We start from the raw sequence: 112,816 nt of genomic DNA on the forward strand, positions 1-112,816 counted from the left end.
CACCGCCTCGACGCCCCCTGGCAGCTCGCCCAGGCGTGGGACATCCTGGGCCACAACCTCCGTCTGCTCGGCCGTTACCAGGACTCGGTGACGACCTATCAGCGGGCGTCGAAGGCGTTCGGCGAACTGGGCGACCACAGGAACGCCATCGGTACGCTGATGCGGCTCGGCGACACCCGGTTCTCCATGGGCGACCGGGAAGGCGCACGGGTGGACTGGGCCGGGGCCCTCGAAGCGGCCGAGGCGCGGGAGATGGCGTACACCGCTCAGCAGGTCCGTGACCGGCTCACCGCCCTCGACATGGATGAGGACCCCACGCCCCCCGTGCCGGAGAGAGCGGTCGGGAAGCACGAGCTCCCCGTTCCCAGGGGTCAAGGTCCTGCGCTCTGACCCCGGGCACGGGCCACCGCCCTTCCTCATTCGTTCCCGCGGAAACGTGCCGCGGCCCGTTTCCGCGGAGCGTGATGAGTCCGAGGCCGAGGGCCGACCCGCGATTCCCGGTTCCTGCGCCGCGCGGTGGAGAGGGTGGTCACACCCCCGAGATCCCCTGCTTCTCCAGCGCTTTGCGCAACGCCCGCACGGCGTAGAAGGCGCGGCTCTTGACGGTGCCGGCCGGTATACCGAGGTGTTCGGCCGCTTGGGCGACGCTGCATTCCAGGTAGTACATGAGGCAGATGACGGACCGCTGCTGCTCGTTCAGTTCCGCCAGGGCCTGCGACACCGCGTGGGAGTCGAGCGCGGATGCCGTGCTGTCGCTCGATGCGTCCGACTCCTCGACGGCCATGTGCTCCAACGGCCTCACCTGGCGCGCTCGGTGGTGGTCGATGACGAGGTTCCTCGCCACGGTGAACAACCACGGCCGAAGGCTCTCGTGGCGGGTGCCCAGGAACCGGGCGTGTTTCCAGGCGCGGGCCGCGGTCTCCTGGAAGATGTCCTCCCCCTTGTGCCAGTCGCCGTCCAGCAGGCGCGCGGCGTACCGGACGAGCAGAGGCCCGTACTGGTCGTAGATGTCTCTGACGAAGGTCTCGCCGTCGACATCGGACGCGGGGTTCCGGTCGTGCGACCGGGTCGGAGCGGAGGCGGTGGTCCGCGTTTCCATGATCCCGTTCATGCGTGGTGCTCGATCCTGTCCAGGTGTTCCGTGGCGTGCCCGGCCGCACACGCGACCGGACGACTCACACGGTCGCCGGAGGCCCTTGGCGAGACCTTGTGGGTTTCTTGCCGTTCCGTAGGAGCGGGGGCGGCTCCGGCCTCCGGAGAGAGGGGAGCGGCTCCCCGGGGCGAGCCTTGCGCCGGGTCGGCACGGCGGGATTCCCGTGGCCGCCGACAAGGGCGCTCCCGTGGTGAACGGGGGCGCCCTTCTCCCCGTTTCGCTGATGGGACGTGCGTGCGTCCCGGGGCGCCGCCGCGCGCTGCGGCCCTCGGCGGCGCCCCACCCCCAGGAAAGGAACACCTCACCAGTGAAGCGCTTCATCACACGCCTCGCGGTGGTCTCGGCTGCCGCGGCCATGGCCGTCGTGCTGCCCGCCTCGGCGGCGTCCGCCATCAACCGCACCGATTGCAACGGACTGGGTCTCCTGTCGCTTCACAACGCGGGCGGCTCCCTCTGCTTCGCCAACGCGGGCGAGCAGAGCGTGGCGATCTACGGCGTGGACCGGATCTGGACCGGAGACAACAAGGTCACCTTCGAGTACGTGCCCCGGCTGGGCGCTCCGGCGACCACCGCGACCGTGGACAAGTGGCATTTCGGCAACGTCCCCGGCGAGCCCATCCACAAGATCACGAAGATCAGGATCTGGTAACGGCCGCCGACGCGAACGAGGCGGCGACGGGACCTCGCCGGCGATGACCTCGCCGCGAGGGGGCCATGGAGCCTTCCGGCGTCGCCTCTCCAGAGCCCGAGCCGTGGCGGCGACGTCCGTTGTTACGGCTCGGGCCACAGCCACGCAGAGAACGCCCTCGACGTAATGCGAGCCCACGTCCGCCCCACCTCCGCGAGGCGGACGCCTGACGCGGAAAGCCCCCGGAAAACGCGTATCCCCAGGCAAGAACGATTCTGCCTGGGGACGCTCGGTGGGGCGGGTGGGACTCGAACCCACGGCCGACGGATTATGAGTCCGCTGCTCTAACCGGCTGAGCTACCGCCCCGTTTCGGCGTGGCGCGTACACGTGTGCGCCCCGTCTGCCGCAGCATAGCCGGTCATACGATCTCTTGCTTCGGATGGTCGACTTCGCCTGATCTTGAGGACGGCGCTGCGTGCTGCCCGGTTGCGGTCGGGGCGAAGGAGACCCCAAAGGGTGATCGCGGGGCCGCTCCGGCCCGGTCGGGTGGGCGGTGTCGGCCAGACGCGAAAGAGGACCCCGAAGGGTCCTCTTCCGTTCCGCTCCCCCGACTGGACTCGAACCAGTAACCCTCCGGTTAACAGCCGAATGCTCTGCCAATTGAGCTACAGGGGATCGCGCTCCCCCGACTGGACTCGAACCAGTAACCTGCCGGTTAACAGCCGGCTGCTCTGCCAATTGAGCTACAGGGGATTGCTGCGTTGCCTCGAAATCGTACCTGCCTGGCGGCTGCCGGGCGGCGCGCGTTCGCTGCGACACATACATTAGCGCAAGCAGGGGGGTGCTCCGCCAATCGGTATCGCCCGGGGTGATCTCGGGCGCCTGCGGGTAGGCGGGCTGCACACGTCGCACCAAGCGTAGGAAGGGTGGCAGCCATGCGGTACCGGCTCACGTTCATCGCCGGAGTGGCCCTCGGTTACGTGCTCGGCACGCGAGCCGGGCGCGAGCGTTACGAGCAGCTGAAGAAGTCGGCCCGGCGGTTCGCGGAGAACCCCGCCGTCCGCAACGCCGCCGAGACCGCCGCGCACAGCGGGCGGGAGGTGGCGGGCAAGGCGTACCACTCGGTCGGCGACAAGGTCGGGGACAGGGTGCCCGCCTCCGTCGCGGAGCGGGTCCGGTCGCTGCGGGAGCGCAGCAGCCGGAACGGGCTGGAGGACGACTGGGGGACGACGAACACGTAGCGGCCCGCGGGGGCCCGCGGCGGGGGCTCCGGGGGACGTGAGGCGAGTTACGGGAACGTCCCCCGGTGCGGCAGAATCTCCGTATGGGCATAGTCGCGGGGCTGGACAGTTCGTCCGCATTCACTCACATCGTCGTCTGCGACACGGACTCGGGCGCCGTGCTCCGGGAGGGGTACGCCGCCCATCCGGTCGAGGCCAAGGCCGTCGAGGTCGATCCGCAGGCGTGGCTGCTCTCGCTCGGCGAGGCGGCTTCCGGCGGTCTGCTCGAAGGCGTGCAGGCCATCGGGGTCTCCGCGCAGCAGCACGGGCTCGTCCCCCTGGACCGGCAGGGCAATCTCGTGCGCCCGGCCCTGCTCGGCAACGACCGGCGCGCGCAGGTCGCCGCCGCCGACCTGGTCGACGCGCTCGGCGGGCGGCAGGCGTGGGCGGAGGCCGTCGGGGCCGTGCCGAGCGCCGCGCAGCCGGTCGCGAAGCTGCGGTGGCTGACGCGGAGCGAGCCGGAGAACGCCCAGCGGGTGGCGTCCGTGCTCCAGCCGCACGACTGGCTCGTGTGGCAGTTGCTGGGCCGGCCCGCCCGGCGGACCACGGACCGGGGCGCGGCCTCGGGCACCGGGTACTGGTCGGCCGGGTCCGCCTCCTACCGGCCCGACCTGGTGGAGCTCGCCCTCGGGCACGCCGCCGCGCTGCCCGAGGTGCTCGGGCCCGCGGAGTCCGCCGGGATGACGCCGGAGGGGCTGCTGATCTCGGCGGGTACCGGCGAGACCATGGCCGCCGCCTTCGGGCTCGGGGTCTCGGTGGGCGACGCGGTGGTGTCGCTGGGGGCCTCCGGTTCCGTGATGGCCGTGCACCACGAGGCGCTCGCCGATCCGAGCGGGATGATCACCTCGTTCGCCGACGCCACCGGGATGCACCTGCCGGTCGTCCACCTCTCCAACGCCGTGCGCGCGCTGCGCGGGACCGCCGAGATGCTGGGTGTGGAGGGGCTGGAGGAGCTGTCCGCGCTGGCGCTCAAGTCGACGCCCGGCGCCTCGGGCCTCGTCCTGCTTCCGTACCTGGAGGGTGAGCGCACCCCGCAGCTCCCGCACGCCGCCGGCACGCTCTGCGGTCTGCGGCGCGAGTCGATGAAGCCCGAGCACCTGGCGCGGGCCTCGTTCGAGGGCATGCTGTGCTCGCTGGCCGACGCGCTGGACGTCCTGCGCGGGCGAGGGGTGGAGGTGCGGCGGGTGTTCCTGCTGGGGGCCGCCGCCGAGCTGCCCGCCGTGCAGGCGCTGGCTCCGGCGGTGTTCGGCACCCAGGTCGTGGTGCCGCAGCCCGCGCAGTACGCGGCGATCGGCGCGGCCCGGCAGGCGGCGTGGGCGCTCGGCGTCTCGCAGGGCTCGCTGGACCCGCGCACCCCCCCGGCCTGGCGGGGCGCGGCGGCCCAGGTGCTGGAGCCGGGCGACGAGCTGGCGGTGGGCGGTGCGGTGCGTCAGCAGTACACCGCGACCCGGGAGCAGATCCACCCCGGGGCCTTCGGAGGCGTCCACCCGGAGTGAGGGCGCGGCGGGCGGCCGGGCCGCGGCGCTCCGGCGTGCGCTCCGCGCCATCGGTCGGCCGCCCGCTCCCCGCACATCCGGTGTGAGCCCGGGGCGTGTTCGACCGCCCGCGCCCGGCCGCGCGCCCCGGGCGAGCCCCGTGGGCGGAGCGCGCGGTTCCCTTCCCGCGCACTCCAGGTTTGACCCGGGTTTGGGGAAAAGGGTTCGCTCCCGGAGTACGGCGTACGCGAAACTGGGTCGGCCTCTGCCTGCCGCCGATTCCGAGAGACACGCGTGCTCATACAACTCCTGCGGGTCCATCTGGGCCCGTACAAGAAACCCATCGCGCTGCTGGTGCTCCTCCAGCTGCTGCAGACCTGCGCCACCCTGTATCTGCCCAGCCTGAACGCCGACATCATCGACAACGGTGTCGTCGAGGGCGACACCGGCTACATCCTGGAGTTCGGCGGTCTCATGATCGTCGTCAGCGTCCTCCAGATCGTCTGCAACGTGGGGGCCGTGTACTACGGCGCCCGCACGGCCTCCGCGCTCGGCCGCGACGTGCGGGCCGCCGTCTTCGACCGGGTGCAGTCCTTCTCCGCCCGTGAGCTGGGGCGGTTCGGGGCGCCCTCGCTGATCACCCGGACCACCAACGACGTCCAGCAGATCCAGATGCTGGTGCTGCTGGCGTTCACCCTGATGGTGTCGGCCCCGATCATGTGCGTCGGCGGCATCATCATGGCGCTCGGGCAGGACGTGCCGCTCTCCGCGGTGCTGCTGGCGGTGGTGCCGGTGCTCGGCGTCTCGGTGGGGCTGATCGTGAAGCGGATGGGCCCCCTGTTCCGCACCATGCAGGAGCGGCTGGACGGCGTGAACCGGGTGCTGCGCGAGCAGATCACCGGCAACCGGGTCATCCGGGCCTTCGTCCGGGACAAGTACGAGGAGGAGCGGTTCCGGGGTGCGAACACCGAGCTGACCGACGTGTCGGTGGCGACCGGGCGGCTGATGGCGCTGATGTTCCCGACCGTGATGACGGTGGTGAACCTGTCGTCGATCGCGGTGGTGTGGTTCGGGGCGCACCGCATCGACGGCGGCGGAATGCAGATCGGCGCGCTGACCGCGTTCCTCGCCTACCTGATGCAGATCGTGATGGCCGTGATGATGGCCACCTTCATGTTCATGATGGTGCCGCGCGCCGAGGTGTGCGCCGAGCGCGTCGAGGAGGTCCTGAGGACCGAGACGAGCGTCGTACCGCCGCTCGCGCCCGTCACCGAACTGCGGCGCCACGGTCATCTGGAGGTGCGCGGGGCGGAGTTCCGCTACCCGGGCGCGGAGGAGCCGGTGCTGCGGAACGTGGACCTGGTGGCCCGGCCCGGGGAGACGACCGCGGTCATCGGGTCGACGGGCAGCGGGAAGTCCACGCTGCTCGGGCTCGTGCCCCGGCTGTTCGACGTGACGGGCGGCGAGGTGCTGGTCGACGGCGAGGACGTGCGGACGCTCGATCCGGCGCTGCTGGCGAAGACGGTGTCCCTGGTGCCGCAGAAGCCGTACCTGTTCTCGGGGACGGTGGCGACGAACCTGCGGTACGGGAATCCGGACGCCACCGACGAGGAGCTGTGGCACGCGCTGGAGGTGGCGCAGGCCAAGGAGTTCGTCGAGGCGCTGGAGCACGGGCTCGACGCTCCGATCGCGCAGGGCGGCACCAACGTGTCCGGCGGCCAGCGGCAGCGGCTCGCGATCGCCCGCACGCTGGTGCAGCGGCCGGAGATCTACCTGTTCGACGACTCGTTCTCGGCGCTGGACTACGCGACCGACGCGGCGCTGCGGGCGGCGCTGGGGCGGGAGACGGCCGGGGCGACCGTGGTGATCGTGGCGCAGCGGGTGTCCACCATCCGTGACGCGGACCGCATCCTGGTGCTGGACGAGGGCCGGCTCGTGGGGTCCGGAACCCATCACGAGCTGATGGACGGCAATGAAACGTACCGGGAGATCGTGCTCTCCCAGCTGACGGAAGCGGAGGCCGCGTAATGGCCGGTCCGGGCGGACGGATGATGGCCGGGGGCGCTCCCACCGACCGGTCGATGGACTTCAAGGGGTCGGGCAAGCGGCTGCTGAAGCGGTTCGGCCGGGAGAAGGCGTCGCTGTACCTGATGCTGGCCGCGGTGACGGTGAGCGTCGCCCTGGCGGTGGCCGGCCCGAAGATCCTCGGCATGGCGACCGACCTGATCTTCGCCGGTGTGGTGGGGCGCGGGATGCCCGACGGCACGACGAAGGCGCAGGCGATCGAGGCGCTGCGGGAGGACGGCCGGGGGTCGATGGCCGACATGCTGTCGGGCGTGGACTTCACCCCCGGCGAGGGCATCGACTTCGGTGCGGTGGGGAACGTCCTGCTGGTGGCCCTGGTGATCTACGTCGGGGCCGGGCTGCTGATGCTGGTCGCGACGCGGACCTCGATCCGGGTGATCAACCGCATCGTGTTCCAGCTGCGGGAGGACCTCCAGACGAAGCTGGCGCGGCTGCCGCTGTCGTACTTCGACCGGGCCAAGCGCGGTGAGGTGCTGAGCCGGGCGACGAACGACATCGACAACATCTCCCAGACGCTCCAGCAGACGATGGGCCAGCTCATCAACTCGCTGCTGACGATCGTCGGCGTGCTGGTGATGATGTTCTGGATCTCGCCGCTGCTGGCGCTGGTCGCGCTGGTGACGGTCCCGCTGTCGGTGGTCGTGGCGACACAGGTCGGCAAGCGGTCGCAGCCGCAGTTCGTGCGGCAGTGGCGGGTGACGGGCACGCTGAACGCCCATGTCGAGGAGATGTACACCGGGCACGCCCTGGTGAAGGTCTTCGGCCGGCAGGAGGAGTCCGCGCGGGACTTCGCCGAGCAGAACGAGGCGCTGTACGAGGCGGGCTTCAAGGCCCAGTTCGCCAGCGGGCTCATGCAGCCGCTGATGTTCTTCATCTCCAACATCAACTACGTGCTGGTCGCGGTGGTCGGCGGGCTCCGGGTCGCCTCGGGGTCGCTGTCGATCGGTGACGTCCAGGCGTTCATCCAGTACTCGCGGCAGTTCTCGATGCCGCTGACGCAGGTCGCCTCGATGGCCAACCTCATCCAGTCCGGCATCGCGTCGGCGGAGCGGGTCTTCGAGCTGCTGGACGCCGAGGAGCAGGAGGCGGACCCGGAGCACGGGGAGCGCCCGGAGGCGCTGGAGGGCCGGGTCTCGCTGGAGAAGGTGTCGTTCCGCTACGAGCCGGACAAGCCGCTGATCGAGGATCTGTCGCTGAGCGTGGAGCCGGGGCAGACCGTGGCGATCGTCGGTCCGACTGGGGCGGGCAAGACGACGCTGGTCAATCTGCTGATGCGGTTCTACGAGGTGACCGGCGGGCGGATCGCGCTCGACGGGGTCGACGTGGCGCGGATGTCGCGGGCCGAACTGCGGTCCTCGATCGGCATGGTGCTCCAGGACACCTGGCTGTTCGGGGGGACGATCGCGGAGAACATCGCGTACGGCGCTTCGCGCGAGGTCACCCGGGAGGAGATCGAGGAGGCGGCGAGGGCGGCGCACGCGGACCGGTTCATCCGGACGCTGCCCGACGGGTACGACTCGGTGATCGACGACGAGGGCACCGGGGTCAGCGCGGGCGAGAAGCAGCTGATCACGATCGCGCGGGCGTTCCTGTCCGATCCGGTCATCCTGGTGCTGGACGAGGCGACCAGTTCGGTGGACACCCGGACCGAGGTGCTGATCCAGAAGGCGATGGCGCGGCTGGCCCACGGGCGTACGTCGTTCGTGATCGCGCACCGGCTCTCCACGATCCGGGACGCGGACGTGATCCTGGTGATGGAGAACGGGTCGATCGTGGAGCAGGGCACGCACGAGGAGCTGCTGGCGCGCGGCGGCGCCTATGCGCGGTTGTACGCGGCGCAGTTCGCCCAGGCGCTGGCCGAGGTCGACTGACTCCCCTCGCGCGGATCAGTCGAGGTAGCCGCGGAGCTGGTCGGCGTAGGCGTGGTCCCGCAGTCTGGTGAGGGTCTTGGACTCGATCTGGCGGATGCGTTCGCGCGTCACGCCGAAGATCCGTCCTATCTCCTCCAGGGTGCGGGGCCGCCCGTCCTCCAGGCCGTACCGCAGTTGGACCACCTTGCGTTCGCGTTCGCCGAGGGTGGAGAGCACCGCCTCCAGGTGTTCGCGCAGCAGCAGGAAGGCGGCGGACTCCACGGGCGAGGGGGCGTCGCCGTCCTCGATGAGGTCGCCGAAGGAGACGTCGTCCTCCTCGCCGACGGGGGCGTGCAGGGAGACCGGTTCCTGGGCCAGGCGCAGGACTTCGGTGACCCGTTCGGGCGTCAGGTCCAGCTCGGCGGCGATGTCCTCGGCGGTCGGCTCGACGCCGCGTTCCTGGAGGAGCCGGCGCTGGACGCGCACCACGCGGTTGATCAGCTCCACCACGTGGACCGGGACGCGGATGGTGCGGGCCTGGTCGGCCAGGGCGCGGGACATGGCCTGGCGGATCCACCAGGTCGCGTACGTGGAGAACTTGTAGCCCCGCGCGTAGTCGAACTTCTCCACCGCCCGGATCAGCCCGAGGTTCCCCTCCTGGACCAGGTCGAGCATGGTCAGCCCGCGGCCCACGTAGCGTTTGGCGACGGATACGACGAGGCGGAGGTTGGCCTCGATGAGGCGGCGCTTGGCGGTGCGGCCCATCACCACGAGCCGGTCCAGGTCCCCGGCGAGGCGGGAGTCGAGATCGGGGGTGCCCGCGAGGCGCTCCTCGGCGAAGAGTCCGGCCTCCACCCGGCGGGCCAGCTCGACCTCCTCGGCGGCGGTGAGCAGCGGGATGCGGCCGATCTCGCGCAGGTACTGCCGGAACAGGTCGGAGGTGGGGCCGCCGGAGTCCGCGCGGCCCCGGGGCTCCGGGGGTTCGGGGAGGTGCGTCGCTTCGACCATGACTGCCTCGGGGGCGTATCCGGACGGGCCGGCTGTGGTCTCCGGGTGGTGCCGGGCCCTGTGCTGCGCCGGGATGGCCGCGATGGGCTCGGTCGTGGTCGTCACGGTCCGGGTCTGCACGGGGGCGACCTCCAGGTGATCGCGGCCGGATGACGGGGTGGAGGTCGGTCCGGGCGCGGGTGTTCCCCTGCGGACCGGCGTGCTCCCTTGCCTCAGACATTCCCCAGTGTGGGGTACGGCACACGACTGCCACGAGGGGCGTGCGGGGACTTTCTGGTTCCGGTCCGTCACCGGCCGGTTACCCGTGGGGGCCGCGAGGGGCTCAGAGCGCGGCGGCGCCGTGGGCGCGCAGGGACTGGGCGTACTGCTGGAGCACCCAGACCTCGTTCTGCGCGGCGGCCAGGTCCTGGGGGGCGACGTTGGTGCCGAGACGGGCCAGGCTGCTCTGGACGTCGGCGATCCGGCGGTCGACGGCGCGCAGCCGTACGTGGACGAGGTGCATGCCCGCGTAGGTCTCGTCGATGGACCTGCCGTGGAAGACCTCGACGGCCAGCTCGGTGACGAGGCTGCGGACGGTGTTGTCGGGTGCGGCGTCCAGGACCGCGCCCAGGTACGCCCGGTCGTCGACGACGCCCTGCTCGGCGCCGCCCGCCTCCTCGATGCACCGGCGTACGGCGGCGTAGGGCGGGGCGGTGAACTCGTCCACGCCGTAGGCGTCGAACGCCGGGGAGACCAGGGCGGGCTTCTGGAGGGCGAGCTTGAGCAGTTCGCGCTCGGTGCGGTGGGCGGGGCTGCGGAGGTTGAGCGCGGGGCCGGAGAAGCCGGGGGCGGGGGCGGTCCGCTGGGGGGCGGTGCCGCGCGGGTCGCGGGCGCCCGGGGGGCCGCCGCGGGCGCCGCGCTCGCCGCCCTTGTCGCGGGCCCAGCGGGCGAGCTGGGCGACGCGGCGGACGACGAACTCCTGGTCGAGGATGCCGACGAGGCCGGCGAGCTGGACGGCGACCTCGCGCTGCACGCTGCTCGTCTTGATCTTGGCGACGACGGCGGCGGCCTCGTCCAGGGCGGCGGCGCGGCCGGCCGGGGTCTCCAGGTCGTAGCGGCCGACGATCTGGCGCAGCGCGAACTCGAAGAGCGGGGTGCGCGGCTCCACGAGGTCGCGCACGGCGTCGTCGCCCTTGACGAGGCGCAGGTCGCAGGGGTCCATGCCGTCCGGGGCGATGGCGATGTACGTCTCGGCGGCGAACTTCTGGTCGTCCTCGAAGGCGCGCAGGGCGGCCTTCTGCCCGGCCGCGTCGCCGTCGAAGGTGAAGATCACGCGGGCGCTGCCGTTGTCCATGAGGAGGCGGCGCAGGATCTTGATGTGGTCGTTGCCGAAGGCGGTGCCGCAGGTGGCGATGGCGGTGGTGACCCCGGCGAGGTGGCAGGCCATGACGTCGGTGTAGCCCTCGACGACCACGGCGCGGCTGGCCTTGGCGATGTCCTTCTTGGCCAGGTCGATGCCGTACAGCACCTGGGACTTCTTGTAGACCGGGGTCTCGGGGGTGTTCAGGTATTTGGGGCCGTTGTCGTCGTCGCGCAGCTTGCGGGCGCCGAAGCCGACGATGTCGCCGGCGGTGTCGCTGATGGGCCACATGAGCCGGCCGCGGAAGCGGTCGATGGGGCCGCGCCGGCCGTCCTGGGAGAGGCCGGAGGTGATCAGCTCCTTGTCGCTGAACCCCTTGCCGCGCAGATAGCGGGTGAGGTGGTCCCAGCCGGCCGGGCTGTAGCCGACCCGGAAGCGGGCGGCGGCGTCCTGGTCGAATCCGCGTTCGGCGAGGAACTTCCGGCCGATCTCGGCCTCGGGGCTCTCCAGGGCGCGGACGTAGAACTCGGCGGCGGCCTGGTGGGCCTCGATCAGCCGGATGCGTTCGCCGCGCTGGTGGGAGGGGTTGTAGCCGCCCTCCTCGTAGCGCAGGGTGATGCCCGCCTTGGCGGCGAGGCGCTCGACCGTCTCCGAGAAGGAGAGGTGGTCGATCTTCATCACGAAGGCGATCGTGTCGCCGCCCTCCTGGCAGCCGAAGCAGTGGAAGAGGCCCTTGGCGGGGCTGACCTGGAAGGAGGGGGACTTCTCGTCGTGGAAGGGGCAGAGGCCCTTGAGGTTCCCGCCGCCCGCGTTGCGCAGCTGGAGGTATTCGGACACGACGGAGTCGATCGGGACGGCGTCCCGTACCGCCTTCACGTCGTCGTCGTTGATCCTGCCGGCCACGGGTGAAGTCTACGGGTGGCCGCGGACAGCCGGACCCGCGGCAGGCGGCTCCGCCGGGGCGCGGGCGGCGGGGTCCGCGCCCCGGCCGGGGGCTCAGAGCAGGGAGTCCAGGGGGACGGACGGGTCCGCGAGGGCTTCCGGGTCGTGCTGCCGGCGGGCCCGGATCAGCTCCTGGACCGTTTCGGTGACATCCCACACGTTGACGTTCATCCCGGCGAGGACGCGGCGGTCCTTGAGCCAGAACGCGATGAACTCCCGCTTCCCGGCGTCGCCCCGGATGATCACCTCGTCGTAGGAGCCGGGCGGGGCCCAGCCGCTGTACTCCAGGCCCAGGTCGTACTGGTCGGAGAAGAAGTACGGCACGCGGTCGTACGTCACGTCCCGGCCGAGCATGGCGCGGGCGGCGGCCGGTCCGCCGTTGAGGGCGTTGGCCCAGTGTTCGACGCGCAGCCGGGAGCCGAGCAGCGGGTGGAAGGCGGCGGCGACGTCCCCGGCGGCGTAGATGTGCGGGTCGGAGGTGCGCAGCGAGGCGTCCACGGCGATGCCGCCGCCGTGGGCGCGGTCGGCCATCTCCAGCCCGGCGGCCTCGGCGAGGGCGGCGCGGGGGGCGGCGCCGATCGCGGCGAGCACGTCGTGGGCGGGGTGCTCCTCGCCGTCGTCGGTGCGGGCGGCCAGCACCATGCCGTCCTGGCCGATGATCTCGGTGAGGCGGGCCCCGAAGTGGAAGCGGACGCCGTGCGCGCTGTGCAGCTCGGTGAAGATCTGGCCCAGCTCCGGGCCGATGACCTGGTGGAGCGGGGTGGGCTCGGCCTCGACGACGGTGACCTCGGCCCCGTAGCCGCGGGCGGCGGCGGCGACCTCCAGGCCGATCCAGCCGGCCCCGGCGATGACCAGGTGGCCGTTGTCGCGGCCGAGGGCGGCGAGCACGTTGCGCAGCCGGTCGGCGTGGGCGAGGCGGCGCAGGTGGTGGACGCCGGCCAGGTCGGTGCCGGGGACGTCCAGGCGGCGCGGTTCGGAGCCGGTGGCCAGCAGCAGCTTGTCGTAGTGGATGACGCTGTTGTCGCCGAGCTGCACGGTCTTGGCGTACCGGTCGAGCGCGGTGACCGGCTGGCCGAGGTGCAGCTCGATGTCCGCGCCGGCGTACCAGGGGCGTTCGTGGGTGAAGACGGTGTCGCGTTCGGCCTTGCCCTCCAGGAACCCTTTGGAGAGCGGGGGACGTTCGTAGGGGTGGTCGCGCTCGTCGCCGATGAGGATCACGCGGCCGGTGAACCCTTCGGCGCGCAGTGTTTCGGCCGCCTTCGCCCCTGCGAGTCCCGCTCCGACGATGACGAACGTCTGGTGTGCGTCGACCACGTGATGCCTCCTCAGTGCTGTGCTGCGCGGCGCCCCCACTGCTGCGAGCGTCCCGCACGCAGCGTGATGGCGAAAGAGGGTGTGCCCCGGACGGGACACACCCGGTGGTCAGGTGTCCGGCCCCTTCCAGTCTGCCGGTCAGCCGCGAGGGGCGGTGAGCGCGGCGTGCAGGGATCGTGCGGAGGCGTCGGTCAGGGCGGCGATCTGGTCGACCAGGACGCGCTTGCGGGCGTGGTCGTCGGACGCCTGGTCGAACAGGGCGCGGAAGTGCGGCTCCAGCCCCTCGGGGGCGCGGGCGGTGAGGGCGGCGGCCAGCTCGGCGATCACGACGCGCTGGTCGGCGCGGAGGGTCTCCTGTTCGGCGCGCTGCATCACGTACCGGTCGGCCACCGCCTTGAGCACCGCGCACTCGTGGCGCACCTCGCGCGGGACGACCAGCTCGGCGGCGTACCGGCCGAGGCGTCCGGGGCCGTACACCGCGCGGGTGGCGGTCTCGGCCTTCAGGCAGAACCGGCCGATGAGCTGGCTGGTGGCGTCCTTCAGGCGGGCCTGGGCCACGGCGGAGCCGTCGTAGCCGTGCGGCCACCACTCCTGGTCGATCAGCCGGTCCAGGGCTTCGGCCAGCTCCCGCGGGTCGGTGTCGGCGGGGACGTAGCGGCCGAGGGCGACGGCCCAGATCTCCTCGCGTTCCGGCTCGGCGTAGAGGCAGGCGGGGTCGATGTGCCCGGCGTGCAGCCCGTCCTCGAAGTCGTGCACGGAGTACGCCACGTCGTCGGACCAGTCCATGACCTGGGCCTCGAAGCAGGTGCGGGCTTCGGGCGCGCCCTCGCGGGCCCAGGTGAAGACCGGGAGGTCGTCGGCGTACACGCCGAACTTCACCGCGTGCGGGTCGGCGGGGTGCGCGCCGCGCGGCCAGGGGTACTTGGTGGCGGCGTCCAGGGCGGCCCGGGTGAGGTTGAGGCCGACGCTGACCAGGTCTCCGGTGCGCGGGTCGTGGACGAACCGCTTGGGCTCCAGGCGGGACAGCAGGCGCAGCGACTGGGCGTTGCCCTCGAAGCCGCCGCAGTCGGAGGCGAAGTCGTCGAGCGCCTGTTCGCCGTTGTGGCCGAAGGGCGGGTGGCCCAGGTCGTGGGCGAGGCACGCCGTCTCCACCAGGTCCGGGTCGCAGCCGAGGGCCGCGCCCAGCTCGCGGCCGACCTGAGCGCACTCCAGGGAGTGGGTGAGCCGGGTGCGGGGGCTGGCGTCCCACAGGGGGGAACGGGTGCCGGGCGTGACGACCTGCGTCTTCCCGGCGAGGCGGCGCAGGGCGGCGGAGTGCAGGACCCGGGCGCGGTCGCGCTGGAAGGCGGTGCGGCCGGGGCGCTTGTCCTCCTCGGTGTCGAACCGCTCGGTGTCGGCGGGCCCGTAGGGGCTCGCCCCCCGGCCGCCCGGCGCGTGCCGTACGGTCTGCGCGCCGTGTACGCCGTGTACGCCGGGAGCACCGGTCGCCCGGTCCGTCCCGGGTGCTCCCTGGGTGTCCTGTGTGCCTTCCATGCTCCCGACAGTAGCGACCGGGACGGACAGGGCGGCGTGCGCGGGCCGGGGTGTCAGGCGGAAGCGAGCGAAGCCGCCGTGTCGGCCGGGGTGCTCGCGGCCGGCGCCCGGTCGTAGCGGTGCAGGACGAGGCGGGCCATCGCCGGGTGGGCGCCGAGCGGGGCCGCGGCCCGGCTCGGCAGGGCGGCGGCGCAGGCGGTCGCGAAGCGGCCGGGGGCGGTGAAGTACGAGGCGACGAAGGCCCGGTGGCGTCCTCGGGCGGCGAGCGCGCGCAGGGCGGTGGGGACGGTGGGCGCGGCGGCGGAGGCGTAGGCGGGGACGACGGGGACGCCGAGGCGTTCGGCGAGCAGGCGGGCGGTGCTCCGGGTGTCCTGGGCGGAGTCGGGGTCTCGGGATCCGGCGGCGGCGAGGACCACGGCGGCATGTCGGCCGCCCCGGTCGGCGGGGTTCCAGCCGGCGTCGAGGAGCCGCCCGTACAGCGCCTCCACGAGCAGGGGGTGCGGGCCGAGGGGGGCGGCGATCCTGGTGCGTACGGCGGGGGCGGCGGCGGCCGTGGCGGGCAGGTCGTGCTTGACGTGGTGGCCGCGCCCCAGGAGCAGCGGCACGAGGACGGCGTCGGCCCCGCGCAGGCCGTCCAGGGTGTCCGGGAGCAGGGGCGCGTTCAGTTCGATGTGGCCGAGCCGGACGTCGAGCCCGGGACGCTGCTCGCGCACCAGGTCCAGGAGGTCCAGCACGGTGCGCAGGGCTGCCGGGTCGCGGCTGCCGTGTGCCACGGCGACCAGGGCGGGGGCGGGGTGTCGCGGGGCGTGCTCCGTCATGGAGCGATGGTGCCGGGCGGAGGTTGCCCGGCCGTTGCGCCGGGGTCACGGGGGTTTTCCACCGCCTCACAGCGGGGGCGGGAGCGGTGTGCGAAGGGTTTCTCCGCCCGGTTCGCGGACCTCTTGCGGCGGGGGCGGGAGCGGGGTGCGGGGGTCGTGCCGCCCGGTTCGCCGCCGGTGTCGGACGCCACAACCGGGGCGGGGGGCGAACCTTCACGGTGTTCCGGTCGTCAGGTGGTGTGGGGGGGCGCCGGGCGCGCACGGCGCGGCGCGGCGGACGGAATCTATGGGCGGGGGTCGCGGTGCGGGGAACGAGGGACGCGCGGGAAACGGGCGGGACGCGCGAGGAGGGACGGAAGCGGTCCGGGACGCTGCGGGGGCGGGCGGCGTCGCCGGAGCCGGGACCGGGGGAACGGCTCGGTGCGCCGGGGCCGCGCGAGCGGGCGGCGGCTGTGCGGGCGGCGGGCGTGCGGGGGTGGCGGCGGCTCACTGCCCTGCGGCCGCCGCGTACCCGGCGGGGGCGGCGGCGGCTGGTGCAGGGCGTGGCGGCCGTCTGCGTGCTGGCGCTCGTGCCCGCCACCTGGATGCGTCTGGAGGCCGGGGGCCGGGTGGGCACGGTGGCCGACGCCCCGGCCCGGGAGGTCGCCGTGGTCTTCGGCGCGGGGCTGTGGAAGGGCCGGCCGACCCCGTACCTCGCCCACCGGCTGGACGCGGCGGCCGAGCTCTACCGCGCCGGGAAGGTGCGGGTCGTGCTGGTCACCGGGGACAACAGCCGCGTCGAGTACGACGAGCCGGACGCGATGCGCGCGTACCTCACCGGGCACGGGGTGCCGGACGAGCGGATCGTGAGCGACTACGCCGGGTTCGACAGCTGGGACTCCTGCGTCCGGGCCAAGAAGGTCTTCGGGGTCGACCGGGCGGTGCTGGTGAGCCAGGGCTTCCACATCCACCGGGCGGTCGCGCTGTGCCGGACCGCCGGGATCGACGCCTACGGCGTGGGCGTCGACGAACCGCGGGACGCCACCTGGTACTACGGCGGCGCCCGGGAACTGGCGGCCTCGGGCAAGGCGGCCCTGGACGCCCTGCTCCGGCCCGACCCGCACTTCCTGGGGCCGCGGGAGCCGGGGGTGGCGGAGGCCCTGGCGACCGGGGCGCGGTGACGGGCCGTCCGGCGGGCGGGCGCCGGACCGGCCCGGCGCCCGCTCGCCGGACCGGCCCGGCGCCCGGCGCCGCCCGCGTCCCGCTGCCCCGCCGTCCGTACGGGGCCCGGCGCCGCGCGGGCCCCGTACGGTCCCGCAGGAGCAGCGCGGGGCGGGGCGGGGTTCGGCCGGGAGCGAGGTCCCGGCCACGAGGAGGGACGGCTCGGCGCCGGCGGGGCGGTCGCCCGGCACGGACGTGGTCGCCGCCGCCGTCACAGGGCTGCCGGGGGCGCCGTCTCCGCCGTCACCCAGCCGAGGTAGCGGGCGCTGCCCCGGACCACCGGCAGGGCGATGACCTCCGGCGTGTCGTAGTCGTGCTCCCGGTGGATGTGCTCCTCCAGCTCGTCGTAGCGTTCCGCCGTCGTCTTGAGGAAGATCTGCCACTCCTCGTTCGTCTCGACGGCGTTCTGCCAGCGGTAGACGGAGGTGACGGGGGCGGAGATCTGCGCGCAGGCCGCCAGCCTGGCCTCCACCGCCGACCGCGCCAGGGCGTGGGCCTTGGCCTCGCTGTCGGTCGTGGTCAGTACGGTCAGCCAGGCCGGCGGCGCTGTCATCGTCCATCTCCTCGGAGTACGGCGGGCTCCCTGCCCGTGGGTCCTCGGTGCGATTGTCGGCCCACGGCGGGCCGGGCGCCGTACGAACGGGTGGTTCAGACGCCGTACGGGCGGAGGCTCCTGGCGTCGCGCAGCGCGGCGCCCCACCACACCAGCTGGTCCAGCAGCGTCTTGGCGGCCGCGTCGGCGGGCCCGGGGTCCAGATGGCGGCCCTGGTCGTCGAAGAGGACCCCGGCGTTGTGGAAGGACACGGTGTCGCGGACGGTGACGGTGTGCAGCTCGGCGAAGACCTGCCGGAGGTGTTCGACGGCGCGCAGTCCGCCGGAGATGCCGCCGTAGGCGACGAAGGCGACGGGCTTGGCCCGCCATTCGGCGCTGTGCCAGTCGATGAGGTTCTTGAGCGGCGCGGGGAACGAGTGGTTGTACTCGGGCGTGAGGACGACGAAGGCGTCGGCGGCGGCGAGCCGGGCGGAGACCGCGCCGAGGCGGGCCGCCTCCTCGGGCCCGGGGCTGAAGGTGATGGCAGGGGGCAGGCCGGCCTCGGCGACGTCGATCAGGTCGGTCTCGATGCCGGGGTGGCCCGCCGCCCGGGCCAGGAACCAGGCGGCGACGACGGGGCCGAAGCGGCCGTCGCGGTTGCTGCCGAGGATGACGGCGACCTTGAGCGGGGCGGCCGGCTCGGTGGACGCGGCGGGCTGCGTGGACGCGGCTGTGGTGGTCATGGGGACGACCTTTCCGCCTCAAGCGCGGTTGAGGTCAAGCCCGTCCTCCGGAGGGTTCGCCCGGCGTACGGTGGCCGCATGACGACGCGCCCTCCCGAGGCCCCGGAAACGCCGCACGCACCCGTGCCCTACATCGAGTTCGACGGCCGGCCGGCTACCGAGGAGGACCTGCGGGTTCCCGCCCTGCACGGTTTCGGCCACTTCACCGCCCTCCAGGTGCGGTCCGGCGCGGCGCGCGGTCTGGCCGTGCACCTGGACCGGTTGGACACCGCGAACCGGGAGCTGTTCGAGCTGCCGCTGGACGGCGGCCGGGTGCGGGAACTGGTCCGGCACGCCCTGGCCGGGGCGGGGCGGACGGACGCCTCGGTGCGCGTCCACGCCTATCTGCCGCCGGGGGCGGCGGCGACGGCCCTGATGGTGACGGTCCGGGAGCCCGCCGCCCCGCCGGCCGGGGCGCGGAGCCTGATGTCGGTCCCGTACGCGCGCACCGTCCCGCACATCAAGCGGCCGGGCGAGTTCGGGCAGATGTACTACGCGACGCTGGCCGGGCGGGCGGGTTACGACGAGGCTCTGCTGACCCTGCCCGGCGGCGTGGTGACCGAAGGCACGACCACGAACATCGGTTTCTGGGACGGCACTTCGGTGGTGTGGCCGGACGCCCCCGCACTCACCGGCACCACGATGACGCTGCTGGAACGGGGGCTCGAACGGGCCGGGCGGCCCCCGGTGCGCCGTCCGGTGACGCTGGAGGGCCCGGACGGGGTGGGCCGTTTCCCCGCCGCCTTCGTCTGCAACTCGCAGGGGATCGCCCCCGTGCGGCGGATCGACGACACCGTGTTCGCGGTCGACGAGGAGCTGACGCGGGAGCTGCGCGCCGTGTACGAGGCCGCCCCGGCCGACGCCGTGTGACGCCCCGCCGGGAAGGGCCCGTACGCGAGGAGCCGCACGGAAGGGGCCGTACGGAAGGCTCTTGTACGGAAGGGGCGGAGGCCGCCGGTCCGCGCCGTGCCGGACCATGGGGTCCATGCAGATCCATATCGAGGCATCGGACCTCCCCGGCCGCGACTGCGGTCCGGACGGCGACTTCCCGGGGTACGAGAACGTCCACGTCGGCGTCCAGCGCAAGGACCGGCCAGGCGAACTGCTCGACCCGCACCCCGGGGACGCCCCCCGCGCCTCGTGGGTCCTCGACTGCACGGCCGTCCCCGCCGCGGACGGGGTCGAGGTGTCGGGGCCCTACGTCCAGAACCGGCTGGGCGGCCGGTTCGTCTACCTGTCCTGGGGCACGGTGGACGGGGGCGGGGTCTTCACCATGTTCCGGCGCGCCAAACTGATGTTCGCCGACATCGAGCCGGGCGTCCTGGCTTCCGCCGCGCGCACCGGCCGTCTCACCGGACGGCTCGGGCTCAGCGATGACCGGGGGCGGCCGCTGTGCGGCCGGGTACGTCCGCCGCGGATCGTCTGGAGCGCCGCGGACGGGAGCTGAGCCCCGCCCTCGGGGCGGGGGTCGGCCATCACGTGCGGGGAGTGCCCCACGGGCCGGATCGGCCGCCCCCGCCCGGCCCGGGGGGGGATGGGCCGGGGATCCGGCCCCGGCCCCGCCGGTCCTGGGGGGGGGTGGACCGGCGGGGGCGGGCGCCGTGGGGGCGGGGGATCCGTCCCGTGGGGGGTGTCTTACGTGTGCCCGGCGCCTCCGAGGTCACACATGTGACCTGCGTCACACTCTGCGTACCGCCTCACCCGATCGGCACCCGGCCCGCCGGTACGGACCGAACGGCCCAGCCGCACCGCCCCGACCTGCGGTGATCCCCCGCGGCAAGGGTGCCGCGCCGGTCCGTGCGGGTGAAAGCTGATCCGGTGTCAGGAGGCGTGGGCGGCCGCGCCCCCGTTGGGTCGGGTTCAGGACACACCCGCTCGCGCCGTCTGCCCGGAGGATCCCCATGCGCAGTCCTGCCCGCCTCGTGACCGGCACCGTCGGTGCCGCGTTCACCGTCATCGCGTTGGGTCTCACCGCCGCCGCTCCGTCCGCGTACGCGGGTGACTTCGGCCGCCTGGAGATCACCCCCTCCACCGCGGCCCCCGGCGCCACCGTCACCGTGAACACCACCGCCTGCGACCCCAAGGGCTCCGGCATCGGCGACGCCAACGAACTGGACGCCGGAGATTTCGAGATGCGCCCCGGCACCCACAAGGAAGTCCTGGTCGGCCAGTTCACCGTGCCGCACGACACCCGCCCCGGCGTCTACGAGATCGTCGTCTCCTGCGACAACGGCAAGGACGCGGTCGGCGACCTCAAGGTGATCGGCGGGGGCAAACCCGACAAGCCGATCCACGACCGCCCCTCCGGTCATGTGCGGACCGGGGTCGGCGGCAGCGTCGAACCGAACTCCACGCAGGTCGCGCTCGGCGTCGGCGTGATCGGCCTGGCCGCCGTCGGCGGCCTGTGGCTGCTGCGCCGCCGCTCCGAGGGCGCCGAAGGCAGCTGAAGCGCGGCGCCGGGCAGCCTGGCCCGGCGGGCCCGCAGGGGCCCGGCCCGGGGCGCCGGAAGCGGCTGGACCGACGGCGCGGAAGCCGGACCGCCGCTGCCTCCCCCGACCGGGCGGGGCGCGTCCCCGAGCGCGCCCCGCCCGCCCCGCACCACCGACCGAGGACGACGCCGTGTCCCCAAGCGCGCAGAAGGCCAAGGGCTGGCTGGTGGGCATCGCCGTGCTGTGCGGCATCTGGCTCATCCAGAACGGCCCCGGCGGCCAGCTGATCCCGCCGCAGCCCTCCAGCGCCCAGGCGTTCGCCGCCGGGCCGCAGCTCCGGCCCGGCTCGCCGGTCGCCGAACCGATGGACCGCTCCGAACCGGTCCGCGTCCGCATCCCGGCCATCGCGGTGGACGCGCCGATGACCCGGCTGGGACTGGCCGCCGACGGCAGCCTCGACGTACCGCCGGACGAGGACCGCAACCTCGCCGGCTGGTACGGGGGCGGCGTCCCGCCCGGCGCGCGGGGCACCGCGATCGTCGCGGGGCACGTGGACAACGCGGACGGCCCGGCCGTCTTCTACGCCCTGGGGTCCCTGGCCAAGGGGAACACCGTCGAGGTGGACCGCGAGGACGGGCGCACGGCCGTGTTCTCGATCGACGCGATCGAGGTCTACGACAACGACGCCTTCCCCGACCAGCGCGTCTACGGCGACGTGCCGCACGCCGCGCTGCGGCTGATCACCTGCGGTGGCGGGTTCTCCGAGGAGACCGGCTACCAGGGCAACGTGGTGGCGTACGCGCACCTCACCGGCGTGCGCTGAAAAGGACCGGTCCCTCGGCGGCGGGCGCCGGGCGGGCGGGCGTCCCTCACGCGTTCCACTGGTCGAAGCCCAACTTGGCCACCAGCGAGAACACCACCGTCAGCAGCACCGCCCGGACGAAGCCGCTCCCCCGGCTCAGCGCCATCCGGGCCCCGATCATCCCGCCCGCCAGGTTGAAGACGGCCATCACGGCCGCGAGCTGCCACAGGACGGTGCCCTGGTACGCGAACATCGCCAGCGCCCCCGCGTTGGTGCACACGTTGACGATCTTCGCCGTGGCCGACGCGGTCACCAGGTCCAGATGCAGCACGGCGGTCAGGGCCAGCACGAGGAAGGTGCCGGTGCCCGGGCCGAACAGCCCGTCGTAGAAGCCGATGCCGCCGCCGACCAGCACGATCGCCGTGACGATCCGGGCCCGGGTGACGGGCCGGTCCGTGCCGTCGCCCGCCGCGGCCGTGCCGAAGGCCGGGCGCAGCATGACGAAGGCCGCGACCCCGAGCAGCACCACCATGATCACCGGGCGGAGCACATCGCTGCTGATCCCGGCGGCGAAGAACGCCCCGGTCATCGATCCCGCGAGCGCCGTCAGCCCGACCCGTACCGCGAGTCCCACCCGTACCGGGGCCTTGCGCAGATAGGTCACCGCCGCACCCGAGGTGCCCACGATGGCGACGGCCTTGTTGGTGCCGAGGACATGGGCCGCGGGGACGTGCGGGAGGCCGAGCAGCAGGGCGGGCAGGAGCAGCAGTCCGCCGCCGCCCACCACCGCGTCGATCCAGCCGGCGGCGGCCGCGGCGAGGCAGAGGAGGATCAGCGTGGTCAGGGATATGTCGGGCACGCCCCGACCTTAAAGGCTGTCCCGGACGTGGGACCCGCCCGCCTGCCGCCGCCCCGTGTCCCGGACCGGCCGCGCCCCGCCCAGGCCCCGCGCCCCGCCCAGGCCCCACGCCACGCCCCGCCCCGGCCCCGGGCGCCTCCCTCACAGGCCCCCGCCCTCTCCGCTGAGCGCAAGGTTCCGCCCGGGAAACAGCCGGGATGCGGCCGGGTAACACCCGCCGCCCACCCTCGGGGCATGAGGACAACCGACGGAGGCCACTGAGATGCCGGAGCCCACCTTCGACCCGAGCGCCGCCGCCCCGGCCGCCGCGCCGCGAGGCGTCCCGGAAGCCGCCGCCCCCTCGGACGCCCCGCCCGCGCCCGGCCGCGTCCCGACGATCGTGGTCGTCGGGCACGGCATGGTCGGCCAGCGGTTCCTGGAGGCCCTGGCCGAGCGCGGCCTGTCCCCGGCGTCCGGCGGCCCCCGGGTCGTCGTGCTCTGCGAGGAGCCCCGTCCCGCCTACGACCGGGTGCGCCTCACCTCGTACTTCGACGGCCGCAGCCCCGACGACCTCTCCCTGGTGGAGCCGGACTTCCCTGGCCGGCACGGCTTCGAGCTGTACGTGGGCGACCCGGCGACGGGCGTCGACCGGGCCGGGCGGACGGTGACCGCGCGGTCCGGGGCGGTCTTCCCGTACGACACGCTGGTGCTGGCGACGGGCTCGTACCCCTTCGTGCCGCCGGTGCCGGGGAAGGACGCCCGGGGCTGCTTCGTGTACCGCACCATCGAGGACCTGCTCGCGATCGAGGAGTACGCCGAGGGCGCGGCCACCGGCGCCGTGGTCGGCGGCGGGCTGCTGGGCCTGGAGGCCGCCGGGGCGTTGAAGGGGCTCGGGCTCGCCACCCACGTCGTGGAGTTCGCGCCCCGGCTGATGCCGGTCCAGGTGGACGGGGGCGGCGGCGCGGCGCTGCTGCGGACGGTCCAGGAGATGGGTCTGACCGTGCACACGGGGGTCGGTACGCGGGAGATCACCGTGGACGGGAGCGGCGCGGTGGCCGGAATGGCCCTGTCCGACGGGTCCTCGCTCGCCGTCGACCTCGTCGTCTTCTCGGCGGGCGTACGGCCCCGGGACCGACTGGCCCGGGAGTGCGGCCTCGCGGTCGGGGAGCGCGGCGGGATCGTCGTGGACGAGGAGTGCCGGACGTCGGACCCGGCGGTGTTCGCGATCGGCGAGTGCGCGCTGGCCGCCGACGGCCGGGTGTACGGGCTGGTCGCACCGGGGTACGAGATGGCCCGGACGGCGGCCGAGGTCATCGCGGGCGGGCGGGCCGCGTTCACGGGGGCGGACCCGTCGACGAAGCTGAAGCTGCTCGGGGTGGACGTGGCCTCGTTCGGGGACGCGCACGGGACGGCCGAGGGGTCGCTCGACGTGGTCTACTCCGACGCCCGGACGGGGGTCTACAAGAAGCTGGTGGTCGGTGCGGACGGAACCCTGCTGGGCGGGGTGCTGGTCGGGGACGCGGAGCAGTACGGCACGCTGCGGGCGATGACCGGCACGGTGCCGCCGCTCGCCCCCGAGCAGTTGGTGCTGCCGGCCGGGGCGGGCGGCGGCCCGGCGGTGCTGGGCCCCGCCGCGCTGCCGGACGAGGCCGTGGTCTGCTCCTGCCACAACGTGACCAAAGGCGCGATCCGCGGGCACACCACGCTGCCGGACGTGAAGAGGTGCACCAAGGCCGGTACGGGGTGCGGAAGTTGCCTCAAGGCGATCGGGCAGCTGATGCCGCCGCCCGGGGACGCGGGGCTGTGCGGCTGCTTCCCGTACGGTCGCGGCGAGTTGTACGAGATCGTCCGCACCCTGCGCGTCACCTCGTTCGCCGCGCTGCTCGACTCGCACGGCCGCGAGGAGGCGCGGGGCGGGGACGGCTGCGAGGTCTGCAAGCCGACGATCGGTTCGGTCATCGCCTCGCTCGCCCCCACGGTCGGCGCGAGCGGCTATGTGCTGGACGGCGAGCAGGCGGCGCTCCAGGACACCAACGACCACTTCCTGGCCAACCTCCAGCGCAACGGCTCGTACTCGGTCGTGCCGCGCGTCCCGGGCGGCGAGATCACGCCGGAGAAGCTCGTCGTCATCGGCGAGGTGGCCCGCGACTTCGGCCTCTACACGAAAATCACCGGCGGCCAGCGCATCGACCTCTTCGGCGCCCGCGTCGACCAACTCCCCCTGATATGGGCCCGCCTGGTGGACGCGGGCTTCGAGTCGGGCCACGCGTACGGGAAATCGCTGCGTACGGTGAAGTCGTGCGTGGGGCAGACCTGGTGCCGCTACGGGGTGCAGGACTCCGTGCGGATGGCGATCGACCTGGAGCTGCGCTACCGGGGGCTGCGCGCGCCGCACAAGCTGAAGTCGGCGGTCTCCGGCTGCGCCCGCGAGTGCGCGGAGGCCCGGGGCAAGGACTTCGGGGTCATCGCCACCGCCCAGGGCTGGAACCTGTACGTCGGCGGCAATGGCGGGGCCGCCCCGCGCCACGCCGACCTGCTGGCCCAGGACCTGTCGGACGCCGAACTGGTGCGGCTGATCGACCGGTTCCTGATGTTCTACATCCGCACCGCCGACCGCCTGGAGCGCACCTCGGCCTGGCTGGAGCGGATCGACGGCGGCCTGGACCACGTCCGGGACGTGGTCGTCCACGACGCGCTGGGGCTCTGCGAGGAGCTGGAACGCCTGATGGCCGACCATGTCGCGGGCTACCGCGACGAGTGGGCCGAGACCATCGGCGATCCGGAACGGCTGCGGCGGTTCGTCAGCTTCGTCAACGCCCCCGGCACCCCCGACCCCTCGGTGAGGTTCGTTCCGGAGCGGGACCAGGTCAAGCCCGATCTGGAGCTGCTCGCGGGGCCCGTGCTCGCCGTCCGCACCCTCGAAGGGACCGCATCCCGATGACCACCGCGACGATCACGACCGCGCGGGAGACCGCGCCCCCCGCCGCGCCCGCCGCCGGGACCGTCCGGCTCGCCCACGGGGACGGCTGGTCGGCGGTCTGCGACCGGGCGCTGCTGACCCCCGGGCGGGGCGTCGCCGTGCTGCTGCCGGACGGGGACCAGGCGGCCGTCTTCACGGACCGGGCGGGCCGGGTGTACGCGATCGGCAACCAGGACCCGTTCACCGGGGCGTACGTCCTCGCGCGCGGGCTGCTCGGCTCGGCCGGGGGGCGGCCCTTCATCGCCTCGCCGCTGCTGAAACAGCGGTTCGACCTGACGACGGGCGCGTGCCTGGACGACGAGGAGGCGTCGGTCCCGGTGTTCCGCGTACGCGTGGACTGACCCGGCGGGGGGGGCCTGCGCAACTCCTCCGCTGCCCGTTCACCTGAACGTGACACTCTGTCAACTCCGTGCTCCTACAGTCCTGACGCGCGACCCGCCGGTCCGACCGGAGCGGTGGGCCCTCACTCATGCGTGGAGTGATCGTGGAACGTCGGAACTTCTTGCGCACCGCGGTGATCGGCAGCTCGGCGGCGGCCTTCGGCGGCACCCTGTGGCGGGGTGCCGCCTTCGCCGACCCGGCCCAGCCGGCCACCGGCCCCTACGGCGCGCTCCAAGCGGCCAACAGCGACGGCATCCTGCTGCCGCGCGGCTTCACCAGCCGGGTCGTCGCCCGCTCCGGGCAGACCGTGCCCGGCACCTCCTACCGCTGGCACAGCGCCCCGGACGGCGGCGCGACGTACGCCGACGGATCGGGCTGGATCTACGTCTCCAACGCCGAGGTGTCCCCGAGCAGCGGGGGCGGGGCGAGCGCCGTGCGGTTCGACTCCTCGGGGACGGTGACCGCCGCGTACCGCATCCTGGGCAACACGAACAACAACTGCGCGGGCGGCGCCACCCCGTGGAAGACCTGGCTGTCCTGCGAGGAGGTCACCCGGGGGTACGTGTACGAGACCGACCCCTGGGGCGTGAACGCGGCGGTGCGGCGTCCGGCGATGGGGCGCTTCAAGCACGAGGCCGCCGCCGCCGACCCGGACCACGGGTACGTCTACCTCACCGAGGACGAGAGCGACGGCCGCTTCTACCGCTTCCGGCCCGCGGCCTGGGGCGACCTCTCCACGGGCACGCTCCAGGTGCTGGTGGCGGGCTCCGCCACCTCGGGGCCGGTGACCTGGGCGAACGTGCCCGATCCGGCCGCCTCCTCCACCCAGACGCGGTACCAGGTGTCCGGGGCGAAGGTGTTCAACGGCGGCGAGGGCTGCTTCTACGCGGCGGGCACCTGCTGGTTCACCACCAAGGGCGACAACCGGGTGTGGGCGTACGACGCGAACACCTCGTCGATCTCGCTCGCCTACGACGACTCGCTGGTGACGGGCGGCTCCGCCCCGCTGACCGGCGTGGACAACGTCACCCGGTCCGGCTCCGGCGACCTCTACGTCGCGGAGGACGGCGGGAACATGGAGATCTGCCTGATCACACCGGACGACACGGTGGCCCCGTTCCTGCGGATCACCGGCCAGTCCGGTTCCGAGATCACCGGGCCCGCCTTCTCGCCGGACGGCACCCGGCTCTACTTCTCCTCGCAGCGCGGGACGAGCGGAAGCTCCTCCGGCGGCATCACGTACGAGGTGAAGGGGCCGTTCCGCAGCTGACACCGTGCCCGCGTGCGCCGGCGGCCCTCGGCGGTCCCGGCGCACGTCCCGCGGCGCGGCGCACCCCGCTGCTCAGCCCTGCTCACCGGCGGCGGCCGGGTCCATCCAGACGACCTCCCAGATGTGGTGGTCGGGGTCCTGGAACGAGCGGCCGTACATGAAGCCCAGGTCCTGGGTCTCGCCCGCCGGGAACCCTCCGGAGGCCAGGGCCGCGTCCGCGAGGCGGTCGACCTCCTCACGGCTGTCGCAACTCAGGGTCAGGATGACCTCGGCGGTCTTCGAGGCGTCGGCCACGTCCTTCCGGGTGAATCCCTTGAAGCGCGGCTCGGTCATCAGCATGGCGAAGATCGTGTCGCTGATGACCAGACAGGCGGTCCTGTCGTCGCTGAACGCCGGGTTGAAGCCGTAGCCGAGCTTCTCGAAGAAGCCCTTGGTGGTCTCCAGCTCCTTCACCGGCAGGTTCACGAAGATCATCTGAGCCATAGTCGTTCCCTCTTCTCTCGGTCCCCCGGCGCCCGCCGTGCTCCGTCCGGCGCCGTCGAGGGGTGGACGGCGGAGCCGCCCGGAACTCATCGGTGTACGGGCGGAAGACTGGCACGGCCCACTGACAACGCCCCGGACAGCGCCCCCGGCCGGGCAAGCGCCGGACGGGCGGCTCAGGCCCGCTCAGCCCCCCTCACGCCTCCTCAGGCCCCCTCGGGCAACGCGTGCGGGGCGCCGCCGCGCAGCAGGGAACCGCCCAGCGGGGTCAACGTGTGCAGCACCGAGCTGCCGTGGCGCAGCGTCAGGACCAGGCCCGCCTCGCGCAGTACGGAGGCGTGCTGGCTGGCGGAGGCGAGCGACACCCCGGCCCGGCGGGCCAGTTCGCTGGTGGTGCAGCCGGCGCCTATGGAGGACAGGACGGCCGACCGGGTGTGCCCGACGAGCCGGCCGAGCCAGGGGCCCGGTTCGGCGAAGACCGGGGCGCCGGGGTGGGCCACCGGGTAGACGAGCACCGGCCGGAGCGAGGGGTCGCGGTAGACGACCGGGGTGCCCCGGCAGAAGAACGACGGCTGGAGCAGCAGCCCGCGCCCGTCCAGGTGGAGATCGCGGTCGACCGGGTAGTCCGCCTCCAGCACGGGGGCGCGCCACCGGATCATCGGCGGGAGGGCGGCCAGCAGGCCGTCCGTACCGCCGTCCAGCAGGGCCCGGCCGCGCACGGCGCGGTCCGCCTCGACGCTGGCCCGGATGTGCGGCCAGTAGGGCTCGACGGCCGCACGGTGGTAGCTGCGGAGGGCGCCGATGAGCCGGGCGGGCGGCCCGGCCCGGCCGTCCACCAGCGCGGCGGGCAGCGCCGCGCCCGCCGCGCCCCCCGCGCCCGTCCGGGCCCCCCGGCCGCACTGACCGACCGGCCGGTCTGCCCGCTGCCGCACACGGCCGGCGGCCATCAGCTCCAGCTCGGCGTGGACGCGGTCGGCGGGGGTGTCGCGCAGCGCCTCCATTCCGGCGTCGAAACCGAATGGCTCCGCGCCCCCCTGGGAGGGCGTCAGGAAATCCGGGAAATATCCGCGGGGCGGAACGACCGCCGCCAGCAACTGTGCTTCACCATTCAACCGCGCCCGGGATTCCGAACGCCATTTTCCGAACACCGTCGAAGCGCGCCGGTCCCTGAGCCGGTGAAAACTGAGAACGGTTTCCCACAGCGCGTCCGGCCTCGTGGCCATCCGCACCCGCGAAAGGTCCAGCCTGGACACATGGATACGCAGCACTGCTCCCCCACCTGTTGCATCCGCAATTACCCACACCAAAGGGTATGCGGGCCGTCACAGGAGGTCACCACGGGGTTTCGGCCAGAAGTGAAAGGTCTCGCCCCGTGCCGCGTCACCCGAAAAGCTGTACGACGTCGGGTACGCATCCGGCGACCACCGGATGAGCACGTGAAGGCCGTGGGGGGCTTTGCGCGTTCGGCGGCGGTGGGCGGCGGTGCGGCTCCGTACCCGATGGGGGTAAGCCGGGTGCGGTCCATGGGTGGGGATCCATGGGCCGCACCCCGGTCTCCCGCCGGACACCCGAATTTCTTTGCGGATTAAACGACGCAACGGGGCAATGTGCTCTGCGCCACATTCCTCGCCCCGTATTCGGTGCTCGCTCCTGACGGCTTCTCGCTGCCGCCGGTCATTTCCGCGCACGGCGAAGCGGCGGCGTACGACGAAGCGGCGGCGCCCCCGCACAGGGCGCCGCCGCTTCTCGGTGCTCCGGGGCCGCCGCGGGGCCGGTGCGCCCGGTGAGGGCCGGGTTTCGGCTTCCTGCTACGGCCCCGGAGGGGCAGGCCGTCCATACGGCCGTGGTCGGTGGGCAGGGCTGTTCGTGCAGCCCTGCCCAGGAGGTCCGGGGTGTTCGTGCACCCAGGACCGGTGAGTCCGGGTCAGCGGCTGTCACTGCCCTTGGACTCGGCTGCGGCCCGGCCCGCCTCCAGGCGGGCTACCGGGATACGGAAGGGCGAGCAGGACACGTAGTCCAGGCCCACCTCGTGGAAGAAGTGCACCGACTCCGGGTCACCGCCGTGCTCGCCGCAGACGCCGAGCTTGAGGTCGGGGCGGGTGGCCCGGCCGGCCTCGACGGCGCTGCGGACCAGCGCGCCGACGCCGTCCTTGTCGATCGTCTCGAACGGGGAGACCCCGAAGATGCCCTTCTCCAGGTACGCGGTGAAGAACGAGGCCTCCACGTCGTCGCGGGAGAAGCCCCACACCGTCTGGGTCAGGTCGTTCGTGCCGAAGGAGAAGAACTGCGCGGCCTCGGCGATCTGGCCCGCCGTCAGCGCGGCGCGCGGCAGCTCGATCATGGTGCCGATGGTCAGCTTGAGGTCGGTACCGGTGGCGGCCTGGACCTCCGCGATGACCCGGTCGGCCTCCTCCCGGACGATCTCCAGCTCCTGGACCGTGCCGACGAGCGGGATCATGATCTCGGCGCGCGGGTCGCCCTTGGCGTTCTTGCGGTGGGCGGCGGCCTCGGCGATCGCCCGTACCTGCATGGCGAAGAGGCCGGGGATGACCAGGCCGAGGCGCACGCCCCGCAGACCCAGCATCGGGTTCTGCTCGTGCAGCTTGTGCACGGCCTGGAGGAGGCGCAGGTCGTTCTCGTTGGCGTCCTTGCGGGACTCGGCGAGCGCGACGCGGACCGACAGCTCGGTGATGTCGGGCAGGAACTCGTGCAGCGGCGGGTCCAGCAGCCGGACGGTGACGGGGAGCCCGTCCATCGACTCGAACAGCTCGATGAAGTCGGCCTTCTGGAGCGGGAGGAGGGCGGCCAGCGCGCTCTCGCGCTCGTCGTCGGTGTCCGCGAGGATCAGCTTCTCGACCATCTCGCGGCGCTCGCCGAGGAACATGTGCTCGGTACGGCACAGGCCGATGCCCTGGGCGCCGAAGCGGCGGGCGCGCAGGGCGTCCTCGGCGTTGTCGGCGTTGGCCCGCACGCGCAGCCGGCGCACCCGGTCCGCGTACGCCATGATCCGGTGCACGGCGGCGACCAGTTCGTCGGCGTCGTCGGCCCCGGCGTGCATCCGGCCCTCGAAGTACTCGACGACCGGGGACGGCACGACGGGCACCTCGCCCCGGTAGACCTTGCCGGTGGAGCCGTCGATCGAGACGAGGTCGCCCTCCTCGATCACGATGCCGCCGACCGTCATCCGGCGGCGCTTGGTGTCGACCTCCAGGTCCTCGGCGCCGCAGACACAGGTCTTGCCCATGCCGCGCGCCACGACCGCCGCGTGGGAGGTCTTGCCGCCGCGCGAGGTCAGGATGCCCTCGGCGGCGATCATGCCTTCGAGGTCGTCGGGGTTGGTCTCGCGGCGGATGAGGATGACCTTCTCGCCGGAGCGGGACCACTTGATCGCGGTGTACGAGTCGAAGACGGCCTTGCCGACCGCCGCGCCGGGCGAGGCGGCGATGCCCCGGCCGAGCAGCTCGGTCTTCGCCGCGTCGTCGAAGCGGGGGAACATCAGCTGGGCGAGCTGGGCGCCGTTGACCCGCTGGAGCGCCTCGGCCTCGTCGATCAGGCCCTGGTCCACGAGCTGGGTGGCGATCCGGAAGGCGGCTCCGGCGGTGCGCTTGCCGACCCGGGTCTGGAGCATCCAGAGCTGGCCGCGCTCGATGGTGAACTCGATGTCGCAGAGATCCTTGTAGTGGTTCTCCAGGGTCTCCATGATCTGCATGAGCTGGTCGTACGACTTCTTGTCGATCGACTCCAGGTCCGCGAGCGGCACCGTGTTGCGGATGCCGGCGACGACGTCCTCGCCCTGCGCGTTCTGGAGGTAGTCGCCGTAGACGCCCTGGTGGCCGCTGGCCGGGTCGCGGGTGAAGGCGACGCCGGTGCCGGAGTCGGGGCCGAGGTTGCCGAAGACCATCGAGCAGACGTTGACGGCCGTGCCGAGGTCGCCGGGGATGCGCTCCTGGCGGCGGTAGAGCTTGGCGCGGTCGGTGTTCCACGAGTCGAAGACCGCGTTTATGGCGAGGTCCATCTGCTCGCGCGCGTCCTGCGGGAACTCGCGCCCGGCCTCGGACTCGACGATCTTCTTGAACTGCTTGACCAGCTTCTTGAGGTCCGCCGCGGCGAGGTCGGTGTCGACCGTGACCTTCTTCGCGTGCTTGGCGGCCTCCAGGGCCTCCTCGAAGAGGTCGCCGTCGACGCCGAGGACGGTCTTGCCGAACATCTGGATCAGGCGGCGGTAGGAGTCCCAGGCGAAGCGCTCGTCGCCGGACTGGGTGGCGAGGCCGGCCACCGAGGCGTCGGAGAGGCCGATGTTGAGAACCGTGTCCATCATGCCCGGCATGGAGAACTTGGCGCCGGAGCGTACGGAGACCAGCAGCGGGTCGTCGGCCTGGCCGAGCCGCTTGCCCATGCGCTCTTCCAGCGCCTTGAGGTGCGCGCTCACCTCGTCGCGCAGCTCGGTCGGCGCGTCGCCGCTGTCGAGGTAGACCTTGCACGCCTCGGTGGTGATGGTGAAGCCCGGAGGGACGGGCAACCCGAGGTTGGTCATCTCGGCGAGGTTGGCGCCCTTGCCGCCCAGAAGATCCTTCAGATCCTTGTTGCCCTCGGTGAAGTCGTAGACGAACTTCTGGGGATCTTTGTTTTCCGACACGGGTCTCGACTCCTCGAGGACGCGGTGGCTGCCCTGACGGCGAGGAACATACCCAGATCGAAGGCGTATGGGTACGTCCACCTGGTCGTCATATGGCCGCAACCACCCGTCCGCCAGCAGATCTAAAGGGTCGTCCGGCCGGAGCACGGAAATCCTTGGCTTCACCTCCCGAAGGCGACATGGCCGAAACTTGACCTGAACCGCTCATTTGAGCGAGCCCCGGGGCAGGTGAGTCCACTTCTCGAACACAACGAGGTGGCACTGAGTGCCACGTCTTTCAGAAGTGCAGTCGCCTCCATTTCGCTCATCTGAGCGCAACCCCGATCAGGGGTGGCGTGAATCACGCTCGATTCGGGCTGCGTATGTCAGGATCCGGACGCCTCGGAACGCCTCGGGCAGTCGCCGGGCACCCCGGGACCGGCCTCTTCCAGGCTACGGGCGAAGGTCCTCCCGCGCGCGGGCTGCACCGGCGGCGGCGAGGTTGCGAGCGGGCGCCGCGCACCCCGCGGCGTGCGCGGACGCGGCGAGGTGCGCGGACACGCGGCGAGGTGCGCGGCGCCGTCCGGGAGAGGCCGAGCAGGACCCGTTCGGCCGGCGAGGGGCTTCCCCTCGGCCGTGGGCGACGAACGAGGACGGTGGTGGTCCCGGGCGAGGACCGAAGGCGACGGTGACCCGGGCGGGAGCCGCACACAGCGGATCTCCTCGCGGAGCGAGAGCCGCACCTTGGCATCGAGTGCCGAGAGCGGTTCGACCGGCGGCGGCGCCTGGCGGCACGGGTGAGCGGGCGGACGGACGAGCGCCGCCGGGCGGGCCCGGGCGCCGCGGGCCGAGGCCCTGCCCGGCCCGGGTGCCGGGGAGGAGCGGGCGGGACCGGGCCCGCCGGCGCTCAGCCGCCGGAGGTGTCCAGCTCGGCGTCGGCGCCGACGCCCGCGCAGTCGTACGGGTCCTTGAGCCAGCCGTCCGGCAGGACCACCCGGTTGTTGCCCGAGGTCCGCCCGCGCGGGCCGTCCGCACCGTCCGGCCAGGGCTGGTCGAGATCCAGCTCGTGCAGCTGGGAGGACAGCTCCTCCAGCGAGGAGGTGACGGCCAGCTTCTTGCGCATCTCGGAGCCGACCGCGAAGCCCTTGAGGTACCAGGCGACGTGCTTGCGGAAGTCGATCACGCCCCGGGCCTCGTCGCCGATCCACTCCCCCAGCAGCGTCGCGTGGCGCACCATGACGTCCGCGACCTCGCGCAGGGTGGGCGCGTACCGGGTCGCGCGGCCCTCCATCGCGCTCACCAGGTCGGCGAAGAGCCAGGGCCGCCCGAGGCACCCGCGTCCCACGACGACGCCGTCGCAGCCGGTCTCGCGCATCATCCGCAGGGCGTCGTCGGCGCACCAGATGTCGCCGTTGCCGAGGACCGGGATCTCCGGCACGTGCTCCTTGAGCCGGGCGATGGCGTCCCAGTCGGCGGTGCCGCCGTAGTGCTGGGCGGTGGTGCGCCCGTGCAGGGCGACGGCGGTGACGCCCTCCTCGACGGCGATGCGGCCCGCGTCGAGGAAGGTGAGGTGGTCGTCGTCGATGCCCTTGCGCATCTTGATGGTGACGGGGAGGTCCCCGGCTCCCGAGACGGCCTCCCGGAGGATGGCCCGCAGCAGGGGGCGCTTGTACGGGAGCGCGGAGCCGCCGCCCTTGCGGGTGACCTTGGGGACCGGGCAGCCGAAGTTGAGGTCGATGTGGTCGGCCAGGTCCTCGTCCACGATCATGCGGACGGCCTTGCCGACGGTGGCCGGGTCCACTCCGTACAGCTGGATCGAGCGCGGCGTCTCGGACGCGTCGAAGTGGACGAGCTGAAGGGTCTTCTCATTGCGCTCGACCAGCGCCCGCGTGGTGATCATCTCGCTGACGAACAGCCCCTTGCCCCCGGAAAACTCCCGGCACAGCGTCCGGAACGGGGCGTTGGTGATGCCGGCCATCGGGGCCAGCACGACCGGCGGCTGCACGGTGTGCGGGCCGATGCGGAGCTGCGGGGAGGCGGGGGCGAGCGTGGTCATGGCCCCATTGTCGCGTACGCCGGACGGGTGGCCCGTCGCCCGCTACGCGACCGGGGCCCGCCACCGCCCCCGCCCCTGCGCCCGGGGGCGGTCGCGCCCCGGCCCGCACCCCCCGGCCCGTCGCGCGCCCGGGCCCGGTCACCCCCGCCCGTACGCCCTAAGCCGCCGTGCCGTAGTCCTCCGGGTCGTCCTCGCAGCAGCCGTCGCACGCCTCCGGGGCGGGGACGCCGTCGCGGCCGGGCCGCCGGGCCTCCCGGTCCCGGCGCTTCTGCTCGGCCCGCAGCAGCGCCCAGACGGCCAGCAGCACTCCGGTCAGCGCCCAGGAGCCGATCCAGGCCGCCGGCCACCAGCCGGCCGGTGGCCGGAGCACGGCTTCGGCGGCGGTGAGCGCCAGGGCGATCGCGTGCGTCCAGCAGAGCAGGGCCCCCATCCGGCCGGTGGCGCGGTCCGTTCCCCCCGCTCCGCCCGCCGCCCGGAAACCGGAACTCGTTCTCGGCCCGTCCTGTTCCATGATCCCCCGTTTCGTCATGTCCGTTCTTTGCCCGACTGTGATGGTTCATGCGTTCGAAGGCGAGAACCTGTGAGCGACATGGTCGTTTTCCGGCCCCATGTGGTTGACGGTGAAACAGTTGCACCAGGGAAACGGGAACGCGTAAAGGCCCACACCGGAGGAAACGTCGCATATAACTCGACTGAAACGGTCTCCTGTGCGTGCGTACTGTCGAGATTGCGTCGGGGTGCCGTGAAGGCGCCGGGACAGCCTCCGGCCCCCCGCCCGGATCGTTCCGGGCTCGTGCGCGTACGGAGACGCGCATCGGTCCGAGCCCCGCCACTGCGGACGTGGCGGGGCTCGGACCGCGGGTCGTGCGAACCGTACGGGGAGGGGCCGCGGGTCACCCGGTGGCGAGGACGGCGCCGAGGACCATTCCGCCGACCAGGCCGACGGCGCTGACCACGATGGCCACCGTGGCGAGCCGTTCGTGCCGCACGACCTTGGCGATGATGGCCATGATCAGGCCGCCGAGGGCGAAGACGATCGGCAGGAAGACGAGCCCGATCACGCCCAGGACCATGGCGATGATGCTGAAGACGTTGCTTTCGGCCCCGCCCTTCGGCGCGTGGTGATGCTGCCGGCCGGTCGACTGGTCGCTGTACTGCGTAGCCATCTTCTCGCTCCTTCGGGTCGGTCGCTCCGGATCCGGTCGCGAAGCGGACCGGCCTATCGACCGAGTGCCCCCAACTCCCTTGCCTACACAGCCGTTTGCCGGCCGATCAGCCGACTGCCCGCCGTTCGCCGTTCGCGCGCGCCCTCGGCCCGCGGGGTCAGAAGACGGACAGCCCGGTGAGCGTGGTGAAGCGGTCGAGGGCCGCCACGCCCGCCACCGAGTTGCCGCGCCGGTCGAGGCCCGGGCTCCAGACGCACAGGGTGCACTCCCCCGGCACGATGGCGATGATGCCCCCGCCGACGCCGCTCTTGCCCGGCAGTCCCACCCGGTAGGCGAACTCCCCGGCGGCGTCGTAGGTCCCGCAGGTGAGCATGACCGCGTTGACCTGCTTCGCCTGGCTGCCGGTCAGCAGCGCGGAACCGTCGGCGCGGACGCCGTGTCGGGCGAGGAAGCCCGCGGAGAGGGCCAGGTCCGCGCAGGAGGCCTCGATCGAGCACTGCCGGAAGTAGGCGGTGAGCAGATCGGGGACCGGGTGCGTGACGTTGCCGTAGGAGGCCATGAAGTGGGCCAGGGCGGCGTTGCGGTCGCCGTGGGCCGCTTCGGACGCGGCGACCTCCGGCACGAAGTCGATGGCGGGGTTGCCGCTCTCCCGGCGCAGCAGCTCCCGCACCTGGCCGGCGGCGTCCCCCGTCAGCGCCTGCAACCGGTCGGTGACCACCAGGGCCCCGGCGTTGATGAACGGGTTGCGGGGGATGCCGTTCTCGTACTCCAACTGCACCAGGGAGTTGAAGGGGTTGCCCGAGGGCTCGCGGCCCACCCCCCGCCAGATCCGCTCGCCGTCCAGGGAGAGCACCAGGGCCAGGGCGAACACCTTGGAGATGGACTGCGTCGAGAACGGCTGCCGCCACTCCCCCACCCCGTACACGGTCCCGTCCGGCTCCGCGACGGCCATGCCGAAGCGCCGGGGGTCGGCGTCGGCGAGCATCGGGATGTAGTCGGCGGGGACGCCGTGGTCGTCGCGGGCGGCCGTCTCCTCGGCTATGCGGCGGAGGACGGCGCCGAAGCGGTGCCCGTCGGGGCGCGGCGGGGCGGCGGTGCTCGCCCCGAGGGCGGCGGAGGGGTGGGACACGGCGGTTCCTGAGGGGGAGAGGAGCGGGGCCCGGCGGGCGGGAGGCGTCCTCAAGTCTGACCCGCCCGCCGGGAGCGGCCAAAACGCCCCCTCAGGACCTCAGAGCTGCGGGGGGTGGCCGCCGTCGCCCTCGACGACGAGGCGGTCGGCGCCGGGCTCCTCCGCTCCTTCGACCACCGTCACGTCGACCGTGCCGTCGCCGGTGGTGTCGAACTGGTAGAGGTCCGCTCTGCCGTCGCCGGTCGTGTCCGTCATCCACACATCCGGCTTGCCGTCACCGTTGGTGTCGGCGCTGAGGAGGAGGTGGTGCTCGTCGCCCTGGGTGGGAGCCGCTTCTTCGGTGCTGGGGTGGGTGTCCATGGCGGCCGGTTGCCCCGGGGAAGGCGTTCGAAACCGTGCGGCCCGCCGGGCGCGGAGGGCGCGCCTACCATGGCGGGGTGACCACGGACGAAGGGGCCCGGCTGGGCGAGGAGGCCGCGCGCAGGCTGGCCCGGCAGGGGCGCGTCGACATCCGCCCCGGCCTCACGGACGCCGAGTTCGCGCGGGTCGAGGAGGAGTTCGGGTTCGCGTTCGGCGACGACCACCGGGCGTTCCTGGCGGTGGGGCTGCCCGTCGGCGGCCCTTCCCCGGCGCGGCGGGGGCAGCCGTGGCCGAACTGGCGGACCGGGAGCCGCGACGACCTGCGCGCACGCCTGGCGGGCCCGGTGGAGGGCGTGCTGTTCGACGTGGAGCACAACGCCTTCTGGTCCCCCGAGTGGGGCGCCAGGCCGGACGCCCCCACCGAAGCCCTGGAGGCGGCCCGCGCGAAGCTGGCCGGCGTCCCGCAGATGGTCCCGGTCTACTCGCACCGCTACCTCCCGGCCGGACGCGGCGCCCACGGGCACCCCGTGCTGTCGATGCACCAGACGGACGTCGTCTTCTACGGAGCCGACCTGGCCGACTACATCGACCACGAGTTCAACGGCGTCCCGCGCGGGGACGGCACTCCCCCACCGCGGGCGACGGTTCCGTTCTGGCGTGATCTCGTGGGGTGACCGGCCCTTCCGGCAGGGGCGCGCCACGCGGCGGGGCCCGGAAGACCGGTCCCTCCTCCGACGCCCGCTCCCCCGGCGGGACGGGGACCGCACGCCTGCCGTAGGTTCCCGCCATGGACGCGGAGACGCCGGACACGACGCCGCCGGACCCGGCGAACCCGGACACGGAGGCCCCGGACACGACGAACCCGGAGACGGGGACCTCGGGCAGGACGCCACCGCCCGACGCGTTGGAGCTGATCCACCTGGCCGACGTCGTTCAGAGCGTCAGCGTCCGGCTGACCTCGACCGCACCGGCCGTGGTGAACCCTCGGGGGCTGAAGTACTACTACGCCGTCGCCACCGTCACGAGCGGCTTCCTGAGCGGGTCCACCCATCTCGGGTTCACCTCCGATGAACTCGCGGACTGGGGGCGGTTGCTGGACGCGATGGACGAGGCCGTGGACGACCCCGCCGCCGACCCGGACGAGCCCTTCACGGCCGACTGGCCCCTCTCGGGCGGCTCGGCCCACCTCCGCTTCTTCGCCCGCCGCCCGTACGCCGGGCACCCGTACGTGGTGGAGGTGCGCGACGAGTCCGGCACGGGGATCGTCGTCTCCGTCCCGCTCGACATGGACTACGGGTGGAGAGCCGACGCCCGACGCCGCCTGGCCGCCGTACGCGCCGCGCTGGGCGAGTAGGGCGTCCGCGCCTCCTCGGACCGGCACGCGCGGGCCCCGGATCGCGAGCACGACGCTGTCGCCGTCTGCTCTCCGCGCCGGGCGCGCCGTCCGTCGACCGGCTTACGGGGGCCTCTGGCGCGAGGACCGCACGAAGCCGTCCGCGAAGGAGAAACGTGCGGCGGCGGCTGCGGGCGAGGTCCCCTGGCGGCGTCCCGGCACGTCGTGGACGGCCGTCGCCCCCTCGGAACGGATGCGGTCGGCATCCGCTTCCCGGCTCATCACGGCCGCGTAGGCGCGGACTTCGGCCGCTGTGAGGTCCGCGCGTCCCCGCTCGGTGTACTGCTGGAGGAGGTCGGTGACGTCCGGGGCGAAACGCAGCACGGTCACGGGGGCGTCGAAGCGGCGGGCGATGGCGATGAGCCGTGTGCGCGCCCCGGGCGTGACGTTCGTCGATTCGGCGATCACGGTGTGCCCGGTCGCGAGCCGCGCGGTGATCCTGCGGTCGCGTTCCTCGAAGATCCGCGCGTCCACCGCGTCGGACTCCCCCGGCTCGGACGAGGCGTCGAACAGCTCCGCGCGGATCCCGTCGCTGGACACCACGGCCGCCGCCTCGATCCGTCCCCGCTCCACCAGTGCCCGGACGAAACTCGTCTTGCCCGAGGCGGGCGGACCCACGAGGACGACGAGCCCGGCCGGAATCCGGATCAGCGGCGTCGGGCCACCGGGGGGCGGGCAGCCGCCCGGGCGGCCGACGAGGGCCGGCGGAGATCCGTTCGACGGCCCGCCGAGCGGCACACCGTCTCCGTCGTCGTGGGGCGGTCGGCAACCCGGGGAGTCCATCGGCACGGACCCATGGTGCCGGGTCCACGACGGCCCCTGCTACGGACCGCTGCTCGCGGTCGAGGTCGCCGAAGACACGTCGGCCGCCGAAAGCACGCCCCCCCACACACACGCCCAGGGCGTGACCGGGCGGTCTGACCCGCGGGATAAAACCGGGTGCGGCCGGACGCCGTGTTGGTGTCGGATGCGGGGCATGACGATCGTTCTGAGCAGGCCCGGCGTCGACGAGCTGATCGGGGCCGTGAACGCCCTCCGCGCCTGGCAGGACGACCGCACACCGCTGCAACTCCATCCGGGGGACCTCGGCTGGGCCTGGGCGCTGGGCGCGGAGAGACTGGCCGCGGCCGTCCGCACCTGGAGCACGGGCGGACGGATCGTCGCCGTCGGCTACCTGGACGGACCCGATGTGCTGCGCCTGACGACCGCACCGGACCTGCGACAGGACGGTGACCTGGCACGCCGACTGCGGGCGGACCTCGACGATCCGGAGCGCGGGGTCCTGCCGCCCGGGAAGGTCGGCGTCGAGATTCCCCACGGCGCGCTGCTCCGCGAGGTCCTCCTGGAGAAGGGCTGGCATCCGGATGAACCGTGGACGCCCCTGCGCCGCGACCTCACGGAGCCGGTGCGGGACTGCGGCCTGCGGATCGAGGTGGCCGGTCCGGAGACGGCGGGGGTACGGACGGCGGTGCACCGCTCGGCGTTCGGCGGTCCGAAGTTCACCGAGGAGGTCTGGCACGTCCTCGCGGCCGGGCCGGTCTACGCCGACGCCCGCTGCCTGATCGGCTACGACGACCGGGACAACGCGGTGGCCGCGGCGACGGTCTGGTCGGCGGGCCCCGGCAAGCCCGGCCTGCTGGAACCGATGGGCGTGCACGCCGACCATCGCGGTCACGGCTATGGGACGGCGATCAGCGTCGCCGCCGCTGCGGCACTGCGGGAACTGGGAGCGTCGAGCGCCCTCGTCAGCACCCCGAGCTCGAACACCGCCGCCGTCGCCGCCTACAGGGCGGCCGGATACGTTCCGTCACCCGAACGGCTGGACGTCGGCCGAGCCGCCTGAACAAGGATCGGGCGGCAGTATCCGACCGGCCGTGCCGGGCTACGGCGGTCCCACGGAATCCGCGAGGCCGGCCTCGCTACCGCCGGTGCCAGACCAGCGTGTAGCGCCAGAACAGGCGGCGGCGCAATCGTGCGCCGGGTAGCGCCCGGTGGGCGTCGAGAACGATGTCTGCGAAGGACATGGTCGCCGCTCGGGTGGGAGCGGTCATCGAAGCGGGTCGCGCCCCCTTGCTTCCCCTGTTCTTGATCCAGGCCATGACGATGTTCGCCGGAACGGCCACGGCGTCGAGCAGGTGGTCGCTCGGGGACTGGGGGCGGTAGACGCCGACGATGACGAGGGTCCCGCCGGGTGACAAGTGCCGACGGAAGCGGGTGAGGGCGTCGCGGAGCGGCATGTGGTGGACGGCGGCGACGCAGGTGATGACGTCGTAGGGGCCGGGCGGCACTTCCTTCAGTACGTCCCCGACAGTGAAGGTCACCGGGGCGGCGGCGTCCGTGAGCTCCCGCGCACGGTCGACGATCGTGGGGTCGATGTCGATGCCGCGCACTGCTCCGGCCCGTGAGGCCAGGAGTCGGGCGAGGTCGCCGCTGCCCGATCCGACGTCCAGAGCCCTGCTGAACCGGCTGGGGAGCCGACGCAGAATCCACCGGTGGTAGTGGGCGTTGTGATCCCAGGGGTGGGTGGCATGGAACCGCTCAAGTGCGTGCAGGAGACGGGTCAGCAAGGTCGCCATGACGTCAGTCCATCAGCCTTCGGCCGCCTGCGAAACCACGGCCGGGACTGATGCGAGCGGCCCGGGGCGCCCGGCTGGAACGACCGACACGACGGCTCGGCCAGGTATCTGGCCGAGCCGCTGTCCGGCCTGCTCGCCACGTCAGACCGTGCCGAACGCCCCACCTTGCACCCCCGCGACGAACGCCGCGAACGCGGTGACGGGAACGGCGACCACGGGCCCGTCCGCCACCTTGGAGTCACGGACCGGAACGATGCCGCGAGCGGCGGCGAAGTTGGCGGCGACCTCAATGCAGTTGCCGCCGTTGTCACTGTACGAGGACTTGAACCAATGGGGGGAGTCGGTCGTCACGGGGCGCCCTTTCGCCGCAGGTGCCCCCACCATGCAGGCTGCGGCCGGAGGGGCGCCAGAGGGCCCCGGCAGGCGAACGCCCCACCCTGCGCGGCACGGTGGGGCGATCACGCTGCTCGGTTCCTCAGACGGTGTCGAACGTGCCGCCCTGCACACCCGCGACGAACGCCGCGAACGCGGTAACGGGAACGGCGACCACGGGCCCGTCCGCCACCTTGGAGTCACGGACCGGAACGATGCCGCGAGCGGCGGCGAAGTTGGCCGCCACCTCGACGCAGTCGCCGCCGTTCGAGCTGTACGAGGACTTGAACCACTTGGGAGATTCGGTCGTCACGGGGCGCCCTTTCGCAACTCGCTGATCTTGGCCACAGACGCCGCCTTCGACAGCGCCTCGCTCTGGAACTGATGGTAGGCCGTGAGCATGGGCACCACGAACGAGGTTTCGCGCTCAACGCTCCCCTGCGTCTGCGATTCGGCGTACGCGACGATGGACCGGTCCGCCATCGTCAGCAGATTGACCGGCAGGTTAAACGCCCTGCGCGCCCCCAGACTGAACGGCGCTACCTGGATGATCCAGTTGGGCCGTGTGGACATCTCGATCAGCCGTTGGAGCTGCGCGTCCATGACGTCCAGTCCGCCGACCACCTGATGCAGACAGCTCTCATCCATGACGGCGAACACCATGGGTGGCCGTGGCCGCACGAGTGCAGCCTGCCGCTCTGCCAGGAACGCGACGCGCTCATTGGCCTGTTCCACGGTGATAGAGCCGCGCTCCACGTCTCCGAATGCCACCGCCCGCGCATACTCCGGCGTCTGCAACAACCCAGGGATAAGTCCAACTTGGAACAGTCTGATCTCGACCGCCCGGCCCTCGTACCCCACGTACTCCGGGAAGCCTTCCAGCAGGTTCCCGTGCTTCATCTCCTGCCATTGGCGCTCGAACGACTGGTCCGACCCGATGAGATCGAATAACCGGTCCGCTTTCCTCGCGAAAGGCAGAGTCGCCGGTTTGCGGCCAGTTTCGATCGCCGAGATGTGCCGACCCGAGCAGCCGAGCATGTCGGCCAGCTGATCCTGGATCCAACCTCGCTCCTCGCGCATCCTGCGCAAACGCGCACCGAAGGCCGCCTGCGGGCTCGCCTCGGGGTTCAACTGCTTGATGTTTGCCAACGTGCCCTCCCAGATCCCCACGTTGAAGACGTTCCGACCCTAGGTCACCCTGAATCGCCCCGGTAGCCAAACGGCTACGGAGAGGAGCGATCGATGGACGGCGAGAACGTACGCCCGATTACCCCCACGCCCTCCGACACCCCCGCCCCGGCCCCCGCCCCGGCCCCCGCCCCCGGAACCCTCCTGGTCGACACCAGCCGCGCCGACCGCGTGGGCGAGTTCCGTGGCGTGGCCGGCCCCTACTGGTCGTTGCGGCCGGTCGGCGGCGGTGTCGAGTGGGAGGTCGAGCCCCGCCATGTGCGACCCGCCGTCCTGATAGAGCAGCTCCGCGCCCGTACCGCACGGCTCAACGCCCGTAGCCGGGGCGAGGTCCTGTGAGGCCCCGCCACCCGGTTGCGGGGCCGGGCATCCCGCCACTCGACCAGGAGTTGAACGCCGTGCTCCAGTGCACCGCCGTGACCGCCCTCCCACCCGAGGACCTGCTGCGCCTCCTCGCCGCCGACGAGGACGGCCCCGTGGACCCCGAGCCGTACGTCCTGTGCGAACTCGGTGCGCACGACGACCAGGGCACCGAACACGCCGCCTACCTCGTACCGGGGCGTACGCCCGACTCGCCCGCCCTGTGGTTCTTCTGGATCGGCAGCGAGCCGGAGCGCGCCCATCGGACCGCGTACGTCCCCTGGTGCCCCGTCATCCTCCGCCAGGTCGCGACGGGGATCGTACGGCGGTGCACGCTGCACGAGGGGCACAGCGCGGCCCACTCCTGGGATGTGGCCGACCCGCTCGGCGACCTGGTCGCGGAACGGCTCGTCCTCGGCGACTCCCCGAAGGGCGACCCGTACCCGTGAACCAGTGCACCGCCGTCGCCCTGCTGCCGCCCCCGACGTACGCGGTCGCCCTCGCGGCCCCCGGGCAGAGCCCCGAGCCCGGACACGTCCTCTGCGAACTCGGGGAGGACCACGAGGAGGCCCACGCCGCGATGCTGTGGGAGCACCACCAGAACGGGCGGCCCGGAATCGCCGTCTGGGCCCGGTGGGGCGCGGGGGCCGCCCGGCTCGCGCCGCTCTCCTGGTGCGGCGTGCTCGACCCCCGGGACGCGGACACCGCCTGCGGCCTGTTCGCCGGGCATCCGGCCGCGCACGACTGGGAGATCACAGACCCCACCTACGAGGCGATCACCCGGGAGTTGGCACGACACCACCCGCACCTGTTTCGCTGACTCCCCCTCATCAAGGGCACGTGCGAACTCACATGCGGGATCTCAGCACGTCCACCTCGCAACCCGGCGCGAACGGGTCGAAGCCGTGCTCGACCAGCCAGCGCACCGCCAGCAGGCTGCGCGCCGACCACCAGGCGTGGATCACGTCGAGGTCGACGTCGTCGCCGTAGCCCGCGAGGACGTCGTCGAGATGGTCCTCGTGGCCGAGGGTGAAGGTGGCGAGGTCGTACAGGGCGTCCCCCCGGCCCGCCTCGGACCAGTCGATGATGCCCGTGACCTCGTCGCCGTCGAGGAAGACGTGGGCGATCTGGAGGTCGCCGTGCGTGAACGCCGGGGTCCAGGGCCGCAGCGCGGCCTCGGCGACGCGGCGGTTGCGGGCGACCAGGTCGGCGGGCAGGACGCCGTTCGCCACGAGGAGGGCGCACTCGGCGTCGAGTTCCGCCCCCAGCGCGGCGGCGCTCCGGCCGGCCCGGCCGGTCCGGGGCGGCGGCGGTGCGTCGTGCAGCGTCCGGATGGCGGCCCCCGCCGCCGCCCATCCGGCCGCCGACCCGGTCGCCCGACCGCCGAGCCGTCCGAGCGTCGCCCCCGGAACCGCGGCGAGCGCCAGCACGGGCGGCTTGCGCCACAGGATCGCCGGGGTCGGGACCGGGGCCAGGGACATCGCCTCGACCTCGGCATCGGTCCGCGCCCGGTCGGCGTCCACCTTCAGGAACACGTCACCGACGCGGAGAGTCGCCCGCTCGGCGTGGGCGACGACGACCTCGACCTCATCCATGCCGGCCAGTTTCCCGGAAGGTGAGGACGAGAGGCCATCGCGTTTCGCCCCCGCAGGCGTACGGAACGTGCGAGGTCCTGCCGCCCCGGCGTCCACTCCGCGCGGCGGACACGTTCGGGTCGGCCGGCCCGGCGGCCGGGGCCGTCGCACGGCTGTGGGCCCGGATCACGGATGATCCGGGCCCACGGCCGTACGGGACGTACGGGGTCCTACCGCTGGGACGTCAGCTCTGCGCGGGGGACGCGTCCTGGTCGGCCGGCCCGGCGGCCGGGGCCGTCTGGGCCTCGGCGCGCTCGCGCATCTTGCGGACCAGCTCCTGCTTCTTGTCCTCGGCGACCTTGCGGTCGGCCTCGCGCGCGGAGCCCGCGCCCTGCTGGTCGGCGCGGGACAGCTTCTTGCGCTGCCCGCCGACGCCGAGGAGGTTGTTGCGGCTCTTGGCCATGGTGTTCTCCCGTGGGGAAGGTGAAGTGAGTCAGGACAGGTGATCGGGTCCGGTCACACCGGTCCCCGGCCGCAGCGGGGTGTCGGCACCCGCCGCGCTCTCACTCGTAGATCTGGAAGAACGAAGACATGCGGAAACCGTACCCCGCGCCCCGAGCGCGCCGCACCGGTTTTTCCGGCCGCGGGCCCGGCGTACGGCCGCGCCGCACGACGAGGCCCCCGGCTCCGGAGAGCCGGGGGCCTCACCTGTCGTACGGGTGTCAGCAGCCGAGCAGACGCGCACCCAGGTACGCCTGGATCTGGTCCAGCGAGACGCGCTCCTGCTTCATGGTGTCGCGCTCGCGCACGGTCACCGCGTTGTCGTCGAGGGTGTCGAAGTCGACGGTGACGCAGAACGGGGTGCCGATCTCGTCCTGGCGGCGGTAGCGGCGGCCGATGGCGCCGGCGTCGTCGAACTCGATGTTCCAGTTCTTGCGCAGGTCGGCGGCGAGGCCCTTGGCCTTCGGCGAGAGCTGCTGGTTGCGCGAGAGCGGCAGGACCGCGACCTTGACCGGGGCCAGGCGGTGGTCCAGGCGCATCACGGTGCGCTTCTCCATGACGCCCTTGGCGTTGGGGGCCTCGTCCTCGACGTAGGCGTCGAGCAGGAACGCCAGCATCGCGCGGCCGACACCGGCCGCGGGCTCGATGACGTACGGCGTCCAGCGCTCGTTGGCCTCCTGGTCGTAGTAGACGAGGTCGGTGCCCGACGCCTCGGAGTGCGCCTTGAGGTCGTAGTCGGTGCGGTTGGCCACGCCCTCCAGCTCGCCCCACTCGCTGCCGCCGAAGCGGAAGCGGTACTCGATGTCGGCGGTGCGCTTGGAGTAGTGGGAGAGCTTCTCCTTCGGGTGCTCGAACCAGCGCATGTTCTCCTCGCGCATGCCCAGGTCCGTGTACCAGTTCCAGCGCTGGTCCATCCAGTACTGCTGCCACTCCTCGTCCTCGCCCGGCTTGACGAAGAACTCCATCTCCATCTGCTCGAACTCGCGGGTCCGGAAGATGAAGTTGCCCGGAGTGATCTCGTTCCGGAAGGACTTGCCCATCTGCGCGATGCCGAACGGCGGCTTCTTGCGCGAGGTCTGCTGCACCTGGCCGAAGTTGGTGAAGATGCCCTGGGCGGTCTCGGGACGCAGGTAGGCGACGGAGCCGGAGTCCTGGGTCGGGCCGAGGTGGGTGGAGAGCAGACCCGAGAACTGCTTGGGCTCGGTGAAGGTGCCCTTGTTGCCGCAGTTGGGGCAGTTGAGGTCGGCGAGGCCGTTGACCGGCGGCTTGCCGTGCTTCTCCTCGTACGCCTCCTCCAGGTGGTCGGCGCGGTAGCGCTTGTGGCAGGAGGTGCACTCGGTCAGCGGGTCCGAGAAGGTGGCGACGTGGCCGGAGGCGACCCAGACCTCGGGGGCGAGGATGACCGACGAGTCGATGCCGACCACGTCCTCGCGCGCGGTGACCATGTAGCGCCACCACTGGCGCTTCAGGTTCTCCTTCATCTCGACGCCCAGCGGCCCGTAGTCCCAGGCGGCCTTCTGGCCGCCGTAGATCTCGCTGCAGGGGTAGACGAAGCCACGGCGCTTGCTCAGGCTGACGATGGTGTCGATCTTGTCGGCGGCCACGGTGCTCTCTTCATACGACGATGACGAACGGCGAATGACTCAGGTTACCGGCGGCCTCACCCCCCGGATCAAATCGGTGGGGGCATACGGAGCCTCCCGGCCACCACCTCGTGATCTTCCGGGCATCTCATCAGCCTTGTTGACAATCGTTTCCACTTTTGTTGAAAATGACTGTCATGAACGTACGCCGCCTCATACCCACCACCGCCGTCGCCGGAGCAGTCGTCCTCGGTCTGACCGCTCTCTCCGCCTGCTCCACCTCCGACGCGGCGGACGGGGGCGACGGCGGCAAGCTCAAGGTCACCGCGTCGTTCTACCCGATGCAGTTCCTGGCCGAGCGGATCGGCGGCGAGCACGTCGCGGTCACCAGCCTCACCAAGCCGGGCGTCGAGCCGCACGACCTGGAGCTCACCCCGCGCCAGATCGGCTCCATCAGCGAGTCCGACTACGTCCTGTACCTCAAGGGCGTCCAGCCTGTCGTGGACGAGGCGATCAAGCAGTCCGGTGTGAAGAACACCGTCGACGCCGCGACCCTCACCACGCTGGAGAACCACGGCTCCGAGGTCAGCGGCCACGACCACTCCCACGAGGGTGAGGGCGAGGGCGAGGAGGCGCACGCCGACGAGCACGGCCACGAGGGCGAGGAAGCCCACGGGGAGCACTCCGAGGGCGACGGCCACAACCACGGCGAGGAGGGCGGCGCCGACCCGCACATCTGGCTCGACCCGGTGAAGTACGCCGAGGTCGCCAAGGGGGTCGGGAAGTCCCTGGAGAAGGCCGACCCCGACCACGCAGCCGCCTACCGGAAGAACACCGACGCCCTGGTCGCTGACCTGGGCGAGCTGGACACGGCGTACGAGACCGGGCTGAAGGACCCCGCCACCCGGACCTTCATCACCACCCACTCCGCCTTCGGCTACCTCGCCGAGCGCTACGGGCTCACCCAGCAGGGCATCGCGGGCATCGACCCCGAGGCCGAGCCGAGCCCGGCGCGCATCCAGGAGATCCACACCATCGCGGAGAAGGAGAAGGCCACCACGGTCTTCTTCGAGACGCTCGCCAGCGACCGGACCGCCAAGACCCTCGCGAAGGACACCGGCCTGAAGACCGGCGTCCTGGACCCGCTGGAGGGAATCACGGACCGGTCCCGGGGCGCTGACTACATCGAGGTCATGGAGTCCAACCTCGCCGCGCTGAAGAAGGCCCTAGGCGCGAAGTGACCCGTACCACCCGCACCACCACCGGATCGGAGGCGCTCGTGCCGGAGCGTGAGAGCACCCCCCGCGAGACGGCCCACGAGGCCCTCCAGGAGCCCGTCATAGCCCTGCACGGCGCCACGGCCACCCTCGGCGCGCGCCCCGTGCTGCGCGGCGTGGACCTGGCCGTGCACCGCGGCGAGGTCGTCGCCCTGCTGGGCGCCAACGGTTCCGGCAAGTCCACCGCCGTACGGTCGGTCATCGGGCAGGTCCCGCTGACCGGCGGCGGCGTGGAGCTGTTCGGCACCGAGCTGCGCCGCTTCCGCCGGTGGGACCGGATCGGCTACGTCCCGCAGCGCACCACCGCGGCGGGCGGCGTGCCCGCCACGGTCCGCGAGGTCGTCGCCTCCGGCCGGCTGTCCCGCACGGGGCTGCGCTGGCCGGGGAAGGCGGACCGGGCGGCCGTGGACCGCGCCATCGGGCTGGTGGGGCTGGCCGACCGCGCCAGGGACTCCGTGAACGCCCTGTCGGGCGGCCAGCACCAGCGGGTCCTGATCGCCCGCGCCCTGGCCTCCGAGCCGGAGGTGCTGATCATGGACGAGCCGATGGCGGGGGTGGACCTGGCCAGCCAGGAGATCCTCGCCTCGACCCTGCGGCAGCAGGTGGCCGAGGGCGCGTCCGTGCTGCTGGTGCTGCACGAGCTGGGCCCGCTGGAGCCCCTGATCGACCGGGCGGTCGTCCTGCGCGACGGCTGTGTGACGCACGACGGGCCGCCGCCCGAGGCGGTCGGCCAGCACGCCCTGCCCGGCCACGACCACGTACACCCCCACGCGGCCGCCGAGCCCGTACGGACGGGACTGCTGACCTGATGCTCCTCGAATTCCTCAACCCCCCCTTCATGCAGCGGGCGCTCATCGCGGCCGTGCTGGTCGGCGTCACCGCGCCCGCCATCGGCATCTTCCTGGTGCAGCGGCGGCAGGCCCTGATGGGCGACGGCATCGGGCACATCGCGATGACCGGCGTCGGCCTCGGCTTCCTGCTCTCCACCAGCCCCGTCTGGATGGCGACCGCCGTCGCGGTGGCCGGCGCCGTCGTGATGGAGCTGATCCGCTGGTACGGGCACACGCGCGGCGACCTCGCCCTGGCGATGCTGTTCTACGGCGGCATGGCGGGCGGCGTCATGCTGATCAACCTCTCCGACTCGGGCTCCAACGCCAATCTGACCTCGTACCTCTTCGGGTCGCTCGCCACCGTCTCCGAGTCGGACGTCGTCGCGATCTGCGTCCTGGCGGCCTTCGTGGTGCTGGTCACCGTGGGGCTGCGGCGGCAGTTGTTCGCGGTCAGCCAGGACGAGGAGTTCGCCCGGGTCTCCGGGCTGCCGGTGCGGGTGCTGAACCTGCTGATCGCCGTCACCGCCGCCGTGACCGTGACCGTCGCGATGCGGGTCGTCGGCCTGCTGCTGGTCAGCGCGCTGATGGTGGTACCGGTGGCGGCCGCCCAGCAGATCACCCGGTCCTTCAAGGTCACCTTCGTGCTGTCCGTGGTGATCGGCACCGCCGTCACCCTTACCGGCACCGTCACCTCGTACTACCAGGACGTTCCGCCGGGCGCGACGATCGTGCTGCTGGCCATCGCGGTGTTCGTCGCGCTGACCGCGCTCGCCGCCCCGCTCGCGCGGCGCGGGGCGCGGGCGAGCGAGGCCAAGGGCGCCGAGTGCACCCTGGAGGTGCCGCCGGCCCGCCGGGACCGGGACGACGTGCGGGTGTGACGCCGGTGAGGGGCCCGGGAGGCGCGCCCGTGACGGCGTCGCACCGTACGCGTTCGCCGGGGGCGGGCGGCCGGGCTGGCACAATGGCCCGACACATGTACGGGCGACACGAGGAGGCACCTGTGGCCACGGCGCCGATCAGTGGCACGAACGCAGCGCCGGTACGCGGCCGGTCCACCCGGCAGCGGGCGGCGGTGGCGGCGGCGCTCGACGAGGTCGACGAATTCCGCAGCGCCCAGGAGCTGCACGACGTCCTCAAGCACCGCGGTGACTCCGTGGGCCTGACCACGGTCTACCGGACCCTGCAGTCCCTCGCCGACGCGGGCGAGGTCGACGTCCTGCGCACCACCGAGGGCGAGGCCGTCTACCGGCGGTGCTCGACCGGCGACCACCACCACCACCTGGTCTGCCGCCTCTGCGGCAAGGCGGTGGAGGTCGAGGGCCCGGCCGTCGAGCAGTGGGCCGAGGCGATCGCCGCCCAGCACGGCTATGTGAACGTCGCGCACACCGTCGAGATCTTCGGCACCTGCGCGGAGTGCGCCGCCGGCAAGGCGTAACCGGCACGGGGAAGGGGCGGGCCCGGAACGCGGTCGCGTTCCGGGCCCGCCCCTTCCCCGTGCTCACCGGGCGGCTTCCGCCGCCTCCGCCCCGCCGAAGCGGCGGTCGCGCTGGGCGTACTCCAGGCAGGCCCGCCACAGGTCGCGACGGTCGAAATCCGGCCACAGGACGTCCTGGAAGACCATCTCCGCGTACGCGCTCTGCCAGATCAGGTAGTTCGAGGTGCGCTGCTCCCCGCTGGGACGCACGAAGAGGTCCACGTCCGGCATGTCCGGGTAGTAGATGTACTTCTGGAAGGTCTTCTCGTTGACCTTCGACGGGTCCAGCCTCCCCGCCGCCACATCCTGCGCGATGCGCTGCGCGGCGTCCGCGATCTCGGCACGGCCGCCGTAGTTGACGCAGAAGTACAGCGTCATCGCGTCGTTGTCCTCGGTCTGCTCCTGGGCGACCTGGAGCTCCTGGACGACGGACTTCCACAGCTTGGGCATGCGGCCCACCCAGCGGATGCGGATGCCCAGTTCGTCCATCTCGTCGCGGCGGCGGCGGATCACGTCGCGGTTGAAGTTCATCAGGAACTTCACCTCCTCCGGCGAGCGCTTCCAGTTCTCGGTGGAGAAGGCGTACAGGGAGAGGTTCTTCACGCCCATCTCGATGCAGCCCTTGAGCACGTCCATGACGACGCCCTCGCCGACCTTGTGGCCCTCGGTGCGGGGCAGCCCCCGCTCCTTGGCCCAGCGGCCGTTGCCGTCCATCACGACGGCGACGTGCCGGGGCACCAGCTCTCCGGGGATCTTCGGAGGCGTCGCGCCCGAGGGGTGCGGCTCGGGGGTCTTGTACGTGCGCCGGTTACGGCCGCCGAGGATCCCGCGTACTGCCATGAGCTTCTCAGTCTCCCTGTGTCACTTCTCTACGTACCGCAGCGAGCGCAGGCCGCGCTCCAGATGCCAGTGCAGATAGGCGGACACCAGCCCGCTCCCCTCCCTGACATGACGCGCCTCGCACGCGTCCGCCGTCGCCCAGTCGCCGCTGAGCAGCGCGCTCAGCAGTTCCAGGGCCTGTGCCGAGGGTACGACGCTCCCGGGAACCCGGCAGTCACCGCAGACGACGCCCCCCGCCCCGACGGAGAAGAACCGGTTCGGGCCGGGCATTCCGCATCTGGCGCAGTCCTCGAAGCTGGGCGCGTACCCGTTCACCGCGAGCGAGCGCAGCAGGAACGCGTCCAGGATCAGGTGGGGGGCGTGCTCGCCCCGGGCGAGGGTCCGCAGGCCGCCGACGAGCAGCAGGTACTGCTGGACGGCCGGTTCGCCCTCGTGGTCGGTGAACCGCTCGGCGGTCTCCAGCATCGCGGTACCGGCGGTGTAGCGGGCGTAGTCCGCGACGATCCCGCCGCCGTACGGGGCGATCGTCTCGCTCTGGGTGCAGAGCGGCAGCCCGCGGCCCACCAGCTCGCTGCCGCGGGCGAAGAACTGCACGTCCACGTGGGAGAACGGCTCCAGGCGGGCGCCGAACTTGGACTTGGTGCGGCGCACCCCGCGGGCGACGGCGCGGACCCGGCCGTGGCCGCGGGTCAGGATCGTGATGATCCGGTCGGCCTCGCCCAGTTTCTGCGTACGCAGCACGATGCCGTCGTCCCGGAACAAGCTCATACGACCATTGTCGCCCACCGGGGGCCGGTGGCGGGCGGGCGGTGCGGGGGCGGTTACGAGGGCGTGCGGGCGGCTGCCGCCAGCAGGCGGGCGACGTCCTCGGCGGGGAGCCGGAGGGCGGCGCCGACCGTCGTGAGGACCTGGCGCTCGGCGGCGCGGTAGGGCCCGTCCGCCAGCGCGATCCGGGCGCCCTGGAGGAGGAGGGACTCGCGGCCGGGGACGGCCAGGTGCGGGGCGAGGGGGGCCAGCACCTCGTGCAGCTCGATGGCGAGGGTCGGGCCGCACGCCTCGGCGGCCGGGTCGGCGCCGGAGCCGTACCCGGTGTCGGCGGCCAGCACCTCCACGACCGTGTACAGCTGCTCCTGGGTGCAGTCGTCGAGCCCGGCGTCGCGCACCGTGGCGACGGCGGCCGCCAGGACGGTGCGGGAGGTGGTGCCCCCGGCGGCGAGGACGGCCAGGGTGACGGTGTGGACGGCCTCGCGCAGCATCGTCGAGAACCGGGCCGTGGTCGGGTGGTCCAGGGCCTCGGGGGTGCAGCGGGCGAGGCAGGCGGTGCACTCGACGACGGGCTCGGCCGCGCCCCGGCGGGCCAGCGGGACGCCGAGGACGGTGAGGCGGCGGCGGCCGGCGAGCCGGCGGTAGTTGCGGTCCCCACCGCAGCCGGCGCAGAAGAAGACGCCGTCGCCGACGGCGTCCCAGACGGTGCGAACGCCGCAGAGGACCGGCCTCAGAGCGCGTTGTCCCTTGGCTGACCGCACGTCGCACACCTCCGTAACGCTCCGGCAACATTGCCGTGTAGTGGACGTGATGTTAGCCACATGCGCGACGCGGCGTCAGCCTCTCGGACGTCACAACCCCCGGATATGGCCGAAACCCCGGCCGCCCGACGCGGGCGACCGGGGTCCGGCGGCTGCCGTCGCGGCGTCAGCGGGCCGCGCGGTTGACGGCGGAGACGACCGCCTTCAGCGAGGCGCGGGTGGTGTTGGCGTCGATGCCGATGCCCCACAGGACCTTGCCGTCGATGGCGCACTCGATGTACGAGGCGGCCTGGGCGCTGGCGCCCTCGCTCATCGTGTGCTCGGTGTAGTCCAGCAGCCGGGCGTCGATGCCGATGGCCTGCAGCGCCTCGAAGAACGCGGAGATCGGCCCGTTGCCGGAACCCGTCAGAACGGTGTCGACGCCGTCCACGACCGCCTCGACGGTCAGGGTGTCGGTGCCGTCGGTGTCGGAGGTGGTCTGGCCGGACCGCAGCTGGATACGGCCCCAACGGGCCCCCGCGTCATCCGGGTTGGGCAGGTACTCGTCCTGGAAGGCGGTCCAGATCTGCGTCGGCGTGACCTCGCCGCCCTCGGCGTCGGTCTTGGCCTGAATGATCCGGGAGAACTCGATCTGCATCCGGCGCGGCAGGTCCAGCTTGTGGTCGTTCTTCAGGACGTAGGCGATACCGCCCTTGCCGGACTGCGAGTTGACCCGGATGACGGCCTCGTAGGAGCGGCCGACGTCCTTCGGGTCGATCGGCAGGTACGGCACGGCCCACTCGATGTCGTCCACGGTCCTGCCCTGGGCCGCCGCGTCCTTCTCCATCGCGTCGAAGCCCTTCTTGATGGCGTCCTGGTGGGAGCCGGAGAAGGCGGTGTAGACCAGGTCGCCCGCGTAGGGGTGGCGCGGGTGGACCTCCATCTGGTTGCAGTACTCGCTGGTGCGGCGGATCTCGTCGATTTGGGAGAAGTCGATCTGCGGGTCGACGCCCTGGGAGAACAGGTTCATGCCCAGGGTGACCAGGTCGACGTTGCCGGTGCGCTCGCCCTGGCCGAACAGGCAGCCCTCGATGCGGTCGGCGCCGGCCATGATGGCCAGCTCGGCGGCGGCGACGGCGGTGCCCCGGTCGTTGTGCGGGTGGACCGACAGGCAGATGTGCTCGCGGCGGGTCAGGTGGCGGGACATCCACTCGAACCGGTCCGCGTGCGTGGAGGGCGTCGAACGCTCCACGGTGGCGGGCAGGTTGAGGATGATCTCGCGGCCCTCCTCCGGCTGCCACACGTCGCAGACGGCCTCGCAGACCTCCAGGGCGAAGTCCAGCTCGGTGTCGGTGAAGATCTCCGGGCTGTACTGGTAGCCGAAGACCGTCTCGGGGCCCAGGATCTTCTCGGCGTACTCCATGACCAGCCGGGTGCCGTCCACCGCGATCTGCTTGACCTCCTCGCGCGAGCCGCGGAAGACGACGCGGCGGAAGGTCGGGGCGGTGGCGTTGTACAGGTGCACGGTGGCGCGGCGGGCGCCGACCAGCGACTCCACGGTGCGCTCGATCAGCTCCTCGCGGGCCTGCGTCAGGACGGAGATCGTCACGTCCTCGGGGATCGCGCCCTCTTCGATGATGGAGCGCACGAACGCGAAGTCGGTCTCGCCGGAGGAGGGGAAGCCGACCTCGATCTCCTTGTAACCCATCTTCACCAGCAGGTCGAACATCTCGCGCTTGCGGGCGGGGGACATCGGGTCGATCAGCGCCTGGTTGCCGTCGCGCAGATCGGTGGACAGCCAACGGGGCGCCACGGTGATCCGGTTGTCCGGCCAGGTGCGGTCGGCGATGTCGACGGCCTCGTAACCGCGGTACTTGTGGACCGGCATCCCGGACGGCTTCTGCAGCTGCGTCGCGTTGGTGACCGGGGTGGGACGGCCGACGGCGTGGGCGGCGGGGTTCACGGGGATGGTCATGGCGTAGGGCTCCTCGGGGGTCCGACGTGGGGTCGGCCGACGGTGTCGCTGCAGCACCAGACTCCGCGGGGAGGGGGTCGGCCTACGACTACAGGCCCTCGCCGCGGCAGCTAAGGAGAAGCAGCCCGAAACGCATGATGCGACGAGCGTAACCGAGGGTGGCCCGTGGTGTCGGTCCGTATCAGTATGCGGGATCGGGCATCCATGACGGGAAAACGGTGACTCATCACTCCATTTCGTCAATCACCGTCGCAACCGGTGACAGGACGGTGACGGAATGCCACAGTCGTTGTATGCACCTTCGAACCGACAGCGAGTTGAACCCCGTCTTCTGCACCATCGTTCCGCCCCACCTCCTCGACCACCTGTCCCGGTCGGCCGAGCCCCGGCTCGCCGTCCCGGCGCGGCGCACGCTGGAGGCCGACGCCCTGCGCCGCGACCGCCGCCGGATCACGGCGCTCGCCGCGACACCGGTCCGGCACACCGCGGGCGCGGTCCCCACCAAGCCGCACCGCACCCTGTACGACTGCGAGAACGGCACCGCGCTGCCGGGTGCCAAGGTCCGCGACGAGGGCGACAAGGCCACCTCCGACGCCAGCGTCAACCGCGCCTACGCCGGACTCGGGGCCACCTTCGAACTGCTGCTCTCGGCGTACGGGCGCAGCTCGATCGACGGCAGGGGCCTGCCGCTGATCGGCTCCGTGCACTACGGCCGGGAGTACAACAACGCGTTCTTCGACGGCGAGCAGATGGTCTTCGGGGACGGCGACGGCGAGGTCTTCCTCGACTTCACCGTCGCGGTCGACGTCATCGCCCACGAACTGGCCCACGGCCTCACGCAGTACACCGCCAACCTCCGCTACGAGGGCCAGTCCGGCGCGCTCAACGAGTCCGTGTCCGACGTCTTCGGCTCGCTGGTGAAGCAGTACTCGCTGGGTCAGAGCGCCGAGCAGGCGGACTGGCTGATCGGCGCCGGGCTCCTCGCCCCCGCGGTCGAGGGGAAGGCGCTGCGCTCGATGAAGGCCCCGGGCACGGCGTACGACGACGACGTCCTCGGCAAGGACCCCCAGCCCGGCTCCATGGCGGACTACATCGAGACGGAGGAGGACAACGGCGGGGTCCACCTCAACTCCGGCATCCCCAACCGGGCGTTCTACCTCACGGCCACCGCGCTGGGGGGCAACTCCTGGGAGCGCGCCGGACAGATCTGGTTCGACGTGCTGACCGGCGGCGAGCTGGCGGCCGACGCGGACTTCGCGCAGTTCGCCCGGCTGACGGTCGCGGCGGCGGGCGACCGCTTCGGCGAGGCGGACGAGCGGGAGGCGGTCCTCAAGGCCTGGTCCGAAGTGGGCGTCCCCACCCGGTCCTGACCCCGCCCCGGGGCGGGCGGGCCCCGACCCGCCCGTTCCCGGCCCCCGTCCCGGCGGGCTCGCCCCGGTGGGGCGGGCTGCGCGGCCCGGCGCGGTGGGCGGCGCCGCGTCCTCGTTCCGGCGGGCCGGTTCGGCGGCGCGTCCACTGGGGCGGGGTTGAACCGCCGCACGGCCCCCGATAGACAGGACCCCATGCGTATTCAGGTCAGCCGGACCGGCGGCTTCGCCGGAATCGCCCGGCGCGGCGAACTCGACACCGAGGGCCGGGCGGACGCCTCCGCGTGGCGGACGCTCGTCGAGCAGGCGCTCTCCTCCGCCCGGGACACCCCGCCCACCGGGACGCCGGACGGGTTCCGGTACGAGATCACGGTCGACGGCGCCACCCTGTACTGCGCTGACCCCGATCTGACCGGGGCGCAGCGCACGCTGATCTCACGCGTCCTCCGGGAGGGCGCGTGAGATCGGCCCCGGGGGCGGACGGCCGGCGCTGCTCTCGGAAGACGCCCTGAGGGCTGTCGCCGAACTGCCGCCTGCCGGGCGACGACGGCAGTGTGACGACAGGCCCTAGAAGCCGAGCTTGCGCAGCTGCTTGGGGTCGCGCTGCCAGTCCTTGGCCACCTTCACGTGCAGGTCCAGGTAGACCGGGGTGCCGAGCAGCGCCTCGATGTGCTTGCGGGACTTGGTGCCGACGTCCTTGAGCCGCTTGCCCTTGGGGCCGATGATGATGCCCTTCTGGCTGGGGCGCTCGATGTAGACGTTGGCGTGGATGTCCAGCAGCGGCTTGTCCGCCGGGCGGTCCTCGCGGGGCAGCATCTCCTCGACGACGACCGCGATCGAATGCGGCAGCTCGTCGCGTACGCCCTCTAGCGCCGCCTCGCGGATCAGCTCCGCGACCATGACCATCTCCGGCTCGTCGGTGAGGTCGCCCTCCGGGTAGAGCGGCGGGCTCTCGGGGAGCAGCGGGGCGATGAGGTCCGCCAGCAGGCCGACCTGCTGGTCCCCGACCGCCGAGACGGGAACGATCTCGGCCCACTCGAAGCCCAGTTCCTCCGCGAGCGCGGAGACGGCGATGAGCTGTTCTGCCAGCGTCTTGGAGTCGACCAGGTCGGTCTTGGTGATGATGGCGATCTTGGGGGTCTTCCTGATCCCCGCCAGCTCCTTGACGATGTACTTGTCGCCGGGGCCGAGCTTCTGGTCGGCCGGCAGGCAGAAGCCGATGACGTCGACCTCGGCCCAGGTGGTGCGCACGACGTCGTTGAGCCGCTCGCCCAGCAGCGTGCGCGGCTTGTGGAGGCCGGGGGTGTCGACCAGGATCAGCTGCGCGTCGTCACGGTGCACGATGCCGCGCACCGTGTGCCGGGTGGTCTGGGGGCGATTGGAGGTGATCGCCACCTTCTGACCGACCAGAGCGTTCGTGAGGGTGGACTTGCCCGCGTTGGGGCGGCCCACGAAGCAGGCGAAGCCGGCCCGGTGGGGGGAGGTGGTCTCCGCCTGCGGAACAGCGGATTCGTGGTTCGGTCGAGCGCTCATGGCGCCCATTCTCCCCGATCCCGGTGACGCACTCGCACAGCGGTACGCCGGGACGCGCCGGGAAGCCGGAAGGAGTCGCGCCCGGGGCGGGACGCGACCGGCCCGGAAGGGCGGGCGGAGAAGCGCGGGAGGTGCGGGGGGAACGGCCGCCCCGGCGGTCCTTCAGCCCGCGGTGACGCGGACCCGCACCACCCCGTCCGGGCCCGCGAGCAGTACCGGGGTGTCCGGGCCGCCGAGGTCCCGCACCGCGGCACGGTCGTCGTCGGAGAGCTGTTCCGCGGCCGAGACGACGGCGGCGGCCTCCAGCGAGGCGGCGCCGCTCGCCACCGCCATGGCGACGGCGGTCTGCAGCGCGCTGAGCTTCAACGACTCCAGCGCCACCGTGCCCGCGACGTACGTACGTCCCGTTTCGTCGCGGACGGCCGCGCCCTCGGGCACTCCGTTGCGGGCCCGGGCGCTGCGCGCCAGCGTGACGATCTTGCGGTCCTCGGCGTCGAGGTCGGTGGTGCCGGTGGTGTCGGTCATGGCACGAGCATACGAAGCGGGCGTACGGCCCGCACCGGCCGCCCCGGCCCGTACGCCTCGGCGGCGGGCGGCGGCGGAGCGCCCGCCGGCACGCGGGCGGGCCCGCTCCTCCCGGGGAGGAGCGGGCCCGTTCCGTACGCCTGCGTCGAGGAGGTCCGGCGAAGCCGCGTCCGTGCCCTACGGCCGGTCCAGGCGGAGCCGTTCCGCCTTCGGGAGGCCGGCGACCACCAGGTCGTAGGAGTCCTCGATCAGCTCGCGCAGCAGCCGGTCGGGGACGCCGGAGACGGTGACCGTGTTCCAGTGGCGCTTGTTCATGTGCCAGCCGGGCACGATCGCGGGGTGCGTCCCGCGCAGCCGGATCGCCTCGTCGGGATCGCACTTGAGGTTGATCGTGAGCGGCCGGGCCTCCAGCGCGGTGAGGGCGAACATCTTGCCGCGCACCTTGAAGACCGAGGTCTCCGGGCCGAACGGGAACTCCTCCGCGCTCGCGTTGAACTCCCGGCAGAAGGCCCGCAGCCGCTCCGGCGTCATTCCGCTTCCTTCTCCTCGGACTCGGCGGGCTCGGGCTCCACGAGCACCGTGACGATCTTGTTGCGGCGGCCGGCCGGGGACTCCGCGGTGAGCCGGAGCCGGCGGCCGTCGGGCAGTTCGACCCCGGCCGACGCCCCGGCGATCGGAACCCGGCCGAGCGCCTTGGCGAGCAGTCCGCCGACGGTCTCCACGTCCTCGTCGTCGTACTCGTCGAGTCCGAAGAGGTCGCCGAGGTCCCCGATGTCGAGGCGGGCGGTGACCCGGTAGCAGCCGTTCTCCAGCTCCTGGACGGGCGGCAGCTCCCGGTCGTACTCGTCGGTGATCTCGCCGACGATCTCCTCCAGGATGTCCTCGATGGTGACGATGCCCGCCGTGCCGCCGTACTCGTCGATGACGACTGCGACGTGGCTGCGGTCCCGCTGCATCTCGCGCAGCAGGTCGCCGGCGTTCTTGGTGTCGGGGACGAAGGCGGCGGGGCGCATGGCGGTGGAGACCGGGTCGGACTCGGACTCGCGGTTGATGTGCGTCTTGCGGACCAGGTCCTTGAGGTAGACGATCCCGACGACGTCGTCCTCGTTCTCGCCGGTGACCGGTATCCGGGAGAAGCCGGAGCGCAGGGCGAGCGTGAGGGCCTGGCGGATCGTCTTGAAGCGCTCGATGCAGACGAGGTCGGTGCGGGGCACCATGACCTCGCGGACCAGGGTGTCGCCCAGCTCGAAGACGGAGTGCACCATGCGGCGCTCGTCGTCCTCGATGAGCGACTCCGCCTCGGCCAGGTCGACCATGGCCCGCAGTTCGGCCTCGCTGGCGAACGGGCCCTTGCGGAACCCCTTGCCCGGGGTCAGCGCGTTGCCGACGAGGATCAGCAGCTGGGGGATCGGCCCCATGATCCGGGCCAGCGGCAGCAGGACGTACGCCGCCGCCGTGGCCGTGTTCAGCGGGTGCTGGCGGCCGATGGTGCGCGGGGAGACGCCGATGGCGACGTAACTCACCAGGACCATCACGCCCATCGCGACGGCCAGCGCCTCCCAGGTCTCGGGGAGTTCCTGGAGGCAGGCGTAGGTGACGAGGACCCCGGCCGACATCTCGCAGGCCACCCGCACCAGCAGGGCGACGTTGAGGTAGCGGGTCGGGTCGGCGGCGATCTGCGCCAGCTTCGCGCTGCCGCGCCGGCCGGAGCGGACGGCCTCCGCCGCCCGGAAGCTGGAGGTGCGGGCGATCCCGGCCTCCGCGCAGGCGGCGAGCCAGCCGACGACGACCAGCAGGGCCACGCCGACGATCAGGGGCGCGCTCACGAGACGGTCGGGGCGGGGGACGGACCGGTGAGGCCCCGCTCGCCGCGCCAGCCGTCCACGATGGCGGCCTGGAGACCGAACATCTCGGCCTTCTCGTCCGGCTCCTCGTGGTCGTACCCCAGCAGGTGCAGCACCCCGTGGACGGTCAGGAGCTGGAGCTCCTCGTCCATGGAGTGCTGCGTCGGGGCCTCCTCGCCCTGCCTCTTGGCGACCTCCGGGCAGAGCACGATGTCGCCCAGGAGCCCCTGCGGGGGCTCCTGGTCGTCCTTGGCCGGCGGACGCAGCTCGTCCATCGGGAAGGACATGACATCGGTGGGACCGGGGAGGTCCATCCACTGGATGTGCAGCTGCTCCATGGCGTCGGTGTCCACCACGATCACCGAGAGCTCGGACAGCGGGTGGATCCGCATCCGGGCCAGTGCGTAGCGGGCGATGTCGAGGATCGCCTGCTCGTCGACCTCGGTTCCGGACTCGTTGTTGACGTCGATCGACATGGTGCGCTGCGACTACTTCCCTTTTCGGCGGTCGCGCCGGCCGTCTTCGCGGCCGTCCGACTGACCGTCTCGTTGACCGTTTCGGCTGTCGTACTTCTCGTACGCGTCGACGATACGGCCGACGAGCTTGTGCCGGACGACATCCTGGGAGCTGAGCCGGGAGAAGTGCACGTCCTCCACGTCCTCCAGGATCTCCTGGACCTGCCGCAGCCCGCTCTTGGTGCCGCTCGGCAGGTCGACCTGGGTGACGTCGCCGGTGATGACGATCTTGGAGTCGAAGCCGAGGCGGGTGAGGAACATCTTCATCTGCTCGGCGCTGGTGTTCTGCGCCTCGTCCAGGATGATGAAGGCGTCATTGAGCGTCCGGCCCCGCATGTACGCCAGCGGCGCGACCTCGATCGTGCCCGCCGCCATCAGCCGCGGGATCGAGTCGGGGTCGAGCATGTCGTGCAGGGCGTCGTAGAGCGGGCGCAGATACGGGTCGATCTTGTCGAACAGGGTGCCCGGCAGGAAGCCGAGCCGCTCCCCCGCCTCGACCGCCGGCCGGGTCAGGATGATCCGGCTGACCTGCTTGGCCTGGAGGGCCTGGACGGCCTTGGCCATGGCGAGGTAGGTCTTGCCCGTACCGGCGGGGCCGATGCCGAACACGATCGTGTGCCGGTCGATCGCGTCCACGTACCGCTTCTGGTTGAGCGTCTTGGGGCGGATGGTACGGCCGCGGTTGGAGAGGATGTTCTGCGTGAGCACCTCGGCGGGCGTCTCGCCCTCGGGGCCGCCCTGTCCGTCGCCGGCCGCCCTGAGCATGGCGATCGACCGTTCCACTGCGTCCTCCGTCATCGGCGCTCCGGTGCGGAGCACGAGCATCATCTCGTCGAACAGGCGCTGGATGAGGGCGACGTCGGCGGCCTCGCCCGTGGCACTGATCTCGTTGCCCCGGACATGGATGTCGGCTGCCGGGAAAGCCTCTTCGATCACGCGCAACAGCGAGTCGCCCGATCCGAGGAGCATCACCATGGGGTGTGCGGCCGGGATCCTGATCTGGGCACGCGCCTGCGGCTGTGTGGGTGACTGAGTCATGGGCCGGCCCTATGGCCTGCGCATACCTCCCGTTGCAGGGTTCTCGCCGTTCGACAACCTCTGGACTACCCAGCGTACGACCTGCCGGTGACAACACGGAGCGCTTTTACCGTGCGTGTGTGCGAACCGGCCGGGTTCCGTGCGGGCGGCCCGGCCGGCGCCCCCGGGAGCGCCCCGTCCCGGGGGCGGTCACTGGCGGAAGCCGATCGTGGGCACCGCGCGCCGCAGCGGCCAGGCGCGGGCCGTGGTGGGCAGCAGGTCGTCCAGGAAGGCGTAGCGCTCCAGAGCGGCGGGGTTCTGGCGGTCGCAGGTGCGGACCAGCTGCCACCAGGCGGCGATCTCGGCCCAGCCGGGCGCGGAGAGCGATCCGCCGAACTCCTGGACGGAGAGGGCGGCGGTGAGCCCCGCGAACGCGAGCCGGTCGGCGAGCGGCCAGTCGGCGAGGGTGCCGGTCACGAAGCCGGCGACGAACACGTCCCCCGCACCGGTCGGGTCCAGCGCCTCCACCTCGATGGCGGGCACCTCGGCGGCGGCCCCGGTACGCCCGTCCACGGCGTACGCGCCCTCGGCGCCCAGGGTGACCACGGCGAGCGGGACGCGTTCGGCGAGCGCGTGGGCGGCGGTGCGCGGGCAGTCGGTGCGGGTGTAGCGCATCGCCTCCTCCGCGTTGGGCAGGAACGCCTCGCAGTGCGCCAGGTCGGGCAGGGCGCCCAGGTCCCAGCGGCCGGTCTCGTCCCAGCCGACGTCGGCGAAGATCAGCGCCCCGTTGCGGGCGGCGGCGGCCACCCAGGGCTCGCTGCGGCCCGGCACGAGCGAGGCGATGGCGGCGCGGGCGCGCGGCGGGCAGAGCGGGAAGACCGGGCGGCGCCCGGCGGCGGATGCGGCGGGCCCGTCGGACGCCGCGGGCCCGCCGGGGGCCGCCGCCGCCGGAGCGCCGGGGGCCGGGGGCCCGGCGGGAGGGGGCGCCTCGTGGCCGTGCGAGACCATCGTGCGCTCGCCCTCGTACGCCATGGAGACGGTGACCGGGGAGTGCCAGCCGGGGACGGTGTGCGACATCGACAGGTCGATCCCCTCGCCCTGTTCGAGAGCGTCCCAGCAGTACGTCCCGTAGTGGTCGTCCCCGAAGGCGGCGGCGAGGGAGGTGTGCAGGCCGAGGCGGGCCAGCGCGGTGGCCATGTTGGCGACGCCGCCGGGGCTGGAGCCCATCCCGCGGGCCCAGGACTCGGTCCCGCGCACGGGGGCGCTGTCGAGACCGGTGAAGACGATGTCGAGGAAGACCGTGCCGGTCAGGAAGACGTCGCAGGCGGGGTCGCGGGGGGCGCGCAGCGCCAGCAGCGGGTCGATGCCCGGAGTCTCTGTGCTCACCGTGGGCTCCCGGGGTCGTGCGGCGGATCTCGGCTCGGGCCGGACTCGGTCCGGACCGTGTGAGGTGCGGACCGCGAGGCGGTCCGGACCGGGTGGAGTGCGGCCAGTCTGCCCGATCCGGCGAGGGGAACACACTGTTCGAGCCCAGGTGTTCGCAGCACGCCTGACCTGCATAAACATGCGCTAATACCCGTCCTGAGCCCGCATAAACACATAAGTGACTCAGATCACAGCGAGGCGGCTTCCGGGGGGCCGGAAGCGCTTGATACAAATTGCCCCGCGAGCACCTTCGGGCGCCTTGTCCGACGAGAGCCGCGATCTCCCGGCATATCGCCTTACCTCCGCAGCACCCCCACGCCTTCTCTCCGTACCCCCTGTTTCGCCGTGCCTTCCCGCAGTACCCCTCCCCTCCCCTCCCCTCCCCCTGCCTGCTCAGGCATGTCTTCAGGAACGCCCATGTCCTCGCGCCCTGGCGCCGTGTGGCCCCTGGTGGCCGTGTTCACCGCCGGTTACCTCGCCTCCTACCTCCTGCCCACCATCGTCGGGCGGCTCAGCGCCCAGCTCGGGCTCAGTCCCGCCCAGGCGGGGCTGGTCGGCAGCGCCCTGCTGCTCAGCTCGGCCGGCGCCGGCTTCGCCCTGGCGGGCCGGGTCGAGCGGTTCGGCCCCCGCGCCTCCGCCCGCACCGGACTGGTGCTGGCCGCCACCGGATACGGCTTCGCCGCCCTCACCGGGTCCGTGCCGCTGGTGGTGCTCGGCGTGGTGGTCGGCGGCCTCGGATCGGGCACGGCGACCGCGGTCGCCGCCGCCGGGACGGCCGCCCGCCCCGATCCGCACCGGACGTCCTCGCTCGGGCTGCTCACCGTCTCCGCCACCGCGGGCGTGCTCTACCTGACGATCCCCCACCTCGGCGGCGGCCACCGGCTCCCGTTCGCCGCGATCGCCGCGGTGGCCCTGCTCGTCTGGCCCGCGACCGCCCGGCTCGGCGGGGCGACGGCGGCGCAGGGCGCGGCGTCGCCGGTCACCGGCCGGCTGCCGCACCGCCGCTCCGGCCTCGTCCTGGCGGGCGGCATGCTCGTCTGGTCCATGGCGCAGAACGCGCTGTGGGGCGTGAGCAGCCGCATCGGGGTGGTCCAGGCGGGACTGTCCGAGGTGACGGTCGGGGCGGTGTTCGCCGCCGCGCTCGGCGCGGGGCTGCTCGGGGTGGCGGGCGCCGGGCTGCTCGGCGGCCGGCTCGGCCGGGCGGTGCCCATCGGGCTGGGCACGGTGATCATCGCCGGGAGCATCGTGCTCAGCTCCTCGGCCCGGGACCTCGGGTCGTTCGCGACCGGCGAGATCCTGTGGAACGCCGTCTACCCGGTGGTCCTGTCCTATCTGATCGGGCTGGCCGCCTCCCTGGACGTACGCGGTCGCTGGGCGGTGCTGGCGGGCTCGGCCTCCTCGGTGGGGGTGGCCTGCGGCCCGCTGCTGGGCAGCGTGCTCTCCGAGGAGGCCGGATATCCGGCGATGGGCCTGGTCCTGGGGGCGGCCACCCTGCTGGTCGCCGCCCCGGTGACCGCCGTGGCGCTGCACACCGGCGGCCGTCCGCTGGTGCCCGGTTCGGTGCGCCGCCGCGGTGGCGCGCCGGCCGCCCTGCTGGCCGCCACCGCCACGGGCAGCCTGCCCGGCGCGGTGCCGAAGCTCGGCGCACCGGAGCAGCCCGTCACGGAGCTGCGGGTACCGGCGCTGCGTCGCGGACGGCTGGTGCGCAGCGCGATCCGGACGGCCGGTCCGGACGGCGCGTCCGGCCAGGCGGACGCCTGACCGCCCCCCGGACCGACCCGGTTCAGTCGAACGTGTGGGCCTCGACCTCGGCCAGGTAGCGCGCCCGGCGCTCCTCGTCGTGGTCGAGGAAGGCCGCCTCGAACGAGTTGCGGGCCAGGGTGCGCAGTTGCTCCGGGCCGAGGGCGAGCGCGTCGCGGACGGCGTCGAAGTTGTCCCCGGCGTAGCCGCCGAAGTAGGCGGGGTCGTCGGAGTTCACCGTGCAGTGGAGTCCGGCGGCCAGCATCGCCGGCAGCGGGTGGTCCGCGAGCCGGTCGACGGCGCGCAGCCGTACGTTGGAGAGCGGGCAGAGCGTGAGCGGCACCCGGTCGGCGGCCAGCCGCGCCACCAGCTCCGGGTCCTCCATGCAGCGCAGCCCGTGGTCGATGCGCTCGACGCCCAGGACGTCCAGGGCCTCCCGGATGTACTCCGGCGGGCCCTCCTCCCCCGCGTGGGCGACCTTGCGCAGGCCGAGCGCGGTGGCCGCCTCGTACACCTCGCGGAACTTGGCGGGCGGATGGCCGGCCTCGGCGGAGTCCAGGCCGATCGCGCTGATCCGGTGCAGGTACGGCTTCGCCGCGTCCAGGGTGCCGAGGGCCGACTCGGCGGACAGGTCGCGCAGGAAGCACATGATGAGCTGGGTGGAGACGCCGTGGGTCTCCTCGCTGCGCTCCAGCGCCCGGCCGAGCCCTTCGACGACCGTGCCGATCGGGACGCCCCGCGCGGTGTGGGCCTGCGGGTCGAAGAAGATCTCGGCGTGCCGGACGCCCTGGGCGGCGGCGCGGGCGAGGTAGGCGTCGACGAGTTCGGCGAAGTCCCCCTCGGTGCGCAGGACGGCCATCAGCGCGTAGTAGAGGTCCAGGAAGGACTGGAGGTCGTCGAACCGGTAGGCGGCGCGCAGTTCGTCCGTGGTGGCGTACGGGAGGGCCACCCCGTTGCGCTCCGCGAGGGCGAAGGCCAGTTCGGGTTCGAGGGTGCCCTCGATGTGGAGGTGGAGTTCTGCCTTGGGGAGGTGCACGGTGTCTCGCAAACGGTGGTGCCGGCGGGGTCGGTCGGGCCGGGTGAGGTCAGTGGTGCCGGGTGGGGACCGGGACGCGGATGAGGTCCTGGGCGACGGTGAGTTCGCCGTCGAACCCGGCGGCGCGGGCCTGGGCCCCGAACAGGTCGGGGTCGCTGTAGCGCTGGGAGAAGTGGGTCAGCACGAGGTGCCGTACACCCGCCTCCTTCGCGACCCGGGCGGCCTGTCCGGCGGTCAGGTGGCCGTGGTCGACGGCCAGTCCCTCGTCCTCGTCGAGGAAGGTGGACTCGATGACGAGCATGTCGCAGCCCTCCGCGAGCGCGTACACCCCGTCGCAGAGCCGGGTGTCCATGACGAACGCGAACCGCTGCCCGCGCCGGTGCTCGGAGACCTGCTCCAGAGTGACGCCGCCGAGGGAGCCCTCGCGCCGGAGGCGGCCGACGTCCGGTCCGGCGATGCCGTGCTCCGCGAGGAGGGCGGGCAGCATGCGGCGGGTGTCGGGCTCGGTGAGGCGGTAGCCGTACGACTCGACGGGGTGCGAGAGCCGGTGGCAGTCCAGCGTGTAGGCGGGGGTGGCGGCGAGGATCCCGCCGTCCCCGGTGGCCGGGACCTGGGCCAGCTCGACGGTCTCGCGGTAGGCGGTGGCGTAGCGCAGCCGGTCGAAGAAGTGCTGCCCGCTCGCCGGGTGGTGCGCGGTCACCGGGTGGGGCACCTGGTCGAGGTTGATCCGCTGGATCACCCCTGCGAGCCCGAGGGAGTGGTCCCCGTGGAAGTGGGTGACGCAGATCCGGTGGACGTCGTGCGCGGCGACCCCGGCCCGGAGCATCTGGCGCTGGGTGCCCTCGCCGGGGTCGAAGAGGATGCCTTCGCCGTCCCAGCGCAGCAGGTAGCCGTTGTGGTTGCGGTGCCGGGTGGGGACCTGGCTGGCGGTGCCGAGCACCACCAGCTCGCGTACGGACATGGGGAGGACGCTCCTGCGGTACGGGGGTTATCCGGGGGGCCACTGGAGGCCGCGGCCTCCCAGGACGTGGGCGTGCGCGTGGAAGACGGTCTGGCCGGCGCCGGACCCGGTGTTGAGGATGATCCGGTAGCCGGTGGAGTCGATCTTCTCGTCGACGGCGACCGCTCCGGCCTCGGTCAGCACGTCGGCGGCGACCTGCGGCTCGGCGGCGGCGAGGGAGGCGGCGTCCGGGTAGTGGGCCTTGGGGATGACCAGGACGTGGGTCGGCGCCTGCGGGTTGATGTCGCGGAAGGCGACGGTGGTCTCGCTCTCGCGGACGATGGTCGCCGGGATCTCTCCCGAGACGATCTTGCAGAACAGGCAGTCGGACTGCGGCGCTCCCGCCATGGCTCCGGGCCTCCTCGGTCGCTGGTGCGTCGGTACGGGTGATCGGGTGATCGGTACAGGGGCATGCTATCCCCGGCCGATCGGGCCCCCTCAGCCCCAGCGGCCGGTGCGGCCCAGCAGCAGCGCGGTCGCCGCGGTCCCGGCGGTGGAGGTGCGCAGCACGCTGCGGCCGAGCCGGTAGGGGCGGGCGCCCGCCTCGGCGAAGGCGGCCAGTTCCTGCGGGGAGACGCCGCCCTCGGGGCCGACGACGAGCACGATGGAGCCGGCGGCCGGGAGTGCTGCGGTGGCCAGGGGGGTGCTGTCGTGGTCCCGGTCCTCGTGCAGGACCCCGGCGAAGTCGGCGTCGGCGAGCAGGGCGGCGACCTGCTTGGTCGTCGCCGCGTCGGCCACCTCGGGGAAGCGGACGCGGCGGGACTGCTTGCCGGCCTCCCGGGCCGTGGCGCGCCACTTGGCCAGGGACTTCGCGCCCCGGTCGCCCTTCCACTGGGTGATGCAGCGGGCGGCCTGCCAGGGCACGATCGCGTCGACGCCGGTCTCGGTCATCGTCTCGACGGCGAGTTCGCCGCGGTCGCCCTTGGGCAGGGCCTGGACGACGGTGATCCGGGGCGCGGGCTCCGGCTCCTCCCGGACGCCCGTGCGGAGGGCGACGGTCAGGCGGTCCTTGCCCTCGGCGGCGTGGACGACGCCCTCCGCCCAGCGGCCGAGCCCGTCGGTGAGGACGACGTCCTCGCCGGGCTGGAGGCGGCGGACGGAGACGGCGTGCCGCCCCTCGGGACCGTCCAGGACGAACTCCGGCCCGGTGGGCATCCGTTCGACGACGAAGACCGGTGCGGTCACCGGGGGCTCCTCATGCTCAGGGCCGCCCGGGCGGCCTCCAGTTCGGCGGCGAGCAGTTCGATCAGCTCGCCGGCGGGCAGTTCGCGGGCCATGCGGTGGCCCTGTCCGGCCCACAGGGCCATGCCCTGGGCGTCCCCGGCCTTGGCGGCGGCCTGGCGCAGCCCGCTGGTGACGTAGTGGACCTGGGGGTAGGCGGCGGGGGCGTACGGGCCGTGTTCGCGGACGAAGCGGTTGACCAGGCCGCGGGCGGGCCGCCCGGAGAAGGCGCGGGTCAGCTCGGTGCGGACGAACAGCGGGTTGGTCAGCGCCTGTTTGTGCAGCGGGTGCGCGCCGGACTCGGGGCAGATCAGGAAGGCGGTGCCGAGCTGGGCGGCGTCCGCGCCGGCCGCGAGGGCGGCGGCGATCTGGGAACCGCGCATCAGTCCGCCGGCGGCGATGATCGGGAGCTGCACGGTCTCGCGGACCTGGGCGATGAGGGAGAGCAGCCCGGTGCCGGTCTGGTCGACCTGCGGGTCGTCGCGGTGGGTGGACTGGTGGCCGCCCGCCTCGACGCCCTGGACGCAGACGGTGTCGGCCCCGGCCCACTGGGCGCTTTGGGCCTCCTCGGCGGAGGTGACCGTGACGATGGTGTGCGTCCCCGCGCGGGCGAAGGCGTCGAGGGTGTCGCGGGTGGGGCAGCCGAAAGTGAAGGAGACGACCGGGACGGGGTCCTCCAGCAGGATGGCGACCTTCGCCTCGTACCCGTCGTCGCCGCTGCCGTCCGGGTCGCCGAGCGGGGTCTCGTACCAGGCGGCCTCTCCGGCGAGCTGGTGGCGGTAGACCTCGACGGCGCTGGGGTCGGCGAGGGCGGGCTGCGGCATGAAGAGGTTCACGCCGAACGGCCCTGCGGTGAGCCTGCGGACCTCTTTGACCTCGTGGTACATCCCGTCCGCCGTCTTGTACCCGGCGGCCAGGAAACCGAGCCCGCCGGCCTCGGTGACGGCCCCGGCGAGCCGGGGTCCGGACGCGCCGCCCGCCATCGGGGCCTGCACGATCGGATACCGGCAGAGATCGGTCAACTCGGAGGACATGACCGCATCGTGCCACGTCCCGCACAACGGGGCCGAATCAGCCAGTCGCCTGCTTGACCGGTTCCCCTCCGTACGCCGCACCGCCCGCCGGTAGGAAACCGGCGGGCGGTGCGGTGAAAGGCGGAAAGCGGTTCAGCGGCCGTTGAACGCGTCCTTCAGACGGGAGAAGAGGCCCTGCTGACCTGGCTGGAATTGACCCAAGGGTCGCTCCTCGCCGCGGAGCTTGGCCAGCTCCCGCAGCAGCCGCTCCTGCTCCGGGTCGAGCTTGGAGGGGGTCATCACCTCGACGTGCACGATCAGGTCGCCCCGGCCGCCCCCGCGCAGGTGGGTGATCCCCCGCCCGTGGAGCGGGACGGACTGGCCGGACTGGGTGCCGGGCCGGATGTCGATCTCCTCCATGCCGTCCAGCGTCTCCAGCGGGCACTTGGTGCCGAGGGCCGCGGCCGTCATGGGGATGGTGACCGTGCAGTGCAGGTCGTCGCCGCGCCGCTGGAAGACCGGGTGCGCGAGCTCGTGGATCTCCACGTAGAGGTCGCCGGGCGGGCCGCCGCCGGGGCCGACCTCGCCCTCGCCGGCGAGCTGGATGCGGGTGCCGTTGTCGACGCCCGCGGGGATCTTGACCGTGAGCGTGCGCCGCGAGCGGATGCGGCCGTCGCCGGCGCACTCCGGGCACGGGGTGGGCACGACCGTGCCGAAGCCCTGGCACTGGGGGCAGGGCCGCGAGGTCATGACCTGGCCGAGGAAGGACCGGGTGACCTGCGAGACCTCGCCGCGACCGCGACACATGTCACAGGTCTGGGCGGAGGTGCCGGGGGCCGCGCCCTCGCCGCTGCAGGTGGTGCAGACGACGGCCGTGTCGACCTGGATGTCCTTGGTGGTGCCGAAGGCCGCCTCGTTGAGGTCGATCTCCAGGCGGATCATGGCGTCCTGGCCGCGCCGGGTCCGCGAGCGGGGCCCGCGCTGCGCGGCGTTGCCGAAGAAGGCGTCCATGATGTCGGAGAAGTTGCCGAAGCCGCCGGCTCCGAAACCGCCCGCCCCGCCACCGCCGCCGCCGTTGGCGGAGAGCGGGTCGCCGCCGAGGTCGTAGACCTGCTTCTTCTGCGGGTCCGACAGCACCTCGTAAGCGGCGTTGATCTCCTTGAACCGCTCCTGGGTCTTCGGATCCGGGTTGACATCCGGGTGCAGCTCGCGGGCGAGCCGGCGGAATGCCTTCTTGATCTCGTCCTGGGAGGCGTCGCGGCGCACGCCGAGTACGGCGTAGTAGTCCGTGGCCACTTACGACTCCGCCAGGATCTGTCCGACGTAACGTGCCACTGCGCGTACCGCTCCCATCGTTCCGGGGTAGTCCATGCGGGTCGGTCCGACCACGCCGAGTTTGGCGACTGCCTCGTCGCCCGAACCGTAGCCGACCGCGACGACGGATGTGGAGTTGAGCCCCTCGTGGGCGTTCTCGTGCCCGATCCGTACGGTCATGCCCGAGTCCGTCGCCTCACCGAGCAGCTTCAACAGGACGACCTGTTCCTCCAGTGCTTCCAGCACCGGCCGGATCATCACCGGGAAGTCGTGTCCGAAGCGGGTGAGGTTGGAGGTGCCGCCGATGATCAGCCGCTCCTCCGTCTCCTCGACCAGGGTTTCGAGGAGGGTGGAGAGAACCGTGGAGACCGTCCCCCGGTCCTCGCTGTCGAAGGATTCCGGCAGCTCCCGCACCAGGGGCGGGACGTCCGCGAAGCGGCGTCCGACGACCCGGCTGTTGAGCCGGGCCCGCAGATCCGCGAGCGATGCCTCGCCGAACGGCGCGGGGCAGTCGATCATACGCTGTTCGACCCGGCCGGTGTCCGTGATCAGGACGAGCATCAGCCGGGCGGGGGCCAGCGACAGCAGCTCCACGTGCCGCACCGTCGAACGGGTCAGCGAGGGGTACTGCACGACGGCGACCTGCCGGGTCAGCTGCGCGAGCAGCCGCACCGTCCGGCCGACCACGTCGTCGAGGTCGACCGCGCCGTCGAGGAAGTTCTGGATGGCCCGGCGCTCGGGCGAGGAGAGCGGCTTGACGCCCGCGAGCTTGTCGACGAAGAGGCGGTACCCCTTGTCGGTCGGGATGCGTCCCGCGCTCGTGTGCGGCTGGGCGATGAAGCCCTCCTCCTCCAGCACCGCCATGTCGTTGCGGACGGTGGCCGGGGAGACCCCCAGCCGGTGCCGTTCGGTGAGCGCCTTGGAGCCGACGGGCTCCTCGGTGCCGACATAGTCCTGGACGATGGCGCGCAGCACTTCGAGTCTGCGTTCGCTGAGCATCGCGCACACCTCCAGCTGTGGTTCCCGGTGTCCCTGCCTGGCACTCGGTGCGTACGAGTGCCAGCCATTCCGTCGTCAGTGTACGGGGGTGGGGTGGGGCCGGGGCAAGGGCGACCGGCCCCGGCCCGCCGGGACCGCGCAGGTCGTCGCCGCCGCGGGGGCCGATGCCGATAGCGTCCCGGCATGGACGTCGCTTGGGAAGACTTCGGGTGGGAGCGGTTGGGCCGCGGTGCCGGAAGGCGGCGGCTGCCCGGCTGGGACGCCACCGCCGGGCTGGTCGCCGGTACGGAGGGGGTGCTGCTGTACGACACGGGTTCGACGCTGCGCGAGGGCGTCGAGCTGCGGCGGCAGGCCGAGGCGCTGCTCGGCCGCAGGGTGACGCATATCGCACTGAGCCACCCGCATTTCGATCACGTCCTGGGCACGGCGGCGTTCGCCGGGGCGCGGGTGTACGGCGCGGTGGGCCTGGGCGACCTGCTGCGCGGCGGGGCGGAGAGCCTGTACGCGTCGGCGGTGCGCCACGGGGTGGCGGAGGACGAGGCGGCCCGGTCGGCGGACACGCTGGTGGCCCCGGGCCACGAGGTGAGCGGCGAGCGGACGCTGGACCTGGGCGGTGGCCGCCGGGTGCTGCTGGCGAACGTGGGCCCGGGCCACAGCGGCCACGACCTGGCGGTACTGGCGCCCGATCCGGACGGCGGGCCCCCGGTGGTGTTCTGCGGGGACCTGGTGGAGGAGTCGGGCGAGCCGCAGGCGGGCGACGACGCGGTCGTCTCGCGCTGGCCGGCCGCGCTGGACCGGCTGCTGGAGCTGGGCGGCGAGGACGCGCTGTACGTGCCGGGGCACGGGGCGGTGGTGGACGCGGCGTTCGTCCGGGCGCAGCGGGCGGAGTTGGCGGAGCGGTTCGCGGCGTGAGGGCCTCCCGGGAGCGCCGTGCGGGGGCGTGCGGCGCTCCGGGGCGGCGGGCTGCGCTTCCCGGCGGCGCGCCGATTATCGTCGGGCCATGCGCAGCTACCAGCCGGACCTGACCCCGCCGTGGAAGCGGTCCGCCCCCGTGCCCGAGGTGCCCGCCGAACCCGATCTGGTCGTGGAGGAGGTCGCCACCGGTTTCTGCGGGGCGGTGGTCCGCTGCGAGAAGACCGCCCAGGGTCCGACGGTGACCCTGGAGGACCGCTTCGGCAAGCACCGGGTGTTCCCGATGGAGCCGCGCGGCTTCCTGCTGGAGGGCGCGGTCGTCACGCTGGTGCGCCCTTCGGCGGGCGGCCCGGCGCGCCCCGCCCGTACGGCCTCCGGTTCGCTGGCGGTGCCCGGCGCCCGGGCGCGGGTGGCGCGGGCCGGCCGGATCTACGTGGAGGGCCGGCACGACGCCGAGCTGGTGGAGCGGGTGTGGGGCGACGACCTACGCATCGAGGGCGTGGTCGTGGAGTACCTGGAGGGCGTCGACGACCTTCCGGCGATCGTCGGGGAGTTCGCGCCCGGCCCCGACGCCCGGCTGGGGGTGCTGGTGGACCATCTGGTGCCCGGCTCCAAGGAGTCCCGGATCGCCGCCGGGGTGACCGGGGACCACGTGCTGGTGGTGGGGCACCCGTACATCGACGTGTGGGAGGCGGTGAAGCCGTCCTCGGTGGGGATCGACGCCTGGCCGGCGGTACCGAAGGGGCAGGACTGGAAGACGGGCGTGTGCCGGGCGCTGGGGTGGCCGGAGAACACCGGGGCGGCCTGGCAGCACATCCTGTCCAAGGTTCGCAGCTACAAGGACCTGGAGCCCCAACTCCTGGGCCGGGTGGAGGAATTGATCGACTTCGTCACTGTTCCGGACTGATGTCCGGGGGCTGACGCCGATCCGTCCGCGACGATCACGTGCCGATCCCTAGGAATGCCTGCGTCCCAAACGCACCATCGGTTAGAGGTGGGGGCGGGCAGGCGGTTCACGGGCCGGAGGGCTCACGGGGGAAGGGCACGGGCGATGGCGCGCGAGGTCTGGCGGGACAGTGCGGACAACGAGGCGGCGTCGGCCGTCTTCCACCTGATGCAGCAGTTGATCGACCGGTACCGGGTCAACCGGCCGGTGATGCCGCTGGTGGTGGTCCAGGCGGCGGACGCGGCGGCCGGGCCGGAGATCGACGCGCGGGTGGAGCAGCTGGTCCACCAGGTGCACCGGGCCAACGAGTTGCGCCGCGTTCCCGTGCGGCTGCTGGACGGCGAGGGGCCGACCCCGTACGAGGCGGCGCTCGGCATGGTGCGCACGCTCTCCGAGAAGCCGTGGGAGACCCGCGAGAACACCCAGTACAAGAACTTCTCCTTCCCCCGCTCCCGGCTCCTCGGGGCGATCGAGCAGGCCACCGCGGCCGTGGTCGGACAGCCCGACGGGAACACCTCCGAGGTCCGCGAGGAGAGGATTCTGGAGCAGTTGAGCCGGCTGCGCTGGCGGTCGGGACGGCCGCGCGGGGCGACCCGGTGGGACGCGCTGCGGCAGTCGGTGCGGCCCGAGACGTTCGTCGGCGCGCTGTTCATCGCCCTGCTCAGCGTGTTGCTCGGGGAGATCGGCTGGCTGCTGACGGCCCTGGTGGCGGCCACCGCGCTGATCGGGCTCGCCGTGGTCGGGCTGGCGAGCCGGGCCGCGCCGCCGCTGCTGTGGCTGCGCCGGGCGAGCCGCTGGTTCGCCACCACCTCCTCGCTGGCCGCGTCCAGCACCGGGTACCCCTCGGACGGCTGGTCGTGGTTCTCGCCGAGCGGTTCGTGGCGGGTGATCCGGGCGCGGGCGGCGGCGGTCGCGGAGCGGGTGGCGGACGCGGGGGCGGGAGACGAGTACGCGCGCCAGTTCCACCTGGAGCTGCGGGTGCAGGCCCTCCTGGAGGACCTGCGGCACAACTACCGCCCGCACTCCCTGGACTGGCGGCGCAGCAAGCGCACGGTGCCGCCGGTGGTGTTCCTGCCCCGGGCCACGCAGGACAACGGCGGCATCCTGCTGATCAACGCGATCAACAACGTGCGGTCGCGGCGCAGCGAGGTGGATCCGCTGCTGCTGCTCGCCTCGCTGCCGGCCCCCGAGATCATGCGGCACACCCCGCCGCTGCCCCCGGAGCGGCCGGGCCCCGGATCGCCGACCGGTTCCTCCGGGGCGCGGGCCCGTTACGAGCGCTGGGTGGACGACCTGAGCCTGGGCCAGTCGCCGGTGGCGGCGGCGACCCTGGCGTGGGTGCTGCTGCTGCCGCTGTCGACCGAGAAGCTGACCCATGAGCACGCGCACGCCCAGCTCGTCACCCACCGGGTGCGGCGGACGTGGGCGTGGTGGGTGATGTCGCGGGCGGCCGTCGCGGGGGTCGTGGTGGGTTCGCTGCTGGGGGCGTTCCTGTGGGCGGGGCACTGGCGCGACACCTACTGCCACGGTCCGCTGACCGACCGCAACACGGACGCGGTCTGGGCGGGGCGGGACGGGGAGCGGGAGTGCGTGGGCGTGGCGACCGCGCCCGAGGTGCTGTTCGCGGACGGCAACGACCTGGAGCTGAACGGGGCGGGCAAGGGCATCACGTTCGAGCGGATCGAGCGGGCGATACGTGAGGAGAACGACGACATCGAGGCGGACGACGCGTATGTGACGGTCGTGTACGCCGGTCCGCTCACCGCCCCGGGCAACGACCGGGAGGCCACCCGCAAAGGGCTGGAGGAGCTGACCGGCGTCTACCTCCAGCAGCGGGCGGTGAACAAGACCGTGCGCCGCTCGGTGAAGCTGCGGGTGCTGACCGCCAACGGCGGCGAGGGCATGCTGCGGCAGCTCACCGCCGTACGGAAGATCATCGAGGTGGCCCGGCGGGATCCCACGGTGGTCGGCGTGGTCGGGCTCGGCCGCAACACCGAGGAGAGCGACGACGCGGTGAACCTGTTGCGCGAGGCCGGGCTGCCGGTGGTGAACACGACGAACTCCAGCAGCGATCTGCCCCGCGACTTCCCCAACTACTTCGGTCTCGCGGCGACGGACGAGGAGCAGACGCACGTGCTCGGGCTGGTCGCCCGGCAGATCGCGAAGGGTCTGGACCGCCCCCACGCGATCGTGCTGTCGCGCGAGGGCCGCAACGGGGACCTGGACCGGTACACCGCCGAGCAGCGCGCCGCGGGCAAGGAGATGCTGCGCAGATCGGGGTTCTCGCTGGGCGACGACGTGGAGTACGACCTCGCGGGCGGGGCGAGTCTGAACGCCCCGCTGACCACGATCTGCCAGGCCGAGAGGGTGCCGGACGCGCTGTACTTCGCCGGGCGGGTCGAGGACGTGCCGACGCTGATGCGGGGGTTGTCGGAGACCACCGGGTGTTCGGACCGGCGGATGACGGTGTTCACCGGGGACGACCTGACGAAGGGCACGTTCGACGACTCCACCTCGATCGCCGCCAACGTCACGCTCTACCACTCCTCGCTCGCCCCGCTGGACCGGGGGAAGAACCTCGGTTTCTACGGGGACGCGTACCGCACCCTGCGGCGGCTGCACCCCGAGGGGGAGGTCACGGCACTGGCCTCGGGGCAGCCGGCGTACGAGGACGACCTGTTCGCCAGCGGGCAGACCGTCATCTCCTACAGCGCGACGGCGGCCCTGTACGACGCGGCGGCGCGCGGCGACAAGCGGCGGAGCGCGGCGGAGACCTGGGCGACGCTGCACACGGTGGACCTCAACAACATGCCCACGGGGACGATCTCGTTCAGCCGGGCGCGGTCCTCGGTCTCGGACAACGTGCACGGCCTCAACATCGTCAAGGTGGTCCGGCCGGGGCCGAGCGCCGAGCGGACCCTGGTGTGCGGCAAACCGGCCGGGGTCGCGCCGCCGCTGACGGCGAAGGACTGCCGGCCGTGAGGTCCGGGCTCGCGGCCCGGATTGGGCGGAGGGCCGCGAGCGGCGGGGGCCGGCGTCCGGCCGGGGTCAGTCGACCAGGTCGCGGACGACGGCGTCGGCCAGGAGCCGTCCGCGCAGGGTGAGGACCGCGCGGCCCTTCCCGTACGGCTCCGGTTCCAGCAGCCCGTCGTCCACGGCGCGGCGGGAGGCGGTGAGACCGTCGGGCTTCAGCAGGTCGAGCGGACAGCCGTCGATCAGGCGCAGCTCCAGCAGGACGCGCTCGACCCGGCGGTCCTCCTCGCTCAGCACCTCGCGGCCCGCGCCGGGCGACCGGCCCTCGGCGAGCGCCTGGGCGTACGCGCCGGGGTGCTTCACGTTCCACCAGCGCACGCCCCCGACGTGGCTGTGCGCTCCGGGGCCCGCGCCCCACCAGTCGGCGCCGCGCCAGTACAGCTCGTTGTGCAGGCAGCGGCCGGCCTCGGTGGTGGCCCAGTTGGAGACCTCGTACCAGTGGAAACCGGCGGCGGCGAACGCCTCGTCCGCGATGAGGTAGCGGTCGGCGTGCGCGTCGTCGTCGGTCATGGGGATCTCGCCGCGCCGGATGCGGTGGGCGAGCCGGGTGCCCTCCTCGACGATCAGGGCGTACGCGGAGACGTGGTCGGGGCCCGCGCCGATCGCGGCGTCCAGGGAGGCCCGCCAGTCGTCGTCGGACTCGCCGGGGGTGCCGTAGATCAGGTCGAGGTTGACGTGGTCGAAGCCCGCCGCGCGTGCCTCGGCGACGCAGGCCTCGGGGCGGCCGGGGGTGTGGGTGCGGTCCAGGATCCTCAGGACGTGCTGCTTGGCGCTCTGCATGCCGAAGGAGACCCGGTTGAAGCCGCCCTCGCGCAGGGCGGAGAGGTAGGCCGGGTCGACGGACTCGGGGTTGGCCTCGGTGGTGATCTCCGCGTCGTCGGCGAGGCCGAACTCCTCGCGGATCGCCGCCAGCATCCTCACCAGGTCGGCGGCGGGCAGCAGGGTGGGGGTGCCGCCGCCGACGAAGACCGTGCGGACGGGGCGGGGGTCGTCGCCGAGCACCTCGCGGGCCCGGCGGACCTCCTCGATCAGGTGGGCGGCGTAGTTGTCGCGGGAGGCCAGGGCGCCGCCGGAGCCGCGCAGCTCGGTGGCGGTGTAGGTGTTGAAGTCGCAGTAACCGCAGCGGGTCGCGCAGTACGGGACGTGCAGGTAGAAGCCGAGCGGGCGGTCGGCCGCGCCTTCCAGGGCGTGGCGGGGCAGCGCCCCGTCGTCGGGTACGGGTTCACCATCGGGCAGTACGGAAGGCATACCGCCCATTGTCGCCCGTCGCGGGGGCGTAGTGTCCCGCTCACTCCGCGTGCAGGACCAGCAGGGCCATGTCGTCGTCCGGGGGCTGCTCGGCGAACGCGTGGACGGCCCGCCGCAGCCGCTCGGCGGTGGCGTCGGCGGACAGCCCGGCGCAGCCGGACAGCGCCCGGGCCAGCCCGTCCCCGTCGTCGAACATCAGCGGGCCCGACCGCCGCTCGGTCACCCCGTCCGTGACGCAGAGCAGGGTGTCCCCCGGCGCGAGGTCGAAGGCCTGGCTCTCGTACGCCACGTCCTCGACGACCCCGAGGAGCACCTGGGGCTCGGCGGCCGGGCGTACGGAACCGTCCGGGCGCAGCAGCAGCGGCAGCGGGTGCCCGGCACTGGCCACCGTGCAGCGGACCCCTCCGCCGGGGAGCGGCACGACCTCCCCGTACAGCAGGGAGAGGAACCGGGGCTGGGCGCCGTCGTGGAGCTGCCGGCCCCCGGCCGCGGCGACCATCAGGGCGGCGGCCTCGGCGGCCTCCATCGCGTCGTCCAGGAGCAGCCGGTTGAGCCGGTCCAGCACCTCCCCGGCGCCGAAGCCCTCGCGGGAGAGGAGCCGCAGCCAGGGGCGGGCGAGGCCGGTGACGACGGCGGCCTCGGGGCCGGACCCCTGGACGTCGCCGAGGACGAAGCACCAGCGGTCGCCGGGGCACGGGAAGATGTCGTAGAAGTCGCCGCCGACCACGCCGTCGTCGCTCGGTTCGTAGACGAGGGCGCTGGTGACGCCGGGGATCTCGGCGACCTTGCTGGGGAGCAGTCCGCGCTGGAGGATGCGGCTGATGGTGGCCTGCCGGGTGTAGGCGCGGGCGGCCCCCACGGCGGGGCCGAGCCGGCGGACGAAGTCCTCGATGAGCGAGGCGACGGCCTCGGGCACCCGGGCGGCGCCCTCCCGGCCGACGAGGACGGTGCCGAGCGCCCGGCCGCCGGCGACGATCCGGAACGCCAGCGCGGCCCCGTCGCGGCCACCGGGGTGCGGAGCGTCACCGAACCCGCCGGGCAGGGAGGCGGGGCCGGAGGCGGCGTCCGCCCCGTCCGCCTCCGCCGCCGGGACGGGCCAGGGGACGAGGACCGGTACGGGGCCCGGGCCCGCCGCCGGGGAGAGCTTGAGGGGGGCCGCCTCCAGGACGGCGCGCAGGGCGTCGGCGCCGGCCTCGTCGCTGTGCCAGACCCGGGCGAGGCGGGGTTCGGCGGCCGGTCCCCCGCCCTCGGCCTCCAGCCAGATCGCGCACCAGTCGGCCAGCCGGGGCACCAGGAGCTGGCCCGCTATGGCGGCCACCAGATCCTCGTCGAGCTGCCCGGCGAGCAGGTCGGACGCCTCGGCGAGGAAGGCCGGGGCGCCCCGGCTGTCCCAGACCGTGTCGTCGCGCTCGGTGCGCCGGGCGGCGGGGGCGAGGAGTCCGGCGGCGCGCAGGCCCTGTCGGAGGGCGTCCTCGTCGGGCGGGGCGGCCGGGGCGCTCCAGCCCTCGACGGGGAGGCGGGCCCAGACCGTCTTGCGGCCGGTGCGGTAGGTGATGCCCCAGGAGTCGGCGAGGGTGGCGACGAGCTGGAGGCCGCGTCCGTACTCGGCGGGGTCGGGCGCCTCTCCGGCGGGCGGCTCGGGCTCCGGCGCGGGGTCGTCGCCGCTGACCGAGCGGGCCGGGTGGTGGTCGGTGACCTCCAGGACGAGGGCGGCGGACGGGTCGTCTCCGCCTTCCTCCTCCAGCGCGAGGACGAGGTCGACGGTGGTCCCGGCGTGCACGACGGCGTTGGTGACCAGCTCGTTGGCGACGGTCACGGCGTCGTCGGCGAGCCGGTCGCCGATCCCCGCGGCGGCGGGCGTCCCGAGCCCGGCCCACTCCGCGAGGACGGCCCGCACGAACCGCCGGGCGGCGGACGGGGTGAGGGGTATCCCGGGCAGGCTGGTACGGCCGGCCAGGCGCGGGCCGTGCGTGTACCCGGCACGGGTGGTGCCGGGACGCTGCACGAGGTCCCGCTGCAAGGGAAGGGGCGCCACGGTACGGCTCCTACGGTCCGACGACACCGACAGAGTGACAGACGGGCGGCGTCCATAAGCACCGAGTCACCGAAGTGAGCAGAAAATCGAGCACGGTGAACACGCGGCTCCCCGCGGCCGAGGCGGTAGCGTCCCCTTCCGTGACCGCCCTCGGCGCGCTCGTCCGGGGCCGCACGGAAGAAGCCGTCCGCGATGCGGGGTCCGGACCCCGGGGGGGGAGGGGATCGGGCGATGACCCTGCGTTCCGATCTGACGCGGCTGCTCGCGGGGGCCGCCGCCCTCGACATGGACGTCGGGGCCGGAACATCGCGAGGAACCGGGGCGGCGGGGACGGCACGACGGGCGGGGCTCCGGCTCCCCGAAGGGGTCCGGAGCCCCGCCCGTGCCCGCCCGGGACCGAGCCCCCGGACGGTTCGCGCGAGCGGCTCCTAGGATCTGTCGTCGCACTGCCGCCTGCCGGGCGACGACGGCAGTGCGACGACAGCCTCTAGGCCTCGCGCGTGCCCGCGTACATCTCGTCGATGAGCCCCCGGTACTCGCGCTCGACGACCGGCCGCTTCAGCTTGAGGCTGGGGGTCAGCTCGCCGTGCTCGACGTCCAGGTCGCGCGGCAGGAGGCGGAACTTCTTGATGGTCTGCCAGCGCTGGAGGCCCTCGTTGAGCTGCTTGACGTACCCGTCGATCAGCTCGACCGTCTGCGGGGCCGCGACGACCTCCGCGTATGACTTGCCCTTCATGCCGTTCTCGGCGGCCCAGCCGAGGAGGGTGGGCTCGTCGAGGGCGATGAGCGCGGTGCAGAAGTTGCGGTCCGCGCCGTGCACCAGGATGTTGGAGACGAACGGGCAGACCGCCTTGAACTGGCCCTCGACCTCCGCCGGGGCGACGTACTTGCCGCCCGACGTCTTGATCAGGTCCTTCTTGCGGTCGGTGATACGGAGGTAGCCGTCGGCCGACAGCTCGCCGATGTCACCGGTGTGGAACCAGCCGTCCGACTCCAGGACCTCCTCGGTCTTGTCGGCCAGCTTGTGGTAGCCCTGCATGATGCCGGGGCCGCGCAGCAGGATCTCGCCGTCGTCCGCGATGCGCACCTCGGTGCCGGGGAGCGGCTTGCCGACGGTCCCGGTGCGGTAGGCCTCGCCCGGGTTGACGAAGGAGGCGGCGCTGGACTCGGTGAGGCCGTAGCCCTCCAGGATGTGGATGCCCGCGCCCGCGAAGAAGTAGCCGATGTCCGGGGCGAGGGCGGCGGAGCCGGAGATGCAGGCGCGCAGCCGGCCGCCGAACGCCTCGCGGATCTTGGAGAAGACGAGCGCGTCGGCGATCTTGTGCTTGGCGCCGAGCGCGAAGGGCACGGAGGCGTTGCCGGTGCGCCGGAAGTTGTCCTGGGAGACCTTGGCGTACTCGCGGGCCACCCCGGCCGCCCACTGGAAGATCTTGTACTTGGCGCCGCCGCCCGCACGGGCCTTGGAGGCGACCCCGTTGTAGACCTTCTCGAAGATCCGGGGCACGGCGGCCATGTAGGTCGGCTGGACGACCGGCAGGTTCTCGATGATCTTGTCGATGCGGCCGTCGACCGCGGTGACGTGGCCGACCTCGATCTGCCCGGAGGTGAGGACCTTGCCGAAGACGTGGGCGAGCGGCAGCCAGAGGTACTGCACGTCCTCGGCGGTGATGAGCCCGGTCGCCACGGTGGCCTTGGCCATGTACGACCAGTTGTCGTGCGGCAGCCGTACGCCCTTGGGGCGGCCGGTGGTGCCCGAGGTGTAGATCAGGGTGGCGAGCTGGTCGGAGGTGATCGCGGCGACCCGCTCGGTGACCGCGTCCGGGGTCTTGGCCAGCAGCTCGTCGCCCCGGGCCTCCAGGTCGGCGAGGGTGATGATCCAGCCCTCGGGGTCGCCCTCGGCCGGCTCGACCCCGGTCGGGTCGATGACGACGACGTGGGCGAGGTCCGGCAGGTCCGCCCGGGTCTTCCGGGCCTTGGCCAGCTGCTCGGCGTCCTCCGCGACGAGGATGCGGCTCTCGGAGTCGGACAGGATGAAAGCGGACTCCTCGGCGTTCGTCGAGGGGTAGACCGTGGTGGTCGCGGCGCCCGCGCACATCACGCCGAGGTCGACGAGGATCCACTCCACCCGGGTGGCCGAGGAGAGAGCGACGCGCTCCTCCGGCCGCACGCCGAGCGCGATGAGGCCCGCGGCGATGGCGAAGACCCGCTCGGCGGCCTGGCCCCAGCTCAGGGACTTCCAGACGTCGGGCCCCTGGCCCGAGGCCGACGGCACCGGATAGCGGTACGCCTCCCTGTCGGGGGTCGCCGCCACGCGGTCGATGAAGAGGGACGCCACGGAGGGCGGCCGGTTGTCGATCAAGGTCTGTGTGTCGCTCACGACGTCCTCCGGGCCTGCGGCATTGCTACGACCGGCTTCTTCGGTACAGCGGTCGGCTGCTGTCGTCCCGCCGCCCGCTGCTTCTCGTTGCTCTCGCTGTCCTTGTCCTACTGCGTCCTACTGCTCAACCTGCGTGTTCCGCTTGTTTAACTGGTCAGTAACCATCAAGACGTGATCAGAGTAAAGCGCGCGTGTCCGCCGCGTAAGAGGCAACGGGCCGCCGCTTCATAACGAAAGGGACCACGCCGAGAGGGCCCCCGGCCGGGCGGGCGGCGGCGAAGGAGCCGAGTAGCCGGCGGCGAAGGAGGCGGGCGGCCGGCGGCGGAGAGGCGAACGGTCCACGGCCGGGAGGGGCCGACGGCGAAGGGCCCCCGCTCCGCGCGGCGCTGCGGTGCGGGGGCCCTCGGAACCGCCGGAAGGCGGCGCCGGTACCTCGGGGACGGCGGCGGGAACGCCGCGCCGGGCTACTTCTTGCCCTTGCTCTCTCCCGCGGACTCGTCGGTCGACAGGACGGAGATGAAGGCGTCCTGCGGAACCTCCACGTTGCCGACCATCTTCATCCGCTTCTTGCCCTCCTTCTGCTTCTCCAGCAGCTTCCGCTTGCGGGAGATGTCACCGCCGTAGCACTTGGCGAGGACGTCCTTGCGGATGGCGCGGACGGTCTCACGGGCGATGACCCGGGCGCCGATGGCCGCCTGGATCGGCACCTCGAAGTTCTGGCGCGGGATGAGCTTCTGCAGCTTGGCGACGAGCCGGACGCCGTACGCGTACGCCTTGTCCTTGTGGGTGACCGCGGAGAACGCGTCCACCTTGTCGCCGTGCAGCAGGATGTCCACCTTGACGAGGTTGGCCGTCTGCTCGCCGGTGGGCTCGTAGTCGAGGGAGGCGTACCCCCGCGTCTTGGACTTCAGCTGGTCGAAGAAGTCGAAGACGATCTCCGCGAGGGGGAGGGTGTAGCGGATCTCGACCCGGTCCTCGGAGAGGTAGTCCATGCCGAGCAGGGTGCCGCGACGGCCCTGGCACAGCTCCATGATCGCGCCGATGAACTCGCTCGGGGCCAGCACCGTGGCGCGGACGACCGGCTCGTGCACCTTGTCGATCTTGCCCTCGGGGAACTCGCTCGGGTTGGTGACGACGTGCTCGGTGCCGTCCTCCATCTCGACGCGGTAGACCACGTTGGGGGCGGTGGCGATCAGGTCGAGCCCGAACTCGCGCTCCAGCCGCTCGCGGACCACGTCGAGGTGGAGCAGGCCGAGGAAGCCGACGCGGAAGCCGAAGCCGAGTGCGGCGGAGGTCTCCGGCTCGTAGACCAGGGCGGCGTCGTTGAGCTGGAGCTTGTCGAGCGCCTCGCGCAGGTCCGGGTAGTCGGAGCCGTCCAGCGGGTAGAGCCCCGAGAACACCATCGGCTTCGGGTCCTTGTACCCGCCCAGCGCCTCGGTCGCCCCGTTGCTCAGCGAGGTGATCGTGTCACCGACCTTGGACTGCCGGACGTCCTTCACGCCGGTGATGATGTAGCCGACCTCGCCCACGCCGATGCCGTCCGCCGGGGTCATCTCCGGGGAGGACACCCCGATCTCCAGCAGCTCGTGGGTGGCGCCGGTCGACATCATCCGGATGCGCTCGCGCTTGTTGAGCTGACCGTCCACGACACGGACGTAGGTGACGACACCGCGGTACGAGTCGTAGACCGAGTCGAAGATCATCGCGCGGGCGGGGGCGTCCGCGACGCCGACCGGGGCCGGCACCTCCCGTACGACCCGGTCGAGCAGCGCGTCCACGCCGACGCCGGTCTTGGCGGAGACCTTGAGCACGTCCTCGGGCTGACAGCCGATGAGGTTGGCCAGCTCCTCGGAGAACTTCTCCGGCTGCGCGGCGGGGAGGTCGATCTTGTTGAGCACCGGGACGATGGTGAGGTCGTTCTCCATCGCGAGGTAGAGGTTGGCCAGCGTCTGGGCCTCGATGCCCTGTGCGGCGTCGACCAGCAGGATCGTGCCCTCGCAGGCGGCGAGCGAGCGGGACACCTCGTACGTGAAGTCCACGTGGCCCGGGGTGTCGATCATGTTGAGGATGTGGGTCAGACCCTTGTCCTCACCCTCGGTGGGCGCCCAGGGCAGCCGGACCGCCTGGGACTTGATGGTGATGCCGCGCTCGCGCTCGATGTCCATCCGGTCGAGGTACTGAGCACGCATCTGCCGCTGGTCGACCACACCGGTCAGCTGGAGCATCCGGTCGGCAAGGGTCGACTTGCCGTGGTCGATGTGCGCGATGATGCAGAAGTTGCGGATCAGCGCCGGGTCGGTACGGCTCGGCTCGGGCACGTTGGAAGGAGTCGCGGGCACGCAGGGTCCTGATTCTTGAGACGCCGAACGCCGTGTCTCGGGTCGATGTCGGGTCGGTCGGATCGATACGTAGGCTCCATCGTCCCACGCCCGTCGCGCTGCGACCGGTTTGGGCCGGTCGGAGGGTGACTGCTACCGTGGACAGCTGTGCCCCGTGGCTCTCACGAGCGGCGGGGCTCACCTGGAAGATCCAACGAACCTGAAAAGGCTCTTTTCGTGGCGAACATCAAGTCCCAGATCAAGCGGAACAAGACCAACGAGAAGGCGCGCCTGCGCAACAAGGCCGTCAAGTCGTCGCTCAAGACCGCGATCCGCAAGGCCCGCGAGGCCGTCGTCGCCGGTGACGTCGAGAAGGCCACCACGGCCGCTCGCGACGCCTCCCGTCAGCTCGACAAGGCTGTCTCGAAGGGTGTCATCCACAAGAACGCCGCCGCCAACAAGAAGTCGGCGCTGGCGTCCAAGGTTGCCTCCCTGCAGGCCTGAGCTTCTTCCCGGAGCTCACTGATGTGAACGCCGGAACGGACCAGCGGGCCCTCTACCCCGCCCCTGCCCGGCCCCCGCGCCGCACACCGAACCTGCGTTCGCCACGCGGGTGCGGCGCACCCAGAGCATGAACCGGAAGCCCCGGCCCCCGATCTCCCCAGATCGAGGACCGGGGCTTCCGCGTGCCCCGGGGGCCCCGATCGAGGACCGGGACTCCCGTGCGTCCCGGGAGCCCTGTGCGTACGGGGCTCCCGCTCGTACAGGACTTTCGCGCGTACGGGCTTCCGCTGGTACAGGCTTCCGCCCGTAGAGGTTTCCGCCCGTACGGGGAGGGCGGTTCGAGCCCGGCCGGCGTGTGAGGACGGCTCCGGCGCGCCCTCAGCAGGCCGGCGCGTCCCCGGCACTACCGGGGCGGGGGCGTTCCCGGCCCGCCCGGGGCATGAGGACGGCACCGGTGTTCACGCGGGCCTGCGCCCAGCGGCGCCCACCGCGACGAGCCGCCCACCGCACTCCGGGAGGGCTACCGCCCCGCCCTGGCGGCGCGGGCGATCACCACGACGGCCTTCTCCAACGCGTACTCGGGATCGTCTCCGCCGCCCTTCACCCCGGCGTCCGCCGCCGCCACCGCCCGCAGGGCCACCGCGACCCCGTCCGGCGTCCATCCCCGCATCTGCTGGCGCACCCGGTCGATCTTCCACGGCGGCATGCCCAGCTCCCGGGCCAGGTCGGCGGGCCGGCCGCCCCGGGCCGAGGACAGCTTCCCGATCGCCCGCACCCCCTGCGCCAGCGCGCTCGTGATCAGAACGGGCGGAACCCCGGTCGACAGGGACCACCGCAGCGCCTCCAGCGCCTCCGCCGCGCGCCCCTCGACGGCCCGGTCGGCGACGGTGAACGACGAGGCTTCCGCACGCCCGGTGTAGTAGCGCCCGACGACCGCCTCGTCGATCGTGCCCTCGACGTCCGCGATCAGCTGGGACACCGCGCTCGCCAGCTCCCGCAGGTCGCTGCCGATGGAGTCGACCAGCGCCTGGCACGCCTCCGGCGTCGCGGACCGCCCGTGCGTCCGGAACTCCGACCGTACGAACGAGAGCCGCTCGGCCGGTTTGGTGGTCTTGGGGCAGGCGACCTCCCGGGCCCCCGCCTTGCGCGCCGCGTCCAGCAGCCCCTTGCCCTTGGCCCCGCCGGCGTGCAGCAGGACGAGCGTGATCTCCTCGGCCGGCGAGCCGAGGTACGCCTTGACGTCCTTGACCGTGTCGGCCGAGAGGTCCTGTGCGTTGCGCACGATCACGACCTTGCGCTCGGCGAAGAGCGAGGGGCTGGTCAACTCGGCGAGCGTGCCGGGCTGCAACTGGTCGGACGCCAGATCGCGTACGTCCGTATCGGCGTCGGCAGCACGCGCGGCCGCCACCACCTGCTGCACCGCACGGTCCAGGAGGAGGTCCTCCTGGCCCACGGCGAGGGTGAGGGGGGCGAGCGGATCGTCGGTGGAATTCTTCCTGGTGGCCATCGCCGACCAGGATCCCACGCCCCGCTGACAACCCCCGCAACCGGCCGCCCGCACGCCTGCGGCCCGGCCCCGGGGCAACGGACCCCGGGCACAGGCGCCCGTGCCGGAGAATGGCCGGGTGAGCGATGTGAGACATGTGCTGGTGCTGCCCGACCGCGACGCGGCACAGGAGGTGGCCGAGGAGCTGGGGGACCGCTTCGGGGTCGCCGAGGAGCCCCAGCTCGTACGGGACGCGCTGGCCGGCGAGGACGACGCCGAGGACGCCCAGTGGCTGGTGGTCGTGGAGGATCCCGCCGGGCGCTTGGACCCGGCCGCGCTGGACGCGTTCGCCGAGGAGTACGAGGGCTGGCTGGAGAAGCCGTGAGCGGCGGCCCGGGGAGCCCGCCGGGGCTCAGCCCTTGGGCACGATCTGGATGTCCAGGTCGATGACGATGCTCGGCCCCACCACCGCGATGCCCCGCGCCAGCATGGTCTGCCAGGTCAGCGTGAAGTCCTCGCGGTGCAGTTCGGTGGTGGCCCGGCAGGCGGCGCGGGTCTCGCCCTCCAGGCCGGTGCCGATACCGAGGTACTGGGTGTCCAACGTCACGGTCCGGCTCACCCCGTGCAGGGTGAGCGCCCCCGTGACGCCCCAGCGACTGCCGCCCCGGTGGACGAAGCGCTCGCTGTAGAACTCCAGCGTCGGATACCGGCCGACGTCGAGGAAGTCGCTGGAGCGCAGGTGATCGTCGCGCATCTGCACATTGGTGTCGATCGACGCCGCGTCGATGACCACGTGCATGGCGGAGTCCTCCATGCGGTCGGCGATCCGGACCGCCCCGGCGAAGGTGTTGAACCTGCCGTGGATGCGGGCGAGCCCGATGTGCCGGGCGGTGAAGCCGATCTGCGAGTGGTTCGGCTCGATGTCCCAGTCGCCGGGGTCGGGCAGCGGGGGGAGCTGCGCCACCTGGAGCGTCACATCGCCCAGATGGGCGTGCACCCCCTCGGTCACCGTCACCGCCCCGTGGAAGGGGGTGAAGCCCTCGGCCGTGACCGCGAGGCGGTGGTCTCCGGCCGGAACCGTGGCGAGAACACGGCCGAAGGGGTCCGTCTCACCGCCCGTCACCCTGCGGCCCGCGCTGTCGGTCACGACGAACTCGGCCTGCGGTACGGGTTCGTTGACCGGATCCAGCACCCGGCAGCTGAGCACGCCCGCGGTGCGGGGCACCTGGAATCCGGCGAGGGCCCCACTACGCCCACCCGCCTGGCCTCTGTTTCCCAGCCAACGGCCGAACATCTCTTACCTACTCCCAGGGGCACTGCGCACTCCGGGCCCCGACCGGTCGACGCCCTTCCCGGACCTGCCGGACGTCTCCGTCGCTCCGTCTGGACGTCTCTGTCGGATCAGCGGCCCGCCGACGAGCATGCATTCGATCACTATTGCGGCGTTCGAGCAAACTGAGTAGCTCAGAAGGTCTTGTGCTGAGATGCAACGAGGTGTAATGAGGCATGCCGTTTTTCCGGCTACCTTCCCGGATCCACGACGGCGGCCGACGCCTCGCCCGGCGAACGCCTCGCACCGCGAACGACTCGCCTCGCCTCGGGAGCCACCGGATCTAGGTCTCCTGCCCGAGGGCTGTGGCCCGAGGCGCCGCGTGATCACCGCTTCTACTCTGTCGGGCATGACCGAGCCCCGTCCCGCCCGCAGCCGGGAGCAGCGCAAACAGGACGTTCTGGCCCGTCTGCGGCAGGACGACGACGCGTGGGTGGGGACGGCCTCCCGGAAGGGCGTCCCCACTCTGGTGCCCCTGTCGTTCTCCTGGGACGACGACACCGGCGTCCTGGTGATGTGCACCCGGCGTACCAACCCGACCGCCGTCAACGTCACCCCCGCCGGCCCGATCCGGGTCACCGTCGGCCACACCCGCGACGTGGTGCTGATCGAGGGCGACGCACGGGTCGTGGAAGGAAAGGACCTGCCTCCGGCGTTGGGCGACGCGTTCGCCGCCAAGCTCAGCTGGGATCCACGCAAGGGATCCCGCTGGGTGTTCCTGCTCATCACCCCCCGCACGCTGCGCGCCTGGCGCGAGGAGAACGAACTCCCCGGCCGCGACCTGATGGCCCACGGCGTCTGGCTCGTCTGACCCGGGCGCCCGGGACCGGGGGCGAGTGGGGCCTGGCCCGCCCGGGACCGGGGACGAGGGGATCCGGGCCCGCCCAGGACCAGAGGCAAGGGGGGCCGGGCCCGCCCGGGACCGCCGGGACCGCGACCGCGACCGCCGGGACCGGGCGTTCCCGCACGGGTTCCGTCCGACCCGGAGCCGGGCCCGGCCGTCCCGGCGCGGCTTCCGTCCATCCGGCCCGGCCCGCTCCACCCCTGCCTCGCCCCCGGCCCGCCCCCTGCCTCGCCCCCGGCCCGCCCCCGGCCCCGTCCCGCCGGGGTCACGACCGGCTCACCGCCCGCAGCTCCTTCCCGGCGCCCGTCACCGCGATCGGCCCGTCGGTGTCGGTACGCAGGACCCTGGCCCCCGCCGCCCGAAGGGCGCCCACCGTGCGGGGCGAGGGATGGCCGTACGGGTTGTCCGCGCCGCAGGAGATGAGCGCCAGCCTCGGCCGTACGGTGTGGAGCAGCCCGGCGTCCTGGAAGGCCGAACCGTGGTGGGCCACCTTGAGGACGTCCACCGGGCCCGATACCTCCCCACTCCGCAGCAACTCCCGCTGGGCCAGGGGTTCGAGGTCGCCGAGGAGCAGCAGCGCCACCCCTCCCGCCGCCCGTACGCGCAGGGTCACGCTGGAATCGTTCGGCTCCCGCACCCCCGATCCCGCTCCCGCGGACTCCGGGCGGGGCCAGAGGACCCGCCAGTCGACCGGGCCCGACCGGCGGTGCTCACCGGCCACGGCCCGCACCGTCGGAACCCGCGCCTTCGCGGCCGTCCGCCGCACGAACGCGGCCTGTTCGGGCGGGGCTTCGAGGCTCGTCGTCTGGATCGCGCCCACCGCCCTGCCCCGCAGCACGCCCGGCAGCCCGCGTACGTGGTCGGCGTGGAAGTGGGTCAGGACGACGAGCGGCACCCGGGTCACCGCGAGGTCGCGCAGGCACCGGTCGACCGCGCGAGGGTCGGGTCCGGCGTCGACGACCACCCCCGTCCCCTCCCCCGCCGCGAGGACCATCGCATCGCCCTGTCCCACGTCGCAGAGGGCGAACGCCCAGCCGGGCGGCGGCCATCCGGTCACGATCCGGGTCAGGGGGGCCGGCCGAAGCACCACCAGCACGAGGAGCAGCCCGATGACCGCGCAGGCCCAGGGGCGGCGGACCAGCCTCGGGGCCAGGAGCACGAGCAGCACCGTGAGACCGGCCAGCAGCGCCGCACCCGGCCACCCCCCGGGCCACCGAGCCTCCGCTCCCGGAAGCTCCGCCCCCGTGCGGGCGACCGCGGCGATCCACCCGACCGGCCAGCTCGCGATCCGGGCCAGCACCTCAGCCCCTGCCGGGGCGACCGGAGCGACGGCGAGTGCCGCGAACCCGAGCACCGTCGCCGGGGCCACCGCGAACTCCGCCAGCAGATTGCACGGGACCGCCACCAGGCTGACCCGGGACGCCAGGACCACCACCACGGGGGCGCACACCGCCTGCGCTGCCGCCGCCGCGGCCAGTACCTCGGCGAGCCTGCCCGGCACCCGCCGCGCGCGCAGGGCGAGGCTCCACTTCGGAGCGAGCGTCAGCAGCGCCCCGGTGGCCAGGACCGACAGCAGGAAGCCGTAACTCCGGGCGAGCCAGGGGTCGTAGAGCACCAGCAGGACGACTGCCGCCGCCAGGGCGGGAATCAGCGATCTCCGGCGGCCCGTTCCGATCGCGAGCAGCGTGATGAGCCCGCAGGCGGCGGCGCGGAGCACGCTCGGCTCGGGGCGGCACACGACGATGAACGCGAGCGTCATCGCCCCGCCGATCACTGCGGTCGCCCGTAGCGAAAGCCCCAACAGCGGTGCCAGGCCGCGCCTTTCCGCGCTCAGCGCCGTCCCCGGCGGTCCGACGAGAAGGAAGAGGAGGATCGATAAATTGGCTCCGGAAACGCTCAACAAGTGCGTCAGATCGGTCGCCTTGAACGCTTCGTGGAGGTCCGGCGGGACGCGGGAGGTGTCACCGACCACCAGCCCCGGCAGCAGCGCACGCGCATCCGCGTCCAGGCCGTCCGTCGCCTCTCGCAGTCCGGCCCGCAGCTCCCCCGCCGTCCGCTGGAGCCACGTCGGAGGCTCGACGATCCGGGGCGCTCCTCCGCGGTCCACCCGCAGGAGGGCCGCGCGCCGTTCACCTCCGTGCTCGGGGGGCGACAGTCGTCCGCGCAGCCGGAGCCCGGTGGAGGGCAACAGCTTCTGCCAGTCCGCCCGGTGGTCGTCGGCCGCGACCACGACCAACACCGGGGTACGGACCCGGGCGCTCCTCCCGTGGGCCGTCCGCACCTCCATGACCTCCGCGTCGAGCAGGAGAAGCGGAGGAGCGCTGCGGCTGCCCCGCGTCGCCGGGCGCGCCGTCCGGGGGTCGGAGGTCACGCGGACGACGGCGTCGACCCGCGCGTACTCCCGCGCCAGGGCGGGGACCGGCCCGCGACGCACATCGGCCCCGTGCAGGCCGGCCACCGTCGCACCCCCCGCCGCGCACAGCAGCACGGCTCCCCCGGCGGCGGCGAGCCGGACCCCTCCGGCCGTCCTCCCCGTGGTGCGAGGGGTCCGCACTGCCTGCGGGGCCTGGGGGCGCGAGGCCGCCGCCAGCAGGGCGAGCGCGGGAACCGCGCAGGCGACGGCCACCGCTGCCGCCCACCTCCCCGGCAGCCCCAGGGCCACCGCGGCGGCGGCCCAGACTGCCAGGGCGGGCGGAACGAGTCTCAGGTCCGCAGGCCCCTCCCACCTCGCTCCGGCCTCCCCCGCGGCACCCGGGGCGCCCGGCGGCTCCGCCGTCGGCGGTACGGATGGTGTCCCGGGGCCCGCGCTGGCGGCCCCGCCCCTCCCCGCGTCCGCGTCTCGGCGGTGGTCGTGCCGCGTCGCCCGGCCGCTCATGGCCGTACCAGTGGTTGGAGGTCGGCGAAACGGCGGTCGCCGATCCCGTTGACCTGGCGGAGTTCGTCGACGGACCGGAACCCGTTGTTCTCCGTGCGGTAGTCGATCATGTGCCGGGCCAGCACGGGCCCGACCCCCGGCAGGGTTTCGAGTTGTTCGGCGGTCGCCGTGTTCAGGCTCAGCGGCGTCGTGGGCCCGGGCCCGCCGGGCGCACCGGCCTGCCCGCCTCCTCCGGTCCCTCCACCGGCGGTGGCGGCGAAGGGCGGGCCGGGCGGAAGGCCGACGATCACCTGCTCCCCGTCCGTGAGGACCCGCGCCCGGTTGAGCCCTGTCAGATCCGTGCCGGCGCGCACACCGCCCGCCGCTTCGAGCGCGTCCGCCACCCGCGAGCCCATCGGCAGCCGCCGGACCCCCGGCCGGTGCACCTTGCCGCTCACATCGACGACGATCTGTCCGCTCCCGCCGCTGTCCCCCCTCGCGGAGGACGGCTCCCCGCCAACCGGACGGGGCACCGGATCGGGAGCGCCGGACCGTAACGCTTCCGGTTCCGCTCCGGCCGCCGCCACCTCCTCCCCGACCGGTTCCGGTGCGTGCACGGTCTGGGGGCGCGCGGACCAGAAGTGGAACGCCGCCGCGGCCACGGCGGCGAGCAGTACCAGGCCGAGCACCACGGGCGTACGCGGAGCCATCCCGCACCGCAGCCGCAGCCGCAGCCACCACGGCAACCGCTCGCGGACCGCCGAGACGAGACGGCGCACCGGGGAGGCGTCTCCCGCCGCCCGCCCCTCCCCGGCCGCGACCTCGGACACGGGCACGGCCGCGACGAGGGGTTCCCTGTCGGTTTCGGACGCCCTCTCCCCCATGGACACGGCTGCGGATCCGCGCGCCCCCGCCACGGGCACAGGCCCGGCCGCCGTCTCACGTGCGGGTCCGGCTCCAGCGCCCTCCCCGGGGCCGGACGTGCCGGACGCATCGAACGCACCGGTCATCAGCGCGTCCGCACGACGACGTGCTGCAGCCGATGCGAGGGCGGAACGCCGCACGGCCCGCCGTCCGCCCCGGCCCGGACCGGAACGCGTGCCGGGGCCCGTCCCCGCCCGGCCGCCCGGGCGCGTACCGGCCGCGTGCCGACCCCGTGCGAGCCGCCGCCCGGACAACGGGTCGGCCGACGGCAGAACCGCGGACGGGGAACCGGGCGGGGAGGCGAACGCGGAAGTAGATGGGGACGTGAGCCCGGCAGGAGACGGCGGGGCGAGCACGTGGGCGGGCGACGGGTCGGACGGAGGGGCAGCTGCGGTCGGAGCGCCGGGAGCCGGCGCCCAAGAGGTTCGAAGGGCCATGCCTCACGACGTTAGGCACCTCCGCCCGACCTCGCTGAGCAGCGCCGAATTCTGTGGACAGCCCGGCAGTTGTGGATATCTCCGCCACTCCGGCGGGTGAAATCCACGCTACCCACCCGTCCGAAACGCAGCGGAACGCGCTGACCGATCTGCCCGCCCGTCCGAAGGACAGCGGAACGCGCCGCCCGCCCCGAGATCACCGCAGCGAGATCACCGCACCGAGGAGCCCCGGCCCCGTGTGTGCCCCGATCACCGCGCCGACCTCACTGACGTGGAGGTCGGCGAGGCCCGGCACGCGTTCGCGCAGCCGCTCGGCCAGGCGCTCCGCGCGTTCGGGGGCGGCGAGGTGGTGGACGGCGATGTCCACCGGGGCCGTACCCGCCCGCTCGGCGACGATCTCTTCCAGGCGGGCGATGGCCCTGGACGCCGTCCTCACCTTCTCCAGCATCCCGATCCGGCCCCCGTCGAGTTCCAGGATCGGCTTCACCGCCAGTGCGGAGCCCAGGAGGGCCTGAGCGGTGCCGATGCGGCCGCCCCGGCGCAGGTAGTCGAGCGTGTCGACATAGAAATACGCCGAGGTGTCCGCGGCCCGCTTCTCCGCGGCCGCGACCGCCTCGTCCGGGCCGCCGCCCGCCTCGACGGTCTCCGCCGCCGCGAGCGCGCAGAACCCCAGCGCCATGGCGACCATGCCGGTGTCCACCACGCGTACCGGAACCGGGGCGCTCTTCGACGCCACCAGCGCGGCGTCGTACGTACCCGAGAACTCCGCCGACAGGTGGAGCGACACCACCGCGTCCGCCCCGGCCTCGGCCGCCGCCCGGTAGGTCTCGGCGAAGACGGCGGGGCTGGGGCGGGAGGTGGTCACGGAGTGGCGTTTCTGCAGAGCCTGCGCAAGCGAGCGGGCCGAGATCTCGGTGCCCTCCTCCAGTGCCCGGTCGCCCAGGACGACGGTCAGCGGCACCGCGGTGATGCCGTGCCGTTCCATCGTCGGGCGCGGCAGGTAGGCCGTGGAATCGGTGACGATAGCGACATGGCGGGACATGAGCCGGAGGTTACCTGGCGTGGTGGGAGCGCGGCAGCCCGGGCCCGGCGCGCTGATCGTCCACGGCCGCTTCGGAGCGTATCCGCCCGCCCGTGGCCGTGCCCCGTCCTCGCGGGCGCGGCCGCCCCGCCCCATCGGTCACGCGTGGCGCCCATGCGCCCCCTCGCGTGTGAGGGCCCCACGTCGCCGGGCGGGTGGAGCGGCCCCGCGCCCCGCTCCCGCGGGCGTCAGTTCGTCGTCTCCGGGCGGGTGGACTTCTGCCAGGGGTAGGTGGTGCGCAGCCGCGGGTCCGGAGCGGTGATCGCCTGAGGGCTCTCCTCGCGGGCCGGTTCGGACCAGGCGTCCTCGGCCGTGCCGCTGTGCGCCGCCGAGAGGTCCGCGGGGGCGGCCGGCTCGGGCCAGTCCGTCCCGGGGTCCTGCGCCCGGGAACCGGCGCTCCCCCCGGCACTCGTCCGCGATGACTCGTCCGTGGTCCAGTGCCGCAGCGCGCCGGCCTCGATGTCGATCTGCGCGTTCAGCGCGTCCAGGTCGTCGTCGGCGAACTGCCGTGCCCGGTCCCGCGCCGCCCAGCGCAGCGACTCCGCAGAGTGCGTGATCTGCTGCGTGCGCTCCCTCAGCTTGGGCAGCAGGCTCGCCACCGTCGTCCGGTCCGGCTCGCGCTCCAGCCGCTTGAGCTCGTCGTCCAGCTCCAGACCGTGCGCGCTCAGCCTCCGGAACAGGGCCACCGACTCGGCCAGCGACGCGTCCTCGGCGGCTCCGGCGTGCAGGGCGTCCTGGGTGGCCCGCATGGAGGTGCGCAGGGCGAGCCGGAGCTGCGCGAGCTCGCCCGCGACCCCCGGCTGCCCGAAGCTCTTGGCCCGAAGGGTGGTGTCCTCCACCGTGCGGCGGGCCTGGGTGATCGTGCGGTCCACGCCGCGCTTGGCCGCGCCGACCGCCTTCACGGTCGCGTAGACGCCCAGGGCGATGAACGCGACCAGGAGCAACGCCAGGATCGTGATCGCGGCTTCCATGAATGCCCCTCGGTGTCTCGATGCGTCCGCCGGTACGGGTCGCCCCCTTCACCGTAAACGGTACGGGCAGGCCGAGGGTTCCTTCGGAACCCGCAACCTGCCCGTAGGGGATGGCCCTGACCGCGCGCGCCGAGCGTTACGCGGGGACGATGTTCACCAGCTTCGGCGCGCGCACGATCACCTTGCGGATGCCCGCCCCGCCCAGCGCCGCGACGACCGCCTCGTCGGCCAGCGCCAGCGCCTCCAGCTCCTCGTCCGTGATCGACGGCGAGATCTCCAGGCGCGCCCGGACCTTGCCCTTGACCTGGACCACACAGGTGACGGTCTCGTCCACGACGTACGCCGGGTCCGCCACCGGGAAGTCCTGGTGGACGACCGATTCGGTGTGGCCCAGCCGCCGCCACAGCTCCTCCGCGATGTGCGGGGCCAGCGGGGCGACCAGCAGGACCAGCCGCTCGGCCACGGACCGCGGCAGCGGGCCGCCCGCCTTCGTCAGGTGGTTGTTCAGCTCGGTGACCTTGGCGATGGCGGTGTTGAACCGCATGCCCGCCATGTCCTGGCCGACCCCGTCGATCGCCTTGTGCAGGGCGCGCAGCGTGTCCTCGTCCGGCTCCGTGTCGACGACGGTGACCTCGCCGGTCTCCTCGTCGACGACATTGCGCCACAGGCGCTGCAGCAGCCGGTACTGACCGACGACGGCGCGGGTGTCCCAGGGACGCGACACGTCCAGGGGGCCCATCGCCATCTCGTACAGGCGCAGGGTGTCCGCGCCGTACTCCGCGCAGATCTCGTCCGGTGTGACCGCGTTCTTCAGGGACTTGCCCATCTTGCCCAGGACGCGGCTGACCTTCTCGCCCTCGTGGTAGAAGGCGCCGTCGCGCTCCTCCACCTCGGCGGCCGGGACGGCGATGCCCCGGCTGTCGCGATAGACGAACGCCTGGATCATGCCCTGGTTGTACAGCTTGTGGAACGGCTCTGCGGACGAGATGTGGCCCAGGTCGAACAGCACCTTCGACCAGAAGCGCGCGTACAGCAGGTGCAGTACGGCGTGCTCGGCGCCGCCGACGTACAGGTCGACGCCGCCGGTGGGCTGCCCCTCGCGCGGCCCCATCCAGTACTGCTCGATCGCCGGGTCGACCAGCTGACGGTCGTTGTTCGGGTCCAGGTAGCGCAGCTCGTACCAGCAGGAACCGGCCCAGTTGGGCATGGTGTTGGTCTCGCGGCGGTATTTCTTCGGTCCGTCGCCCAGGTCCAGCGTGACGTTCACCCAGTCGGCGTTGCGCGACAGCGGGGTCTCGGGCTGGGCCGTCGCGTCGTCCGGGTCGAAGGTGCGCGGCGAGTAGTCCTCGACCTCGGGCAGCTCCAGCGGCAGCATCGACTCGGGCAGCGGGTGGGCGATGCCGTCCTCGTCGTACACGATCGGGAAGGGCTCGCCCCAGTAGCGCTGCCGGCTGAACAGCCAGTCGCGCAGCCGGAAGTTGACGGTGCCCTCGCCGACGCCGTGCTCCCGCAGCCACTCCGTGATCTTCGCCTTGGCCTCGACGACGCCCAGGCCGTCCAGCGAGATCTCGTCGTTCGCGGAGTTGACCAGCTTCGCGTCGTACGAACTGAAGGCGTCGTCCCACGTGGCGGGGTCGGTGCCGCGGTCATCGGAGGGCTGGACCACGCAGCGCATCGGCAGCTCGAAGGCGCGCGCGAAGGCGAAGTCGCGCGTGTCGTGCGCCGGTACGGCCATGATCGCGCCGGTGCCGTAGCCCATCAGGACGTAGTCCGCGATGAAGACGGGGACCTTTGCGCCGCTGACGGGGTTGGTGGCGTACGCGCCGGTGAAGACACCGGTCTTGTCCTTGGCCTCGGCCTGCCGCTCGACGTCGGACTTGGCGGCGGCCTGCTTGCGGTAGGCGGTGACGGCCTCGGCCGGGGTCGCGTGGCCCCCGGTCCACACCGGGTGGGTGCCCTCGGGCCAGGCGGCCGGAATGATCCGCTCCACCATGTCGTGCTCGGGCGCCAGCACCATGTACGTGGCGCCGAACAGGGTGTCCTGCCGGGTGGTGAAGACGGTGATGCCGCCCGCGGTGTCCACCGGGAACTCGACGCGGGCGCCCTCGGAGCGGCCGATCCAGTTGCGCTGCTGCAGCTTGATGGCCTCGGGCCAGTCCAGCCCGTCCAGGTCGTTCAGCAGCCGGTCCGCGTAGGCGGTGATGCGCATGTTCCACTGGCGCAGCTTGGCCTTGAAGACGGGGAAGTTCCCGCGCTCGGAGCGGCCGTCGGCGGTGACCTCCTCGTTGGCCAGCACGGTGCCCAGGCCGGGCGCCCAGTTCACGGGGGCGTCGGAGGCGTACGCCAGGCGGTACTCGCTCAGCAGGTCCGCGCGCTCGGTGGCGCTCAGCGCGCCCCACTCACGGCCGTCGGGGGTGGGACGGGCACCGCTCTCGAACTGCTCGACCAGCTCGGCGATCGGGCGGGCCCGGTCGGCCTCGGTGTCGTACCAGGAGTTGAAGATCTGCAGGAAGATCCACTGCGTCCACTTGTAGTACTCCGCGTCGATCGTCGCGAAGGAGCGGCGCTTGTCGTGCCCCAGGCCCAGCCGACGCAGCTGGACCTTCATGTTCTCCATGTTGGCCTCGGTGGAGACCCGGGGGTGCGTGCCGGTCTGGACCGCGTACTGCTCGGCGGGCAGGCCGAACGCGTCGAAGCCCAGGGTGTGCAGCACGTTGTGGCCGGTCATCCGCTGGTGGCGGGCGTAGACGTCGGTCGCGATGTAGCCCAGCGGGTGTCCGACGTGCAGCCCCGCACCCGAGGGGTACGGGAACATGTCCATGATGAACTTCTTCGGCTTGGCGGCCTCGTCCGGGTCGCCCGCCAGATCACCGGTGGGGTTCGGCGCCTCGTAGGTCCCCTCGGCGTCCCAGAAGTCCTGCCAGCGTGCTTCGATGTCGGCGGCCATGGCCGCCGTGTAGCGGTGCGGCGCGGCCGTCTCGGCAGCGGAATTCGTCTCGCTCATGATCCTCAAAGCTCCATCGATCGTCATCTGCCGGGAAACGAAAAATCCCCTCGCACAGGAGGGGACGCCGCGCTGACTCCGACCAGGCGTTCTCACCGGTCGGGACTGTTCAGCGCGGCTCGCTAAGCAGAAGGCGTACGGCACGCATGGCGTCAGGGTACCGCACGGCCCCCGAGGGCCGTGGGGAGTGACCGAGGGGCGAGAGGCCGGCGATCGGCCGGCCGCTCCGCCGGGAACGCGACCCGCTCCGCCCCCGCCCCGGGCGACGGGCGGCCGCCCCGGGCAGAAGCCGGACCGGGCCGAAGCGGAGGGAGGCAGTCAGGACAAAAGAAGCGGACCACCCGATCCGGATGGTCCGCTTCTTCACTGTCGAACAAGTGGAGCTAAGGAGAATTGAACTCCTGACCTCCTGCATGCCATGCAGGCGCTCTACCAACTGAGCTATAGCCCCGTGCTGTGTTCCGCCCGGTTTCCCTTGGCGACATCGAGAACACTACACGGTCACCCTGGTACTTCACCAAATCGTTTCCGGTTTGAACTGCTATGCCCGAATCATCCGAAGTGAAGGATCTTCCACCGCAGGTCAGACGGGTGCGGGCGGGCGGCGGTGGAGGGCAGCCATCCGGCCCGACGATCAGGCGGTCGCGAAGGAGTAGAAGCGCTTGAGCGTGCAGTGCTCCTCCAGGAGCCGCCCGTAGATCGGCTCCCCCTCCAGCTCCCGATAGGTCTCGATGGGGTCGCCTTTTATGATCAGCGCCCGCGCGCACTCCTCGCACCAGTACTGGTACTCGGCGTTGACCGGGTCCATGTCCCTGACAATGGGGGTCCCGCTGCCGCACCAGTCGCACTTACGCCTGTGTGCACCCATCAGTCAGCTCCAGCTGTGGCCGCAGGCCGTGCACACGTAGGAGACCCCTCCGTTGTCACCCAGCACCTGGGCGACATGGGACGAACCGCAGGACGGACAGCCGAGACGGAATCGATCGTCGGACGTTACGGGGCCGGGGAGCGGGGCGGTGACAAGGCGCCAGCCGGGAAGGTGGTCGCGACTCGCAGGCATCGCGCTCCCTCCCGATCGGTACGTCGCCCCCTCCGGCGTTCCGATTCTGCCATGGCCCCGCAAGAGGGTCAGCCCGCCCGGCGCCCCCCATGCAGAAGATCCCGTCCCCTGGTGGGGACGGGATCCTGATTGTGGAGCTAAGGAGAATTGAACTCCTGACCTCCTGCATGCCATGCAGGCGCTCTACCAACTGAGCTATAGCCCCGCTGTTCGCTGTGTTTCCCGGCGTTTCCGCCCTGCGAACAAGAAGAACTCTAGCCTGCGACCGGCCGGAAAGTGAAATCCGGCCGGAGCCGCCCGAAGGCAGTCCCCGAGCCGCCCCCTCAACGCCCCGGGACGACCGTCCGCCGGGCCGTCCAGGGCGCGTCCGGCTCCGATCCGCCGGACGGGCGCGGCCTATCCGCCGGACGGGCGTGCCCTAGTCGTCGTCGCCGAGCACCGGCTCCGGAAGCGTGCCGGCGTTGTGCTCCAGCAGACGCCAGCCGCGCGCGCCTTCCCCTAGGACGGACCAGCAGCAGTTGGACAGCCCGCCGAGCCCTTCCCAGTGGTACGCCTCCAGGCCGAGCAGTCGGCCGATCGTCGTCCTGATCGTGCCGCCGTGGCTGACCACGACGAGCGTGCCGTTCTCCGGGAGCTTCTCGACGTGCTCCAGGACGACCGGGGCCGCCCGGTCGGCGACCTCGGTCTCCAGCTCGCCACCGCCCCGGCGGACGGGCTCGCCGCGCTTCCAGGCGGCGTACTGCTCGCCGTAGCGCTCGATGATCTCCTCGTGGGTCAGCCCCTGCCAGGCGCCCGCGTACGTCTCACGGAGTGCGGCGTCATGGGCGACCGGCAGACCGCTGACGGCGGACAGCTCGGCGGCCGTGGCCGCCGCACGTCGCAGGTCGGACGCCACGATGGCGTCCGGCTTCAGCGAGGCGAGCAGCCGGGCGGCGCGGCGGGCCTGCCCGACACCGGTCTCGGTGAGCTCGATGTCCGTGGAACCCTGGAAGCGGCGCTCCAGGTTCCACGCCGTCTGGCCGTGCCGCCAGAGGACGATCCTGCGGCCCTTGCCGCTCCTGCTGCCGTTCAGCTCCGGTCACCTTCCGTGCCGCCGTTGAGCTGCGCGTGCTCCTCGGCCTTGCCGCGGGTCTTGACCGCGTCCTCGGGGAGGGCGATCTCGGGGCAGTCCTTCCACAGGCGCTCCAGCGCGTAGAAGACGCGCTCCTCGCTGTGCTGGACGTGGATGACGATGTCGACGTAGTCGAGGAGGATCCAGCGGGCGTCGCGGTCGCCCTCGCGGCGCACCGGCTTGGCGCCGAGCTCCTTCTGGAGCCGCTCCTCGATCTCGTCGACGATCGACTTGACCTGGCGGTCGTTGGGGGCCGAGGCGAGCAGGAAGGCGTCGGTGATCGACAGCACGTCGCTGACGTCGTAGGCGATGATGTCGTGCGCGAGCCGGTCGGCGGCCGCCTGAGCGGCGGCGTTGATGAGCTCGATGGAGCGGTCCGTGGCGGTCACATGCAGGCTTTCGTCGGCGGTCGGATACAACCTCCAGGGTCTCACGGACCGCCGACAGAGCCTTACTGCTTTCTCCTCGGGCCCACCGGACGGCGTCGGAGCGCCGTCCGGTGGGCCCGAGCGGGCTACGGGAGCTTGTAGTCCTGCCCGAGGACCGCGGTCACGTCGGCGTTGGCGGCCGGCTCGCCCTTCCTCACGTCACCTGCGGAAAGACCCAGGGTCTTGGCCACCTCGACGGCCTTCTCCTTGTCCTCGGCGGCGCGGTAGAGCACGACGGACGACGCCTCGGACGCCGCCTTGCCGCTGGCCACGAACGCGTAACCGCCGTTGACGAGCTGGACCCGGGCCGCCTCCGCGGCCTTCTGGTTCCCGCTGGCGTTGCGCACGGCGACCCGGAGCGGAGCGCCCGCCTCGGGGGCCTTCACCGTGCCGCCGAGGACGTTCTCGACGACGTCGCGGGTGTCGGCCTCGGTGAGCGTGCCGTCCGCCTGGACCGGCAGCACGGCCGTCTTGTAGTCGCCGACCTTCGCGCGGGAGGCCAGCTTGGCGAGCGACGCCCCGAGGTCCTTCTCGGGCAGCGACGGGTCGAGCACCTGGAGCAGCGTCTCGACGGTGACGGTCGCGGCCTTCGGATCCTCGGAGATCTTGCGCAGGGTGGCCCGCATGACCTCGCCGAATCGCGCCAGCTGCTTGGCCTCCGGCTCGCCCTCCGCGCGGTAGGTGGCGTACGCGACGGCCATCGGGCCGCTGAGCGTCTGGGCCTCGCCCTTGTTCACGAGGGGCGATTCGCCCTTCTTCGCGCCGGGCACATCGGTGTCGGTGTCGACCTCGATGTTGCCGACCAGCTCGACGAGGTTCTCCAGGTACGGGGTGTCCAGCCGCCAGGTGCCGGTGATCCGGGTGCCCAGGAGGGTGTCGATCGCCTCGCGGGTACCGGTCCTGCCGTCGTCCTCGACGGACTTGCCGAGCGTGGTGGTGGTCCCGTCGTCGCCCGCGACGGCGAGCGAGTTGGGCAGCAGGACGGTGGTGCCCTGCTTGGTCGTGGAGTTGTCGACGAGCAGCGCCGTCGAGGTGCCGCCGTTCTTCGTGTCGTGCAGGTGCACCACGATCATGTCGCGCTGCTGGGCGCCGGCGGCGACGGCCTTCTTCTCGTCCGAACCGGACAGGCCGGGGATCATGTCGGCGGACCACAGGTAGCCGGCCCCGCCGACGACGACGAGAACGGCCACGACGATCAGGGCGATCATCCGGTTGCGGCCCTTGCGCCGGGCCTCCTCGCGCCGTTCGCTGCGGCTCTCGGTGAACTTGAGCCAGTCGATGACGTCCTCGGAGTCCTCGTCGGGCTCCTCGATGAACGAGAACTGCTCGGTGCGGTAGTCGGCCGCGGGCTCGCGCTGCCCGGGAAGCACGGCCTCCGCTTCCGCCGTGTCCGGCGCCTGCCGCCGCGCGGAGGGCTGCTGGACGGGGGACGGCGGCCCGGTCTGTTCCGGCTCCGGGACGCCGCCCTGCTGCGGAATGCTCCAGTGCTCGCCGGTGTCCACGGCGGCGGGCTGCTGCTGCCCGGTGGTGTAGCCGTAGCCGGCGTACGAGCCGTAGCCGTACCCCTGCCCGCTCCCCTGTCCCTGCTGCGCCTGGCCGTACTGCGCGGGGGCCTGCTGCGCCCCGCCGTGCTCCTGGCCGGCGTACGGGTCGTAACTCTGCGGCTGCGGCAGGGGGTTGCCGTACGCGTCGTATCCGTAGCCGTGACCGGCGTCCCGGGCCTGCGGCTCCTGGCCCTGGCCCTGATGGGCGGCGTAGGGGTCGTAGCCCTGGCCCTGCTGGCCCTGCTGGTCGTACTGCTGGTGGCCCTGTCCCTGGTAGACCGGCTGCCCGTACGCGTCGTAGCCGACGATCTGCGGCTCCTGGTAGTACGGGTCGTACGGGTTCTGCGGGTCGTTCACCGGTGCCCCTCTCCGTGGCTCATTCGCCGCGGTACAGCTGGCGCTTGTCGATGTAGCGGACCACGCCGTCCGGCACCAGGTACCAGACCGGCTCCCCCTGCGCGACCCTCTCACGACAGTCCGTGGACGAGATCGCCAGTGCGGGCACCTCCACGAGGGAGACGCCGCCCTCGGGCAGCCCGTCGTCCGTGAGCACGTGACCCGGACGGGTCACACCGATGAAGTGGGAGAGCGAGAACAGCTCCTCCGCGTCGCGCCAGGTGAGGATCTGGGCCAACGCGTCGGCGCCGGTGATGAAGAAGAGGTCCGCGTCGCCGTGGACCTCGCGCAGGTCCCGCAGCGTATCGATGGTGTACGTCGGTCCGCCACGGTCGATGTCACTGCGGCTGACGGAGAACTGCGGATTGGACGCGGTGGCGATGACCGTCATCAGGTAGCGGTCCTCGGCCGGGGAGACCTTCTTGTGGCTCTTCTGCCACGGCTGCCCGGTCGGCACGAAGACGACCTCGTCCAGATGGAACTGGGCGGCCACTTCACTGGCCGCCACCAGGTGTCCATGGTGGATCGGGTCGAATGTCCCGCCCATCACGCCGATACGGCGCTTGCCGGGGCCGGTAGGCACTTCCTGCTCTCCCATGCGTGCAGAGCCTACTGGCACAGCCGTACGCCCCGGCTCAGCGGTCGCGGTTGAAGCGCGTGGTGATCCACAGCAGCAGCATCAGCGCGATGAAGGCCCCGGCGCCGACGACGTAGGGGTTGAGACTTTCGTGGTTGCCGCCGCCCTCACCGCCGCCGGAGGCGAGAGTGGCCAGCTGGTGTGCGGTGCTCGTGAGGCTCATCTTCGGCAGGACCTATCGATCGTGAATCGGAAGGAAGACGTCGGGGCCATCGTATGCGGCGGCTTCGGGCACGCTCACGGCGACTCAGTCGTTGTCGTGGTCGTTGCGGTATCCACGCAGCAGGAACCAGGCGAGCAGCGCCGCTCCGAGAATCGAGACGAGCAGGACGATCCGGAGGGTGTCGCCCGGTCCCTGCTCCTCGGACGCGGCGGCGAGCAGTACGGCGGTGTGCGGCATTTCGGGCGCTCCTCACAGTTATCCACAGCCCCCCGCACACCGTAGCGCCAGCGCATACGCTGGCGTCCGTCCGGGGGACGAGCGACGTCTCGTACGAACAGGGGGCCATCCATGACCGAAAGCAGTCACGAGAACGTGCCGAGCAGGCAGCGCCGGCGATTCCCCGGGATCTCCTCCCGGGCCTACGAGCACCCGGCCGACCGCTCGGCCCTGGTGGCTCTGCGCAAGCTGACCGGGTTCGACACCGTGTTCAAGGCGCTCAGCGGGCTGCTCCCGGAGCGCAGCCTGCGACTGCTCTTCCTCTCCGACTCCGTCCGGGTGAGCGACGCGCAGTTCGCCCACCTCAACGACATGCTGCGCGACGCCTGTTACATCCTGGACCTGGAGAAGGTCCCGCCGATGTACGTGAAGCAGGACCCGCAGCCCAACGCCATGTGCATCGGCCTGGACGAGCCGATCATCGTGGTCACCACGGGTCTGGTCGAACTGCTCGACGAGGAGGAGATGCGGGCGGTAGTGGGCCACGAGGTGGGCCACGCCCTCTCCGGCCACTCGGTGTACCGGACGATACTGCTGTTCCTGACCAACCTCGCCGTGAAGGTCGCCTGGATCCCGCTGGGCAATGTGGCGATCATGGCGATAGTGACGGCGCTGCGCGAGTGGTTCCGCAAGTCGGAGCTGTCGGCGGACCGGGCCGGGCTCCTGGTCGGCCAGGACATACAGGCGTCCATGCGCGGTCTGATGAAGATCGCGGGCGGCAACCACCTCCACGAGATGAACGTGGACGCGTTCCTCGCCCAGGCCGACGAGTACGAGAAGGGCGGCGACCTCCGCGACTCCGTCCTCAAGATCCTCAACGTGCTGCCCCGGACGCATCCGTTCACCACCGTGCGGGCGGCCGAGCTGAAGAAGTGGTCGGAGACCCGCGAGTTCCAGCGGCTCATGGACGGCCACTACCCCCGGCGCGACGAGGACAAGGACGCCTCGGTGACCGACTCGTTCCGCGAGTCCGCTTCGCACTACGCGGACTCGGTGCGCACCAGCAAGGACCCGCTGATGAAGCTGGTGGGCGACATCGCCGGCGGCGCGGGAGACCTGGGCGGCAAGTTGCGCGACAAGTTCACCGGGGCGGGATCCGGCGGCGCCGCTACGAACGGGGGCGGTGCGCCGGGCCGGCCCCAGGACCCGGAGGAGGAGGGCCCGGGGGCGACGGGGCCGTCGCGGGGCTGAGGGCCGCCAGGGTTCCGCACAGGGCCGCCGTGGGCGATCCCGTGGCGTAGGGATCGGTGGCGGCGGGGCCGCGGGCGTCCGCCCGCTCCCCGGCCAGGAGCGGGTGGAACATCGCCGCCGCGTCGGCCGAGCAGGGCTGCGGCCCCGCTTGGACGTGGGCGGTCCGCACCTCCAGGCGGTGCAGCCGAAGGTCCTCCCGGTCGAAGCGGAAGTGCAGTTCGCGCCGCACGGTGAACAGGGAGGCGTCGCCGTCGCGCGGGGAGGCGTCCGCCGGACGCAGGACGTAGGTGAAGGTGTGGTCCGAGACCACGCCGAGAACGCCCGCGGCCTCCTCCTCGTAGCCGAGGGTGCCCCGGACCCGGACCTCGGGGTCCGCGAGCTCCACCCGCGCCGGGTCGAAGCGCACCAGCCATCCGGTGGCGGCATGGCTCCCGTCGGCCTCCGGGCTGCTCAGGCTGCGCTCGAACTGGGCGCGCTGGTCCGGGTCGAGAAGGTGCTCCACGGGCCGGCGCACGGAGCCGGTGAGGACGTCGGGGTTCAGGGACGACTCCACCAGGTAGTCCTTGACCGTGGCGAGGGCGGCGGTGATCTGGCTGTCGGAGAAGTTCTGCGTGCGCTCCACGGCGGGGAAGTTGATGCCCGCCGCGCCCGAGCGGAAGCCGGAGACCGGTTCGGCCCGGTACAGCCGCTCGGGTGAACCGCCCGGTACGGCGCCCCGGGGGGCCAGGGGGACCACGGTCGTCCGCAGGGGTTCGGCCCGGCGGACGGCCGGCTGGGGGTACGGGCTCCGGAAGCCGATGTAGACGGCCACCGTGAAGGCGACGGCGATGAGGACGACCAGGGCTATCGCGGCCCGGGAGCTGCTGCCGCCGCCTCGGACGAGGACCTGTTCCTCGGGCAGGGTCCGGACGGCGCGGGCGTGCCGGCCCATCCGTTCCTCGGCGGAGTACTCCTGCATCCGGGCAGCCTGGATGAACGATTCGTCGAAGACGAGCGAGCGGTATTCGTCATCGCCGCCCGCAGGGTCCTCGGGCGGGCCGTCCGGCGGTTGTGAGCGGCCTGTCATGACTTCTCTCCCGGTCTCCACACCGGTCGGTTCGGTGCGCAACGGTCTGCTTCGGCCCGGCGGCGTCCGGCAGCGAGAAGCCCCCCTGGGAGCGAGGGGTCACACCTTGAGGGTAGGTCGATTGCGGCTCACGTAAACGCGGAGACCGCCGGGAACCGTGGGAACCCCGGGGCGGTCGTCGGCGATCGGGTGACAGGAGGGGGCGCGGGCCAGGACGGAGGGATCGGATCAGGCCAGGGAGCGAGGAGCCGGGGTCCGGGCGCGAGGAGGCGGAGTCAGACCGGGCGGGGGCACGGGACGCGGGACGGGACGCGGGACGGGACGCGGGACAAGCCGGGCACAGGGCGCGCGGGGCCTGGCCGGGGAGGTGCGTGCGGCGGGCGGGAGCACCGGGACAGGCGGGCACGCGGCCGGGCCGGGCGGCCGTTCAGGGGACCCTGGGCTCGGCGGAGACCGTGGGCCGGGAGTAGTCGGCGGAGGCGGAGGGGGCGGCCCCGGGCTTGTCCACCCCGCTGCTGGCGGGGGGCGGCACCTGGTCCTCGCGGTTGTTCGAGGCGCCCCGGTAGACCGCGGTGAAGGCCAGGGAGACCATGCCGACGCCCATCACCAGGGCCAGCAGCCAGGCGACCGGCCGGTGCCAGCGGGCGGAGTTGCGGTAGGGGCGCAGGGAGCCGCCGGGGCGGCCGTAGGGCGCCGGGCCGTACGCGTCGTCCCCGGCGCCGTGCCCCGGGTCGTAGTCGAGGTCCTGGGGATCGTGGTAGCCCCGGGGACCGTCGTAGGGGTCGTCCGGGTCGTCGTGGGCGCGGCGGCTTCGGCGGGCGCGGGCCTCGTCGGCTTCGGCACGGGCCTCGGCGGCGGCGAGAAGACGCTCCACGGCGGTGGGCTCGTGGACGGGCGCCGATCGGACGAAGTCCTCGTCGAACACCACGGAGGCGAAGTCCTCGTCCGCGCCCCCGCGGTCGTCGTCGGGCTCCCGGCCGTCAGGAAACGGCTTGCCCCCCACGTCGTCCGGCACGGATTCAGCGTAGCCCGGACGGGGCCTTTTCGGCAGGGATCCGACGAACTCCCCCGGACCGCCCCGGGGGAGCCAGCCCGGGCGCGCCGACCGGCGCGCCCGGCGTCACGGGGCGACGGGACCGCCGCCCGGGCAGCGGCTAGCGGACGTGCCCGTCCCCCGTGACGATGTACTTCGTCGAGGTCAGCTCGGGCAGGCCCATCGGACCCCGGGCGTGCAGCTTCTGCGTGGAGATGCCGATCTCCGCACCGAAGCCGAACTGCCCGCCGTCCGTGAAGCGGGTGGAGGCGTTCACGGCGACCGTGGTCGAATCCACCAACTGGGTGAACCGGCGGGCGGCGGCCTGCGAGGTGGTGACGATCGCCTCGGTGTGGCCGGAGGACCAGAGCCGGATGTGGGCGACCGCCGCGTCCAGGGAGTCGACGACCGCCGCGGCGATGTCGTAGGAGAGGTATTCGGTCTCCCAGTCCTCCTCCGTGGCGGCGACGACGGTGGCCTTCGACGCCTCGGCGTGGGCGAGGACGTGTTCGTCGCCGTGGACGGTGACGCCGGCCTCGGCGAGGGCGTCCAGGGCGAGCGGCAGGAAGGCGTCCGCCACGTCCTTGTGGACGAGGAGCGTCTCGGCCGCGTTGCAGACGCTGGGGCGCTGGGCCTTGGAGTTGACGAGGATGTCGACGGCCGTGGCCAGATCCGTCTGCGCGTCGACGTAGACGTGGCAGTTGCCGGTGCCGGTCTCGATGACGGGGACGGTGGACTCCTCGACGACCGTGCGGATCAGCGAGGCGCCGCCGCGCGGGATGAGGACGTCGACCAGGCCGCGGGCGCGCATCAGTTCGCGTACGGACTCCCGGCTCCGGCCCGGGACGAGCTGCACCGCGTCGGCGGGCAGCCCGGAGCCGCCGACCGCGTCGCGCAGCACCCGGACGAGCGCGGTGTTGGAGGCGTGGGCGGAGGAGGAGCCGCGCAGCAGGACCGCGTTGCCGGACTTGAGGCAGAGGGCGGCCGCGTCGACGGTGACGTTGGGCCGGGCCTCGTAGATGATGCCGACCACGCCGAGCGGAACCCGCACCTGGCGGAGGTCGATGCCGTTGGGCAGGGTGGAGCCGCGCACCACCTCGCCGACCGGGTCGGGCAGGGAGGCCACGCCCCGTACGTCGGCGGCGATGGCGCGGACGCGTTCCGGGGTGAGGGTCAGTCGGTCGATGACGCCGTCGCTCGTCGCGGCCTCGCGGGCGCGCTCGACGTCCTGAGCGTTGGCCTCGACGATCTCGGCGGTGCGCACTTCGAGGGCGTCGGCGATGGCCAGCAGCGCGTCGTCCTTGGCCGCGCGCGGGAGGGGCGCGAGGTCGGCGGCGGCCGCACGGGCCCGGTAGGCCGTCTGCGCGACCGGGGAGAGGTTGTCGTAGGGCGAGAGCGTGGTCATGCCCGCAGGGTAATGCGCGCTCTGCGGGCGTCCGTCGCCTATCCCGTGATGCGAGACGACCGGATCGGGTGGCGGGCGTCCCGCGCCCGCCCCGCCGAAGCGGCCCGCCCCTGCCCTTCCACCGGCCCGCGCGGGCCCGGGACGGACGTGCGGGCGGGGCCCGGGCGGGCCGCGTCGGTCAGTAGGGGTGCACGCCCACGGGGGCGGCGGGCGGTGGCCCGTACCCCTCGGCGACCCGCAGGTGGTAGGTCTCGCGGTCGATGACCTCCAGGCCGACGATCGTCCAGGGCGGGAGCTGGGCGCTGGAGCGGTGCTCGCCCCACAGCCGCAGCGCCACGGCGGCCGCGTCGTGCAGATCGCGGGCCTCTTCCCAGTAGCGGATCTCGGCGTGGTCGTTGGCGTAGCGGCTGGTCAGCAGGAACGGATGGTCGTGCGCGAGCTGTTCCAGGCCGCGCCTGACCTCCGCCAGCGGGGCCTCGGCGCCCGAGACGCTGAGGGTGACGTGCCAGAGCTTGGACTGCGGAGGCTCCTTCCGCGCCGTCGTGACCGGCTCCCGCTGGGCGGTGTCGGACGGGCGTGGATTCCGGTCGGCATCCGTCCCCGTTCCGACACTCGTCAGGGTTCGGTCGGCCGTGCCTCGGGGCGGCGCCCCCGGGCGCGCTCGTCTCACCGGCGGCCTCCTGTGGTCTGTTGCTGTGCGGTACCCCTGGTTCCCCACGACAAAGTGGACCAGTCCACGGCGGGGCGTGGGGTGGTTTTGGGGAAGGTGCTCGCCCGAAGACCGGACTTTCAGCCGTTTCAGGGGGTGAGGCGCGGCGTGAGAATGACGAGATCGTCCCTGTGTACGACCTCGCGCTCGTAGGCGGGCCCCAGTTCGCGGGCCAGCTCCCGGGTGGAACGGCCGAGCAGTTGGGGGATCTCCTTCGCGTCGAAGTTGACGAGCCCGCGTGCGATGGGGACGCCTTGCGGGTCGCGCAGTTCGACGGGGTCGCCGGCGCTGAACTCGCCCTCGACGGCCGAGATTCCCGCGGGCAGCAGGGAGGTGCGCCGGTCCACCACGGCCCGTACGGCGCCGTCGTCGAGAACGAGCGCCCCCTGCGGGGTGGAGGCGTGGGCCAGCCACAGGAGCCGGTCGGCGGAGCGGCGGCCGGTGCGGTGGAAATACGTGCCCGTGTCGCGTCCCGCGAGGGCGTCGGCGGCCCGGCTGGCGGAGGTGAGGACGACGGGGATCCCGGCGGCGGTGGCGATGTTGGCCGCCTCGACCTTGGTGACCATGCCGCCGGTGCCCACGCCCGCCTTGCCGGCGCTGCCGATGGTGACGCCGGTCAGGTCGCCGGGGCCGGTGACCTCGGCGATCCGGGAGGCGCCGGGGGTGCCGGGCGGCCCGTCGTAGAGGCCGTCGACGTCGGAGAGCAGGACGAGGAGGTCGGCGTGGACGAGGTGGGCGACGAGGGCGGCGAGCCGGTCGTTGTCGCCGAAGCGGATCTCGTCGGTGGCGACGGTGTCGTTCTCGTTGACGACGGGGACCGCGCCCATCTCCAGGAGCTGGTCCAGGGTGCTGTAGGCGTTGCGGTAATGGCCGCGGCGGCTGGTGTCGTCGGCGGTGAGGAGCACTTGGCCGACGCGGACGCCGTAGCGGGCGAAGGAAGCGGTGTAGCGGGCCACGAGGAGGCCCTGGCCGACGCTGGCGGCGGCCTGCTGGCGGGCCAGGTCCTTGGGTCTGCGGACGAGGCCGAGCGGGGCGAGTCCGGCGGCGATGGCTCCGCTGGAGACGAGGACGACCTCGCGTTCCCCGCCGTCCCGGACCTTGGCGAGGACGTCGACGAGGGCGTCGACCCGGTCCGCGTCGAGGCCGCCGGAGGCGGTGGTGAGCGAGGAGGAACCGACCTTGACGACGATCCTGCGGGCGCCGGTCACTGCCGTCTCGCGGTGTGACGGCCTCTGCTCTGCCACGTGCTTCCTCGCTCTGGATCGCCCCGGTGTCCCTCGGGGCCTCGTGCCGCCCCCGGCACAGCACAGTACGCGAGCGGCCGCCCGCGCCGCCCGTCCGTTCCGGTCGGTGGACGCCGCGGAACCCGCGGGGGCGGGGTGCGGCGGGCGGTGCGGGCGGCCGGTGGGCTCAGCCCTGCTGTTCGTCCTTGATCGCGAGCATCCGGTCGACGACCCGGGCGGCGGCGCGGCCGTCGGAGGGCTCGCAGAAGTCGACGCGGAACTGGGCGTACTTCTCCTTGTACTCCTCGCTGACCGCGTCGATGTTCCGGATCGCGGAGACCAGGTCCTCGGAGGTCTTGATCAGCGGCCCGGGGGCGCGGGAGGTGAAGTCGAAGTAGAAGCCGCGCAGGGTGTCGCGGTAGTGCTCCAGGTCGTACGTGAAGAAGAGCATCGGCCGCCCGGAGTGCGCGAAGTCGAACAGCACCGAGGAGTAGTCCGTGATCAGCACGTCGGCGATCAGGTAGAGGTCGGCGATGTCCGGGTAGTACGTGACGTCGTAGACGAAGCCCTGTCCGGCGCCGGGGATGGAGTCGAGGACCTTGTGGTGCTTGCGGTACAGCAGCACGTGGTCCTCGCCCAGTTCGCGCCGGGCGGCCTCGACGTCGATCCGGTTGTCGAGCTTGAAGCGGCGGCCGCCGTAGCGCTGGTCGTCGCGCCAGGTGGGCGCGTACAGGACGACCTTCTTGCCCGCGGGGATGCCGAGCTTCTCGCGCACGGCCGCGGCGCGCTTGACGCGGTCGGGGGCGTGGAAGACGTCGTTGCGCGGGTAGCCCGCTTCCAGGACCTCGCACTGGAGGCGGAAGGAGTTGGTCATGATCGGGGTGGTGAAGGCGTTCGGCGTGATGAACAGGCTGTACTGGCGCGAGCGCTGCGGGAGGCTCGCGATGTAGGCCAGGTTCGCCTTCGGGGTGCCGAGCAGGTCGGCGCCGATGCGCTTGAGCGGGGTGCCGTGCCAGGTCTGGACCACGACCTGGCCCTCGCGGCGGACGAACCACTCGCGGATGCCGCCGTTGGTGACGACGTACCGGCTGCGGGCCAGCGCCTCGTACCACTCCTTGCTGCCCCACTCGACGCCACGGACGCCGGGCGGCAGCACGACCTGCTGGTCGTGGACCATCGCGATGTGCTCGACGTCGGTGCCGCGGCGCTTGAGCTCCTCGTAGACCGCGCGGGGCGAGTCGGAGAACTGCTTGCCGCCGAAGCTGTTGTAGAGCACGGCCTCGCGCAGCGGCAGTTTGCGCTGCTCGGGGGTGTAGACGTCGCGCATGAGGCGCTGGCGGTAGGCGCCGCGCAGCTCGGGGGCGAGGACGGGGCCGGACTCGACGAAGATCCGGTCGAAGTCGACCCGCTCGACGGTGTACGTGCGGTGCTCGCCCCGGTGGGACAGCGGCAGCGTGGCCACGAGGTCGGGGCGGATGGTGACGGGCACGTCGCGGGTGTGGTCCCACTCGGTGCGCAGCCGCAGGCGCGGCATCCAGCGGCCGGCGCGCAGCGACACGGTGCCCTCGTAGGTGGGCATGGCGTCCGGGCGCAGCCGGGCGGTGAAGCGGCCGTCGGCGAACTCGACGGGCAGCGGGCGGTCCTCGTTGCGGCCGGTGTGGCGCAGGACCATCTTCATCTGCTCGGCGGGTCCGGTGTAGACGCCGGAGAGGACCAGCTCGCCGTCCGCGGTCCATTCGACGGCGTCGACGAGGGGCTGGACGGTGCGCAGTTGCGGGGTGAAGTTGCCCGCGCCGTCGGTGAGGATCGCGAGTTCGCGGCCCTCGGCCAGCGGGTGGACGCCGGTGACGTCGGCGGCGCCGTTGGTGGCGCGGCGGGTGGTGCCGTCCGCGAAGACGATCTGGGCGCGGTACTTGACGGCCTTGCCGGGGCGTACGCCGTCGGCGGGCAGGTCCGCGAAGTCCAGGCGGGCGGTGTGGCGCAGCCAGCCGTCCTCGCCGGTCTCGCCCTGCTGGAGGGGGAGGTCGGTGGTGAAGCCGCTCGCCTCGTGGTCGATGCGCAGGGCCGTGGGGTACTTGCCCGCCGGGGTGGTGACGCGGGAGCGCAGGGTGACGGTCATGCCCTCGCCGTCGCCCTCCTGGGCGACGACCTCGGCGGGGACGACGTCCACGGAGAGTTTCAGGCGGTTGCGGTCGAACCCGGCGACGAGCCGGACGCCGTCGTCCAGGGCGCGGGTGAAGCTGTGGCCGGCCGCGCCCGCGTTGTTCTTGGTGACGCTGCCGACCGACATGCCGCCGGGGCGCGGGATGCCGATGCCCAGCCGCCAGGTGCCGGACTGCCACTGGCCGCGTACGCGGAGGCGGGACGGGTCGATGCCGATCTCGAAGCCGGACCAGTCGTAGTTGTGCAGGGCGCCCTTGGCCTCGGAGGTGGCGCGGGGCTCCTGGACGGTGCGCAGGCGCAGCGGGAGGGTGGAACGGCTGCCCTGGCGGCGGAGCACGGCGACGCGCAGCGAGCGCTTGCCGGTGGCCGAGGGAACGTTGGGGATGTAGGCGTAGCCCTTGACGAGGAGCTTGCCGTCCTCCCAGACGAGGTCGAGGAGCTTGCCGCGCACGGGGAGTTCGCTGCGGTTGAAGTTGCGCACCGAGGGGGGCAGCGAGGAGCTCTCGACGCCGGGCAGCTCGATGCGGGCGCGCCGCAGGCCGCGGACGGAGAAGGCTCCCGGGTTCTCCCGCTCGTAGTGCAGCAGTTCCACCAGCTCGTCGCCGCGACCGCTGGCCGCGAGGTGCCACTTGACCCGGGCCATCGGCGAGAACTGCCGTACGACCTTGGGGGCGGCGTGGGCCAGGAAGTCCTTGGCGGCCCGGTGGAACTCGGGGCGCTCCTCGACCGGAGTCTCCGGGAAGTACTTCATGAGCCGGCTGAGCTCGTCGGGGATCGCTTCGAGGGACGCCACGGGGGAAGGGCCTTTCCGGGGGGACGTGCAGATGATGAACCCCAGCAGGACGGGGCGTTAATGAGACGTCTCCAACCGTCTCATGGTTGCCCCACAGTATGACGTGACACCTCTCACAGAACGAACCCGCCCCGGCGTTCACCGGGGCGGGGAGGGTGTTCGAGCGCTCCCCCGCAGGCGTCCGGGGAACCCCCGGGGAGCCGGGAGCGTTCCGGGCGGGCGGCGGGGCCCGCCGGGTGCCGGGCGCCGGTCGGACGCGGCTGGCGCCGGGTGCCGGTCAGACGCGGTGGGCGCGCAGGGCGCCGAGCACGGTGCGGCGGGCCTTGCGGACCACGCGCCGGGCGAAGGAGGCGCGGGGCCGCTGCCGCGGCGGATCGATCCTGCGGCCGCCGACCCACTCCGTGACGGTCACCTCGTAGGCCCCCTCGGGGAGGACGGCGCTCTCGCCGAAGTGCGGGTAGGCGAGGTGGAGGCGGGGCGGGCCGCCCCGGCGGACCACCTCGGGCTCCTCCCCGGCGCGCAGGAAGGCGGCGATGTCCAGGAGCAGGTCGAGCCGGCCCTCGGCCACGCACGTCAGCCGGAGGCGTTCGTTCACCTTCAGGTTGCGGGCGAGCCCCGGCGTCCAGTAGGCCTCCATGAGGGGGGCGGCGAGGGCCATCTTCCGCTCGCGGACCTCGGGCCTCTGCTTCACCAGCCCGGGGCCGAACTGGGGCAGCAGGGTGATGACGAAGGGCCGCACCATCAGCGCGTCGCGCCGGGGGCCCGGGGGCACGTGCTCGGCGATGAGCTCCATGAGCGCGCGGGCCGATGCGAAGCGGTGCCGGTAGCCGCCCTTCTTGGTCATCTGGTTGCGGTCCTCGCGGCCCACCAG

The 112,816-nt window shown here is 72.7% G+C and carries 103 protein-coding genes and 5 tRNA genes (2 of these 108 only partly in view); 34 read left to right on the forward strand and 74 right to left on the reverse strand.

Translation table 11 applies throughout. The features are described from left to right. A protein-coding gene (locus AMK24_RS05970) for an AfsR/SARP family transcriptional regulator (RefSeq protein WP_073765813.1) crosses the window boundary here: on the forward strand, positions 1-390 show its final stretch. The gene continues 2,754 nt to the left of window position 1, outside the view; the window shows 390 of its 3,144 coding nt (coding positions 2,755-3,144); its start codon lies beyond the left edge, outside the window; it ends in the stop codon at positions 388-390. A 139-nt stretch (positions 391-529) separates the two neighbouring features. Here the strand turns inward: AMK24_RS05970 and AMK24_RS05975 are convergent, their stop codons facing one another. Continuing rightward, positions 530-1,099 (reverse strand): sigma-70 family RNA polymerase sigma factor, encoded by a 570-nt coding sequence (locus AMK24_RS05975; RefSeq protein ID WP_242434985.1) that lies wholly within the window; start codon positions 1,097-1,099, stop codon positions 530-532. Between the two features lie 361 nt (positions 1,100-1,460). Between AMK24_RS05975 and AMK24_RS05980 the strand changes: the two genes are divergently transcribed. Continuing rightward, complete coding sequence (locus AMK24_RS05980) at positions 1,461-1,802, forward strand: beta/gamma crystallin domain-containing protein (protein WP_242434986.1); 342 nt, start codon at positions 1,461-1,463, stop codon at positions 1,800-1,802. Between the two features lie 272 nt (positions 1,803-2,074). On the opposite strand, the gene AMK24_RS05985 is transcribed toward AMK24_RS05980, so the two are convergent. From AMK24_RS05985 to AMK24_RS05995, 3 genes are all read right to left on the reverse strand, one after another. Beyond that, positions 2,075-2,148, reverse strand: a tRNA-Ile gene (locus tag AMK24_RS05985). A gap of 236 nt (positions 2,149-2,384) precedes the next feature. Beyond that, positions 2,385-2,457, reverse strand: a tRNA-Asn gene (locus AMK24_RS05990). 5 nt (positions 2,458-2,462) lie between these two features. Beyond that, positions 2,463-2,535: transfer RNA gene (locus tag AMK24_RS05995), tRNA-Asn, on the reverse strand. Between the two features lie 182 nt (positions 2,536-2,717). On the opposite strand from AMK24_RS05995, the gene AMK24_RS06000 reads away from it, so the two are divergent. From AMK24_RS06000 to AMK24_RS06015, 4 genes are all read left to right on the forward strand, one after another. Further along, entirely contained in the window at positions 2,718-3,023 is a 306-nt protein-coding gene (locus AMK24_RS06000; protein ID WP_073765817.1) for a hypothetical protein, read from the forward strand. Positions 3,024-3,106: 83 nt separating this feature from the next. Next, positions 3,107-4,558 carry an FGGY family carbohydrate kinase gene (locus tag AMK24_RS06005; protein ID WP_073765819.1) on the forward strand — a complete coding sequence of 484 codons (1,452 nt, stop codon included), beginning with the start codon at positions 3,107-3,109 and terminating at the stop codon, positions 4,556-4,558. 273 nt (positions 4,559-4,831) lie between these two features. After that, positions 4,832-6,565: an ABC transporter ATP-binding protein gene (locus AMK24_RS06010; RefSeq protein ID WP_073765821.1), complete on the forward strand. Its 1,734-nt coding sequence runs from the start codon at positions 4,832-4,834 to the stop codon at positions 6,563-6,565. Next, entirely contained in the window at positions 6,565-8,493 is a 1,929-nt protein-coding gene (locus AMK24_RS06015) for an ABC transporter ATP-binding protein (RefSeq protein WP_073765823.1), read from the forward strand. Before AMK24_RS06010 ends, AMK24_RS06015 begins: the two co-directional genes overlap by 1 nt. Before the next feature lie 15 nt (positions 8,494-8,508). On the opposite strand, the gene AMK24_RS06020 is transcribed toward AMK24_RS06015, so the two are convergent. The 5 genes from AMK24_RS06020 to AMK24_RS06040 all read right to left on the reverse strand — a co-directional run bounded on the left by AMK24_RS06020 (position 8,509) and on the right by AMK24_RS06040 (position 15,426). Continuing rightward, positions 8,509-9,600, reverse strand: coding sequence for an RNA polymerase sigma factor (locus AMK24_RS06020; protein ID WP_073765825.1), 1,092 nt, complete (start codon positions 9,598-9,600; stop codon positions 8,509-8,511). A 202-nt stretch (positions 9,601-9,802) separates the two neighbouring features. Then, on the reverse strand, positions 9,803-11,722 hold the full coding sequence (dnaG, locus tag AMK24_RS06025; RefSeq protein ID WP_073765827.1) for a DNA primase: 1,920 nt from the start codon (positions 11,720-11,722) through the stop codon (positions 9,803-9,805). Between the two features lie 93 nt (positions 11,723-11,815). Continuing rightward, positions 11,816-13,075, reverse strand: a complete 1,260-nt coding sequence (locus AMK24_RS06030; protein ID WP_073765829.1) for an NAD(P)/FAD-dependent oxidoreductase — start codon at positions 13,073-13,075, stop codon at positions 11,816-11,818. Between the two features lie 138 nt (positions 13,076-13,213). Continuing rightward, positions 13,214-14,608, reverse strand: a complete 1,395-nt coding sequence (locus tag AMK24_RS06035) for a deoxyguanosinetriphosphate triphosphohydrolase (protein ID WP_073765830.1) — start codon at positions 14,606-14,608, stop codon at positions 13,214-13,216. 53 nt (positions 14,609-14,661) lie between these two features. Next, a complete protein-coding gene (locus AMK24_RS06040; RefSeq protein WP_073765831.1) occupies positions 14,662-15,426 on the reverse strand; it encodes a sirohydrochlorin chelatase in 765 nt (254 codons plus the stop codon). A 452-nt stretch (positions 15,427-15,878) separates the two neighbouring features. Between AMK24_RS06040 and AMK24_RS06045 the strand changes: the two genes are divergently transcribed. Further along, entirely contained in the window at positions 15,879-16,586 is a 708-nt protein-coding gene (locus AMK24_RS06045) for a SanA/YdcF family protein (RefSeq protein ID WP_073765832.1), read from the forward strand. A gap of 251 nt (positions 16,587-16,837) precedes the next feature. Here AMK24_RS06045 and cutA read toward each other — a convergent pair whose 3' ends face one another. After that, positions 16,838-17,179, reverse strand: coding sequence for a divalent-cation tolerance protein CutA (cutA, locus tag AMK24_RS06050; protein WP_073765833.1), 342 nt, complete (start codon positions 17,177-17,179; stop codon positions 16,838-16,840). A 95-nt stretch (positions 17,180-17,274) separates the two neighbouring features. Further along, positions 17,275-17,901 (reverse strand): NADPH-dependent FMN reductase, encoded by a 627-nt coding sequence (locus AMK24_RS06055; RefSeq protein WP_073765834.1) that lies wholly within the window; start codon positions 17,899-17,901, stop codon positions 17,275-17,277. A 78-nt stretch (positions 17,902-17,979) separates the two neighbouring features. Here AMK24_RS06055 and AMK24_RS06060 point away from each other — a divergent pair, with 78 nt between their 5' ends. From AMK24_RS06060 to AMK24_RS06075, 4 genes are all read left to right on the forward strand, one after another. Next, positions 17,980-18,810, forward strand: a complete 831-nt coding sequence (locus tag AMK24_RS06060; protein ID WP_073765835.1) for an aminotransferase class IV — start codon at positions 17,980-17,982, stop codon at positions 18,808-18,810. Positions 18,811-18,925: 115 nt separating this feature from the next. Next, positions 18,926-19,387: a DUF5990 family protein gene (locus AMK24_RS06065; protein ID WP_073766664.1), complete on the forward strand. Its 462-nt coding sequence runs from the start codon at positions 18,926-18,928 to the stop codon at positions 19,385-19,387. Between the two features lie 454 nt (positions 19,388-19,841). Beyond that, a complete protein-coding gene (locus AMK24_RS06070; protein ID WP_073765836.1) occupies positions 19,842-20,387 on the forward strand; it encodes a hypothetical protein in 546 nt (181 codons plus the stop codon). 172 nt (positions 20,388-20,559) lie between these two features. Then, positions 20,560-21,192 carry a class F sortase gene (locus tag AMK24_RS06075; RefSeq protein WP_073765837.1) on the forward strand — a complete coding sequence of 211 codons (633 nt, stop codon included), beginning with the start codon at positions 20,560-20,562 and terminating at the stop codon, positions 21,190-21,192. A gap of 46 nt (positions 21,193-21,238) precedes the next feature. Here AMK24_RS06075 and AMK24_RS06080 read toward each other — a convergent pair whose 3' ends face one another. Beyond that, entirely contained in the window at positions 21,239-22,030 is a 792-nt protein-coding gene (locus AMK24_RS06080; RefSeq protein WP_073765838.1) for a sulfite exporter TauE/SafE family protein, read from the reverse strand. Between the two features lie 262 nt (positions 22,031-22,292). On the opposite strand from AMK24_RS06080, the gene nirB reads away from it, so the two are divergent. The 3 genes from nirB (at position 22,293) to AMK24_RS06095 (ending at position 26,640) form a co-directional block, all read left to right on the forward strand. Beyond that, positions 22,293-24,950 carry a nitrite reductase large subunit NirB gene (gene nirB, locus AMK24_RS06085; protein WP_073765839.1) on the forward strand — a complete coding sequence of 886 codons (2,658 nt, stop codon included), beginning with the start codon at positions 22,293-22,295 and terminating at the stop codon, positions 24,948-24,950. Then, a complete protein-coding gene (nirD, locus tag AMK24_RS06090; RefSeq protein ID WP_073765840.1) occupies positions 24,947-25,330 on the forward strand; it encodes a nitrite reductase small subunit NirD in 384 nt (127 codons plus the stop codon). Before nirB ends, nirD begins: the two co-directional genes overlap by 4 nt. Before the next feature lie 143 nt (positions 25,331-25,473). Beyond that, positions 25,474-26,640 carry an alkaline phosphatase PhoX gene (locus AMK24_RS06095; protein ID WP_073766666.1) on the forward strand — a complete coding sequence of 389 codons (1,167 nt, stop codon included), beginning with the start codon at positions 25,474-25,476 and terminating at the stop codon, positions 26,638-26,640. Between the two features lie 72 nt (positions 26,641-26,712). On the opposite strand, the gene AMK24_RS06100 is transcribed toward AMK24_RS06095, so the two are convergent. The 8 genes from AMK24_RS06100 to AMK24_RS06135 all read right to left on the reverse strand — a co-directional run bounded on the left by AMK24_RS06100 (position 26,713) and on the right by AMK24_RS06135 (position 36,446). Next, positions 26,713-27,123 (reverse strand): VOC family protein, encoded by a 411-nt coding sequence (locus tag AMK24_RS06100; protein ID WP_073765841.1) that lies wholly within the window; start codon positions 27,121-27,123, stop codon positions 26,713-26,715. Between the two features lie 203 nt (positions 27,124-27,326). Further along, entirely contained in the window at positions 27,327-28,388 is a 1,062-nt protein-coding gene (locus tag AMK24_RS06105; protein ID WP_073765842.1) for an ArsR/SmtB family transcription factor, read from the reverse strand. A 656-nt stretch (positions 28,389-29,044) separates the two neighbouring features. Beyond that, positions 29,045-31,756: a pyruvate, phosphate dikinase gene (gene ppdK, locus AMK24_RS06110; RefSeq protein WP_073765843.1), complete on the reverse strand. Its 2,712-nt coding sequence runs from the start codon at positions 31,754-31,756 to the stop codon at positions 29,045-29,047. A gap of 886 nt (positions 31,757-32,642) precedes the next feature. Continuing rightward, positions 32,643-33,791, reverse strand: coding sequence for a tRNA dihydrouridine synthase DusB (dusB, locus tag AMK24_RS06115; RefSeq protein WP_073765844.1), 1,149 nt, complete (start codon positions 33,789-33,791; stop codon positions 32,643-32,645). A gap of 157 nt (positions 33,792-33,948) precedes the next feature. Next, complete coding sequence (locus AMK24_RS34155; RefSeq protein WP_199876377.1) at positions 33,949-34,320, reverse strand: hypothetical protein; 372 nt, start codon at positions 34,318-34,320, stop codon at positions 33,949-33,951. Positions 34,321-34,684: 364 nt separating this feature from the next. Further along, complete coding sequence (locus tag AMK24_RS06125; RefSeq protein WP_073765846.1) at positions 34,685-34,957, reverse strand: hypothetical protein; 273 nt, start codon at positions 34,955-34,957, stop codon at positions 34,685-34,687. A 157-nt stretch (positions 34,958-35,114) separates the two neighbouring features. Beyond that, on the reverse strand, positions 35,115-36,086 hold the full coding sequence (locus AMK24_RS06130; protein WP_073765847.1) for a glutaminase: 972 nt from the start codon (positions 36,084-36,086) through the stop codon (positions 35,115-35,117). Positions 36,087-36,185: 99 nt separating this feature from the next. Beyond that, positions 36,186-36,446 carry a hypothetical protein gene (locus AMK24_RS06135; protein WP_073765848.1) on the reverse strand — a complete coding sequence of 87 codons (261 nt, stop codon included), beginning with the start codon at positions 36,444-36,446 and terminating at the stop codon, positions 36,186-36,188. A 77-nt stretch (positions 36,447-36,523) separates the two neighbouring features. On the opposite strand from AMK24_RS06135, the gene AMK24_RS06140 reads away from it, so the two are divergent. Both AMK24_RS06140 and AMK24_RS06145 read left to right on the forward strand, forming a co-directional pair. After that, on the forward strand, positions 36,524-37,120 hold the full coding sequence (locus AMK24_RS06140) for a hypothetical protein (protein ID WP_073765849.1): 597 nt from the start codon (positions 36,524-36,526) through the stop codon (positions 37,118-37,120). A gap of 113 nt (positions 37,121-37,233) precedes the next feature. Next, complete coding sequence (locus tag AMK24_RS06145) at positions 37,234-37,800, forward strand: DUF5959 family protein (RefSeq protein ID WP_242434987.1); 567 nt, start codon at positions 37,234-37,236, stop codon at positions 37,798-37,800. Between the two features lie 102 nt (positions 37,801-37,902). Here AMK24_RS06145 and AMK24_RS06150 read toward each other — a convergent pair whose 3' ends face one another. Beyond that, positions 37,903-38,622 carry an ATP-binding protein gene (locus tag AMK24_RS06150; protein WP_199876391.1) on the reverse strand — a complete coding sequence of 240 codons (720 nt, stop codon included), beginning with the start codon at positions 38,620-38,622 and terminating at the stop codon, positions 37,903-37,905. Positions 38,623-38,815: 193 nt separating this feature from the next. Between AMK24_RS06150 and AMK24_RS06155 the strand changes: the two genes are divergently transcribed. Continuing rightward, complete coding sequence (locus tag AMK24_RS06155; protein ID WP_073766672.1) at positions 38,816-39,682, forward strand: GNAT family N-acetyltransferase; 867 nt, start codon at positions 38,816-38,818, stop codon at positions 39,680-39,682. Positions 39,683-39,758: 76 nt separating this feature from the next. On the opposite strand, the gene AMK24_RS06160 is transcribed toward AMK24_RS06155, so the two are convergent. The 4 genes from AMK24_RS06160 to AMK24_RS06175 form a co-directional block, all read right to left on the reverse strand. Further along, positions 39,759-40,415, reverse strand: a complete 657-nt coding sequence (locus AMK24_RS06160) for a class I SAM-dependent methyltransferase (protein ID WP_073765850.1) — start codon at positions 40,413-40,415, stop codon at positions 39,759-39,761. A gap of 141 nt (positions 40,416-40,556) precedes the next feature. Beyond that, positions 40,557-40,766 carry a DUF397 domain-containing protein gene (locus tag AMK24_RS06165; RefSeq protein ID WP_073765851.1) on the reverse strand — a complete coding sequence of 70 codons (210 nt, stop codon included), beginning with the start codon at positions 40,764-40,766 and terminating at the stop codon, positions 40,557-40,559. 124 nt (positions 40,767-40,890) lie between these two features. Next, on the reverse strand, positions 40,891-41,100 hold the full coding sequence (locus AMK24_RS06170) for a DUF397 domain-containing protein (RefSeq protein WP_073765852.1): 210 nt from the start codon (positions 41,098-41,100) through the stop codon (positions 40,891-40,893). Beyond that, positions 41,097-41,936, reverse strand: a complete 840-nt coding sequence (locus tag AMK24_RS06175) for a helix-turn-helix domain-containing protein (RefSeq protein WP_073766674.1) — start codon at positions 41,934-41,936, stop codon at positions 41,097-41,099. Before AMK24_RS06175 ends, AMK24_RS06170 begins: the two co-directional genes overlap by 4 nt. Before the next feature lie 93 nt (positions 41,937-42,029). Between AMK24_RS06175 and AMK24_RS06180 the strand changes: the two genes are divergently transcribed. Genes AMK24_RS06180 through AMK24_RS06190 form a run of 3 tightly spaced genes read left to right on the forward strand, consistent with a single transcriptional unit; the run spans position 42,030 to position 43,155 of the window. Continuing rightward, complete coding sequence (locus tag AMK24_RS06180; RefSeq protein ID WP_073765853.1) at positions 42,030-42,314, forward strand: hypothetical protein; 285 nt, start codon at positions 42,030-42,032, stop codon at positions 42,312-42,314. Positions 42,315-42,373: 59 nt separating this feature from the next. Continuing rightward, complete coding sequence (locus AMK24_RS06185; protein ID WP_073765854.1) at positions 42,374-42,784, forward strand: hypothetical protein; 411 nt, start codon at positions 42,374-42,376, stop codon at positions 42,782-42,784. Next, a complete protein-coding gene (locus tag AMK24_RS06190) occupies positions 42,781-43,155 on the forward strand; it encodes a hypothetical protein (RefSeq protein WP_073765855.1) in 375 nt (124 codons plus the stop codon). The genes AMK24_RS06185 and AMK24_RS06190 overlap by 4 nt, the downstream gene beginning before the upstream one ends. A 28-nt stretch (positions 43,156-43,183) precedes the next feature. Here the strand turns inward: AMK24_RS06190 and AMK24_RS06195 are convergent, their stop codons facing one another. The 3 genes from AMK24_RS06195 to AMK24_RS06205 all read right to left on the reverse strand — a co-directional run bounded on the left by AMK24_RS06195 (position 43,184) and on the right by AMK24_RS06205 (position 46,014). Further along, a complete protein-coding gene (locus tag AMK24_RS06195; protein ID WP_073765856.1) occupies positions 43,184-43,930 on the reverse strand; it encodes a phosphotransferase family protein in 747 nt (248 codons plus the stop codon). 223 nt (positions 43,931-44,153) lie between these two features. After that, complete coding sequence (locus tag AMK24_RS06200; RefSeq protein ID WP_073765857.1) at positions 44,154-44,372, reverse strand: DUF6243 family protein; 219 nt, start codon at positions 44,370-44,372, stop codon at positions 44,154-44,156. 259 nt (positions 44,373-44,631) lie between these two features. Continuing rightward, complete coding sequence (locus AMK24_RS06205; protein WP_073765858.1) at positions 44,632-46,014, reverse strand: glycine--tRNA ligase; 1,383 nt, start codon at positions 46,012-46,014, stop codon at positions 44,632-44,634. Positions 46,015-46,190: 176 nt separating this feature from the next. On the opposite strand from AMK24_RS06205, the gene AMK24_RS06210 reads away from it, so the two are divergent. The 4 genes from AMK24_RS06210 (at position 46,191) to AMK24_RS06225 (ending at position 49,535) form a co-directional block, all read left to right on the forward strand. Then, on the forward strand, positions 46,191-47,234 hold the full coding sequence (locus AMK24_RS06210) for a metal ABC transporter substrate-binding protein (protein WP_073765859.1): 1,044 nt from the start codon (positions 46,191-46,193) through the stop codon (positions 47,232-47,234). 38 nt (positions 47,235-47,272) lie between these two features. Then, the gene (locus AMK24_RS06215) at positions 47,273-48,079 is read left to right on the forward strand and encodes a metal ABC transporter ATP-binding protein (RefSeq protein WP_073766676.1); all 807 of its coding nucleotides are present in this window, start codon (positions 47,273-47,275) and stop codon (positions 48,077-48,079) included. Further along, complete coding sequence (locus tag AMK24_RS06220; RefSeq protein WP_073765861.1) at positions 48,079-48,978, forward strand: metal ABC transporter permease; 900 nt, start codon at positions 48,079-48,081, stop codon at positions 48,976-48,978. The genes AMK24_RS06215 and AMK24_RS06220 overlap by 1 nt, the downstream gene beginning before the upstream one ends. A gap of 122 nt (positions 48,979-49,100) precedes the next feature. Further along, positions 49,101-49,535 (forward strand): Fur family transcriptional regulator, encoded by a 435-nt coding sequence (locus tag AMK24_RS06225; RefSeq protein WP_073765862.1) that lies wholly within the window; start codon positions 49,101-49,103, stop codon positions 49,533-49,535. Between the two features lie 63 nt (positions 49,536-49,598). On the opposite strand, the gene AMK24_RS06230 is transcribed toward AMK24_RS06225, so the two are convergent. The 4 genes from AMK24_RS06230 to leuA all read right to left on the reverse strand — a co-directional run bounded on the left by AMK24_RS06230 (position 49,599) and on the right by leuA (position 53,894). Beyond that, the gene (locus AMK24_RS06230) at positions 49,599-50,414 is read right to left on the reverse strand and encodes an isoprenyl transferase (protein ID WP_073765864.1); all 816 of its coding nucleotides are present in this window, start codon (positions 50,412-50,414) and stop codon (positions 49,599-49,601) included. A gap of 21 nt (positions 50,415-50,435) precedes the next feature. Then, complete coding sequence (recO, locus tag AMK24_RS06235) at positions 50,436-51,182, reverse strand: DNA repair protein RecO (RefSeq protein ID WP_073765866.1); 747 nt, start codon at positions 51,180-51,182, stop codon at positions 50,436-50,438. 53 nt (positions 51,183-51,235) lie between these two features. Further along, on the reverse strand, positions 51,236-51,940 hold the full coding sequence (locus AMK24_RS06240; RefSeq protein ID WP_073766678.1) for a TerB family tellurite resistance protein: 705 nt from the start codon (positions 51,938-51,940) through the stop codon (positions 51,236-51,238). Between the two features lie 166 nt (positions 51,941-52,106). Further along, positions 52,107-53,894 (reverse strand): 2-isopropylmalate synthase, encoded by a 1,788-nt coding sequence (leuA, locus tag AMK24_RS06245; protein WP_073765868.1) that lies wholly within the window; start codon positions 53,892-53,894, stop codon positions 52,107-52,109. Positions 53,895-54,187: 293 nt separating this feature from the next. Here leuA and AMK24_RS06250 point away from each other — a divergent pair, with 293 nt between their 5' ends. Further along, complete coding sequence (locus tag AMK24_RS06250) at positions 54,188-55,264, forward strand: M4 family metallopeptidase (protein WP_073765870.1); 1,077 nt, start codon at positions 54,188-54,190, stop codon at positions 55,262-55,264. A gap of 192 nt (positions 55,265-55,456) precedes the next feature. After that, positions 55,457-55,723, forward strand: coding sequence for a protealysin inhibitor emfourin (locus tag AMK24_RS06255; protein ID WP_073765872.1), 267 nt, complete (start codon positions 55,457-55,459; stop codon positions 55,721-55,723). 105 nt (positions 55,724-55,828) lie between these two features. Here AMK24_RS06255 and era read toward each other — a convergent pair whose 3' ends face one another. From era to AMK24_RS06290, 7 genes are all read right to left on the reverse strand, one after another. Then, complete coding sequence (gene era, locus AMK24_RS06260) at positions 55,829-56,803, reverse strand: GTPase Era (protein ID WP_384579129.1); 975 nt, start codon at positions 56,801-56,803, stop codon at positions 55,829-55,831. Positions 56,804-56,956: 153 nt separating this feature from the next. Further along, entirely contained in the window at positions 56,957-57,319 is a 363-nt protein-coding gene (locus AMK24_RS06265) for a cytidine deaminase (RefSeq protein WP_073765874.1), read from the reverse strand. Between the two features lie 177 nt (positions 57,320-57,496). Then, entirely contained in the window at positions 57,497-57,850 is a 354-nt protein-coding gene (locus AMK24_RS06270; protein ID WP_073765876.1) for an MmcQ/YjbR family DNA-binding protein, read from the reverse strand. Further along, a complete protein-coding gene (locus tag AMK24_RS06275) occupies positions 57,847-59,145 on the reverse strand; it encodes a hemolysin family protein (RefSeq protein ID WP_073765878.1) in 1,299 nt (432 codons plus the stop codon). The genes AMK24_RS06270 and AMK24_RS06275 overlap by 4 nt, the downstream gene beginning before the upstream one ends. Further along, on the reverse strand, positions 59,142-59,639 hold the full coding sequence (ybeY, locus tag AMK24_RS06280; RefSeq protein WP_073765880.1) for an rRNA maturation RNase YbeY: 498 nt from the start codon (positions 59,637-59,639) through the stop codon (positions 59,142-59,144). The genes AMK24_RS06275 and ybeY overlap by 4 nt, the downstream gene beginning before the upstream one ends. Before the next feature lie 12 nt (positions 59,640-59,651). Continuing rightward, positions 59,652-60,716 (reverse strand): PhoH family protein, encoded by a 1,065-nt coding sequence (locus AMK24_RS06285; RefSeq protein WP_073765882.1) that lies wholly within the window; start codon positions 60,714-60,716, stop codon positions 59,652-59,654. A gap of 189 nt (positions 60,717-60,905) precedes the next feature. After that, positions 60,906-62,081: a carbohydrate kinase family protein gene (locus AMK24_RS06290; RefSeq protein ID WP_073765883.1), complete on the reverse strand. Its 1,176-nt coding sequence runs from the start codon at positions 62,079-62,081 to the stop codon at positions 60,906-60,908. A gap of 456 nt (positions 62,082-62,537) precedes the next feature. On the opposite strand from AMK24_RS06290, the gene AMK24_RS06295 reads away from it, so the two are divergent. Beyond that, the gene (locus AMK24_RS06295) at positions 62,538-63,881 is read left to right on the forward strand and encodes an MFS transporter (protein WP_073765885.1); all 1,344 of its coding nucleotides are present in this window, start codon (positions 62,538-62,540) and stop codon (positions 63,879-63,881) included. A 22-nt stretch (positions 63,882-63,903) separates the two neighbouring features. On the opposite strand, the gene AMK24_RS06300 is transcribed toward AMK24_RS06295, so the two are convergent. From AMK24_RS06300 to hrcA, 7 genes are all read right to left on the reverse strand, one after another. Then, positions 63,904-64,896, reverse strand: a complete 993-nt coding sequence (locus AMK24_RS06300; protein WP_073765887.1) for an adenosine deaminase — start codon at positions 64,894-64,896, stop codon at positions 63,904-63,906. 49 nt (positions 64,897-64,945) lie between these two features. Beyond that, a complete protein-coding gene (locus AMK24_RS06305; protein ID WP_073765889.1) occupies positions 64,946-65,857 on the reverse strand; it encodes a ribonuclease Z in 912 nt (303 codons plus the stop codon). 27 nt (positions 65,858-65,884) lie between these two features. Further along, positions 65,885-66,244: a histidine triad nucleotide-binding protein gene (locus AMK24_RS06310; protein WP_073765891.1), complete on the reverse strand. Its 360-nt coding sequence runs from the start codon at positions 66,242-66,244 to the stop codon at positions 65,885-65,887. A 90-nt stretch (positions 66,245-66,334) separates the two neighbouring features. Further along, positions 66,335-67,081, reverse strand: a complete 747-nt coding sequence (locus tag AMK24_RS06315) for a 16S rRNA (uracil(1498)-N(3))-methyltransferase (protein ID WP_073765895.1) — start codon at positions 67,079-67,081, stop codon at positions 66,335-66,337. Continuing rightward, a complete protein-coding gene (locus AMK24_RS06320; protein WP_073765922.1) occupies positions 67,078-68,151 on the reverse strand; it encodes a nitronate monooxygenase in 1,074 nt (357 codons plus the stop codon). Before AMK24_RS06320 ends, AMK24_RS06315 begins: the two co-directional genes overlap by 4 nt. 132 nt (positions 68,152-68,283) lie before the next feature. After that, positions 68,284-69,426, reverse strand: coding sequence for a molecular chaperone DnaJ (gene dnaJ, locus AMK24_RS06325; RefSeq protein ID WP_073765924.1), 1,143 nt, complete (start codon positions 69,424-69,426; stop codon positions 68,284-68,286). After that, on the reverse strand, positions 69,427-70,443 hold the full coding sequence (gene hrcA, locus AMK24_RS06330; protein ID WP_073765926.1) for a heat-inducible transcriptional repressor HrcA: 1,017 nt from the start codon (positions 70,441-70,443) through the stop codon (positions 69,427-69,429). A gap of 183 nt (positions 70,444-70,626) precedes the next feature. On the opposite strand from hrcA, the gene AMK24_RS06335 reads away from it, so the two are divergent. The 3 genes from AMK24_RS06335 to AMK24_RS06345 all read left to right on the forward strand — a co-directional run bounded on the left by AMK24_RS06335 (position 70,627) and on the right by AMK24_RS06345 (position 75,283). Continuing rightward, entirely contained in the window at positions 70,627-71,355 is a 729-nt protein-coding gene (locus tag AMK24_RS06335; protein WP_073765928.1) for an MBL fold metallo-hydrolase, read from the forward strand. 88 nt (positions 71,356-71,443) lie between these two features. Continuing rightward, positions 71,444-72,262: a DUF3097 domain-containing protein gene (locus tag AMK24_RS06340; RefSeq protein WP_073765930.1), complete on the forward strand. Its 819-nt coding sequence runs from the start codon at positions 71,444-71,446 to the stop codon at positions 72,260-72,262. Positions 72,263-72,406: 144 nt separating this feature from the next. After that, a complete protein-coding gene (locus tag AMK24_RS06345) occupies positions 72,407-75,283 on the forward strand; it encodes an ABC transporter substrate-binding protein (RefSeq protein WP_073765932.1) in 2,877 nt (958 codons plus the stop codon). Between the two features lie 66 nt (positions 75,284-75,349). Here the strand turns inward: AMK24_RS06345 and hemW are convergent, their stop codons facing one another. The 4 genes from hemW to lepA all read right to left on the reverse strand — a co-directional run bounded on the left by hemW (position 75,350) and on the right by lepA (position 83,333). Then, complete coding sequence (gene hemW, locus AMK24_RS06350; protein ID WP_073765934.1) at positions 75,350-76,591, reverse strand: radical SAM family heme chaperone HemW; 1,242 nt, start codon at positions 76,589-76,591, stop codon at positions 75,350-75,352. 31 nt (positions 76,592-76,622) lie between these two features. Then, a complete protein-coding gene (locus AMK24_RS06355; RefSeq protein ID WP_073765936.1) occupies positions 76,623-78,617 on the reverse strand; it encodes an ATP-binding SpoIIE family protein phosphatase in 1,995 nt (664 codons plus the stop codon). Between the two features lie 487 nt (positions 78,618-79,104). Then, on the reverse strand, positions 79,105-80,994 hold the full coding sequence (locus tag AMK24_RS06360; RefSeq protein ID WP_073765938.1) for an AMP-dependent synthetase/ligase: 1,890 nt from the start codon (positions 80,992-80,994) through the stop codon (positions 79,105-79,107). Positions 80,995-81,458: 464 nt separating this feature from the next. Then, a complete protein-coding gene (gene lepA / locus AMK24_RS06365; RefSeq protein ID WP_073765939.1) occupies positions 81,459-83,333 on the reverse strand; it encodes a translation elongation factor 4 in 1,875 nt (624 codons plus the stop codon). Positions 83,334-83,549: 216 nt separating this feature from the next. Between lepA and rpsT the strand changes: the two genes are divergently transcribed. Next, entirely contained in the window at positions 83,550-83,816 is a 267-nt protein-coding gene (gene rpsT, locus AMK24_RS06370) for a 30S ribosomal protein S20 (protein ID WP_030119167.1), read from the forward strand. A 520-nt stretch (positions 83,817-84,336) separates the two neighbouring features. Here the strand turns inward: rpsT and holA are convergent. After that, the gene (gene holA / locus AMK24_RS06375) at positions 84,337-85,323 is read right to left on the reverse strand and encodes a DNA polymerase III subunit delta (RefSeq protein ID WP_073765941.1); all 987 of its coding nucleotides are present in this window, start codon (positions 85,321-85,323) and stop codon (positions 84,337-84,339) included. Positions 85,324-85,441: 118 nt separating this feature from the next. Between holA and AMK24_RS06380 the strand changes: the two genes are divergently transcribed. After that, the gene (locus AMK24_RS06380) at positions 85,442-85,687 is read left to right on the forward strand and encodes a hypothetical protein (RefSeq protein ID WP_073765943.1); all 246 of its coding nucleotides are present in this window, start codon (positions 85,442-85,444) and stop codon (positions 85,685-85,687) included. 27 nt (positions 85,688-85,714) lie between these two features. Here the strand turns inward: AMK24_RS06380 and AMK24_RS06385 are convergent, their stop codons facing one another. Then, entirely contained in the window at positions 85,715-86,596 is an 882-nt protein-coding gene (locus AMK24_RS06385) for a YceI family protein (RefSeq protein ID WP_073765945.1), read from the reverse strand. A gap of 385 nt (positions 86,597-86,981) precedes the next feature. On the opposite strand from AMK24_RS06385, the gene AMK24_RS06390 reads away from it, so the two are divergent. Next, the gene (locus AMK24_RS06390) at positions 86,982-87,443 is read left to right on the forward strand and encodes a pyridoxamine 5'-phosphate oxidase (protein WP_073765947.1); all 462 of its coding nucleotides are present in this window, start codon (positions 86,982-86,984) and stop codon (positions 87,441-87,443) included. Between the two features lie 298 nt (positions 87,444-87,741). Here the strand turns inward: AMK24_RS06390 and AMK24_RS06395 are convergent, their stop codons facing one another. The 15 genes from AMK24_RS06395 to AMK24_RS34170 all read right to left on the reverse strand — a co-directional run bounded on the left by AMK24_RS06395 (position 87,742) and on the right by AMK24_RS34170 (position 102,323). Further along, positions 87,742-90,351, reverse strand: a complete 2,610-nt coding sequence (locus AMK24_RS06395; protein WP_079190444.1) for a ComEC/Rec2 family competence protein — start codon at positions 90,349-90,351, stop codon at positions 87,742-87,744. Next, on the reverse strand, positions 90,348-91,166 hold the full coding sequence (locus AMK24_RS35295; protein ID WP_338012683.1) for a ComEA family DNA-binding protein: 819 nt from the start codon (positions 91,164-91,166) through the stop codon (positions 90,348-90,350). Before AMK24_RS35295 ends, AMK24_RS06395 begins: the two co-directional genes overlap by 4 nt. A gap of 721 nt (positions 91,167-91,887) precedes the next feature. Continuing rightward, entirely contained in the window at positions 91,888-92,733 is an 846-nt protein-coding gene (locus AMK24_RS06405; protein WP_073765949.1) for a DegV family protein, read from the reverse strand. Positions 92,734-92,960: 227 nt separating this feature from the next. Beyond that, positions 92,961-93,743: a hypothetical protein gene (locus tag AMK24_RS06410; RefSeq protein ID WP_073765952.1), complete on the reverse strand. Its 783-nt coding sequence runs from the start codon at positions 93,741-93,743 to the stop codon at positions 92,961-92,963. A gap of 136 nt (positions 93,744-93,879) precedes the next feature. Further along, positions 93,880-96,747, reverse strand: coding sequence for a leucine--tRNA ligase (gene leuS / locus AMK24_RS06415; protein WP_073765954.1), 2,868 nt, complete (start codon positions 96,745-96,747; stop codon positions 93,880-93,882). A 378-nt stretch (positions 96,748-97,125) separates the two neighbouring features. After that, a tRNA-Ala gene (locus tag AMK24_RS06420) sits at positions 97,126-97,198 on the reverse strand. Between the two features lie 183 nt (positions 97,199-97,381). After that, the gene (locus AMK24_RS06425; RefSeq protein WP_003969224.1) at positions 97,382-97,615 is read right to left on the reverse strand and encodes a hypothetical protein; all 234 of its coding nucleotides are present in this window, start codon (positions 97,613-97,615) and stop codon (positions 97,382-97,384) included. Positions 97,616-97,618: 3 nt separating this feature from the next. Then, positions 97,619-97,807: a hypothetical protein gene (locus AMK24_RS34605; protein WP_073765956.1), complete on the reverse strand. Its 189-nt coding sequence runs from the start codon at positions 97,805-97,807 to the stop codon at positions 97,619-97,621. A gap of 132 nt (positions 97,808-97,939) precedes the next feature. Then, positions 97,940-98,012: transfer RNA gene (locus tag AMK24_RS06435), tRNA-Ala, on the reverse strand. A 213-nt stretch (positions 98,013-98,225) separates the two neighbouring features. Next, positions 98,226-98,879 carry a histidine phosphatase family protein gene (locus AMK24_RS06440; protein ID WP_073765958.1) on the reverse strand — a complete coding sequence of 218 codons (654 nt, stop codon included), beginning with the start codon at positions 98,877-98,879 and terminating at the stop codon, positions 98,226-98,228. Next, the gene (gene rsfS, locus AMK24_RS06445; protein ID WP_073765960.1) at positions 98,876-99,307 is read right to left on the reverse strand and encodes a ribosome silencing factor; all 432 of its coding nucleotides are present in this window, start codon (positions 99,305-99,307) and stop codon (positions 98,876-98,878) included. The genes AMK24_RS06440 and rsfS overlap by 4 nt, the downstream gene beginning before the upstream one ends. Before the next feature lie 125 nt (positions 99,308-99,432). Next, positions 99,433-101,247 (reverse strand): LCP family protein, encoded by a 1,815-nt coding sequence (locus AMK24_RS06450; protein ID WP_073765962.1) that lies wholly within the window; start codon positions 101,245-101,247, stop codon positions 99,433-99,435. A 19-nt stretch (positions 101,248-101,266) separates the two neighbouring features. Beyond that, on the reverse strand, positions 101,267-101,884 hold the full coding sequence (gene nadD, locus AMK24_RS06455) for a nicotinate-nucleotide adenylyltransferase (protein ID WP_030329499.1): 618 nt from the start codon (positions 101,882-101,884) through the stop codon (positions 101,267-101,269). Between the two features lie 37 nt (positions 101,885-101,921). Further along, positions 101,922-102,086: a hypothetical protein gene (locus tag AMK24_RS34165; RefSeq protein WP_199876380.1), complete on the reverse strand. Its 165-nt coding sequence runs from the start codon at positions 102,084-102,086 to the stop codon at positions 101,922-101,924. Between the two features lie 84 nt (positions 102,087-102,170). Further along, positions 102,171-102,323 carry a hypothetical protein gene (locus AMK24_RS34170; protein ID WP_199876381.1) on the reverse strand — a complete coding sequence of 51 codons (153 nt, stop codon included), beginning with the start codon at positions 102,321-102,323 and terminating at the stop codon, positions 102,171-102,173. A 111-nt stretch (positions 102,324-102,434) separates the two neighbouring features. Between AMK24_RS34170 and AMK24_RS06460 the strand changes: the two genes are divergently transcribed. After that, positions 102,435-103,553, forward strand: a complete 1,119-nt coding sequence (locus AMK24_RS06460) for a M48 family metallopeptidase (RefSeq protein WP_073765964.1) — start codon at positions 102,435-102,437, stop codon at positions 103,551-103,553. On the opposite strand, the gene AMK24_RS06465 is transcribed toward AMK24_RS06460, so the two are convergent. The 7 genes from AMK24_RS06465 to AMK24_RS06495 form a co-directional block, all read right to left on the reverse strand. Next, positions 103,471-104,619, reverse strand: a complete 1,149-nt coding sequence (locus AMK24_RS06465) for an SCO2583 family membrane protein (protein ID WP_073765966.1) — start codon at positions 104,617-104,619, stop codon at positions 103,471-103,473. The genes AMK24_RS06460 and AMK24_RS06465 overlap by 83 nt on opposite strands. 427 nt (positions 104,620-105,046) lie before the next feature. Beyond that, on the reverse strand, positions 105,047-105,634 hold the full coding sequence (locus AMK24_RS06470) for an SCO2584 family spore wall biosynthesis protein (RefSeq protein WP_073765968.1): 588 nt from the start codon (positions 105,632-105,634) through the stop codon (positions 105,047-105,049). 139 nt (positions 105,635-105,773) lie between these two features. Further along, on the reverse strand, positions 105,774-107,057 hold the full coding sequence (locus tag AMK24_RS06475; protein ID WP_073765970.1) for a glutamate-5-semialdehyde dehydrogenase: 1,284 nt from the start codon (positions 107,055-107,057) through the stop codon (positions 105,774-105,776). 178 nt (positions 107,058-107,235) lie between these two features. Beyond that, positions 107,236-107,727: a hypothetical protein gene (locus AMK24_RS06480; protein WP_073765972.1), complete on the reverse strand. Its 492-nt coding sequence runs from the start codon at positions 107,725-107,727 to the stop codon at positions 107,236-107,238. Between the two features lie 128 nt (positions 107,728-107,855). After that, positions 107,856-109,010: a glutamate 5-kinase gene (gene proB / locus AMK24_RS06485; RefSeq protein WP_242434997.1), complete on the reverse strand. Its 1,155-nt coding sequence runs from the start codon at positions 109,008-109,010 to the stop codon at positions 107,856-107,858. A gap of 166 nt (positions 109,011-109,176) precedes the next feature. After that, positions 109,177-111,945, reverse strand: coding sequence for a CDP-glycerol glycerophosphotransferase family protein (locus AMK24_RS06490; protein ID WP_073765976.1), 2,769 nt, complete (start codon positions 111,943-111,945; stop codon positions 109,177-109,179). Positions 111,946-112,222: 277 nt separating this feature from the next. After that, positions 112,223-112,816, reverse strand: the end of a protein-coding gene (locus tag AMK24_RS06495) for a glycosyltransferase family 2 protein (RefSeq protein ID WP_073765978.1). The gene runs 636 nt beyond the window's last position; only the last 594 of its 1,230 coding nucleotides appear in the window; its start codon lies off the right edge, out of view — the gene reads right to left on this strand; its stop codon occupies positions 112,223-112,225.

This window comes from Streptomyces sp. CB02366, assembly GCF_001905905.1.
Classification (GTDB): domain Bacteria; phylum Actinomycetota; class Actinomycetes; order Streptomycetales; family Streptomycetaceae; genus Streptomyces.

Excerpts from the sequence above, each read along its gene's own strand:
- AMK24_RS06035 (WP_073765830.1), bottom strand. The coding sequence starts at position 14,608 with ATGGAAGGCACACAGGACACCCAGGGAGCACCCGGGACGGACCGGGCG.
- AMK24_RS06070 (WP_073765836.1), top strand. The coding sequence starts at position 19,842 with ATGCGCAGTCCTGCCCGCCTCGTGACCGGCACCGTCGGTGCCGCGTTC.
- AMK24_RS06230 (WP_073765864.1), bottom strand. The coding sequence starts at position 50,414 with ATGGCAGTACGCGGGATCCTCGGCGGCCGTAACCGGCGCACGTACAAG.
- AMK24_RS06060 (WP_073765835.1), top strand. The coding sequence starts at position 17,980 with ATGACGACGCGCCCTCCCGAGGCCCCGGAAACGCCGCACGCACCCGTG.
- leuA (WP_073765868.1), bottom strand. The coding sequence starts at position 53,894 with ATGACCATCCCCGTGAACCCCGCCGCCCACGCCGTCGGCCGTCCCACC.
- AMK24_RS06385 (WP_073765945.1), bottom strand. The coding sequence starts at position 86,596 with ATGTTCGGCCGTTGGCTGGGAAACAGAGGCCAGGCGGGTGGGCGTAGT.
- AMK24_RS06055 (WP_073765834.1), bottom strand. The coding sequence starts at position 17,901 with ATGACCACCACAGCCGCGTCCACGCAGCCCGCCGCGTCCACCGAGCCG.
- AMK24_RS06145 (WP_242434987.1), top strand. The coding sequence starts at position 37,234 with ATGGACGCGGAGACGCCGGACACGACGCCGCCGGACCCGGCGAACCCG.
- AMK24_RS06465 (WP_073765966.1), bottom strand. The coding sequence starts at position 104,619 with ATGACAGGCCGCTCACAACCGCCGGACGGCCCGCCCGAGGACCCTGCG.
- leuS (WP_073765954.1), bottom strand. The coding sequence starts at position 96,747 with ATGAGCGAGACGAATTCCGCTGCCGAGACGGCCGCGCCGCACCGCTAC.
- AMK24_RS06160 (WP_073765850.1), bottom strand. The coding sequence starts at position 40,415 with ATGGCGACCTTGCTGACCCGTCTCCTGCACGCACTTGAGCGGTTCCAT.
- era (WP_384579129.1), bottom strand. The coding sequence starts at position 56,803 with ATGGGCGCCATGAGCGCTCGACCGAACCACGAATCCGCTGTTCCGCAG.
- holA (WP_073765941.1), bottom strand. The coding sequence starts at position 85,323 with ATGGCCACCAGGAAGAATTCCACCGACGATCCGCTCGCCCCCCTCACC.
- AMK24_RS34170 (WP_199876381.1), bottom strand. The coding sequence starts at position 102,323 with ATGCCGCACACCGCCGTACTGCTCGCCGCCGCGTCCGAGGAGCAGGGA.
- AMK24_RS06005 (WP_073765819.1), top strand. The coding sequence starts at position 3,107 with ATGGGCATAGTCGCGGGGCTGGACAGTTCGTCCGCATTCACTCACATC.
- AMK24_RS06395 (WP_079190444.1), bottom strand. The coding sequence starts at position 90,351 with ATGAGCGGCCGGGCGACGCGGCACGACCACCGCCGAGACGCGGACGCG.
- recO (WP_073765866.1), bottom strand. The coding sequence starts at position 51,182 with ATGAGCTTGTTCCGGGACGACGGCATCGTGCTGCGTACGCAGAAACTG.
- AMK24_RS06310 (WP_073765891.1), bottom strand. The coding sequence starts at position 66,244 with ATGGCGGGAGCGCCGCAGTCCGACTGCCTGTTCTGCAAGATCGTCTCG.
- AMK24_RS06270 (WP_073765876.1), bottom strand. The coding sequence starts at position 57,850 with ATGACGCCGGAGCGGCTGCGGGCCTTCTGCCGGGAGTTCAACGCGAGC.
- AMK24_RS06410 (WP_073765952.1), bottom strand. The coding sequence starts at position 93,743 with ATGGAAGCCGCGATCACGATCCTGGCGTTGCTCCTGGTCGCGTTCATC.
- AMK24_RS06065 (WP_073766664.1), top strand. The coding sequence starts at position 18,926 with ATGCAGATCCATATCGAGGCATCGGACCTCCCCGGCCGCGACTGCGGT.
- cutA (WP_073765833.1), bottom strand. The coding sequence starts at position 17,179 with ATGACAGCGCCGCCGGCCTGGCTGACCGTACTGACCACGACCGACAGC.
- AMK24_RS06335 (WP_073765928.1), top strand. The coding sequence starts at position 70,627 with ATGGACGTCGCTTGGGAAGACTTCGGGTGGGAGCGGTTGGGCCGCGGT.
- AMK24_RS06250 (WP_073765870.1), top strand. The coding sequence starts at position 54,188 with ATGCACCTTCGAACCGACAGCGAGTTGAACCCCGTCTTCTGCACCATC.
- AMK24_RS06155 (WP_073766672.1), top strand. The coding sequence starts at position 38,816 with ATGACGATCGTTCTGAGCAGGCCCGGCGTCGACGAGCTGATCGGGGCC.
- AMK24_RS06220 (WP_073765861.1), top strand. The coding sequence starts at position 48,079 with ATGCTCCTCGAATTCCTCAACCCCCCCTTCATGCAGCGGGCGCTCATC.
- AMK24_RS06475 (WP_073765970.1), bottom strand. The coding sequence starts at position 107,057 with ATGACCACGCTCTCGCCCTACGACAACCTCTCCCCGGTCGCGCAGACG.
- dusB (WP_073765844.1), bottom strand. The coding sequence starts at position 33,791 with ATGACCACGCTCGCCCCCGCCTCCCCGCAGCTCCGCATCGGCCCGCAC.
- AMK24_RS06200 (WP_073765857.1), bottom strand. The coding sequence starts at position 44,372 with ATGGCCAAGAGCCGCAACAACCTCCTCGGCGTCGGCGGGCAGCGCAAG.
- nirD (WP_073765840.1), top strand. The coding sequence starts at position 24,947 with ATGACCACCGCGACGATCACGACCGCGCGGGAGACCGCGCCCCCCGCC.
- AMK24_RS06210 (WP_073765859.1), top strand. The coding sequence starts at position 46,191 with ATGAACGTACGCCGCCTCATACCCACCACCGCCGTCGCCGGAGCAGTC.
- AMK24_RS06150 (WP_199876391.1), bottom strand. The coding sequence starts at position 38,622 with ATGGACTCCCCGGGTTGCCGACCGCCCCACGACGACGGAGACGGTGTG.
- AMK24_RS05975 (WP_242434985.1), bottom strand. The coding sequence starts at position 1,099 with ATGGAAACGCGGACCACCGCCTCCGCTCCGACCCGGTCGCACGACCGG.
- AMK24_RS34165 (WP_199876380.1), bottom strand. The coding sequence starts at position 102,086 with ATGAGCCTCACGAGCACCGCACACCAGCTGGCCACTCTCGCCTCCGGC.
- AMK24_RS06320 (WP_073765922.1), bottom strand. The coding sequence starts at position 68,151 with ATGTCCTCCGAGTTGACCGATCTCTGCCGGTATCCGATCGTGCAGGCC.
- AMK24_RS06390 (WP_073765947.1), top strand. The coding sequence starts at position 86,982 with ATGACCGAGCCCCGTCCCGCCCGCAGCCGGGAGCAGCGCAAACAGGAC.
- AMK24_RS06040 (WP_073765831.1), bottom strand. The coding sequence starts at position 15,426 with ATGACGGAGCACGCCCCGCGACACCCCGCCCCCGCCCTGGTCGCCGTG.
- hrcA (WP_073765926.1), bottom strand. The coding sequence starts at position 70,443 with ATGCTCAGCGAACGCAGACTCGAAGTGCTGCGCGCCATCGTCCAGGAC.
- AMK24_RS06460 (WP_073765964.1), top strand. The coding sequence starts at position 102,435 with ATGACCGAAAGCAGTCACGAGAACGTGCCGAGCAGGCAGCGCCGGCGA.
- AMK24_RS06180 (WP_073765853.1), top strand. The coding sequence starts at position 42,030 with ATGGACGGCGAGAACGTACGCCCGATTACCCCCACGCCCTCCGACACC.
- AMK24_RS06125 (WP_073765846.1), bottom strand. The coding sequence starts at position 34,957 with ATGGCTACGCAGTACAGCGACCAGTCGACCGGCCGGCAGCATCACCAC.
- AMK24_RS06000 (WP_073765817.1), top strand. The coding sequence starts at position 2,718 with ATGCGGTACCGGCTCACGTTCATCGCCGGAGTGGCCCTCGGTTACGTG.
- hemW (WP_073765934.1), bottom strand. The coding sequence starts at position 76,591 with ATGGGCGGTATGCCTTCCGTACTGCCCGATGGTGAACCCGTACCCGAC.
- AMK24_RS34155 (WP_199876377.1), bottom strand. The coding sequence starts at position 34,320 with ATGACGAAACGGGGGATCATGGAACAGGACGGGCCGAGAACGAGTTCC.
- AMK24_RS06345 (WP_073765932.1), top strand. The coding sequence starts at position 72,407 with ATGGCGCGCGAGGTCTGGCGGGACAGTGCGGACAACGAGGCGGCGTCG.
- AMK24_RS06285 (WP_073765882.1), bottom strand. The coding sequence starts at position 60,716 with ATGACTCAGTCACCCACACAGCCGCAGGCGCGTGCCCAGATCAGGATC.
- ybeY (WP_073765880.1), bottom strand. The coding sequence starts at position 59,639 with ATGTCGATCGACGTCAACAACGAGTCCGGAACCGAGGTCGACGAGCAG.
- AMK24_RS06135 (WP_073765848.1), bottom strand. The coding sequence starts at position 36,446 with ATGGACACCCACCCCAGCACCGAAGAAGCGGCTCCCACCCAGGGCGAC.
- AMK24_RS06305 (WP_073765889.1), bottom strand. The coding sequence starts at position 65,857 with ATGTCCGTACGCGAGCTGGTGGTGCTCGGCACCGCCAGCCAGGTCCCC.
- AMK24_RS06195 (WP_073765856.1), bottom strand. The coding sequence starts at position 43,930 with ATGGATGAGGTCGAGGTCGTCGTCGCCCACGCCGAGCGGGCGACTCTC.
- nirB (WP_073765839.1), top strand. The coding sequence starts at position 22,293 with ATGCCGGAGCCCACCTTCGACCCGAGCGCCGCCGCCCCGGCCGCCGCG.
- AMK24_RS06295 (WP_073765885.1), top strand. The coding sequence starts at position 62,538 with ATGTCCTCGCGCCCTGGCGCCGTGTGGCCCCTGGTGGCCGTGTTCACC.
- AMK24_RS06015 (WP_073765823.1), top strand. The coding sequence starts at position 6,565 with ATGGCCGGTCCGGGCGGACGGATGATGGCCGGGGGCGCTCCCACCGAC.
- AMK24_RS06405 (WP_073765949.1), bottom strand. The coding sequence starts at position 92,733 with ATGTCCCGCCATGTCGCTATCGTCACCGATTCCACGGCCTACCTGCCG.
- AMK24_RS06425 (WP_003969224.1), bottom strand. The coding sequence starts at position 97,615 with ATGGGTGCACACAGGCGTAAGTGCGACTGGTGCGGCAGCGGGACCCCC.
- AMK24_RS06100 (WP_073765841.1), bottom strand. The coding sequence starts at position 27,123 with ATGGCTCAGATGATCTTCGTGAACCTGCCGGTGAAGGAGCTGGAGACC.
- nadD (WP_030329499.1), bottom strand. The coding sequence starts at position 101,884 with ATGGGAGAGCAGGAAGTGCCTACCGGCCCCGGCAAGCGCCGTATCGGC.
- AMK24_RS06255 (WP_073765872.1), top strand. The coding sequence starts at position 55,457 with ATGCGTATTCAGGTCAGCCGGACCGGCGGCTTCGCCGGAATCGCCCGG.
- AMK24_RS06265 (WP_073765874.1), bottom strand. The coding sequence starts at position 57,319 with ATGACCGACACCACCGGCACCACCGACCTCGACGCCGAGGACCGCAAG.
- AMK24_RS34605 (WP_073765956.1), bottom strand. The coding sequence starts at position 97,807 with ATGCCTGCGAGTCGCGACCACCTTCCCGGCTGGCGCCTTGTCACCGCC.
- AMK24_RS06340 (WP_073765930.1), top strand. The coding sequence starts at position 71,444 with ATGCGCAGCTACCAGCCGGACCTGACCCCGCCGTGGAAGCGGTCCGCC.